The following is a 115,343-nucleotide window of genomic DNA, read 5'->3' as shown; positions in this document are numbered from 1 at the left end:
CAGGGTTGAGAATCCAGCCACTCTGGTAAACGTCGGCGAGTTTGCACGGACGCTTGGGCACTTGCGCCTTGGCGCAGACCACCACCAGTTCCATCTTGCCAATGGACTCACCGACGATGTTGTCCGGGAAAATCTTGCCCGCCGGGAACAGCGCCGCCGCGGCATCCAGTTCACCGCGTTCGATCTTGCCGACCAGTTGACTGCCCCACCCTGTCGCCACCTGTGCGCGCAATTCGGGGTATTCGACGCGCAGATACTTGAGGGCATCGAGCAGCACCACATCGCCGATGGTTTGCGGAACGCCCAGGCGCAGCAGCCCGGTGGGCGGCGCATCGGTGGCCACCAGTTCGCGCAACGCATCCATTTCCCGCAGGATCAAACGGCACTGTTCATACACCCGCGTGCCGATCAACGTGGGCTTGAGCGGCTTGGTGTTGCGGTCGAAAAGCTCCACGCCCAACGCCTGCTCGAAGTTCTGCACACGCCGGGTAATGGCCGGCTGGGTCAGCTGCAACGACTCGGCCGCATGGCTGATGGACTGGCAACGAATCACCTCGACGAAGGCATCGATATCATCAATTTTCATTTGGCCCGCACATAGAGAACAGTCAATAAGATGTCTGAAAAGCATAGTTCTATTGCTGGAATCTGGATAGCCCGGCGCGCTCCCCGGCCCCTATCGATAACGTCTAACGCTATTAAATCGAGCTCTTAATTCCTTCCAGCTATAACCTAATCATTAAAAAATAGCATATTAAGAACCATCATTATGCTTAGATAATCACAACAACCTTCGAAACGAACGATGGAATCGCCATGACCCAGGCCCGACACCCGGAGAGACTCAGAGCATTCATAGGCGCCCTGGCTGAACTGATCGACAGCCACCCGCGTGAGGGTGACCTGTTGCATCGCGGCGGCAAGCTGCTCGGCCAATTGGTCAGCCACGACGACTGGCTGCCGGAAGACTTTGCCCGCCCCGACCCGGAGCGTTATCAGCAATACCTGTTGCATGCCGATTCACGGCAGCGCTTCAGTGTCGTCAGTTTTGTCTGGGGGCCGGGGCAACGCACGCCGATCCACGATCATCGGGTCTGGGGCCTGATCGGCATGTTGCGCGGCGCGGAGTTCTCGCAGGGATTCGCCCGCAACCCTGACGGCGCCCTGGTGCCCGAGGGTCAGCGGATACAGCTGCAACCCGGCCAAGTCGAAGCGGTGTCGCCCAAGATTGGCGACATTCATCAAGTCAGCAATGCCTTTGATGATCAGGTGTCCATCAGCATCCATGTCTATGGTGCCAACATCGGCGCCGTGCGCCGCGCGGTGTATCAGCCCGATGGCAGCGAAAAACTGTTTATCTCCGGTTATTCCAACGCCTTTCTCCCCAACATCTGGGATCTGTCCAAAGAGAGCCAAGCCCTATGAGCACCCTACTGATCCGCTCCTTCGCCGAGATTCGAAAGGCACTGTTGAACAAAGAAGAACTGGCCCTCGTCGATGTGCGTGAAGAGGCGCCTTTTGCTGAGGCGCATCCGTTGTTCGCCGCCAACATTCCACTGTCCAGGCTTGAGCTGGAGGTGTATTCGCGGATTCCACGGCGGGATACTCCGGTGACCGTCTACGACAACGGCGAAGGCCTGGCGCAGATAGCCGTTCAACGCTTGCAAGCACTCGGCTACGTCAATGTCGGCCTGCTGGAGGGTGGCCTGGATGGTTGGCGCCGCGCCGGGGGCGAGCTGTTTATCGACGTCAACGTGCCGAGCAAAGCCTTCGGAGAACTGGTGGAAAGTCAGCGTCACACGCCGTCCCTGGCGGCGGAAGAAGTTCAAGCGCTGCTCGACAGCGAGGCCGACGTGGTGGTGCTCGACGCCCGGCGCTTCGATGAATACCAGACCATGAGCATTCCCACCGGCATCAGTGTTCCAGGGGCGGAGTTGGTATTGCGCGCTCGCGAACTGGCGCCTGACCCGGCGACGCGGATCATCGTCAACTGCGCCGGGCGTACCCGCAGCATCATCGGCACGCAATCGTTGATCAACTCAGGCATACCCAACCCGGTTTCCGCCTTGCGCAACGGCACCATCGGCTGGACCCTGGCCGGTCAAAAACTGCGACACGGCCAGTCGCGCCGGTTTGCGCCGACCAGCGAAGAACATCGACAAGTCGCCGCCCGGGATGCCCGCCGTGTCGCCGACAAAGCCCTGGTCGGTCGCGCCAGTCTGGCCGACCTGCAACGCTGGCAACAAGAGTCGACCCGCAGCACTTACCTGTTCGATGTCCGCACTCCAGAAGAATTTGAATCCGGCCACCTGCCCGCTTCCCGTTCGACCCCCGGCGGACAACTGGTGCAGGAAACCGATCACTTCGCCAGTGTCCGTGGTGCCCGTCTGGTGCTGGTGGACGACGACGGCGTGCGGGCCAACATGTCGGCGTCCTGGCTGTCGCAACAGGGCTGGGAGGTGCATGTGCTGGATGACCTGCAGCCTGCGCATTTCAGCGAAAAAGGTGCCTGGCAGGCGCCGGTCCCCGCGCCGCAGCAGGCGGAGGAAATCAGCCCCGAAACCCTGGCCGAATGGCTGACCCATGGCGACAGCGTGGTGCTGGATTTCACCAGCAGCGCCAACTACGTCAAACGCCATATCCCCGACGCATGGTGGGCACTGCGCGGGCAATTGCGCGAAGCCCTGGCCAACGTACCAGCCGCACAACGCTACGTGCTGACCTGCGGCAGCAGCCAGTTGGCGCGGCTGGCGGTCGCCGAGGTCGAGGCCCTGACCGGCAAGCCGGTGTTCCTGCTCAAGGGCGGCACGGCCAGCTGGATCGCTGCGCAACTGCCACTGGAAGACGGTGAAACTCATCTGGCTTCGCCGCGCATTGATCGCTATCGCCGCCCCTATGAGGGCATCGACAGTCCTCGCGAAGCAATGCAAGCCTATCTGGACTGGGAATATGGATTGGTGGCGCAACTGGCCCGCGACGCCACCCATGGCTTTTTTGTGATCTGAGCCCCTAAGGCTTCTGCGCCGTATACCGGGCAGCGCCGTTTGATACGTCCAACGTTGAATTCAGCCCGACCCCTTTCTCCAGGCGGAGGTGACACGAAGCATCAAGACCCGCCTGGAGCACGCTGTTATGAGTTTCACCCAGCCGTTCAAACATCTGCTGATCGCCGCCGCCCTTACCTTTGGCGCAGTCACTCACGCCGCCGACCTGCAACCGCTGTTGGTGGCCAATCAAAAGTCCACGATCAAGGTACTGTTGGAGGTCTCCGGTGAACTGAAAAATGTGCCTTACGAGATCCAGTTCTCCGAGTTCCCCGCCGCCGCACCATTAGGTGAAGCGTTGAACGCTGGAGCGGTGGACATTGGTGCTCTGGGCGATGCGCCCTATGTGTTCGCCCTCGGCGCCGGTGCGCAGCTCAAAGTGGTCAGCATCATTCATGTTGAGGGGCGCAATACCACTGCCATTCTTGTGCCCAAGGATTCACCGATCAAAGATGTCTCAGGCCTCAAGGGCAAGCGAATCGTCACCACACGCGGCTCGATCGGGCACTTCCTGGCCATCAAGGCCCTGCGCGGTGCCGGCCTGAGCACCCAGGATGTGCAGTTCGTTTTCCTGTTGCCCAGCGAGTCAAGGCTGGTGCTGGATAACGGCACCGCGGATGCCTGGTCCACGTGGGATCCCTACACCACCGTTGTCACCTCTCAGAATCAGGCCAAGATCCTGGTCAGCGGCAGCAACCTGCTGAGCAATCACCTTTATCTCGCAGCCACCGACCAGGCCATCGTCGACAAGCGCCAGCAACTGGACGACTTCGTCGCCCGGGTCGACCGGGCCTACCGCTGGAGCAACGAGCACCCCAATGAGTACGCCGCCGCCCAGGCCAAAATCACCGGCCTGCCCCTGGCGGTGCATGTGGCTGTGGCCAAGGCGACCCACATGCAGCCGGTGGTGATTGACGACGCGGTCGTCAGCGGCTTGCAGGCCACCGCCGACATCTATCAGGAAGAAGGCTTGCTGACCCGACACATCGACGTCTCCCAAGGCTTCGACAAGAGCTTCAACACCAAACGTACCCCACTTACCCAGGCTTCGCGCTAAAGGAGTAGAACCATGAGCAAACAACGCCAACTCAAACTCGGAGCGATGGTCCATGGTGTCGGCCATGGCTGGGGCGAATGGCGCCACCCGCAGGCCCTGCCCAATGCCAGCGTGAATTTCGGTTTCTATCAGCAGCAAACGCAACTGGCTGAAGCGGCGAAGTTCGACTTCGTGTTTATCGCCGATAGCCTGCACATCCATGAGAAGTCGAGCCCGCACTACCTCAATCGCTTCGAGCCGCTGACCATTCTCTCAGCGCTGGCCGCGACCACTCGCCATATCGGCCTGGTGGCAACCGTCACCGTCAGCTACACCGAACCGTTTCAAGTGGCGCGCCAGTTCGCCTCGCTGGACCACATCAGCGGCGGTCGTGCCGGCTGGAACGTGGTGACCTCCTGGCTCAGCGGCACCGCCGATAATTTCGGCAAGGCCGAGCACCCACCCCATGCCGTGCGCTACCGCATCGCCAAGGAACATGTGAATGTGGTCAAGGGTTTGTGGGACTCCTGGGAAGACGACGCCTTCGCCTACGACAAGCAAAGCGGCGAGTTTTTCACCCCCGGCAAATTGCATGCGCTGGAGCACAAAGGTGAATTTTTCTCGGTGAAAGGCCCGCTCAACATCGCGCGCTCCCGGCAAGGTCAGCCAGTGATTTTCCAGGCCGGCACTTCGGAGGACGGACGTAATTTCGCCGCCGAGAATTCCGATGCGATTTTCGTCAGCCCCGAGGGGTTCGACGAAGCACGCACTTACTATCAAGACCTGAAAAAACGCGCCCGCGGCTTCGGCCGGGATGCACAAAAGCTGTCGATCCTGCCGGGCATCCGTCCGATCGTTGGCCGCGATGAAACGGAAGTTGAAAGCCGCTACCAGCAAGCGGTAGAGCTGGTGAGTATTGAGGATGCGATTGTCGCCCTCGGCCGGCCATTCAATGACCATGACTTCAGCCAATACCCGTTGGATGCGCCATTCCCCGAGCTGGGCGATTTAGGCTCCAATAGCCAGAAAGGCGGCTCGGACCGGATCAAACAACTGGCCAAAGACGAAGGCCTGACCTTGCGCGAAGTGGCCCTGCGTTTCTCCCGGCCACGGCGCGACTTCGTCGGCACACCCGAGCAAGTCGCCGATGCCATTCAAAATTGGTTCGAAGAAGGCGCCGCTGACGGTTTCATCATCAATTCATTGCTGCCCGATGGCCTGCAGTATTTCACCACGCTCGTGGTGCCGGTGCTGCAACAGCGCGGGTTGTTCCGCGACGAGTACAGCGGCACGACCTTGCGCGACAACCTTGGGCTCGAGGCACCCGCCAACCGTTACACAACCGCCCAGGTTCACGAGAAGAGCGAGGCGCTGGCATGAGCGAGTCCTTTAATCGCCTGTCGGGGCAGTTCAATCGTCGCGGCTTCCTGACGGCCAGTTCACTCGCCATCGGGGCGCTGGGGCTGTCCTCGATGGGATTGGCTTCGCGTGCGTTCGCGCAAAACACCTCGCTTTCGGACCTGACCCTGGGCGTCGCCACTTATCGCGGCCAAGAATCGTATTTCACCCAAGACGCCGGCACCGCCAATCGCCCTTACAAAGTCGACTACGCGGAATTTGCCGGCGGCAACTTGATCGTTGAAGCGCTGGCCTCGGGCAGTCTGGACATCGGCTCCATGAGCGAGATTCCGCCGATCTTCTCGATTCAGAGCCATCGCCAACCGCGACTCATCGCAGTGATACAAGGCGACGTGAACAACCAGGTGTTCCTGATTCCCAAGGACTCGAAGATCGAATCGGTCGGGCAGTTGCGCGGCAAACGGGTCGGGTACGTGCGCTCGACCACCTCGCATTACTTTCTGATCAAGGCGCTGAAAGAACAGGGCCTGACCCTGAACGACATCACCGCGGTGGCGCTCACGCCGCAGGATGGTTTCAGTGCCTTCCAGAGCGGTCAGCTCGATGCCTGGGTGATTTATGGGGTGTTTATCCAGTTGGCGAAATTCCGCAGTGGCGCCCGGGTGTTGAAAACCGCTGAGGGTTATTTGTCCGGCAACTACTTGATGGCGGCGCGCCCCGCTGCCCTCGAAGACCCGCTGCGCAAACAAGCGATTCAGGACTACTTGCAGCGTACGGCGCGCACGTTGGAGTGGATCAATAACAACCCCGAACCCTGGGCCACCAAATCCGCGCAGCTACTGGGCGTCGACAAAGCGGTGTTTCTCGACATGTACAACAGCCGCAGCCAACCGTGGAAGGTCATCGAAGTGGACGACCAGGCGATAGCCTCGCAGCAGGAAGTCGCGGATTTGTTCTTCGATGCGGGTGTGCTTAGCGAACGGCTGGATGTCAGTCCGTTGTGGGACAAAAACTTCAAGTTGTTGCCGCTGTGAATTTCATGACCGATCACTTACACCTGTGGCGAGGGGGCTTGCCCCCGTTGGGTCGCGAAGCGCCCCCAGCATTCTTTCAGTCATACCGTGCCAGCAGGTTTGCGACTGCTTCGCAGCCGAACGGGGGCAAGCCCCCTCGCCACAACTGATTGCAGTGAATCAACTATCGGCTCTCACCTTTTGATTGAGTGAATTCCTATGAGTCTTTCTTCTCAACACGCTCCGCCACTGCGATCCATCGAGGCGGCGAATTTCGAAACCTTGCTGGAAACCATCGGCGCGCAACTCAGCGCCACGGCGCACCTTTATGACGAAAGCGGTGCCTTCCCCCAGGACAACTTCAATCTGCTGCATGAGCACGGCCTGGTCGCGCTGACCGTGCCCAAGGCCCTCGGCGGTGGCGGCGCGAATCTGGCTCAGGCGCGCAAGGCGATCAGCGCAATCGCCAAAGGTGAACCCTCGACGGCGTTGATCCTGGTGATGCAGTACCTCCAGCACGCGCGCCTGCAAGACAGTAAAAACTGGCCCGAAGCGCTGCGCCTGCAAGTGGCGCAAGACGCGGTCCAGCAAGGCGCATTGATCAACGCCCTGCGGGTCGAGCCTGACCTTGGCACCCCGGCTCGCGGTGGTTTGCCGGCGACCGTTGCCCGGCGCACCTCCGCCGGTTGGCGCATCAGCGGGCGGAAAATCTACTCCACCGGCAGTCATGGCCTGACCTGGTTCAGCGTCTGGGCGCGCAGCACCGATGAGGACCCGCTGGTCGGCGCCTGGCTAGTGCACAAGGACGCACCCGGCATCAGCATCATTGAAGACTGGGATCATCTGGGCATGCGCGCCACGTGCAGTCACGAAGTGGTGTTCGACAATGTGCTGGTGCCGCTGGATCACGCAGTCAGCGTCAGCCCCTGGAGCGCGCCGCAACCCGAACTCGATGGCGACGGCTTCCTGTGGATGTCGGTGTTGCTCTCGTCGGTTTACGACGGTGTTGCCCAAGCCGCCCGGGACTGGCTGGTGGGTTGGCTGGAACAACGCAAGCCTTCCAACCTCGGCGCGGCGCTCTCGACCCTGCCGCGCTTCCAGGAAACCGTCGGGCACATCGACACGCTGTTGTTCGCCAACCGCAGCCTGCTGGATGCCGCTGCCGAAGGACGCACGCCAGCCAGTAGCGCCGCGCAACTGAAATACCTGGTGACCGGCAACGCCATCCGCGCCGTCGAGTTGGCCATCGAAGCGTCCGGCAACCCCGGCCTGTCACGCCACAATCCGCTGCAACGGCATTACCGCGATGTGCTGTGCAGTCGCGTTCACACGCCGCAGAACGATGCCGTATTGCAAGGTGTCGGCAAAGCGGTTTTCGCCCAGCGCCTGCAAAAGGAACGCCCATGAACCCGCTCGTTATCGCCAGTCAACTGGATGCAGACTTCAACGAGGTGATCCGACAGCGCCTCGCATACACGCACCCTGATGCCCAGGTAATCGACGTGCCGAGCGGCGTACCTAGCGACCTGCCGACTGAAGTCAGTATTCTGCTGGCGCGGCCGATCAATGTGCGCGGCTACGTGGCGCCAGACACACCGCCGCCAGGTTGGCCCTACGGTTTGAAGTGGGTTCAGGTGGTGTCTTCCGGCATCGACTTCTACCCCAAATGGCTGTTCAACGGCCCGCCGGTGAGCACCTCCCGGGGCAGCGCCGCCGAGAACATCGCCGAGTTTGCCCTGGCCGCGATTTTCGCTGCCGCCAAGCGTCTGCCGCATATTTAGGTGCATGACTCGCAATGGAATTTCACCGCCCTGACGCCACTCAAGGGCACCACGTTGGGGATTCTCGGCTTCGGTGCGATTGGCAGCAGCTTGGCGAGCAAAGCTCACGCCTTGGGCATCAATGTGCTGTCGTTGCGTCAGAGTCAGACGCCGTTCGAGGTGGAAGGCGTCGAAGCCGCACGCGATATCCATGATTTGTTTGCCCGTTCCGACCATCTGGTGCTGGCCGCGCCGTTGACCGGCGCGACCCGGCATATCGTCAACAGTGTGGTACTCGCCAGCGCCAAACCTGGTCTGCACCTGATCAACATCGCCCGTGGCGGTCTGCTGGATCACGGGGCGTTGCTTGAAGCACTGGACAGCGGAGCGATCGGCCTGGCTTCGCTGGACGTCACCGAGCCCGAGCCACTGCCGGACGGGCATCCGCTCTACACCCATTCACGGGTGCGCTTGTCACCCCATACCTCGGCGATTTCCACCAACAGTCGCCATGAGATTGCTGACAGTTTCCTGGCCAATCTTGAGCGTTATCTCAACGGTTTGGCGTTGGAGAATCAGGCGAACGTACAACGCGGGTATTGAATCCAGCCGGTCTACCGTCTTCGCGGGCAAGCCTCGCTCCTGCAGTTGGAATGCATTCCTCTGTAGGAGCGAGGCTTGCCCGCGAATGCGTTTTAACTGCCCACATCAACATCAGATTTACGCATCTCTATACAATACTTAATGCCTGTTTTTTATAATTAACTTATAACTAAACGGACTTTTACAGCACCGTATTATACAAATATCGTTACAGCCATCACCGACCCCTGACCAGGTGGAGGCCCTCGGAACTGCACGTTTTTCCGGCCGACACCACTCCACGGTCAACTGCCACACCCAAAACCTGAAAACGGCTCAAGCCCCCGCTGCCATGGCTTTCGAATCATGGCCCCGGCAACGCTTTGCCCGAAAAAAACATAACAACACCAACGCTGCATCTACACACCTGGGGTTCACCATGCACAACACCTTCACTGCAAACCGTCTGACGCTGGCCGTGTCGCTGGCGATGTTCGGGTTGTCGGCCCACGCCGAAGAAAACACCATGGATGGTGCCCTCCCCGTTGTCACAGTCACCGCCGAACACCACAGCGAAGACCTGCAAAAAACCCCGCTGGCGATTTCCGCGTTCGACGAAAAAGCCCTGGAAGACAAGCAGATCAAAAGCATCCGCGACCTCTCCGGGCAAGTGCCGAACCTGACCCTCAGCCGCCAGTCGATCTCCTACAGCGCCCAGACCTACGGGATTCGTGGCATCGGCGAAACCGATCCGATCCAGGAATCCGCCGTCGCGGTCTACGCCGATGACCTGTACATCCCGCGAGCGATTTCCTCGATGCTCGACTTCAACGACGTCGAGCGCGTCGAAGTGTTGCGTGGCCCGCAAGGCACGCTGTATGGACGCAACAGCAGCGCCGGCGCGATCCGCGTGATCACCCGCGATCCGACCCAGGAAACCCGGGGTTTCTTCGAGTTAGGCGCCGGCAACTACAACGCGCAGAACGGCCGATTCCTGATCAGTGGCCCGCTGGTGGACAACGCACTGTTCGGCAGTTTTTCGGCGATTCGCCTGACCCGTGACGGCACCGTCTCCAACCCGACCCGCGGCGAGGATGTGAACAACGTCGACATCCAGTCGTACCGTGGCAAGCTGCGCTTCAACCCGATCGATTCGCCGTGGGATGTGCAGTTGACCCTGGCCGGCACCTTCGACCGTGGCGACACCACCAGCTACACGCCGTTTGATGCCAACGGCCACTTCGACAAATTCAAGAGCTACAGCAGCCTCGATCCGAAGAACCGTCTCGATCAGGGCAGTTCGGTGCTGCGTGCCATCTACACGATCAACGACAACCTGAACTTCAAATCGGTGACGGCTTACTCCGCGTTCAACCAACCGGTGAACTATGACAACTCGGGGCAAGCCGCGCTGATCCAACAGAACCTGATCACCTACAAACAGGACTACGCCACCCAGGAATTCCAGCTCAACGGCGACTACGACCGATTCAGTTTCAGCACCGGCCTGTACCTGTACCGCGAAAAATTCGAAGCCGACCGCGACAATCTCACCTATTCCGTGGCGCGCAACCGGGTGATCGGCCAGGGCCAGTACAGCACGACCAACACCGAAAGCTACGCGCTGTATGGCCAGGGCAGCTACAAGATCACGCCGCAACTGTCGCTGATCGCCGGGCTACGGTTTACCCGCGAACACAAGAACTTCGACTACACCAACTACGCGATCAATACCAATCGGCAGATCACCGGGACCAACTTCAGCGCCGAGTCGAGCAAGTCGTGGCAGTCCACCAGCCCGAAACTCGGCTTCGAATACGCCTGGACACCGCACCTGAACCAGTACGCCTACGTGGCCAAAGGGTTCAAGGCCGGTGGTTACGACAACCGCGCGCCAACCCGGGCCGCGGCTGAGCAAGCGTTCTCGCCGGAAGACGTGACGACCTGGGAAACCGGCTTCAAGGGTGACTTCTTCGACCAGCGCCTGCGGGCAAACGTCGCGCTGTTCTACAACGACTACAAAGACCTGCAAACCAATGCCTACGACCCGGCGCTGGGTGTCAGCTTGCGGACCAACGTCGGCCAGGCACACACCTATGGCGTAGAACTGGAAACCCTGACCGCGCTGACCCGCGACCTGCAACTGACCGCCAATATCGGTTATCTGGAAAGCCAGTACGACGACTTCGAAAATGCCAGCGGTGCCGGTGTCGATGCCAACGGCAAACAGTTGGTGTTCTCCCCGCGCTGGAACGCCAGCGTCGGTCTCAACTACACCATCCCCGCCGGACTGCCCGGCACCTGGCTGGCGGGCACCGATGCGCAGTTCCAGACCAAGTCCTACGCCAACGCGCTCAACGACGACGTCCAGGAAATTCCCCAGCAGACCTTCTGGAATGCCAACACCCGCTACATCTCCAGCGACGGTCACTGGACCACCACGCTGGCCGTGAAAAATCTGCTCGACCGCGCCTACCCGCAATCGGTCGGCTACGTGCCCTCCAGCGGCGCCCGCTTCTACTCCATCAACGATCCGCGAACCCTCTTGCTGTCTGTGCGCTACGACCTCTGACCCCTAACGACGAACACTCCTACACGGGATTCGACACACCTGGAACGCTAAGGAGCATCACGATGGCTTTCACCCGCAGAGAACTGATTTCCCGCATTGCCGCCGTCGGTGGCTATTCCGCCGCTGTCAGCGCCCTCGGTGCACTGGGGCTCACGCCTCAAGCCGTGGCTGCGAGCTTCAACCCGTTGCAACTGGGCAGCAGTGGCAAAGGCAAACACGTGGTGGTGGTCGGTGCCGGTATTTCCGGGCTGGTCAGTGCCTATGAACTGCGCAAGGCTGGTTTCACCGTGACCATTCTCGAAGCCCGCGAGCGGGTTGGCGGGCGTAATTGGACGCTGCGGCGCGGCAGCAAAGTCGATTTCGACGATGGCGTCAGCCAGACCGTCGACTTCGATGACGGGCACTTTTTCAACGCCGGTCCCGCGCGGATTCCCAGTCATCACCAGACGATCCTCGGCTACTGCCGCGAACTGGGCGTCGAACTACAAGTGCTGGTCAACAGCAGCCGCAATGCACTGGCCTTGCCCGATCCGACCAAACCGGCATTCCAGTTGCGCCAGGCGGTCAACGACACCCGTGGCCAACTATCGGAATTGCTGGCGCGTACCGTCAGCCGCAAGGCCCTGGACCAGGATCTGAGCGTCGACGATCGCAAGGCGCTGCTCAATTTCCTCAAGGTCTATGGCGACCTCAACGCCGATTTCCAATACAAGGGCTCGGTGCGCTCGGGGTACACCCGCGTCCCCGGTGCCGGCGATCAAACCGGCATCACCCGTGCGCCGCTGGAGCTACAGACCCTGCTCAATCCCAAGCTCTGGGGCGCGTTGGTGTTCGATGAAATCCCGGAGTTTTCCTCGACCATGTTCCAACCGGTTGGCGGCATGGACAGGATTCCCTACGCGTTCTACGACAAGCTCAAGGATGCGGTGCGTTTCAACGCCGAAGTCAGCGATATTCAAACCTCCGAAAACGGCAGCCGCATCACCTACCGGGACCGCAAGACCGGCACCACTCAGACGCTGAGCGCTGATTACGCCATCGTCACGGTACCCCTGCCGTTGCTGGCCAAGCTGCCGAGTAACTTCAGCAAGCCGTTCAAGCAAGCGATTCTCAGCGCGCAAAGCGATCAGGCAAACAAGGTCGCCTGGCAGTCACAGCGTTTCTGGGAAACCGACTTCAACATCTACGGCGGATTGTCGTACCTGGATCATGAAGTCAAAGGTTTGTGGTACCCCAGCGACCGGTTGAACAGCGCCCAGGGCATTCTAGTCGCGGCCTACAACACCAGCGAATCGGCCCAGGTCTTCAGCAAAAAATCCCTCGCAGAACAGTTCGCCTCCTCCCGGCAAGCCGTCGAACTGCTGCACCCCGGCCACAGCACCAAGCTGCAAAAACCAGTGGCCATCAACTGGGCCAAGGTGCCCTTCAGCAAAGGCCCGTGGATCGTCAACGACGAGGTCGGCGAGAGCGCTTACCAGCTTCTCAACGCGCCTCAGGGCCGCACGTACCTGGCCAGCGACGCCCTCGCCCATGGTGGCGTCGGCATCTGGCAGAACAGCGCCGCCGACTCGGCGCGGCGCATCGTTTCCCTGATCGGCCGCCATGCCGAACGCCATCAACCGAGCGTTGCCGCCTGACTTTTTTCAATAAAGGACTGACCGATGAAAACCATGACTTTGCTCACAGGACTCCTCATGACCGCCACCGCCCTCAGCAGCCACGCCGACGAGATCAAACGCATTGCCCTGCCCAACTCCAGTTTCCCGATTTCGCTGGCGGTGTCGGTGCCGGCGCAGACCGATTTGTTGTTCGTCAGCGGCCTACTCGCCGACCTGCACGACCCGCAAGCGCCGAAGGATTCCTTTGCCGCTTATGGCGACACCGCAACCCAGACCACCTCGATCCTCAACAAGCTCAAAGGCGTACTGCAAAGCCAAGGCCTGGACCTGGGTGATGTGGTGCAACTTCGGGTGTTTCTGGTGGGCGACTCGGCCAAGGGCGGCAAGCTCGATTTCGCCGGGTTGCAGGAAGGCTATACGCCGTTCTTCGGCAGCGCCGCGCAACCGAACAAACCGGCACGCACCGCCGTGCAGGTAGTAGCCCTGCCGCTACCGGGCGGGCTGGTCGAAATCGAAGCCGTCGCCGCTCGCAAGAAGTGACACGGACCTTAGCCGACATTCAGGAGCTTCACTCTCATGCTCAACTGCCAAACGCGCCTTGCCGCGCCTGCCTACCGCCCGTTATTGCTGCCCCTGTCGATTGCCTGTGGCCTGGCCTCGTTCAACATCGAGGCCGCAGAAAGCGGCTCACCAACCCTCGACACCGTAGTCGTCACGGGTAACCGTGGCACCGTCCAACGCACTGTCACCACCAGCCCGACACCGATCGATGTGGTGACCGGCGAACAATTGCGTTCGGTGGGCAAACCGAGCCTGTTGGAGGTGCTGAGCAAGTTCATCCCATCCTTCAACCTGCCCGACCGCGCCGGTTGGGATGCCAGCGGCGTGGTTCGCTCGGCCACCCTGCGGGGCCTGACCGCGTCCCATGTGTTGGTGCTGGTCAACGGCAAACGCCGGCATACCAGCGCCACGTTGAACATCAACGGCATCAACAGCGGCGCGGCACCCAGCGACCTCGACCTGATCCCGGTGGCGTCCATCGATCATATCGAGGTGCTGCGCGACGGCGCGGCGGCGCAGTACGGTTCGGATGCCATTTCCGGGGTGATCAACATCATCCTCAAGCAGACCACCGGAGGCAGTTCCGACACGACGGTTGGTCAGGGCTACGACGGTAAACGCGGAACCGCGCAGGAAGCGCTCAACTATGGTTTCCAAGTCGGCGAGGCCGGCGTGCTCAATGTCTCGCTCGACACCCGCTACCAGGAGCGCGACAACAAGGCCGGCAGCAACGGCTACAGTGCACATTACTATCCGCAGGCCGACGGCTCGCCCGACCCGCGCGAGGCCGATGCCAGCCACCACACCTACAAAGGCTACGGCTTGCCCCGCAGCCAACTGGCCGATGTCGCCTACAACCTCGACCTGCCGCTGAACGATGCCGTCACGCTCTACTCGTTCTCGACCCTGGCCACGCGGGAGAACAACGACGGCCAGAACTTCCGCCTGCCCAGCGGCCGCAATACCATCACCACCGGCCCCAACGGTTACCCCGACGGTTACAGCCCCTACTGGCTGATCAACGAAACCGACTTCCAGTCCGCGTTCGGCGCCAAGGGCGAGGATTTTGGCGGCTGGGCCTGGGACCTGAGCAGCACCTACGGGCGCAACTACGCCAAGCAACGCACCTACGACAACCAGAACCCGTCGCTGGGTGAAAACACGCCGAACAAATTCACTTCCGGCATCTACATCGCCGACCAGTTGACCAGCAACCTGGACCTGAAAAACAGCTATGAAATCGGCCTGGCCAAGCCGCTGGATGTGGCCTTCGGGTTCGAACATCGGAGGGAAAGCTACGAGACCCGCGCTGGCTCCGAAGCCTCGTACATCGATGGCGGCTACGTGTTCCCCGCCGGCCACCCACGTGCCGGGCAACGGCCCGATCCGGGGGCTCAGGTCACCAACGGCATCAGCCCTGAAGACGCGCAGAAAGTCAGCCGTAACAGCGTCGCCAGCTACGTCGACCTGGGTTTCTACCCCGTCGAACAGTGGTACCTCGGGGTCGCCGCACGCTACGAGCATTACAACGAAGGCGTCGGCGGTACCCGCAGCGGCAAACTCAGCACCCGCTACGAATTCAACCCGGTGTTCTCTGTACGCGGCACCATCAGCAACGGCTTTCGTGCGCCGTCGCTGGCCAATCAGATTTTCACCGCGCGCTCGACCGGGTTCGACACCATCAATGGTGTCTACCAGTCTTACAACTACGTGATTCTGCCGGTGGATTCGGCCGGCGCTCAAGCCCTCGGGGCCGAGTCGTTGAAACCCGAACGCTCGACCAACTTCAGTCTCGGTTTCGCCCTGACGCCCAGCGAAGACCTGAGCCTGACCGTGGACGGCTACGTCATCAACCTGCGCGACCGTCTGGTGCTCAGCGAACGTTTCCAGGGGCCGGGCGTCGCCGGCCTGCTCGACAGCATTGGCGTGCCAGCCACCGCCGGCGCGCAATACTTCACCAACGGCGCCAACACCCGGACCTCCGGGGTCGATGTGGTGGGTAATTATCGGCAGAACCTGGACCGCTACGGCTCGGTGAGATGGATTGCGGCGCTGAACTACAACCACACGAAAATCCTCAGCGTCAACGACACACCGTCACAACTGACCGCCTTGGGCGACTTCCAGTTGCTCGGCCGCCAATCGCGAGCACTGATTACCAAAACTTCACCCAGCAGCAAGATGATCTTCTCCGCCGACTGGGCGATCAGCGACTTCGACGTCAACCTGCGCCTGACCCGTTATGGCACCTACACCGAGGTCAACAGTTCAAGCGATCCAAGCCTTGATCGCGAGTATTCGGCCAAATGGATCACCGACCTCGACGTGGCCTATGCAATCAACAGACAACTGACCGTCGCCGTCGGCGCGCAGAACCTGTTCGACAAGTACCCCGACCATATCGGCGTAAGCAACTCTTCGTTCGGCGATAACTGGGGCAGTTATTCATCCTTCGGCTTCACCGGCGGTTACTACTACACCCGCCTGCAATACGCGTTTCTGATTCCTCGGGCGCGCAGAGCAAGAGCAAAAGATCGCAGGGTATTTCGAAGTGCAGCCATTCATTCTGAGCGATGCCGAACCGGTAAGGATGGCGCCTGAGGCTTAGGTTCCATATAGCCTGACAAAAGGCTCTTATTCTATTACAGAAGTACAAATTGATTTTATAGTGCGTTTCAATCTATGCGCTGGAGTTGATACAGATACGCCTCTTCAATTTGTTCAGGAGCCATGATGTCCGATCCAAAACCTCTGTTGTTTGCACTTTACGAACAAGCCAGTGTGGGCTGTGGAGGTGCGCCGAGCCTCTGGACGCATCCGGCTGACGAGCGTCTGGCAATCAACTCTTTGGGCTACTGGTCAAACCTGGCGCGCATTGCTGACCAGGCCAACCTCGACATGCTGTTTTTCGGCGACGTGCTGGGTTTCTACGACGTCTTTGGCGGCAATGCCGATGCCGCGATGAAGTGGGCCGTGGAAGCTCCGGCCAACGACCCGCTGATGATCATTCCCGCCCTGGCCGCGGTCACCAAAAACCTAGCGTTCGGCGTCACGGTCACCACCAGCTATGAACACCCCTTCTCCCACGCTCGGCGTTTCAGCACCCTGGATCACCTCACCAACGGCCGGGTGGGCTGGAACATCGTGACCTCTTACCTGTCCAGCGCCGCGCGTAACTTCGGCCTTGAACAGATGATCAAACACGACGACCGCTACGAACGCGCCGAAGAATTTCTCGATGTGGTGTACAAACTGTGGGAAGGCAGTTGGGCCGATAATGCGGTGATCGCGGACAAAGCTCGTCAGTTGTATGCTCGAGGTGATCGGGTACGGCCGATTAACCACGTCGGCGAGCACTATCGAGTCGCCGGGCCGCACCTGACCTCACCGTCGCCGCAGCGCACACCACTACTGATCCAGGCCGGCTGGTCGGGTCGCGGTCGCGAGTTCGCCGCCAAGCATGCCGAACTGATCTTCATTGCCAAGTCCAACCCTCAGGAAATCCGCCTGGGCCTGGAGGACATATGGGCCAAGGCCCAGGCTCTCGGTCGCCAGCGTGAGGATGTGAAGTCCCTGACTGTATTGCGCATCGTCACCGCCAAAACCGAAATTGAAGCGCAGCGCAAATATGACGCGTTGCAAAGCAACTACCATCTTCAAGCGCAACTGGTCAGTTATGCGGGCGACACGGGCATTGATATCAGTCGCTACGCCGACAGCGATGCGTTGTCGACTCACACCGAAGGGCTGACGTCCTATGTCATGCACCCCGATGGCAGTGGTAAGCCGTTGACCGCCGGGGATGTGAAGCAACGTTTTGCCAAAGTTACCCGCGGCAGCGACCTGATCCTGGTGGGCACCCCACAACAGGTAGCCGACCGGATCGAAGAACACGCACGCATTTCCGGCACCAGCGGCTACATGATCAATCCGTTGATCAGTCCTGGCACACTCGAAGATTTCGTGGAGTTGATCATTCCCGAATTACAGAAGCGCGGCCTCTACAGAACCCAGCCGCAAAGCGGTACCTTCAGGTCCAGGTTAAGGGAAGACGGCCGCAGCCATTTACCCGACTCGGCTTATGGTGCTTCATTCCGCTTCGGCAAGGCGCTATAGCCCGAAGGCGACTGCTCAAGCGTTATCAAGCAGTCGCCGAACGTTCAAGAAAAACGTTGCGAGACATCAGCGTTTACAGCGTAAGAAACAGCGCCGAGGTCCAGACTCGAGATTGATCGCGCTGCCGGGCGCAGATGAACAATGGATGCTCACGGCCTGGCTGCAGATTCAACCGGGAAAGCTCGATCTACCCTTGCAACTCACGGGGCAGCGGCGCAGCGGTGGCTCTTTCAAGGGACACTTTCAATTCCGCTCCCGGCAGCTCTTCGAAATACGGGCGAACCAGTGGGTATTTAGCGAGGACAACCGTCTGCATCTCCCATTGCGACCACGCCTAGGCGGCCGATGTGATTGGCGATGACGTCGCGCCATAGCCAAAGCTTCGGATTACACGTTAAAACCAAGGCTGGTTCCGAAAGGCCCAGGTAGCCACGAAGAATCCAGCGCTACATTAATTGGCGACGCTGTGTAGCCTGCGCGTAAATGCCCGGGCCACACTGCAACGCAATCCTAATTTGCGCGGGTGTCGAGTGGCCTTAACCTGTTCGGTCATTGAAACAGTCATGGCGCACTCAACAACAGATTACGATATCGACCTCACAACATCCGAGGCCAGACCTCTGACTCCTTCAGACTAAAACCTGTGTGGCATCACACTTTCACTCCGGTGTAAGGCTCAAACCAATTCGGCTAAAGATGCCGGATTGAAGCCCTTCAGATCCGCGTAATCGCCTTGTTCCACTTTGGCGACCCAATCCTTGTCACTCAGCAGAACACGCCCTACAGCGATCAGATCAAACTCTTCGCGCTCCATACGCTCGACGAGTCGATCCAGACTCGCAGGGGTTGATCCCTTGCCGGCGAATGCGTGAGTAACATCGTTATCCAGCCCGACCGAACCGACGCTAATGGTTGTGGCCCCAGTGACTTTCTTCGCCCAGCCCGCGCAGTTCAGCCCGTTCTCACCATCAATTTCGGGAAACTCAGGGTCCCAGAAGCGTCGCTGCGAGCAATGCAGAACATCAACACCCGCTTCGACCAACGGCAGCAGCCAGTCTTCCATTAATGCAGGGGTCTCTGCGAGGCGCACCCCAAAGTCCTGCGGCTTCCACTGGCTGACGCGCATGATGATAGGGAATTCGGGGCCGACCGCATGACGAACGGCAGACACGATCTCAGCGGCAAAGCGCGAGCGCTCTTTGATCGTCGGTCCGCCATAACGATCGGTGCGCTGATTGGTGCCGGCCCAGAAGAACTGATCGATCAAATAACCATGAGCCCCATGGATCTCAACGGTGTCGAAACCCAGGCGTTTGGCATCCGCTGCTGCCTTGGCAAAAGCAGCAACTGTATCTGCAATATCCTCTTCGCTCATCGCCACACCGCGCGGGTCGTTTGGCGAATCGAGGCCAGATGGGCTTTCAACTGGCGCATCAGGCTCCCAGCCGCTGACGTCACGCACTGCACCGGTGTGCCAGAGTTGCGGCCCCATACGGCCACCCGCATTGTGGACAGAATCGATCACGTTCTTCCATCCGGCCAGCGCTGCTTCACCGTGGAAAAAAGGAATGCCGGAACCGTTACGTGAAGCGGGACGATCGATGACGGTCCCTTCTGACAAAATTAATCCGGCCCGACCTTCAGCGCGCCGCCGGTAGTATGCAGCGCTCCCTTCGCCGGGGATGCCCTCTGGCGAAAATTGCCTGGTCATCGGCGCCATGACAATCCGGTTTTTCAGCTCAAGCGACCCGATGGAAAAAGGACGGAATAAAATGCTGGTATCAAGGTTTGACATTGGATGGACTCCATTTGCTTTCGGAAGCCATATAAGTATATTTTGTAAACCAAATGTCAATTAGGCACCTAGAGTCGCCTAGGTATACATGAGGAAACTTCGATGCTGGAATTAAAGCCGCAATGTTTTTCGTCGGAGTGCCCAAGCCGGGCGCTGTTCGACCAAATCGCAGATAAGTGGTCAATGATGGTTCTGGCGGTGCTTGATGACGGGCCGCATCGCTTTAATGCCATCAGGCGCCGCCTGGAGGGCGTAACTCAGAAGGCACTGACACAGTGCCTGCGACGGATGGAACGAAATGGTCTGGTCTCGCGCAAGGTCATTTCGTTCTCGCCTGTGGCAGTCCAGTATGAGATCACCCAACTGGGCCGAACATTGCAGCAGCCATTTCGCGAATTGCATAAATGGACGCTCGATAAATTGCCCGAGGTTGAGGCGGCACGGTTGAAGTTTGACGAGGCCACGGAGGTAAGCTGACGGGGTGGTTCTTTTTATTGACTCGCCGATGCTGTCATGCCCCGTCTGCGGGTTCAAGTGGTAGCCGTATCGGACTCAGAGCACGTGAAGGGGCGAGGCCATTGCGCAGTTGTCTCTTTCAAATCGAGCTGATGGCGCAGCGTAATTTTCCGGCGTCCATGTCGACATGAATATTGGGTTATCCAGTTATGCAATTTTTATGGATATAAATACCACTCATGCGCTCTCACGCTCGATCACACGACAAGCCAGCAGATTCAATCGCGATACGTCATCCTCCACCGGCAGGCGGCCCAGACTCTCCAGTACACGCGTGGCGGCCAGAACGCCAATTTCCAGCGCCGGGGGCTTGATGGTGCTCAGGCTCGGCAACAGCATTTCGGCAAATGGATAATCGCCAAAGCCAAACACCGCGCAATCTTCGGGGATGTTCAGCCCGGCCCTTTTTCCGGCCAACAAGCCACCAGCGGCAAGGTTATCGTTGGCGAAAATGATCGCGTCGGGACGCAAGGCCTCGCTCATCAACGCATCCATGGCTTGCTTGCCTGCTTCGAACGGCGCCCGGCCGGCGTCCGGCGTAAACACCCATGGCTCCAGCTCCAACGCCAGCAATGTCGCGGCGTAGCCGTCGCAACGCTCCTGCGCGCTGAGGTCTCCCACCATGCTGTTCTGCACAAAAGCGATGCGTCGATAACCTTTGCCGTGCAGATAACGAACGGCAGTTACACCGACTTCATAGTGGGAAAAACCGATCTGCACCGGTTCACGTTCAGGTTGGTAATCCCAGGTTTCAATCACCGGAATGTCCGCCTCCGCGATCATTTTTTCGGTGCCGGCGCTGTGGTAATGGCTGGTCAGCACCAGCGCCGCCGGTGACCAACCAAGGAACGCCCGGACCGCGTTTTCCTCTTGTTCCAGTGAGAAATAACTCGATGCCAGCAGCAGCTGGTAACCGTGCAGGCTGAGGGTGTCGCTGAAGCCTTGAAGGGTGTCGGCGAAGATCGGGCCGGAGATGTTCGGGATCACCATCGCCACGATCTTGCCCCGCGCCGACGCCAGCCCACCGGCCACCAGGTTCGGTACATAACCCAGCTCATTGACCGCCGCCGCGATCCGCTCGCGACGCTCGGGCGAGACCTGCTCCGGCTGGTTGAAATAACGCGAGACGGTGATAGCCGAGACGCCGGCGTGCTTGGCCACCGTATTCAACGTCACGCGTCCGGCGCCGCGGCGCTTGCGCCCAGGAGTCTTTTCAATACTCAAGGAGGGATCCTTGTTAATAAGTTAAAAGAATATAAAGATAATTTTTTAGTATTTGACGATCTATAACGGTTTTCCCAATACTGATAATGGTAGCGCTACCAAAGCGTTCTGTCTGCTACTCGCTCGAGCGAATGCCCAAGACAAATTCAAGGCGCCGTGGCTAAAGGTCAGCGGCGGTTCAGGGCAACTTCCAAGCAGGCACAACGATGCATTACATTCTTGGGGAACAACAAAAGCTGGCGCGTTCGATACGCGCCGCCACGCCACGCCAGCAGCGTTTCGGCCTGTTACTGGCGGGGCTCACAGCGTTGCCGCTGCCCTATGCCATTGCCGCGGACAGGACCGCAGCCGCCCAGCTTCAACCGCTGACCCTGGAGGCAGTCACCGTCACGGCCACCCGCCGCGAAGAATCCCTTCAAAAAGTCCCGGTGGCGGTTTCGGTGGTGGACGGCGAACAGTTGGAGGGTGACAACCGCAACGGCGTAGCCAGTATCGTCCAACAGGTGCCGTCGCTGAATTTCCGTACCGGCGCGTCGAACAAAGACACCTCGCTGTTCATCCGCGGGGTCGGAACCATTTCCACCTCCCCCGGCGTCGAACCAACGGTGGCAACCGTGATCGACGGCGTGGTTTACGGCCGCCCTGGCCAGGCCACCCTCGACCTTCTCGATCTGGAACGCATCGAAGTGCTGCGCGGCCCGCAGGGCACGCTGTTCGGCAAGAACGCCTCGGCCGGTGTGCTGAACATCGTGACCAAGGCGCCCACCGCCGAAACCCACGGTTACATCGACCAGTCCTACTACAGCGGCAATGAAAGCCGCACCCGTTTCGGCATTGGCGGCAGCCTGATTCCGGACACCCTGAAGGGTTCGATCACTACCCTGTTCGGCAGCTACGATGGGAATGTCGACAACGAGCACAACGGTCAGGAAGTCAACGGCTACAACCGTAAGGGCCTGCGCGGCAAGCTGGCGTTCACCCCCAACGACGACATCACCTTCACCCTCGCGGCCGACTACATGCAGTCCCATGACGACGCACCTAATGGCGTGGTCAGCAAAGCCCTGACCCCGGCGTTCGCCAATGCCTTGAACCCGGTAGGAGCCAGCAGTGACAACCGCGATATAAATACCGATACCCGCAGCCATGTGGACGACATCAATAAGGGGCTGTCCGGCCAGCTCGACTGGAACCTTGGCGATTACACCCTGACGTCCATCACGGCTTGGCGCGGTTGGGACAATACCCAGTACCAGGACGGCGACCGTCTCGGCACCATCACCACGGCCTTCCCCGGCACCGCCGACAAAGGCGAGCTGGACTACAACCAGTACTCACAGGAGCTGCGCCTGGCCTCGCCCAAAGGCCAGTTCCTGGAATACGTTGGCGGCCTGTTCTACATGCACGGCAAGGATGAGGAAACCTACCGGCGCACGTTGACCATCCCCACCACCGTCAATCGTGGCGTCGCCGACTACAGCACCACCAGCGACAGCTATGCGGTGTTCGGCGAAAGCACCCTCAATTTCACTTCGGACTTTCGCGGCATCGCCGGCCTGCGCTGGACTCACGACGATCTGGAATACGATCACCGCCGTGTCTCCACCTCGGCCACCGCTGTCAGCGGCATTCAGCCGGATACCAGCAGCGCAGGCTCAGTGGACGAAGACGGCTGGTCCGGTCGACTCGGCGTTCAGTACGACTTGAGCGACGCGGTCACTACCTACCTGACCTATTCGCGAGGTTATAAAGGCCCGGCCTACAACGTGTTCTTCAACATGCAACCACGCGATACCGAAGCGCTGAAACCGGAAACCTCCAACACTTGGGAAGTCGGCATCAAGGCGACCTCATGGAACAATCGCCTGACCACCAATCTAGCGGTGTTCCACAGCGACTACGACAACTACCAGGCAAACTTTTTCGACACCGTCGCAGGTCAAGTGGTGACTCGCCTGATCAATGCTGGCAGCGTCAGTACCGAAGGGGTCGAACTGGATTACACGTTACAGGCGACTCAACAACTCAAGTTCTCCGGCGCCCTGGCCTACACACGCGCCCGGATCGACGAGTTCGCCTGCCCAGCGGGCGCAGCGGCTTCGTGCAACGTCAACGGCAAACCGCTGCCGTACAGCCCGGACTGGAAGAGTTACGTGCGCGCCGACTACAGCATTCCGCTGGACAACGGCCTGGATATTGAAGTGGGGACCGACTACAGCTGGCAGAGCGAAGTGCAGTACGACATTAGCCAAAATCCGGATACCAAACAGGGCGCCTACGGCATCTGGAATGCCAGCATTGCCCTGGCCGATTACAACGAAGGCTGGCGCGTAGCGCTGCTGGGCAAAAACCTCGCCGACAAACCCTACTCACCGCTGTTGGCCAGTGGTGGCAACTACATCTACCGGGCTGTGCCTCGGGACGACGAGCGTTATTTCGGTGTGCAAGTGCGCAAGGATTTTTAAGCCGTTACGCGCGCTCAACGATTGATCAAGGAACTGGCTATGACCCGCACAACCCGCCAACTCAAACTGGGCGCTTTTCTGATGGCCACCGGGCACCATGTCGCGGCGTGGCGCCATCCACAGGTTCCAGCCGACGCAGGGCTGGATTTCAAACACTACAAACATCTGGCCCAGATCGCTGAAACGGCCAGATTCGATGCTTTGTTTGTCGCCGACAGCGTCGCCGCGGCGACGGGTGAAGTGGCCAGCCGCATGGCGCGCTCGGATCACTTCGAGCCACTGTCCCTGCTGTCGGCCCTGAGCGCAGTCACCGAGCACATCGGACTAATCGCTACCGCCACGACGAGCTACAACGAGCCCTACCCTGTGGCGCGTAATTTTGCCTCCCTGGATCACCTGTCCGGCGGCCGCGCGGGCTGGAATTTAGTGACTTCCGACGCTGCCGCGGAAGCGGCGAATTTCGGCCGCGAAGAACACATCGGTCACGCCGAGCGCTACCGTCGTGCCCGGGAATTTCACCAAGTCGTCACCGGCCTCTGGGATAGCTGGGAAGATGACGCTTTCATCCGAGATAAGGCTTCGGGTCAGTACTACGACCCAGGCAAGCGGCATGTCCTGGATCACAGCGGCGAATACTTCAAAGTCAAAGGCCCGCTGAACGTTGCCCGCTCCCCACAAGGCCAACCGGTAGTCGTCCAGGCCGGCGCTTCACAAACCGGCCGGGAGCTGGCGGCGCAAACCGCTGAAGTGGTGTTTACCGCGCAGACATCACTGGCCAATGCCCAGGCTTTCTATGCCGATTTGAAGGGCCGCCTGGAAGCGTTCGGACGCAGCCCTGACTCGCTGAAAATCATGCCGGGGGTGTTTGTCGTGGTCGGTGAGACGCAAGCGCAAGCCTGGGAGAAGTTCGAAGAGTTCCAGGCGCTGGTCGAGCCCGAAGTCGGCATCGCACTGCTTGGGCGAATGCTGGGCAACTTCGATTTATCCGGTTACCCGCCGGACGCCCCATTGCCTGAGCTCCCGCTGACCGAGAGCGGCCAGCAAAGCCGACAGAAACTGCTGATGGACCTGGCTGGCTCGGAAAACCTCAGCCTGGCGCAATTGGGCCGCAGAATCTCCGGTGGCCGTGGGCATTACAGCCTGATCGGCACACCGGGACAAATTGCTGATGAATTGCAGAACTGGTTCGAAAGCGACGCAGCGGACGGTTTCAATGTGTTGGTCCCACACCTGCCCGGTGGGCTGGAAGACTTCGCGCAGCAGGTGGTGCCCGAACTGCAAAGGCGCGGGCTGTTTCGCCGTGAGTACGAAGGCCGAACCCTACGGGAAAACCTTGGCCTGGCGCGCCCGGGCAACAGGTTCGTATCGGCCTGACAAGCAACCTTAACCCCTCCAATGCCGGGAGCGACCTCTAGAATTCCGGCACTGCAAAGAGAGACGACAATGAGATTTCTGAAAAAAATCTGTGCAGGTCTTGCCCTGCTCGGCCTGACCCACATCGCTGCGGCGGACCCCGCGACGCTGAGGATCGGTTACCAGAAGGGCTCGATCGCCTTGGTACTTGCCAAGGAACACGGCCTCCTGGAAAAACGCTTCGGGCAGACTGCCCTCAAGTGGATCGAATTCCCAGCCGGGCCGCAGATGCTCGAAGCACTGAACATCGGCGCGCTGGACGTCGGCTCCACGGGCGACATCCCACCGCTGTTCGCCCAGGCGGCCGGTGCCGACCTGGTGTACATCGGCGCCGAGCCGGCCAAACCCCAGGCCGAAACCATCCTGGTGCGCGGTGATAGCCCACTGCACGACGTTGCCCAGCTCAAAGGTAAAAAAGTCGCCTTCCAGAAAGGCTCCAGTTCACACAACCTGATCCTGCGCGCCTTGAACAAGGCTGGTCTGAGCTACAAAGACATCCAGCCGATCTACCTACCTCCCGCAGATGCACGCGCGGCATTCGAACAAGGTAGCGTCGATGCCTGGGCGATCTGGGACCCCTACGCTTCACTGGCCCTGAGCCAGAACGGCGGCCGCGTACTCGCCAACGGTGAAGGACTGGGCCTCTCCGGCCCGGTCTACACCGCCCGGCGCGACTTTGCCCAAAACCACGGTGCTTTCCTGCATGCACTGCTCGATGAGCTTACCGCAGCCGAAGCCCTGACTCGCAGCCAACGCGAAGCAAGCCTTCGGGTGCTGACTCAATCCATGGGGCTGCCCGAAGCCGTGATCGCTCGTTACGTGGATAATCGGCCGCCGTCACCGGTACTGCCTATTGATGAAAAAATCATCGAAGCGCAGCAGGCCACGGCAGATCTGTTTTATGCCAACAAGCTGTTGCCTAAACGACTGGACGTGAAGGATGCAGTCTGGACGTCAGCAAACTGATGCAGACCTGGCCTGGTCAACGCGTCAGGTACCGGATCATCGGGTGGGTTTGGCCTGGGAGTTTGCTGATCCCAGCAGGAATGCTCGAACGTCTAGCACAGCGCATCAAACGCTTAGGCATCTTACAGGCAAAAAAAAGCCACTCATCTAAGTGGCTTTTTTCTGAATCTTGGAGCGGGAAACGAGACTCGAACTCGCGACCCCGACCTTGGCAAGGTCGTGCTCTACCAACTGAGCTATTCCCGCGTCTTGGTGAGGCGCATTCTATAGAATCCTGATGCCCCGTCAACCCCTTGATTCAAAAAAGTTTTATTTCTTTTCCACGTCGGTCTTCAGATGCGGCCAGGCAGCCCGCAAGTATTGGACCATGGACCACAACGTCAGGCCAGCAGACACCAGCAGCAAGGCGTAACCCATCAGGACCCAGAAGGTGAAGTCCGAAGGATTGGCCAGCAGGATCACCAGCGCCAGCATTTGCGCGGCGGTTTTCCATTTGCCCAGGTTCGACACCGCTACATGGGCGCGGGCACCGAGCTCGGCCATCCACTCGCGCAGTGCCGAGACGACAATTTCGCGACCGATGATAACGGCGGCCGGCAGCGTGAGCCACAGATTGCCATGCTCTTGCACCAGCAGAACCAGGGCAACGGCGACCATCAGCTTGTCCGCAACAGGATCGAGGAAGGCCCCGAACGGCGTGCTTTGTTCCAGACGACGGGCCAGATACCCGTCGAGCCAGTCGGTCGCGGCGGCAAATGCGAAGACCGAGGCGGACGCCAAATAGCTCCAGTGGTAAGGCAAATAAAACAGCAAAATGAAGATCGGGATGAGCAGGACGCGTAGAACGGTAATCAGATTAGGGATATTCATCGGCACAACTGGCTACGAGGTGAGTTGGGCATTCTACTCGCTGTGCAGATTTGCATAAATCAACTCTGCGAGCTTTTTGCTGATTCCGGGTGCTTTGGCGATCTCTTCGATGCTGGCACGAGACAGCTCCTGCAATCCACCAAAATGTTTCAACAAATCGCGTCGACGTGTTGGTCCGACGCCGGCAACGCCCTCAAGTGTAGACGTGCGGCGAGTTTTTCCACGACGTGCGCGGTGCCCGGTAATCGCGAAACGGTGGGCTTCGTCGCGGATCTGCTGGATCAAATGCAGCGCGGGGGAATCGCCGCGCAAGGTGAATTCATGGGCCGCGTCGTTGAGGTACAGGGTTTCGAAACCGGCCTTGCGCGTCGCGCCCTTGGCCACACCCAAGAGAATCAGGTCTGGCACAGCCAGTTCGTTAAGCACGTCACGGGCCATGGACAGCTGACCTTTACCGCCGTCGACCAGCAGGATGTCCGGCAACTTGCCCTCGCCGTCCTTCAATTTGCTGAAGCGTCGGGTCAGGGCCTGGTGCATCGCAGCATAGTCATCGCCCGGGGTAACGCCTTCAATGTTGTAGCGGCGGTAGTCGGACTTGATCGGGCCTTCCGGGCCGAACACTACACAGGAGGCTACAGTGGCCTCACCGCTGGAATGGCTGATGTCGTAACACTCGAGACGTTGCGGCGGCTCGTCCAGTTTCAGCACTTCGGCCAAGGCATCGAAACGTGCTGCAACGTGTTGTCGGTTAGCCAGACGTGCGCCCAGCGCTTGCTCGGCATTGGTGACCGCCAATTGCTGCCAGCGTGCTCGGGTGCCGCGCACTCGATGGCTGATGGTCAGTTCGCGACCGCGCAGCTCTTCGATGGCTGCGATCAGGGTCGGAAAGTCTTCGTGAACCACGTTGACGATCAGCTCGCTCGGCAAGTCGCGCTCCGGACTGCTGATGAAATATTGGCCGAGGAACGCTGCCATGACTTCGGAAACGTCTTCCTCGATACCCACCTGCGGAAAGAAGTTCTTGCTCCCCAACACCCGGCCACCGCGCACACTGATCAAATGCACGCAGGCGCCACCTGGGTTGACGAACGCCGCAATCACATCAACATCGCCCGTCCCGCCTTCCATGCTCTGCTGGTCCTGGACCCGACGCAGCAATGAGATCTGGTCACGCAACTCGGCGGCGCGCTCGAACTCGAGGTTGACCGCCGCCTCCTCCATGGCCGCAGACAACTCGTCCGCCAGGGCGTTGCTGCGCCCTTCAAGGAACATCACCGAGTGGCGTACATCTTCGGCATACACCTCGGGCTCCACCAATCCCACACACGGCGCCTTGCAGCGCTTGATCTGGTATTGCAGACAAGGTCGAGCACGGTTCTTGTAAAAGCTGTCTTCGCACTGACGAACAAAAAAAGCCTTTTGCAGCAGACTGAGGCTTTCGCGAATCGCCCCTGCGCTGGGATAAGGGCCGAAATATTTGCCCTTGGCCTTTTTCGCGCCCCGATGAATGCTCAAGCGTGGGAACTGGCCATCCGAGAGAAAGACGTAAGGGTAGGATTTGTCGTCGCGCAGCAGGATGTTGTACGGCGGACGCCATTCCTTGATCAGCGTCTGCTCAAGCAGCAAGGCTTCGGTTTCGTTGGCCGTGATGGTGGTTTCGACCTGGGCGATACGGCCCACCAGCGCAGCGGTCTTGGGGGCAAGACCGGCTTTGCGGAAATAGCTCGCCAAACGTTTCTTGAGATTTTTGGCTTTGCCGACATAAAGCAGGCGCGCGTCGCTGTCGAACATGCGATAGACGCCCGGCCGCCCACTGACCGTCGACAGAAAAGCACTTGGATCGAATATTTCAGTCATTTTCAGAGGCTGGCATCAACCATGCCGTGACGAACCGCCAACAGCGTCAACTCGACATCGCTGCTGATCGAAAGCTTCTCGAAAATACGGTAACGGTAGGTATTCACTGTTTTTGGCGACAGGCACAGTTTGTCGGAAATGATCTGCACCTTCTGACAGCCGACAATCATCAACGCAATCTGGATTTCCCGCTCCGACAAGGCGTCGAAGGGCGAATCATTGGTTGGCTGGAACGACTTGATCGCCAGTTGCTGGGCAATTTGCGGGCTGATGTAGCGTTGCCCGGCAAACACCAGGCGAATGGCCTGGACCATTTCCGGCAATCCGGCGCCCTTGGTCAGGTAACCCGCGGCACCTGCCTGTAACAGCCGGGTAGGAAACGGATCTTCTTCGCACACGGTGACCGCGACGACTTTGATGTCCGGATGACTGCGCAATAATTTGCGCGTGGCTTCAAGACCGCCGATCCCGGGCATCTTGACGTCCATCAGCACCACATCGGGTTTCAACTCACGCGCTTTAAGCAGGGATTCCTCCCCTGACTCAGCCTGGCCGACTACTTGCAGGCCATCGATGTCAGCCAGCATTCGTGTAATGCCTGTACGAACGAGATCATGGTCATCGACTACTAGCACCCTAATCAAGCAGACACCTCGCGATTTGGTCTTATTGGGTTGTCGGACACCTTAGCAAAAAGCAACTGGCAGACCTAGCGGCAAGCCGCATATAAAAAGTGTCAATTCTTCTTGTGAGGCTTGCCGCCAGTGTGTTTCAGCGATGCAGTTCATTGATATCACGCTGCATTCTCAGGAAACACTGGTCTTGACCGACCACCTTGAGACCCTTTCTCTCGTAAAGCATTTTTGCCGGATTATTTTCAAAGACGGTCAGACGCAATGCCGGGCGTCGTTCCCTGCACGCCATGGCGAATACCTGATCGATCGTCCAGGAACCGGCGCCCTGCCCCTGGTACGCTGCTAATAAATGCAATTCACGGATATACAACGCTCTGGCGTCACGGCTCAGACTGACATACCCCATCAACGTGTCATCACGCACAATCAGCCAGTTTTCGCGTCCCTCCCAGGCGACATCGAAGGCCTCGTCCAGCCACAACAGCTCATGTTGAATGTAGTAGCGAAGCATATTTCGACAAGTCAGGTCACGAGCAAAGTCCAGGTCACGAGACGTTGCCGGACGCAATTCGAAACCCATTCAAGCCTCCGCCACAGCGACGATTTGCCCTTTCCAGCCATCAGCATTGCGACGAGCAACGACCATAAGGTTCCCCGTACCCGGCACCGCCACAATCAACGTCCCGTCAGCCGCCCAGATTGCACTGCGCCCTGCCGACTCCCAGCCACCCGTTGCGCCACCATGGTTGGCCATCAGTACCGCCATCGAGTGGGTACAAGCATAGCCCTGCAATAGTGCGGTATCTGGAGCGTAGCCGTTTTCTGTGATCAACACGCCCGCAGCGTAAAGATCAGCGCCCTGCCGTGCCGCGGCTGCCGCGTGACTGGCGTGAGAAAAATCGGCGCATACCGCTAGCGCGACGGTGTCGCTACCGATCTTCAATGTCGAACCGCCCGTTCCCGGGGCAAATGCCACTTCCTCGCCCGGGTGCAGATGCTGCTTGCTGTAAACACCAAGCGAACCATCGGCGCCCAATACCAGAGCACCGATCAATACCGGCGAATCGTCCGACAGACGAATCGGCATCCCAACGACGCTGGTCACACCGACTTCCCTCGCGAAGTCGCGCAGCGGTTGCAGCACCCCGGCGTCTGGCCTTATGGCCAGTTCCGCTGCCAGGCCGCGCTCGTACCCGGTCAGCGACAGTTCCGGAAACACCAGCAATTGCACGCCCTGTTCCGCAGCAACCTGCATGAAGCGCCGATGCCAGGCCATGTTGGCGGCAAGATCACCAGCGATGGAGATCGATTGAGCGGCGGCAATGGTCAGTGTCGTCATGGTTCATCCTTGTGACGTTGTGGTAGTTGGGCGCAGCGCAAAGTGTGTCACAACCCCCGACGTACTCAAGCGATAGAAAAGCCCATGATCATCGATAGCATTTTCTGATTGAATCTGCGTGCCGGCCTCTAGTAAGCTCGGCGCATTCATCGGAGACAAACCATGCTCAACGCCCTCTCACAGCTTCGTACCGCCAGCGCCCCGCGCCCGGTTGCGGCTGCCCGGGCGAATGACGTTTGTGCTTCGGTCAGCTTTTATTTTGGGTATTGGTTTAGCCACTGGCGCGCCTGATACCCACACGGCGCCCACTTTAAACGGGTCGCCACCAGAGAATTCTCAACCCCCGGTCGGCTCCCCGACCGGGGGTTTTGTTTTTTCAGCCCTGAACATTTTTAGCGTCAACCAGACAATTTGAGGATTCACGACATGAACTACGCCACTTACTACCGTTACGACAGTTTTACCGCCTGGCGATTTACCAGCCTCCGCTCGGGACAGCCTGCCGCCTCCGATCGGTCACCCACAGGTGGCAAGCACACACACGCAGCCAATCCGGCCAATTGTCGAACACCCCAGTAGGGCCGAGCGCGCGGGAACGAACCCGCCGCCAGCCCAGGAAGCCCGAATATGAACTCGTCCGTCTCTGCTCTGCCGCTGTCCACCCTGAGCCCTGCCAATGAAGCGCTGACCTTGCGTCTGCCCAGCTCATTGCAGCTCAAACAGCAATTACCCCTCAGCAATGCCCTGACCCGGCAAGTCGCCGACCACCGTCAGGCAGTTCGCGCGATCCTCAACGGTGAAGACTCCCGTCTGCTGGTCATCGTCGGCCCCTGCTCGATTCACGATCCCCGTTCAGCCCTCGAATACGCCGCCAACCTGGCCCGGCTGGCCGCCGAAGTCAGCGATGAAATGCTGCTAGTGATGCGCGCCTACGTCGAAAAACCCCGCACCACGATCGGCTGGAAAGGCCTGGCCTACGACCCGCATCTGGATGGCAGCGACGACATGGCGGGGGGTTTGACCCTGTCCCGCGAATTGATGCGCGAAATGCTCCAACTGGGCTTGCCCGTTGCCACCGAACTGCTGCAACCGATGGCCGCCGGTTACTTCGACGACCTGCTGAGCTGGGTCGCGATTGGCGCCCGTACCACCGAATCACAGATCCACAGGGAAATGGCCAGCGGCCTGAGCATGCCGGTAGGGTTCAAGAACGGTACCGATGGCGGTGTGACTGTCGCCAGCGACGCCATGCGCTCGGCCGCTCATCCGCATCGCCATTTCGGCGTCGATAGCCAAGGGCACCCTGCAATCATTCAGACGCCGGGCAACCCCGACACTCATCTGGTGCTGCGTGGTGGCCATCGCGGGCCGAATTACGACCGCGACAGCATCGCCCAAGTACACAGCGATTTGACCAGACTCAAGATCCCGGCGCGGATCATGGTTGACTGCAGTCACGCTAATAGCGGTAAAGATCCATTGCGTCAGCCAGCCGTGTTCAACGACGTGCTTGAACAGCGCCTGCAAGGTGATCGCTCGCTGGTCGGCATGATGATTGAGAGCCATCTGTTCGAAGGCTGCCAGCCATTGAGCCCGTCGCTACGTTACGGTATGTCGGTAACGGACGGCTGCCTTGGCTGGACCGGGACGGAACAATTGTTGCTGCAGGCAGCCGAGCGACTTCGTACGCAGCGTCATACTCAATAGTCAAAGTGACCCATGCCCGCCTTCCGGTTTTCAATCGAATACCGGAAGGCGGACTACGTTGAAACAGATTACGAGTGCACTTGCACCAACGTGGCTTCGGACTGCTGGCTCACCTCGTCAAGACGCTCGACCGAATAGGCTACTCGGACCGTCAAGTCCTGATGCTCGCGCCAAAACCTGTAGGGAACGATAAATACCAGCGGTTGACCGGCCATTTCCCTGGAAACTTCACGATCATCGCGATGACTGAAATGCTCCCCGTCACATTTCAGATAGACCAGTTCCCCCTCTTCGGCCTGAGCATTGTCGATCACGACGGTGACACCATCGATCGCATCTTGCAGATCCAGCCAACCCTCATCGGCTTCCAGCACGGCAGGTGGCAAAAGCGGTCCTCGTTCCAGCGGGCCGATCACCAGCTGTACAGGCTCCGAGAAGCGTGACGCCTGGCCCTTCTGCTCGACGCAATAGCTGATCGTGACGGCTGTCCCGAGATTGGGTGCGATACAGTCGGGACTTACCCAAAACGACAGTTCGCCGCCCATTGCAAAGGATTCGATTTTCAATGTGTCGTTGAAACTCGCTTGTGGCGTAACACCTGCCCAGGACAGCAAGACCCGATCTCCAGCTGCCATCCGGGCATACGGCCTGATCGTTACGCGCGCGCCCTGCGCGACTCTGTCCGGATCGAGCGTGCCGCCCACCGCATCGTTCATAATCACAGGCAGCAAATCTGGCCGGGCATCACCGACGCTCAGGTATAAACGCCCAGACTCCACAGGTTCACGAAGACGCGCAGTGTAGAGGGTGTAATAAACCTCGAGTGACCCGCCGTCCAGTGCGGCGATGTGCATAGCCGAGACGCTAAAGACAATCGCCCTGCCCACCTGAGCTTCGCTGACAAAACGCGATACCTCATACCGATACGCAATACCCTCTGCATCGATGCCTGACCAGAACATGACCAGTTTGTCTCCGCAAGCCATGTCCGGATAAGGCACGACGGTGATAATGGCCTTATTGTCGGACGGATCGAGCGTGGCGTTATCCGCCTGATCCAGCTGTGGTGCCACCAGGCATTGCTCTACAACATTCAAGTTACCTGCTTCATAAGTAGTCATTCAACGCTCCAGTCCTTGGAATAAATGCCGACTTGAGGTCGACATCGAACGAAGCCTATTGAAACCCACGGTACTGATTCGCGCTGCCGGACAATCGCGTCGGCTTGCACGATAAAAGGACGTTTCAGAGGTAGGTCATTGTGAAGAAACGTGCAGTCATCGTTAAAAAGATGTCCGGATATTTCGACCAAGACCTCATGCTCATCCGAATTTTCGTACCATTTCTATTCCGTTTTTCATCAGGTTACAGCGGCTTTTTCATACATCGCCGTGCGGGTGGCGTGCTTTAGAGTGCCCCCTTGAGCACACACCTGACTTACTGCGAAAAAGGAATGTATATGCTACGGAATGCAACCACTCAGTACCCGATCCTGCTGGTCCACGGGCTCTTCGGCTTCGACCGCATCGGCAACCTGGAACTGTTCCACGACGTCAAACTGGCCCTGAGAAACGCCGGCGCGAGAGTTTTCATCCCACACCTGTCAGCCACCCACAGTAATGAAACCCGCGGCGAACAACTGTTGGCGCAGATCGACCGGGTATTGCAAGGAACCGGTGCAAGCAAAGTCAACCTGATCGGTCACAGTCAGGGGGCACTGGCTACACGGTATGCGGGGGCGCTGGCGCCGGAGGCGGTCGCTTCGGTGACATCGGTCAGCGGACCGAACCATGGCTCGGAACTGGCCGACTTCCTGCGCAAGGCGCTGACGCCCGGGCGCCTGCCGGAACAGGTCGCCGGAGCGGTGGCTACCCTGTTCGCCGATTTCCTGTCGTTGCTCAGTGGCAACCGGCACCTGCCGCAGAACGCCATCGCCGCGCTCAATGCACTGACCACCGAAGGCGTCGGCGCATTCAACGACAAGTACCCTCAAGGGTTACCAAAAGCCTGGGGCGGCAAGGGCCGCGAATTGGTGAACGGCGTGCGCTACTATTCCTGGAGCGGCATCCTGCAGGGAAACATTCTCGATGAGGGGCTCCATGCACTCAATCCGCTGCACGGGTTCCTGCGGGCCTTCTCCCACTATTTCACCACCGAAGCCGAACAGAATGACGGCATGGTCGGCCGATTCAGCGCCCATTTGGGGAAAGTGATCGGTTCGGACTATCCGCTGGATCATCTGGACAGCCTCGGTCAGACAACCGGTCAGGTCCGCAAGGGCATCGACCCGATCGCCCTGTACGTACAGCATGCCGAACGCCTGAGAAATGCCGGCCTTTAAGCAATGCCTTGATGCCCCGCGATAGACGGAACTGATATCCACGGAATTGATATTCACGGAACTTTGAGAGAGAAATAGCCCACTGAATCCGGTAGGCTCCGCACTTTATTGAACATTGAATGGAGTATTTTCCCATGGCCAAAGCCACTGCCCGTCACATCCTGGTTTCCAGCGAAGAAAAGTGCAACGAACTCAAAGCCCAGATCGAGGCCGGTGCTGACTTCGCCGAAGTCGCTAAAGCCAACTCCAGCTGCCCGTCCAGCCGCCAGGGCGGTGACCTGGGTTCGTTCGGTCCAGGCCAGATGGTCAAGGAATTCGACACCGTGGTCTTCAGCGCGCCGATCAACGTGGTGCAAGGCCCGGTCAAGACCCAGTTCGGTTACCACCTGCTGGAAGTGACCAGCCGTCAGGACTGATCAACCCTTGAGTTTGTTACATAACGGCCCGCCTTTTGGTGGGCCGTTGTGTTTTCGTTACGTGATACGGCTGGCGAGGGACGCGCCGCTAGCGTACAAATTGTGGTTATCGACCACCCGGCTCTAAGGCTGACAATGCGACTGGTTTTCCCCACTTTGTTGTTCACTGCCGTGGCCCTGTTATTGGGCGCCACCGGTGTGAACGCCGCACCGCAACATGCGTTGACCGTGTACGGTGAACCGGCGAAGTATCCTGCTGGCTTCAGCCATTTCGCCTACACCAACCCGCAAGCGCCCAAGGGCGGCACGATGCGTCGCTCGGCGATGGAAATCGGCCATTTCGACCATATCCTGCCGTACATCGACAAGGGCACGGGTGTCACGCAGATCGACGGCTTGATCTACTCGCCCCTGGCCCAGCGCTCGCTGGACGAGCCCTATACCGTTTATGGCCTGGTGGCCCAACAGATGGAGCGTTCCGACGACGGACTGTCGCTGCGTTTCTACCTGAATCCGAAGGCCCGTTTCGCCGACGGCAAGCCGATCATCGCCGAAGACGTGCGCTATACCTTCGACCTGCTGATGACCCAAGGCAGCCTGCGCTATCGCACCCAATTCGCCGACGTCAAAGGCGTCGAAGTGGAGTCACCACTCACCGTTCGGTTCGACTTCAAGAGCAACGAAAACCGTACCCTGCCCCTGGACCTCGCGACCTTGCCGGTATTTCCCGAGCACTGGTGGAAAACCCGCGACTTTGCCAACGGCGGTGGTTACGAGCCGCCGCTGGGCAGCGGGCCGTATCGCGTGAGCAAGGTCGACTCCGGGCGCAGCATCACCTTCGAGCGTAACGCCGACTGGTGGGGCAAGGATTTACCGGTCAGCCGCGGCCTCTACAACTTCGATCATTTCAGCATCGAGTACTTCGGCGACACCGACGTCGCCCGTCAGGTCCTGCGCGGCGGTGCCTATGACTACAACCGCGAATTCTCCGCCACCGCCTACTCCATCCTCTACGAGAGTCCAGCCCTGAGCGACGGCCGCCTGCAAAAAGCCCACCTGGCAACACAGGCACCACAACCGTCCCAAGGCTTTGTGTTCAACCTGCAAAACCCGATGTTTCAGGACCGCCGCGTGCGCCAGGCCCTGGCCATGCTCTGGGATTTCGAGTGGAGCAACCGGCAAATGATGCGCGACCTCTACATCCGCCAGCAGAGCTACTTTTCCAATACCGACCTTGCAGCCCGGCAACTGCCCGACGCAGGTGAGCGGGCGATTCTCGAACCGCTGCGCGGGCAAATCCCCGACGAAGTCTTCACCCAGGTCTTCGAAGCACCGAAAACCGACGGCAGCGGCGTGATTCGCGACAAACAGTTGCAAGCCCTGGACTTGCTCGAACAGGCGGGCTGGAAACCCGATGGCGATCAACTGGTCAACGCTGAAGGTCAACCGCTGAGCTTCACTTTCCTGGTCAGCCAGAACGGCATGGACCGACTGCTGCTGCCTTATAAGCGCACCCTGAAACAAATCGGCATCGACCTGAATATTCGCCGCATCGACGCGTCCCAGTACATAAACCGTCTGATGTCCCGGGACTACGACATGATCGTCACCGGCTACCCGGTCACTACTTCGCCGGGCAACGAGTTGTACAACTATTTTGGCTCGGTAGCGGCCAACGATCCCGGTTCCAACAACTACATGGTGCTGAAGAACCCCGCGGTCGATGCGCTGGTCAACGGCCTGGTTCGCGCCACAACCCAGGCTGACATGCTGCGCTACGCCCATGCCCTGGACCGTGTCCTGCAATGGAACTTCTATTGGATTCCCAATTATTACCCGCCAGGCAGCTCGACCGTGTGGTGGAACCGTTTCGGCATTCCCTCTGTACAGGCGAGCAATGACGAAGCCATCGAGAGTTGGTGGGAAGTGAGCTCCACTCCCTTGACCAACCAACAGATGACTGCCGAGCTCATCAAACGCGGCAAACCCGGAGGGCCGCATTGATGTGGGCTTACGTACTGCGGCGCTTGCTGCTGATCATTCCGACACTGGTGATCATTCTTCTGGTCAATTTCGTTATCGTCCAGGCTGCACCGGGTGGCCCGGTGGAACAGGCCATCGCGCACCTGCAAGGCATCGGCGGCGCGAATGTCGGCGGCGGTTCCAGCGAAGCCCTGCAAGGGAGTTCGCGTGCAAGTCGCGGGCTCGACCCGCAGTTGATCAAGGAGATCGAAAAGCAATACGGCTTCGATAAGCCGGCACCCGAACGCCTGTGGCTGATGCTCAAGAGCTACGCCCGCCTCGACTTCGGCAAGAGCTTTTTCCGCGGCGCCACGGTCACCGATCTGATTCTGGAAAAGATGCCGGTGACCATTTCCCTCGGACTCTGGGCCACGTTGATCACCTACCTGGTGTCGATCCCTCTGGGCATCCGCAAGGCCGTGCACCATGGCAGCCATTTCGATATCTGGAGCAGCACGGCGATCATCATCGGTTACGCCATGCCGGCGTTCCTGTTCGCGATGTTCCTGATTGTGGTCTTCGCCGGCGGTACTTCGCTGAACTGGTTCCCGGTGCGCGGCCTGGTCTCGGACAACTTCGAATCGCTGTCGACCCTGGGCAAAATCGCTGACTACTTCTGGCACTTGGTGCTGCCGGTGACGGCGCTGGTAGTCGGCGGTTTCGCCACCCTGACCATTCTCACCAAGAACTCCTTCCTCAATGAAATCACGCGCCAATACGTGGTCACCGCCCGGGCCAAGGGCTTGAGCGAACGCCGGGTGCTTTACGGCCATGTGTTTCGCAACGCCATGCTGCTGGTGGTGTCGGGAATTCCACAGGCTTTCATCAGCGTCTTTTTCGCCGGTTCGCTGCTGATCGAAGTGATTTTCTCCCTCGATGGCCTGGGGCGCATGAGTTACGAAGCCGCGGTATCACGGGACTATCCGGTGGTATTCGGTTCGCTGTTCATCTTCACCTTGTTCGGCTTGCTGATAAAAATCATCGGTGACCTTTGCTACACCCTGGTCGACCCACGTATCGACTTCGCCGCGAGGAACGCCTGATGTTCAAGCTCTCGCCGCTGGGCCGTCGCCGTTTCGAACGTTTCAAGAAAAACCGCCGGGGCTGGTGGTCGCTGTGGTTGTTTGTCGGCCTGTTCCTGCTGACCCTGGGCGGCGAGCTGATCGCCAACGACAAACCGCTGATGGTCAGCTATCAGGGCTCGCTGTATTTCCCGGCGTTCAAACGCCACACCGAGCAGGAGTTTGGCGGGCAGCTACCGTTTCAGGCCGACTACCGCAGCGATTACGTACAGAAGCTGATCCACAAGGATGGCGGCTGGATACTGTTCCCACCGATCCCGTTCAGCGACGACACGCCCAATTACGACCTCAATCAACCAGCGCCGAGCCCGCCGTCGAAGGTCAACTGGCTGGGCACCGACGATCAGGCCCGCGACGTGCTGGCCCGGGTGATTTTCGGGGCGCGGGTGTCGATTCTGTTCGCACTGGCGCTGACCTTCATCAGCGCGCTGATCGGCATCGCCGCCGGTGCCCTGCAAGGCTATTACGGCGGTTGGGTCGACCTGATCGGTCAGCGCTTGCTGGAAGTCTGGTCGGGGCTGCCGGTGCTGTACCTGCTGATCATTCTGTCGGGCTTCGTCGAGCCGAATTTCTGGTGGCTGCTGGGGATCATGGCGCTGTTTTCCTGGCTGGCCCTGGTGGACGTGGTGCGCGCCGAGTTCCTGCGCGGGCGCAACCTCGAATACGTCAAAGCCGCCCGTGCGCTGGGCCTGACCGATCGCAAGGTGATCGTGCGGCACATTCTGCCCAACGCAATGAACGCCACCCTGAGTTATCTGCCGTTCATCCTGACTGGGGCGATTTCCACCCTCACAGCGCTGGACTTCCTCGGTTTCGGCATGCCGGCCGGCAGTGCGTCCCTGGGCGAATTGATCGGTCAAGGCAAGCAGAACCTGCAAGCACCGTGGCTAGGGCTGACGGCGTTTTTCACCCTGGCGCTGATTCTTTCTTTACTGGTGTTCATTGGCGAGGCGTTGCGTGATGCCTTTGATCCACGATCATGACGCGGACTGTTGATATGAGTGACAACCTGATCGAAATCCGTGACCTCAGCGTGGCCTTCAGCGGCCAGACCGTGGTGCGCAACCTGTGCCTGGACATCCGCCCCGGCGAATGCCTGGCGCTGGTCGGCGAGTCGGGTTCCGGCAAATCGGTGACCGCCCACTCGATCCTGCAACTGCTGCCCGAGACCGGCACTGAAACCACCGGCAGCATTCGCTATCGTGGCCAGGAGCTGATCGGCGCCGACGTCAAGATCCTGCGCGAGCTGCGCGGCAACCGGATTGCGATGATCTTCCAGGAGCCGATGACCTCCCTCAACCCGCTGCACAGCGTTGAAAAGCAGATCGGCGAAACCCTGCTGCTGCATAAGGGGCTGGGCGGTAAAGCGGCGCAAGCGCGGATTCTCGAGTTGCTGCAACTGGTGGGCATCCAGAAACCCGAAGAGCGGCTCAAGGCCTATCCCCATCAATTGTCCGGCGGCCAACGGCAACGGGTGATGATCGCCATGGCCCTGGCCTGCGAGCCGGAATTGCTGATCGCCGATGAGCCGACCACCGCGCTGGATGTGACGGTGCAGCGCAAGATCCTGCTGCTGCTCAAATCCCTGCAAAAGCGGCTCGGTATGTCGCTGCTGCTGATCAGCCACGACCTCAATCTGGTGCGCAGCATCGCCCAACGGGTGTGCGTGATGCGTGCCGGGGAAATCGTCGAGCAGGCGCCCTGCGAAACATTGTTCACCGAGCCGAAACATCCTTACAGCTGCGTACTATTGAACGCCGAACCGGAAGGCGAAGCCCTGCCCCGGGACGAGCGCGAAAAAGTGCTGGAAGTGGATAATCTGCAAGTGCAGTTCGCCATCGGTGGTGGCCTGTTTCAGCGTAAAACTTACCTGCGCGCAGTGGATGGCATCAGCCTGAATGTTCAGCGCGGCAAGACGCTGGGCATCGTCGGCGAGTCCGGATCGGGCAAGTCCACGCTCGGTCAGGCGATCCTGCGCTTGCTTGATTCCGAAGGCAGCATTCGCTTTCAGGGTGAGGCGCTGGATGGCCTGACGCAAAAGCAGCTGCGACCGTGGCGCAAGAAGATGCAGGTGGTGTTCCAGGACCCCTTCGGCAGTCTCAGCCCGCGCATGTCGGTGGCGCAGATCATCAGTGAAGGCCTTGAGGTGCATAGCCAATCCACCCCGGATGAATGCGAAGCCCAGGTGATCCGGGCACTGGAAGAAGTCGGCCTCGACCCGCAAAGCCGTCATCGCTACCCGCACGAATTCTCCGGCGGCCAACGCCAGCGCATCGCTATTGCCCGCGCGCTGGTGCTCAAACCGGCGCTGATCCTGCTCGACGAACCGACCTCGGCGCTGGATCGCACAGTGCAAAAACAAGTGGTCGCCCTGCTCCGCCAGCTGCAGGAGAAACATGGCCTGACCTACCTGTTCATCAGCCACGACCTGGCGGTGGTGCGCGCCCTGGCCCACGACATGATTGTGATCAAGGATGGCAAAGTGGTGGAAAGCGGCGCGAGCCACGATGTGTTCGGTTCGCCGCAGCATCCGTATACCAAAGAGCTGTTGGCGGCGGCGCATCCGGGGTAGGCATAATCGGCGTCATGTCGTCAGACCGCATCGCGGCCATCGCGAGCAGGCTCGCTCCCACATTTGAATTGAAGTGTTAATGCAATCCAGTGTGGGAGCGAGCCTGCTCGCGATGGGGTCCGAACAAACACCACACATTCTGGACAAGAAGCCCATGAACACCACCGAAAGCCTCAAGGACTACCAACGCGTTCGCACCCTGGCGATCCGCTCGCTGTTCGAAATCATCGAGCAATCGAGCGAAGGCACGGTGATTGTCGACCGCGATGCGAACATCGTCTGGATGAACGAGCGTTATGCCCGGCGCTTCGGTCTCGAGTCGGCCGAAGGTGCAATCGGCAGGGCCTGTGAAAGCGTGATCCCCGGCAGCCTGTTGCGTGAGGTGGTGCGCACTGGACGCCCCATCCTGCTGGACATGCAGGACACCCCCAAGGAACCGCTGGTGGTGATGCGCCTGCCGATTCACGACGATGCCGGCGCGGTTATCGGCGCCATCGGTTTTGCCCTGTTCGATGAATTGCGCAGCCTGTCGCCGATGCTCAAGCGCTACCTGAGCATGCAGGAAGAACTGGCATCGACTCGCTCGCTGCTGCGGGCGCGGCAGACCAAGTACAACTTCGCCCATTTCATCGGCACCAGCGCCGCCAGCCTCGAAGTCAAACGCCGCGCCCGGCGCAGCGCCAGTGCCGAGTCACCGGTGTTGTTGCTGGGCGAAACCGGTACCGGCAAAGAGCTGCTGGCCCAGGCGATCCACGGCGCCTCGCCTCGGGCGCACAAAGCCTTCGTCAGCATCAACAGCGCGGCAATTCCCGAGTCGCTGCTGGAAGCCGAGTTCTTTGGCACCGCCCCCGGCGCGTTCACCGGCGCCGATCGCAAGGGCCGCACCGGCAAGTTGCAGATCGCTCAGGGCGGCACGCTGTTTCTCGATGAGATCGGCGACATGCCGCTGCCACTGCAGAGCAAGTTGCTGCGGGTGTTGCAGGAAAAGGAGTTCGAGCCGGTGGGCTCCAACGAAGTGATTCAAAGCGATGTGCGAGTGATCGCTGCCACCTCCACCGATCTGGAGGCGGCGATCAAACGCGGCGAGTTTCGTGCCGACTTGTATTACCGTCTCAACGTGCTGCCGATTCAAGTCCCGCCCCTGCGTGATCGCCTCGACGACCTGCCGGCCCTCAGCGAAGCGATCCTCGAAGAGCTGCGCAGTCAGCACGAACTGAACCCCGAAGCTTTGGATTTATTGGGTCAACACGCTTGGCCAGGGAACATCCGCGAACTGCGCAACGTCCTGGAGCGCGCCGCCTTGCTCAGTGATGATTTGATGCTGAACGCGGCGGATATCCGCGCGGCGATTGGCAGTTTTACGCCAGTGCAGCGTGTGGCGCCCTTGGCCATCGAGCCGGTTGCCCATGAAACCTTCAGTGAGGCTCGCGAGCGGTTTGATCGGCAGTTGATTGAATCCGCCCTCGCGCACTGCGGCGGGAAGGTTATCGAAGCGGCGGCTCGGCTGGGGCTGGGGCGGTCGACGTTGTACAAGAAGATGGTGGCGTTGGGGATTGCGGAGTCTCCATAAAGAGACATTGATCTCCATTTGTAGATAGGTTTTTCAGGGTCAAAAGATCGCAGCCTTCGGCAGCTCCTACAGTGGATTTCCGCGTTCCCCTGTAGGAGCTGCCGAAGGCTGCGATCTTTTTGGGCGCCGAACGTCTCAAAATAGAGACCACAGCCTTCCAAGCGTTCAAAAAAAACAGAATAAAACCTTATATTTCAATAACTTAATCTTCTGGCACGAAACTCGCTACAGCCCTTCCACAAAGCTTCCCCTACAAAAATAACAATCCAGGAGACACACCATGAGTGTGATCATTGCCTTGGCAGCTCTCACGCTGCTGATGGTGGCTGCTTACCGTGGCTACAGCGTTATCCTCTTTGCCCCGATCGCCGCCCTCGGCGCCGTCCTGCTCACCGACCCTTCCGCCGTTGCCCCAGTCTTCACCGGGGTGTTCATGGAAAAAATGGTCGGCTTCGTCAAACTGTATTTCCCGGTGTTCCTGCTCGGTGCCGTGTTCGGCAAGCTGATCGAGTTGTCGGGCTTCTCCCGCTCCATCGTCGCAGCGGCAATTCGTTTGCTCGGCACTCGTCAGGCGATGCTGGTGATCGTGTTGGTCTGCGCCCTGCTCACTTACGGCGGCGTGTCGCTGTTTGTGGTGGTGTTTGCGGTCTACCCGTTTGCCGCCGAGATGTTCCGCCAGAGCAATATCCCCAAGCGCCTGATCCCGGCGACCATCGCCCTCGGCGCGTTCTCGTTCACCATGGATGCCCTGCCCGGCACGCCGCAGATCCAGAACATCATCCCCAGCACCTTCTTCAACACCACCGCCTGGGCGGCACCGTGGCTAGGATTGATCGGCACGATTTTCGTGTTCTGCGCCGGCATGCTGTTTCTCCAGCGCCAGCGCAACAAGGCCCAGCGCAGCGGTGAAGGTTATGGTTCAGAGCTGCGCAACGAGCCGGAAACAGCGCCGGACATCAAGCTGCCCAACCCGTGGATCGCACTCTCGCCGCTGTTGATGGTGGGCCTGATGAACCTGCTGTTCACCCGCTGGATTCCGCTGTGGTACGGCAAGACCCACAGCCTCGCACTACCGGGAATGGCAGCACCGGTGACCACCGACATCGCCAAACTGACGGCGATCTGGGCGGTCCAGGCAGCCTTGCTGGTGGGCATCGTCATGGTGCTGGTGTTCGCCTTTCAGACGATTCGCGGCAAGTTGGCTGAAGGCAGTAAAAGTGCGGTCAGCGGCGCGCTGCTGGCGGCGATGAACACCGCATCGGAATACGGTTTCGGTGCAGTAATCGCGTCGCTACCGGGTTTTCTGGTGCTGTCCGGCTGGCTCAAAAGCATTCCCAACCCGCTGGTCAACGAAGCGATTACCGTGACCCTGCTGGCCGGCATCACCGGTTCGGCGTCGGGCGGCATGAGCATTGCCCTGGCGGCGATGTCCGAGACGTTCATCAGCGCCGCCCACGCCGCCAATATTCCGCTGGAAGTGCTGCACCGGGTCGCCGCGATGGCCAGTGGCGGCATGGACACCCTGCCGCACAACGGCGCGGTGATTACTTTGCTGGCGGTCACCGGTTTGACCCACCGCGAGGCCTACAAAGACATTTTCTGTATTACGCTGATCAAGACACTCGCTGTTTTTGTGGTGATCGGTACTTTCTACGCCACTGGCATTGTGTGAGGTATTCATGACGACTCTTTCGGGCAAGACCGCACTGGTCACCGGTTCCACTAGCGGCATCGGCCTGGGAATCGCCCTGAGCCTGGCCAAGGCTGGCGCCAACCTGATCCTCAACGGTTTCGGCGATGCGTCCAGGGTGATTGCCGAAGTCGAACAATTCGGCGGCAAGGTCGGCCATCACCCGGCCGACGTCAGCGACCCGGCGCAGATCGCCGATATGATCGAGTACGCCGAGCGTGAGTTCGGCGGCGTGGATATCCTGGTCAACAACGCGGGCATCCAGCACGTGGCGTCGGTGGAAGATTTTCCGGTCGAGCGCTGGGATTCGATCATTGCGATCAACCTGTCGTCGGTGTTTCACAGCACCCGTTTAAGTTTGCCGGGGATGCGCACCAAGGGCTGGGGACGGATCATCAACATCGCCTCCGTGCATGGCCAGGTCGGTTCGGTGGGCAAGGCGGCTTATGTTGCGGCCAAGCATGGCGTGATCGGCCTGACCAAAGTGGTCGGCCTGGAAACGGCTACAACGAACGTCACCTGCAACGCCATCTGCCCGGGTTGGGTGCTGACGCCGCTGGTGCAGAAGCAGATCGATGATCGCGCCGCGACCGGGATCGACCCGCAGCAGGCGCAACATGATTTGCTGGCCGAGAAGCAACCGTCCCTGGAATTCGTGACCCCGCCGCAGCTGGGTGAGTTGGTGCTGTTTTTATGCAGCCAGGCCGGTAGCCAGGTGCGTGGCGCTGCGTGGAATATTGATGGTGGGTGGTTGGCGCAATGAACCACCGGTAACCCCTGTGGCGAGGGAGCTTGCTCCCGTTCGGCTGCGAAGCAGTCGTAAATCGGTTTTGGGACAGCTGTGCTGTCCAGCGGGAGCAAACTCCCTCGCCACAGTAGACTGTGTACACATAAGAAAAAGAGGCCAAGCCATGTCCGACATCCTCTGGCAACCCGGCACCGAGCGCATCAGCAAGACCCGCATGGAGGCCTTCCGGCGCTTCGTCAGTCAGCGACACTCCCTTGAAATCGCCGACTACCCTGCCCTGCACCAGTGGAGCATCGATCAGCGGGAAGCTTTCTGGCAGGCCATCGTCGATTTCTTCGACATCCGTTTTCACGATCAGCCAGACGCTGTGCTGATGGAGGGCACACAAATGCCCAGCGCCCAGTGGTTCCCCGGCGCCACCCTGAACTTCGCCGAACACCTGCTGCGCCGTCGCGACGATGCCGTGGCGGTGGTGGCCATCGGCGAAAACGGCCAACGGGAACAACTGACCTGGGCCGAATTGGCGAGCCATGTCGCCGGTTTTCAAAACGGCCTGATAGCCGCCGGTGTCGGCCTTGGCGACCGCGTGGCCGCGTGCATGCCGAACACCTGGCAAACCCTGGTGGCGATGCTCGCCACCACCAGTCTGGGCGCGATCTGGTCTTGTTCCTCGCCAGATTTCGGTACTCATGGGGTGATCGACCGTTTCGGCCAGATCGAGCCTAAAGTGCTGATCACCTGCGCCGGTTACCGCTACGCTGGCAAGGACATCGACCAGACGACCAAGGTCAACGAAATCCTCGGGCAACTGCCGTCCTTGCAGCAGCTGATCGTTGTGCCTTACGCACGCCCCCAGGCGCACATCGAAGACTTCCGCAGCCAGGCCAACGTGACGCTGTGGGACGATTTCTACGACCCGGACGGCGAGCCGCAATTCGTTCCCGTGCCCTTCGCTCATCCGCTGTACATCCTCTACTCCAGCGGCACCACCGGCGTGCCGAAGTGCATTGTTCACAGCACCGGCGGCGTGCTGCTGCAACACGTCAAGGAACATGGCCTGCACACCGATCTCGGTACCGGCGACCGTTTGTTCTACTACACCACTTGCGGCTGGATGATGTGGAACTGGCTGGTCTCGGCCCTGGCCGTCGACAGCGCCGTGGTGCTGTATGACGGCTCGCCATTTCATCCAGGCCCGGAGCGTTTGATCGATCTGATCGACGACGAACGCATCAACGTCTTCGGCACCAGCCCCAAGTTCCTCACCGCGCTGGAAAGCAACGGCGTGAAGCCGTGCGAAAGTCATGACCTGAGCAGCCTGAAAACCGTGCTGTCCACCGGTTCCGCGCTGTCGCCGCAAAGCTTCGATTACGTCTACCGCGCGTTCAAGTCCGACCTGTGCCTGTCCTCGATGTCTGGCGGCACCGACATCGTTTCGTGCTTTGTGATTGGCAATCCGGTGCTGCCGGTACGCCGTGGCGAAATGCAGTGCAAGAGCCTGGGCATGGCGGTCGAAGTCTGGAACGACGACGGGCAACCTGTGATCGGGGAAAAAGGTGAACTGGTATGCACCCGACATTTTCCGGCCATGCCCATCGGCCTGTGGCATGACCCTGACGGGGAGAAGCTGCGAAAGTCCTATTTCAGCCTGTTCCCCGGCGTCTGGGCCCAGGGCGATTACGCCGAGGAACTGCCTCACGGCGGCATGCTGATCCACGGCCGCTCCGACGCGGTGCTCAACCCCGGCGGTGTCCGCATCGGCACGGCAGAAATCTATCGTCAGGTGGAGAAAGTCCCGCAGGTGCTGGACAGCGTCGCCATTGGCCAGCAATGGCAGGATGACGTGCGAGTGGTGCTGTTCGTGAAGTTGCGTGACGGTGTCGAGCTGGACGAAGCGCTGCAACAACAGATTCGCCAGGTCATCCGCGCCAACACCACACCACGGCATGTACCGGCGAAGATTGTCGCGGTGACGGACATTCCGCGGACCATCAGCGGCAAGGTGGTCGAGCTGGCGGTGAGGAATGTGGTGCATGGCCAGAAGGTGAAGAACACCGACGCACTGGCCAATCCCGAGGCGCTGGAGCAGTTTCGTGACCGCCCTGAATTGGATGATTGAAGCGTAGATCCACTGTGGGAGCGAGCCTGCTCGCGATGGCGCCGGGTCAATCAATATTGATGTCGCCTGACACACCGCTATCGCGAGCAGGCTCGCTCCCACATTTTTGATCAGCGGCGGCCCCATCAGTCCACTAACCCCCATCCCCGGCGATGCATGGGGCCCAGGCACTGAACGATTGAAGCCATAGATCCACTGTGGGAGCGAGCCTGCTCGCGATGGCGCCGGGTCAATCAATATTGATGTCGCCTGACACACCGCTATCGCGAGCAGGCTCGCTCCCACATTTTTGATCAGCGGCGGCCCCGTCAGTCCACTAATCCCCATTCCCCCGGCGGCGTATGGGGCCCAGGCGTAGCCTCGGCGTGCATTTTCAGCCGCAGGCGCAAGTTGTTCACCGAATCTGCATGTTTCAGCGCCTCTGCCTCATCAATTGCGCCCTCGGCAAACAGCTCGAACAGCGCCCCATCAAACGTCTGCATCCCCGCCTCTGACGACTTCTCCATAATCCCCTTGAGCTCGGAAAGCTCATTGCGCCGGATCAGGTCGCCGATGGTCGGCGTTCCCAGCATGATCTCCACCGCCGCCCGGCGCTGCCCATCGCGGGTACGCACCAAACGCTGGGAAACAAAGGCCTTGAGGTTATTGCCCAGGTCATGGAGCAGTTGCGCCCGGCGCTCTTCGGGAAAGAAGTTGATCACGCGGTCCAGAGCCTGATTGGCGTTGTGCGCATGCAAAGTAGAAATTACCAGATGACCGGTATCGGCAAACGCCAGCGCGTGCTCCATAGTCTCGCGGTCACGGATTTCGCCGATCAGCACCACGTCCGGCGCCTGGCGCAGGGTGTTTTTCAACGCAGCATGAAAACTGCGGGTGTCTACGCCGACCTCACGCTGGTTGATGATCGACTTCTTGTGCCGATGGATGAACTCGACCGGGTCTTCGATGGTGATGATATGGCCGCTGCTGTGGCGATTGCGGTAATCAATCAGTGCCGCCAGCGAGGTCGACTTGCCCGAGCCAGTCGAACCGACGAACAATATCAGCCCTTGTTTGAGCATCACGGTTTCGAGCAGCATCGGTGGCAGTTTGAGGTCTTCGAAGCGTGGAATGTCGAGTTTGATGTTGCGCGCCACGATAGACACGTCGTTGCGTTGCTTGAAGATATTGAGCCGAAAGCGCCCGACGCCGACCAGGGAAAGCGCCAGGTTCATCTCCAGTTCGCGATCGAACTCCAGGCGCTGTTCAGCGTCCATGATGGACGCCGCGATGACCGCGATTTCTCCGGGCTTGAATGGTTGCTCGGCCAAGGGTTTGAGCACACCGTCGAATCGCGCACTGGGTGGCGCGCCCGTGGACAGGTAAAGATCGGAGCCATTGCGGCTGGCCAGAATTTGCAACAGTGCATCGATTTCCATGGCAAAAAGCACCCGCGAAGCATTCAATTGAAAAAATGACCCAAAACGGGTCATCCAGCGTCTACCGCCATGCAAGGATAGTAGACGCCGCCACACCGACTGACGCGCAGGACATTGTAATGAACGCACCACCGACCGCCAGCGACGCCCAGGCCTTGATTGCTCGACTGGACTGGACAAACAACCCGCTGGGCGCCGCCGATCACTGGCCGCAGAGCCTGCGCACCGCCGTGGACATTGTGATCCACTCGCCCATGCCGATGCTGTTGCTGTGGGGGCCGCAGCTCACGCAGATCTACAACGATGGCTTCGCCTTCCTCGCCGGCAGCAAGCACCCACACGCTTTCGGACAACCGACGCACCTGATCTGGCCAGAACTGAAAGACTTCACCGACCCGATTTACAGCGCCGTCCTACAAGGCCAGGTGCGAACCTACAGCGAACAGCGCTTTACCTTGCAGCGCGATGGGCGAGATTCCGACTTCTGGCTGGATTTGACCTACAGCCCCATTCGCAATGAAAGCGCCGAGGTCGCCGGGATTCTGGTCACAGCCATCGAAACCAACGAGCGCCGCCGCATCGCCCTGGAACTCGAGCAACGCTCCGCCGCGAGCCTCAAGGCTCAGCACGAAACCGAGCAGCGCCTGCAACTGGCGCTGGCCGCCACCGATGCGGTCGGCACCTGGGACTGGGACATCGGCGAAGACCGTTTCATCGCCGATGCCCATTTCGCCCAATTGCATGGCATCGACCCGACCATGGCCAGCCAGCTGCCCATCAGCGAATACCTCCACGGCGTTCACCCGGAAGACCGCGCCATGATTGCCCGCAGCATCAAACACTGCATCACCCATGGCAGCGAGTACGCCGAGGAATATCGCTTGCTGCAGCCCGACGGCCAATTGCGCTGGGTGTTTGCCCGAGGCCGCTGCTACAAGGACCATCATGGCCGGCCCATCCGTTTCCTTGGCGCCGCGCTGGACCTGACCGAACGCAAACACATCGAACAGGCTTTGCGCCAGAGCCAGACCGAGCTGCAACTGATCATCAACGCCATGCCGATCCTGATCAGTTACGTCGACAGCGAGGAGCGCTTTCGCCTCAACAATGCCGCCTATCTGGAATGGTACGGCCTGACGCCCCAGGAGCTTTATGGCCGCACCATCCGGGAAGTGCTGGGCGACGAAGCCTACGCCCTGCGCGCCGAATACATTGCCGAGGCGCTGAAAGGCAAGGCCTGCAGTTTCAGCATCAGCGCCGCGCACCGCGACGGCAGCACCCGTCAGGCCTTGATGAACTACCTGCCCCGTCATGGCTCGGACGGCGCGGTCAATGGTTTTTACATCTTCGTGATCGACGAAACCGAGCGCAAACAGACTGAAGAAGCCCTGCGCAACCTCAACGAAACCCTTGAAGAGCGCGTGAGCGCCCGCACTCAACAACTGGCCGAAGCCAACCAGCGGCTGCAAAACGAGATGTTCGAACGCGAGCGCGCCGAAGACGCCTTGCGGCATGCGCAGAAAATGGAAGCGGTGGGACAGCTCACCGGCGGCATCGCCCATGACTTCAACAACATGCTCACCGGAATCATCGGCAGCCTCGATTTGATGCAGCGCTACATCGCCGACGGGCGTGCCGCCGAGATCGGTCGTTTTACCGAAGCCGCGGTGTCTTCGGCCCACCGCGCCGCCGCCCTGACCCATCGCCTGCTGGCGTTCTCCCGGCGTCAGTCGCTGGATCGCAAGCCGCTGAATGCCAACCAGCTGGTGCATTCCCTGGAAGATTTGTTCCGCCGAACCAAGGGCGATCATATCGAGCTCAAAATGCAGCTGGCCGATGAAGTCTGGCCGGTGAGCACTGACGTCAGCCAACTGGAAAATGCTCTGCTCAACCTCGTCATCAATGCCCGGGATGCGATGCCCGAAGGTGGCGAGCTGCTGATCGAAACCGCCAACGTTCACCTCGACGGTAGCGACATCACTCCCCTGGAGCCGGTCAGGGCCGGGGATTACCTGATGATTGCCGTCAGCGACAACGGCGCCGGCATGACCCCCTCAGTGTTGGCCAAGGCCTTCGACCCGTTCTTCACCACCAAACCCATCGGCCAGGGCACCGGCCTTGGGCTGTCGATGATCTATGGCTTCGCCCAGCAGTCGGGCGGGCACGTCAGCCTTCACAGCCTGCCGGGCCAGGGCACCTGCGTTCGCCTGTATTTGCCACGGCTGCACGTTGCGGTGCCGGAGCACACTCTGGAACCGCTCACCGGCGAAACACCGGCAGCGGTTGCCGGTGAAACCGTGGTGTTGGTGGAAGACGATCCGGCGGTGCGCATGCTGGTGCTCGACCTGCTCAATGAGTTGGGTTATCACGCTCATGAAGCTGAAGACGCCAAGGCCGCCCTGCCCTTGCTGGAATCCGATCTGCGGGTCGATCTGCTGGTGACCGATGTCGGACTACCGGGCATGAACGGTCGGCAACTGGCGGAAATCGCGCGTCAGCATCGCCCGGATCTGAAGGTGCTGTTCATGACCGGTTATGCGGAGAAAGCCGCCGAACGCCAAGGTTTCCTGGAAGAAGGCATGGACATGGTGGCCAAACCCTTTTCCATTGACCTGTTGGCCAACAAGATTCGCACGATGATCGGCCAAGCGGACTGAGTTAAGGCATAATCGCGCGCCCCACGCTGGCACCAACATAGCCACCACCGTTGCAAGGTACTGCCAATGAAAGCCCAAGCCCGCCATATCCTGGTGAAAACCTCGGAAGAAGCCGAGCAGCTCAAACAACGCATCGCCAAGGGCGAAGCCTTCGATGTGCTGGCCAAGAAATACTCCACCTGCCCTTCCGGCAAACGCGGCGGCGACCTGGGCGAAGTGCGGCCCGGGCAGATGGTCGGCGTGATCGATGCGGTGATCTTCAAAAAACCACTGCGGGTGGTGCATGGGCCGATCAAGAGCAAGTTCGGGTATCACCTGGTGCAGGTGTTTTATCGGGATTGATGGGTTGACTTTAGGGCCTCATCGCGAGCAGGCTCGCTCCCACAAGGTTCGGTGGTGTAGTTGCGATCTTTGGCAACTCACAAATCCAATGTGGGAGCGAGCCTGCTCGCGATCCGATTGCGCAGCAAGCGGCCATCCACCGCTTATCTCGGGATCAGTGCTCCCGGCACTTGAATCACCCGACTCGCCAACCGATGCCCCGCCTCGGCAGCCTCGACCGGGCTTCCACCCTTAAGCCGACACGCCAAATACGCCGCACTGAACGAATCCCCCGCCGCCGTGGTGTCCACCACCCGCTCTACCACCTGCGCCGGCACTTCGAACGACTCACCGTCACAGCGAATCAGACACGCCTCGGCCCCGCGCTTGAGCACCACTTCGGGCGTGCCCATCTGTTTGTAAGCGGCAAACACCGCCGCGCAATCGGAAAAGTGGAACAGCGCCTGCTCGTCATCAACCGTCAGCAACGCCAGGTCGATATAAGGCAGAACGCTGCGATAAGCCGCCCGTGCCTCTTCAATCGACGCCCACAAGCGTGGCCGGTAGTTGTTGTCGAACACGATCCGCGCATCCCGCTGCCGGGCTTCGATCAGGGTTTCCAGAAGTTTTTCCCGCCCCTGCACACCAAGCACCGCCAAGGTGATGCCGCTGAAATACAATACGTCGTAATCCGGCAGCGCCGCCAGAATCGGCGCGGCGGCCGGAGTGGTGAAGCAATCGCGCACTGCCGCTTCGTTGCGCCAGTAGAGAAAACGCCGCTCGCCGGCCGCATCGGTCTGGATGCAATACAGGCCGGGCAAGCGACCGGGCAAACGCTGGACCATGTCCAGGCCAATGTTTTCGCTGGCCCAGCTCTGGCACATCGCGTCGCTGAAGCTGTCATCGCCCAGGGCGGTGACGTAATCCACCGTGCCGCCATCGCCCAGCTCACGGGCCAGGTAGACCGCGGTGTTCAAGGTATCGCCGCCGAAGCCTTGTTGCAGCGTGCCGTCGGCGCGCTGCTGCAATTCGATCATGCATTCGCCAATCAGGGCGATGCGCGGGGTGTTGGGGCCCAGGGGGCTGATGCTGCTCATCGTTATGGGGTCTCTGGTGTTTCGGTGGTGTCTGGGCGGACGTCTTCGCGAGCAAGCCCGCTCCCACAGGGGTCTTGTGAACACTGAAGATCCAATGTGGGAGCGGGCTTGCTCGCGAACGCCGCGCCTCGGTTCCGAACCTTAAAAACAGGTTTCCATGGTTTCGATGACATTCAGTTGCTCATCCACCAAACACCCAATGCGCCACTTGTCGAACGTCAGGCACGGGTGCGAAGTACCGAACGAAATGATGTCGCCCACCCGCAACTCAACCCCCGGCGCCACGGTCATGAACGCGTGCTGGTCCATCACCGCCGTCACCTTGCAGGCACTCACATCCTCGCCGATCGCCGGCACCACACCGGCCTTGTAACGCAACAACGGCACCGGCAAACCGGCGTCATAGGCAACGTCGCGTTTACCCAGGGCGATCACCGCAAAACCCGGTTCCGGCAACGACTGCACATGCGCCCAGACTTCCAGTGCCGGGCGCAAACCTTCGTGCAGGTCGCTGCGACGGTCGAGCACGCAGCATTGCGCTTCTTTGTAGATGCCATGGTCGTGGGCCACGTAACTGCCGGGGCGCAGTACGCTGAGGAAACGCCCGCCGGCATTCTGCGCTTCGAACGACTCGGCGATCAGGTCGTACCAGGCCGAACCCGACGCCGTGATGATCGGCTTGGCAATGGCGAACGCACCGCTGTCCTGCAACTGCACCGCCAGACGCACCAGGGAATCGGCGAACTCACGGATGCCGCTCACCGCGTGATCGCCGTGAATCACCCCTTCGTAACCCTCGATGCCGGTCAATGCCAGCGCTGGTTGAGCCGCGATCGCCTCGGCAAGCGCCAGCACTTCGGCTTCGGTGCGGCAACCGCAACGACCGCCGACCACGCCGTACTCAATCATCACGTTCAGGCGCACGCCGCGCGAAGCGAAATACGCGCCGAGGTCTGCGACGTTATCCGGGTGATCGACCATGCAATAGAAGTCGAAGGTCGGGTCTGCCAACAGGTCAGCGATCAGCGCCATGTTCGGCGTACCGACCAATTGGTTGGCCATCAGCACCCGATGCACGCCATGGGCGTAAGCCGCGCGGGTTTGCGTGGCGCTGGCCAGGGTGATGCCCCAGGCACCGGCGTCCAGTTGGCGACGAAACAGTGCCGGGGTCATGCTGGTTTTACCGTGCGGCGCCAGTTCCGCGCCGCTGTTGCTGACGAAGTCCTGCATCCAGCGAATGTTGTGTTCCAGCGCTTCGCGGTGCAGCACCAGCACCGGCAGACTGACGTCGCGCACAAGATTGGCGCCTGTGTGGGCAAAGCCTTTTTCCACGGCGGCAGTATTTTTGGCAGAAGACATGGTCGAACTCCTCACATTCGCGGCCGCAGGCAGCCGCTGTTATTCGTTGATACGCCGGGCGAGGCTGTTGGCGCTGTCGATCAGCACCCGGCGATAGTCGTTGTAGTTGTTCTTCGCATCGGCCCGTGGGGCGACGATGCACAGGGTCGCAATGGCCACGCCGTTCGGGTCTTTGACCGGGGCGGCGAAGCAATGGGTAAAGGTGTCGGCGACGCTATCGAAGGAAAAGAACCCATCGATACTGGCCTGGCGGATTTCCTCGAGAAATCGCTCCAGCGGCAGGTGTTCACCGCCGGGCAGGATGAAGTCGTCGGGGTCGATCAAATCGACGATCTGCTGATCGCTCAGGTGCGCCAGCAACAGGCGCCCGGAAGCGGTCCAGGGGATCGGCGCGTTCTCGCCGATGTCCGAGGAAATGCGGAAATGTCGCTCGCCCTCTTTCATCAACGCCACGGTGTATTTGCGCCCGTTGAGCAGGCACATCTGCGCGGTTTCGCGGGTCTGGCTGACGATCTCTTGCAAGGCAAGATCGGCCTCGCGGGTCAGGTCGAAATGGCGCAAATGTGCCTGCCCGAGGAAGTACAGCTGACGACCGAGGTAAACGTGACCGTCCTTGCCCACGGGCTCGAGAATTCGCCGTTCCAACAAGGAGGCGACCAGTTCGTAGACCGTGGATTTCGGGCTGCCGATGCCGCTGGCGATTTCGTTCGGGCGCAGGGGCTGGCCGATTTCCTTGAGGAAATCGAGAATGTCGAACGCCCGGTCCAGACCGCGAGCCCGGCGCTTGATGGTGTCTTCGGTCATGTTTCAGGTCCCCATTCAAATTCGCCCCCGTAGGAGCTGCCGCAGGCTGCGATCTTTTGATCTTGATCCTGCTCTTGCGGCTCATCCAAAAACGCCAAAAGATCGCAGCCTTCGGCAGCTCCTACAAGGGCCAATCAGCCGCGCTCTCGGTTCAGGCCTTTTTCTTGTACGCGACGCAATCAATCTCAACCTTGCAATCGACCATCATGCTCGCCTGTACGCAAGCCCTCGCCGGTGCGTGTTCGCTTTTGAAGTACTCGGAAAATACCTTATTGAAACTCCAGAAATCCCGTGGATCTTCCAGCCACACGCCGGTGCGGACCACGTCTTCCAGACCGTAACCGGCCTCTTCCAGAATCGCGATCAGGTTTTTCATGGTCTGGTGAGTCTGCTCGACAATGCCGCCCACGATAATTTCGCCATCCAGCGCCGGCACCTGGCCAGACACGTGCAGCCAGCCATCGGCTTCGACGGCGCGGGCGAAAGGACGGGGCTGGCCGCCACCGGCGGTGCTGCCGGTGCCGTAACGAGTAATGCTCATGGGTGTTTCTCCTGATTGAAAAAATTAAAAACGAGTGTTCTTGAGAAATTCCGCCAGACGCGGCGACTGCGGGCGTTCGAACAGTTCCTTGGGCGGCCCCTGCTCTTCGATCCGCCCCTGATTCATGAATACGATCTTGTCCGACACCTCGAAGGCAAAGCGCATTTCGTGGGTCACCAGCAGCATGGTCATGCCGTCTTCGGCCAGGCCCTTGATAACGTTCAGCACTTCGCCGACCAGTTCCGGATCGAGGGCCGAGGTGACCTCATCGAACAGCATCAGGCTCGGGTTCATCGCAATCGCCCGGGCAATCGCCACGCGCTGTTGCTGGCCGCCAGACAACTGACCGGGGTAATGATCGCGGCGTTCCAGCAGGCCAACCCGCTCCAGCCATTTTTCCGCCAGCGCCACGGCTTCATCCTTGTGCAGCTTTTTGACCTTGAGCAAGCCGAGGGTGACGTTCTGCAATGCGGTGAGGTGCGGGAACAGATTGAATTGCTGGAACGCCATGCCGGTCATCGCTCGATGGCGGGCGATGACTTTTTCCGCGTGACGCACGCGCTTGCCGTTGACCTCGTGATAGCCGATGGATTCGCCATCGAGCAGAATCTGCCCGCCCTGGAACTCTTCGAGCATGTTCACGCAGCGCAGCAGCGTGGTCTTGCCCGAGCCGCTGGAGCCGATCAGCGTGACCACGTTGCCGCGCTGCATGGTCAAGTCGACGCCCTTGAGCACTTCGAGCTGGCCGTATTGTTTGTGCAGGCCGCGGATGTCCAGCAGCGCTTGATTCTGTGTCGAAACTTGAGCTTGTGTCATGGCAAGGCCACCCGCTTTTCAATGTGCCGGCCGAGTAATTCGATGGCGTAATTGATGATGAAAAAGAGCAAACCGGCGAACAGGTAAAACTCCAGGGTCATGAACGTCCGGGCGATGATCTGCTGGGTGCTGAGCAGCAATTCGGCAACGCCGATCACCGACAATAGCGTCGAGGCCTTGACGATCTCGGTAGACGAATTGACCCAGGTCGGCAAGATCTGCCGCAACGCCTGGGGCAACAACACGTAGCCCAGTGCCTGGTAAAACGTCAGGCCGATGGCCTTGCTCGCTTCCATCTGGCCACTGGGCAGCGCCTGCAATGCACCGCGCACAATCTCGGCGACGTGGGAGCCGCAAAACAGCGTCAGCCCCAGGGTGCCGGCGCCGAATGCGCTGATTTGCCAGCCCAGTGCCGGCGCCATGTAGAAGCAGGCCAACACCAATACAAACACCGGCGTGCCGCGAATGATGTCAACATAAAACCGGAACGGCGCGCGCATCCAGAACGTGCCATAGGTGAGCACTAAACCTGCAACGATGCCGACCAGCGTGCCCAACAAAATCGCCAGCGCCGAGCACTGCACGCTGGTCAGAAAGCCCTGCCACAGGACGTCCCGCGCCACCCATAACTCATGCAACCAACCGGGGGATTCGTACATGGGGGCCTCCTATCGGCGAATCGCCAGACGCTGCTCGAGGTAACGCAGCATCATGGCAATGAGGTAACAGGCCGCAACATAGAGCGCTGTGGTCACCAGCCAGGTTTCGATCACCCGGTAGCTCTCGACATTGATCTTGCGCGCGTAATAGGTCAGCTCCGGCACAGCAATCGCCGCCGCCAGCGAGGTGTCCTTGAACAGCGAAATGAAGTTGTTCGACAGGGCCGGCAGCACATTGCGCAGCATCACCGGCACGGTGATATACGCCTTGACCTGCCACTCACCGAGCCCGATGGCCAGGCCGGCTTCACGTAGCCCCTTGGGAATGCTCAACAGACCACCGCGAAACACTTCGGTCAGGTACGCCCCGGCATACAGCGACAGGGTGATGATGAACGACGGGATCTTGTCCAGACGAATGCCCAGGCTCGGCAACGCGAAGTAGATCAACAGAATCAACACCAGAATCGGCGTATTACGGATCACCGTCACATACACCGACGCCAGCCCCCGCAATGCGCGGTGCTTTGACAGCAAAGCAAACGCCATCAGCAGGCCGATCACGCAGCCGATGGCAATCGACACCAGCGCCAGCTCAAGGCCCAGACCGAGCCCCGCCAGCAAGGTGTCGAAATCGCGCCACACGGCGGCAAAATTCAACTGATAGTTCATGGTCAGCAGTACCTTGAGCGGGGCGATTTAAAACCGCCCCGCTCTCACGGGATCATTTGTATTCGACGGGGAAACCGATGGTTGGGGTCGGCAGATCGACACCGAACCACTGCTTGAACGACGCCGCGTAAGTCGGGAACTCAACGCCTGTCATGCCTTCATGCAGCACGGTGTTGACGAAGTTCAACCAGTCCTGGTCGCCGCGTTTGACGGCGCACGAATAGGTTTGCGGGCTCCAGGCATAGGCCGGGCTGCGATAGCGACCAGGGTTCTGCACCATCAGGTATTTCACCGACGACTGATCGGTGGCCGCCGCATCGGCACGACCGGAGTTCACCGCCTGATACATCAAATCCACGCTGTCGTACTGATCGACCTTGGCCTTGGGCAGCGCCTGATGCACCAGTTCTTCGGCGTACACGTTCTGCAGCACTGCCACGATCACACCGTCACCGGCGGCCTTCAGGTCGTCGATTTCCTTGTACTTGCTGTTGGCCGGCAACAACAGGCCCACGCCTTCGCGGTAGTACGGCAGGGTGAACGCCACTTGCTGGGCGCGGCTGGCGGTCACGGTGATGAACTGGCAACTCATGTCGACCTTGTCGGTCAGCAGATTGGGAATCCGCGCATCGGACGACTGCACCACGAACTCGACCTTGCTCGGGTCGTTGAACAACCCTTTGGCCACCATCCGCGCGATATCAATATCAAAACCCTGCAACTTGCCATCCGCTCCCTGGAAGTGCCACGGCGCATTGGTACTGCCCGTGCCCACGATCAACTTCCCACGGGCCAGCACGCTGTCGAGCTTGCTGTCTGCCGCTTGGGCGACACCCATGACAGCGGCCGAAGCCGCGAGAACGAAAACACACGCTTTAAACAACGAAGGTCGGCGATGCATGGCAAGCACTCCAGGGTCATGTTTATTCCGCTATACCGGAAATAGGTATGTAACAACGGAATAGACAGCAGAAAGTGTGCCACAGGTTATGGGCGGAATCTCGGGGGAATTGAAAAGTGTTTTGAATCAGATGGATGCGCGTGAACGCAAGGAAGGCGTTACGAAACGCACAAATACGAGAACGCTACCGTGGGACACAACGCTCGAGTATTTGCACCACATTTGAAGCCGTAGCGATTCAAAATGAAGCAGATGCCCCCTGTAATTTCTGACAGTAGACCCATCTGCTCACCTCCTTCAACGTCGACAGGCCTTCGCTTATCTTTGAAAAGGAGATTCCAATGAGCTCGATGTCCACCCGCCCGACCATGGCTGCGGGCCGATTTTTCGTCAGATTGCCGAACCGTATCGGCACCACGCGCAAATCTACATGCTCAACACCGGCGAATCGCCCAAGCATCCGGAAGTCACCGGAACACCTACCGTGCTGTTTTACAAGGAAGGGAAGCTGCTGAAGAAGCTCAAGGGAATTGGCACCCGACAAACTCTGGAAGAAGACTTCAAAAAACACATCGGCAAGCTCAGGCCCATACAGATTGCCCGCAAACCCCGCCATGACTTACCGTGGTTGCAGAAAACCCTCAGCACTTTATGCACCGCACCACGGGCACGGGAGCTGCTGAATGTACGGTTGATGTTTGCGTCGTCTGAATGATCGCTATCGCGAGCAGGCTCGCTCCCACATTGGACCGTGCCTATCCGAACACCGCGGTCAACTGTGGGAGCGAGCCTGCTCGCGATGAGGGCCTCACATTCAACATCTCTGATGACTGATTAACTGCTATCGCGAGCAGGCTCGCTCCCACAGGGAATCACCAGGTTGTTTATCGTCCGGCAAAGCGCAACCGCGACAACATGCGCAAATCGCCCTGGAGGTAATAGTCATTGGTCCAGCTGTCATCGGCCGCCAATGGCCGGACCTGCTTGAGTTGCAGTTTCTTTGCAAAGTAGCGGAACCGGTAATGCTCGTAAAAGCGCAGCAGTTCGAGCCCGTAACGATCGGCCAGGTCGGTGTCGCCACGGATGATCAGGTAGTTCTCGTCATTGCCGTTGCTGGCCGCCTCGCTGAGGTTGTGGCTGCCGCTGATGATGGTCGGAGTGTCACTGGTGAAGTCGACGACGATGGCTTTGGTATGCACCAGCAGATTGCCCTTCTGGCCTTTCATGTTTTCCTTGAGCCAGCCTTCCAGACCGGTGTTGAGCAGCGCGGTGGCGGCGAACTGAGCAGTGCGGTCGGCGTGGAAACCGGTGATGCTGCTGACGGTGTTTTGCAAGCCGTAACGCAAGATGTCGTCGTGGGGCTGGCCGAGCAAGGCGTTGAGTATTTCGTCCGGCAAGGTGAATGCCGTGACAAACAGCAGGTCCTTTTTGGCGGCGTTGATGATGTCGACGAACTCACGCAAGTCGCCCTGGCCCGAGCGCGGTGAGAAGCCGGCGAACAGCGCCTGGTCCGGCTGCATCGGATTGTGTTCCGTGAGCCATTCCCGTGTGGCACCGACGTCCGCTGGTGCGGCCCAGACTTGCTCGAAAGTTTGCAGATAACTGGCGCCGATCCGAGCATCGTCCAGCACATGCACAACATTGGCCTGACGATAAACGCCGTTGGCGGTGAAATTGGTGCTGCCGCAGAGTACCGCTTCGGGCTGATGCTGCCCTGCCCCGTCGAGTCGGCTCAGGACGATGAATTTGTTGTGGAAAATGTTGTGGGTGACTCGCCCGCGTTTGTTCGCCGCCGGGATTTTTTCCAGGCTGGCTTCGTTCAGCGCCGTGGTGTCTTCGTCCGGTTGGGCGTGGTACAGAACCCGAACCTTTACGCCGCGCTCGAAGGCGGCGTTCACCGCATCAACGATCACTTTCAACTGGTATTCATAAATCGCGATGTCCAGCGCCCACTGGCCATCCTCGGCCCGTTCGATGAACCCCAGCAAGCGTGCGAGCAAACCATTTTCCAACCATTGCCGTGGAGCGTCGGGCCAGGCTTCGATGGGCAGTTTCTTGTTGGTGCTGAGCAGCGCATCGAGATCGGCGAATTTGCGCTGGAAGGCCTGACTCGCGGCCACCGCCCGGTTGAAGATGACGCTCTGGCCCGCTGGAAGGCCATTGTCGGTGGTGAGCGTCACTTCCAGAAACTCACCTAATTGTGGCGCGTCGGCGGTGCCGTAGGCCAGGTGAACCCGATAATGGATCGTCACACCTGGATTGACCGCGTAATCGGCCCAGCGAAATTTCTGTAGCGGCGCGGTATCGCTGGGGGTGGCGTGAAACTGGGGGAACGTATGAGTTTTGCCAGGGAAGGTCAGGCTGTTGAACAGAAACAACCAGGGTTTGCTGCCTTGTTGTTTTTCGATGGCGAAACCCAGCAGACCTTTGCGGCGGGGTTCGGCCACATCGATGGCCAGCAACACACCGTTGGTGCCAGCGTAGGCTTTGACGCGAAAATCGTCCTGGTCGTTGCGGGCTAGAACGCGCATGGGTCACTCCTGTGATTGGCTTGCTTACAGCAGCATAGGGCAGCGATGCAGATGAACTGCGATTATCCGATTCCGAGGTGATGCCATCGCGAGCAGGCTCGCTCCCACATGGGATTTTGAACGCCGCAGATCAAATGTGGGAGCGAGCCTGCTCGCGATGGGGTCAATACTGTCAGCACAAAACTCAACCTGAAATCAGCTCATCGATATGTCGATAATCAACCTGCAACTGCGCTGCCAACACCTTTGCCCGGCCAAGATGAATCGGCCCGCGCTCAATGTCGATCAGCAACCCCGGGCAATCCAGCGCCGGCAACGTTGACCATTCCTTCACCCGCCCATCCGTCACCAGCAGCAGCCGTTGCTGTTCAGCCGGAAAGCGCTTTTGCCGTGCCGCCAGCCAGTGCCCTGCCTCGCCCAGCGCCGCCAGCATCGGCGTTCCGCCACCTGCCCCGAGCCCTTCGAGCCAGTCGCGCAAGCCAGCGGAAGCTTTCAACCCTTGCACCTGCCACTTCGGCACATGACCGCTGGCGGTCAGCAAAGCCAAGCGCGCACGCTGTCGATAGGCATCGTCGAACAGTTGCGCCAACAGTCCCTTGGCATCGCTCAACGCTTGATGGCGTCGTGTCGAGGCCGAGGCGTCGACGATCACCAGCCATAATTCATGAGGACTGCGGGTGCGCAGGTGAAACAGCACATCGTCGCGTTGACGCGGTCGGCCATTGAGCAAAGTGCCGGGCCAATTGATCGATCCGCTACGGGCTGCGTGATGCTTGCCCTGTTTACCGTGATCCAGCCTTCCTGCGCGGGGTCTGGCATTCGCCCCCGCGTCCGATCGAGGGCGAATGCCTAGGGCTTTTTTGGCCAGCTCGGCACTTCACGTCGAGCGCCGACCGGCAGCGCCTGGGCGGGCATTTCGCCCCACTGGCCCTGACCTTCGCTCGGGTTCGAATGCCCGGTGGAGGGCGGCTGCGGTGCCTGGGATTGTTGCGGCGCCGGTGGCGAGTGTTCGCGACGACGATGGCGCAAGGCAAACTCGGCGACCGCGTCGATATCGTCCTCGCTGATCGCGTTTGCGCCCCGCCATGCCGCATGAGCCCGGGCCGCGCGTAACCACACCAGATCGGCTCGCAGGCCATCGACACCGGCAGCAAAGCAACGCTCGGTGATCTGCGCCAGCGCGGCATCGTCGAGGGGAATGTTCGCCAGTGCCGAGCGCGCCTTTTGGCAACGCTCGCGCAGTGCGTGTTGCTGGCTTTCCCACTCGGCGCAGAACCCTTGCGGGTCGCTGTCGAAATCCAGTCGGCGACGGATGATCTGGCCGCGTTCGGCGGGTGCGGTGTGGCCACTGAGGGCGACGTTCAGGCCAAAGCGGTCGAGCAATTGCGGACGCAGTTCGCCCTCTTCCGGGTTCATGGTGCCGATCAGCACAAACTTCGCCGAATGCCGATGGGAAATCCCGTCGCGCTCGATCAGGTTGGTGCCGCTGGCGGCCACGTCGAGCAGCAAATCCACGAGGTGATCGGGCAGTAGATTGACTTCATCGACATACAACACGCCGCCGTCGGCTTTTGCCAGTACGCCGGGAGAAAACTGTGCGCGCCCTTCGCTCAGGGCCGCGTCGAGGTCGAGGGTGCCCACCAATCGTTCTTCGGTGGCGCCCAGGGGCAAGGTGACGAACTGACCGCTGGCCAACAGGTCTGCCAGGCCTCGGGCCAGGGTCGACTTGGCCATGCCGCGCGGGCCTTCGATCAACACGCCACCGATTTTCGGGTCGATGGCGGTCAGGTATAGCGCGAGTTTCAAGTCATCGGCGCCGACCACGGCGGAGAGCGGGAAATGGGGGGTGTCGGTCATTTTCAAATCTCAGTCATGGTCGGTGATCCATCAGCAAATATCACAGGCACCTTCATCCCTGTGGGAGCGGGCTTGCTCGCGAAGGCGGCGTGTCAGCCAACATCAATATTGAATGACCCATCGCATTCGCGAAAAAGCCCGCTCCCACAGGTTTAAGCGCACTAGCCGTCTTCTTCTATGTCCAGCAACAAACTCTCCAGTGCCTCGCGATACTCGCCCGGCTCTTTCCACATTCCCCGCTGCTGTGCTTCGAGCATGCGCTCGGTCATGTCGCGCAGGGCATGGGGATTGTGTTCGCGGACAAACTCCCGGGTCGCTGGATCAAGCAAATAGGCGTCCGCCAGCAACGCATATTGGTGGTCGTCGATCAACTGCGTGGTGGCGTCGAACGCAAACAGGTTATCGACCGTCGCCGCCAGTTCGAACGCGCCTTTATAGCCATGGCGCTTGACCCCGTCGATCCATTTCGGATTGGCCGCACGGGAACGAATCACCCGGTTCAGCTCTTCCTTCAACGTGCGGATCTTCGGCAAGTCCGGCTGACTATGATCGCCGTGATAACTGGCCGCCGCTTCACCGCTGAGGCTTTCGACGGCCGCCAGCATGCCACCCTGGAACTGGTAATAATCGTTGGAATCGAGCAAGTCGTGCTCACGATTGTCCTGGTTTTGCAGCACTGCCTGTACCTGGCTCAGGCGCTGGGCGAACTGTTCGCGGGCGGCGGTGCCGTCATCGGAGCCGCCGTAAGCGTAGCCGCCCCAGTTCAGGTAAACCTCGGCCAGGTCTTCGCGGCTTTGCCACAAGCGACCGTCGATGGCGCCCTGCACGCCCGCGCCGTAAGCACCCGGTTTGGCCCCGAAGATGCGCCAGCCGGCCTGCCGCCGCGCCGCTTCTTCATCCAGACCGGATTCCAGCAGCGCTTCTCGCTCGGCACGGACCTTGGCCGCCAACGGGTTGAGATCGTCCGGTTCATCCAGCGCGGCGACCGCTTGCACAGCGGCGTCGAACAGCCGGATCAGGTTGGCAAAGGCATCGCGGAAAAATCCGGAGACGCGCAAGGTCACGTCCACGCGCGGCCGGTCCAGCAAACTCAACGGCAGAATTTCGAAGTCATCGACGCGCTGGCTGCCGGTAGCCCAGACCGGTCGCACGCCCATCAGCGCCATGGCCTGGGCGATGTCGTCGCCGCCGGTGCGCATGGTCGCAGTGCCCCAGACCGACAGGCCGAGCTGCCGCAGGTGATCGCCGTGGTCCTGCAAGTGCCGCTCAAGAATCAGGTTCGCGGATTGGAAGCCGATGCGCCATGCGGTGGTGGTCGGCAGGTTGCGCACGTCCACCGAATAGAAATTACGCCCGGTGGGCAGCACGTCCAGACGGCCGCGACTCGGTGCGCCGCTCGGGCCGGCGGGGACGAATCGACCGCTGAGGGCGTCGAGCAAGCCGCGCATTTCTGCCGGGCCGCAGGCGTCCAGACGTGGAGCGACAACGTTGCGCAGGCTGTCGATGATGGCGCTCACGTCGGACCAACCACTCTCCTGTGGGAGCGAGCCTGCTCGCGAAAGCGGTGGGTCAATCGACATCAATGTTGAATGATCAACCGATTCGCGAGCAGGCTCGCTCCCACAGGGACCGGGATCGGTTTGAGGCGTGCTCAGTGTCTGCGAGATCAATTGAGCGGCGAACAGTTCCAGACGTTCACGGGTATCACCTGCGGTGCGCCAGACTTCATCGTTGATCGACAACAAGGCATCCGGTCGAGGTCCGCTCCAGGGCTCAGCCAGTGCGCAATCCAGCGGATCGAAACCTAGCACGAACGCCTTGGCCAGCGCCCGCAGCAAGCTCGATTGCGCCCCGCGACCATCGCCGCGAGGAATACGCAGCAAGGCCAATAAGGTATCGATTCGCAACCGCCCTACCGGCGACTCGCCAAACACGTGCAGGCCATCGCGGATCTGCGACTCCTTCAAATCGCACAGGTACGTGTCCAGACGCGGCAACCAGATCGCCGCATCGGCATCGCTGTCGAGCTTCTCGTCCAGTTGCAGTTCACGGTCGATGTGCGTGTCGCGCACCAGTTGCAGGATGTCACGCTGCAACTCCCGGGCGCGGCGCGGATCGAGCAACTGCGCTTCGTAATATTCGTCGGCCAACCATTCGAGATTACGCAGCGGACCGTAGGTTTCGGCGCGGGTCAGTGGCGGCATCAAGTGATCGATGATCACGGCCTGCGTACGACGCTTGGCCTGGGCGCCCTCGCCCGGGTCGTTGACGATAAACGGATAGATGTTCGGCAGCGGCCCGAGCAATGCGTCCGGCCAGCAGTTTTCCGAGAGCCCGACGCCCTTGCCCGGCAGCCATTCGAGGTTGCCGTGCTTGCCCACGTGGATCACGCCGTGAGCGCCGTAGGTGTTGCGCAACCAGAAATAAAACGCCAGATAGCCGTGAGGCGGCACCAGGTCCGGGTCGTGATACACCGCACTCGGGTCAACCTGATAACCCCGGGCCGGCTGAATGCCGACGAAGGTCAGGCCGAAGCGCAGACCGGCAATCATCATTCGCCCGCCACGGAACATTGGATCGTTTTCGGGTGTGCCCCAGCGCTCCAGCACGGCTTGGCGATTAGCCTCGGGCAGCGCGTTGAACATCAGGTTGTAATCGTCCAGCGCGAGGCTTTGATGGCAGGGACGCTGGTCAAGGGTGTCGAGGTCATTGCTGACGCCGCCGAGCAATTGCTGGATCAATGCGGTGCCGCTGTCCGGCAACTCGGCCGGTAGCGGATAACCTTCGGCATGTAGGGCACGGAGGATATTCAGTGCGGCGGCCGGTGTATCGAGACCCACGCCGTTGCCGATACGCCCATCGCGAGTCGGGTAGTTGGCGAGGATCAGGGCGATGCGTTTTTCACTGTTGGGCACCCGCGCCAGATCGGTCCAGCGCCGCGCCAGTTCGGCGACAAAATCCATGCGTTCAGGTTGCGGCCGGTAGCAGACCACATCGGACTGACTGCGCTCGCTGCGCCACGCCAGATCCTTGAAGCTGATCGGCCGACTGATAATTCGCCCGTCCAGCTCCGGCAGCGCGATGTGCATCGCCAGGTCGCGGGGACCGAGCCCCTGTTCGCTGGCGCGCCAACCGGGTTCATTGTCCTGGGCGCAGATCGCCTGAATCACCGGGATATTGCGGCGAAACGGCCGCAGGTGCGGCGCTTCGGGGCTGGACTGGGCGAAACCGGTGGTGTTGAGAATCACCCCCGCCTCGACTTCATCCAGCAAATCCTCGACCACCGTCAGGCAGCCGGGCTCTTTCAAACTGGCCAGCGCAATCGGCAACGGATTCAACCCCGCCGCCTGCAAACGCTGGCAGAAAATATCGATGAAACCAGTGTTCGCCGCCTGCAAATGCGAGCGGTAAAACAGCACTGCCGCCACCGGCTGATCAGCTTGCCAGTCGGCTTGCCAATTCTTCAGTTCTGCGGGGCTTTTTTGCGGGTGGTAGATCGCGGTGCGTGGCAGGGTTTGCGGCTCGGACCATGGGTAGTCGCGGCCCAGCCAGCGATTGGCGAGGCAGCGAAACAGGTCGAGCGCGTTGGCCATGCCGCCCTGACGCAGGAAGTGCCAGAGCCGATCGCGGTCTTGCGCGGTTACGGTGCTCAGGTCACTGAGTTCCGGGTCCGGGCGATCGTCCCCCGGCACCAGAATCAGCTGCACGCCGCGCTCGGACAATTCCACCAGACGCTCGATGCCGTAACGCCAATAGGCGATGCCGCCGTGCAGCGAGATCAGAATCACCTTGGCGTGGCGCAGCACTTCGTCGACGTAGAGATCGACCGAGGCGTGATTCTGCACCTGCATCGGGTTGGCCAGGCGCACGCTCGGGTAATCGTCGGGCAACTGTTGCGCCGCTTCGGCGAGCAACGCCAGGCTGGAATCGCCGCTGCACAGGATCACCAGCTCGGCGGGGGTTTGTCCAAGGTCGGCGATGTTGTCGTCCGACACGAAACCGCCGGGCTGGGTCCTGAGCAGGTGCATGATTTAAACGCTGAGCGCAGCGCGCAATTGCGCTTCGAGCTGAACTGCGTCCAGATCCTGACCGATCAACACCAGACGCGTGGTGCGCGCTTCTTCAGCGCCCCACTGACGGTCGAAGTGCTTGTCGAAACGCGTGCCCACGCCCTGGATCAGCAGGCGCATCGGCTTGTTCGGCACCGCCGCAAAGCCCTTGACCCGCAGGATGCCGTGCTGGACCACCAATTGAGTCAGCGCATCCATCAGCAGGCTTTCGTCGGCTTGCGGCAGTTCGATAGAGATGGAGTCAAACGCGTCATGGTCATGGTCGTCTTCACCTTCATGGTGATGATCGTGATGGCTGTGGCGGCTGTCGATGTGTTCTTCCGAACCGGCGCCAAGGCCGATCAGCACGTCCAGTGGCAGACGACCGCTGCTGGCTTCGATGACTTTCACCGCTGGCGGCAGTTCTTCAGCGACTTCCAGGCGCACGCGGGCCAAGTCCTCAGCGCTGATCAGGTCGGCCTTGTTGAGGATCACCAGGTCAGCGCTGGCCAGTTGGTCGGCGAACAGCTCGTGCAGTGGCGATTCGTGGTCCAGGTTCGGATCGAGTTTGCGCATGGCATCGACCTGATCCGGGAACGCAGCGAAGGTGCCAGCAGCGACGGCCGGGCTGTCGACCACGGTGATCACCGCGTCAACGGTGCAGGCGCTGCGGATTTCTGGCCACTGGAAGGCTTGAACCAAAGGTTTTGGCAGGGCCAGGCCCGAAGTTTCGATGAGGATGTGGTCGAGGTCGCCGCGACGAGCGACCAGTTCGCGCATCACCGGGAAGAATTCTTCCTGAACCGTGCAGCACAGGCAGCCGTTGGCCAGTTCGTAGACGCGACCGTTGGCTTCTTCTTCAGTGCAACCGATCGAGCACTGCTTGAGGATTTCGCCGTCGATGCCCAGCTCGCCGAACTCGTTGACGATCACCGCGATGCGACGGCCCTGGGCGTTGTCGAGCATGTGGCGCAGCAAGGTGGTTTTGCCCGAGCCGAGGAAGCCGGTAACGATGGTGACGGGGAGTTTGGCCAGTGTTTTCATCGGATGCCCTTTGGCAAGGTGGCGGGCATACGGGACGACAATCGCAGCGGCAGGTGCGCGCGCAAGAGTTCCGCCACCGGATCACCCCGCCCGGTTGTAGTGAGAATCTGTGTCGAGGCAGGTCTCCTGGCTGACGGTGTGCCAATCGTTCGACTGGCGTTTGCTGCGCCTTCCCGCGAACCTGATGGATCAGGGCTTGCAGTGGCGTGGCAGCGAACATCACCGTTCACAGTTGCGGGGGCAGCCGCGGCATCGACCGCGTTCCCTTCTTAGCTTCGGCAGATGCCGAAGAACCTCGAAAGCGCAAGGCTACGCATCGTGTGGGGGCGGGTCAATGTCTTGTATCGCCGCCACCGGCCCCATCGCGAGCAGGCTCGCTCCCACATTGAAATGCGGTCACCTGTGGGAGCGAGCCTGCTCGCGATGGAATCGCCTCGGTATCGCGTTGAGAACCCTTGCCAATTGACGCCCAACCCCCGCCCATGCTCTCCTACACACCTTGTTACGGGTGCCCTTCACAGGGTGAAACGGGAAACCGGTGAATCATGTGCTTTACTCTAAAGCCATGTCAGTCCGGTGCTGCCCCCGCAACGGTAAGCGAGTGAAGCGTCAGATCCACTGTGCCCGTCATACGGCATGGGAAGGTGATGCTTGCAGGTTTCGGCGCAAGCCCTGCCCCTCGCGAGCCCGGAGACCGGCCCGCAACACAAAGTGACTTTTACGTTCACTGAATAACAAACCCGCGGTGGGCGGGCGCTGTTCGAAATCTCTGCGTGCCCCGGCGTGCGGAGGTTTTCATGCGCTCTATTCACCCGCTGACAGACCAGAGGGAAGCGCCATGTCGATCATCAGCAGCACCGGCAGCAACACCGATAAAAAAAGCACAATCAGCACCACCACAACCCTGAGCCAACGCCTGACCGCCGCTTTTTGTGCGTCGATCCTTGGCGCTAGCCTTGTGTACTTCGCCGGTTTCTCCCACATCGAAGCGGTACACAACGCCGCGCATGATACCCGTCACAGCTCCGCCTTTCCGTGCCATTGAGACCTGCTGACATGATCAAGCGTATTGCGCAAACCGCAGGTTTCACCGGGCTGCTGGCCGCCCTGCTATTGACCCTGCTGCAAAGCTTCTGGGTGGCGCCGCTGATCTTGCAGGCCGAGACCTACGAAAAGTCCGAGCCGGCCGCTGTTGAAATCCACGAGCACGCCGCTGGCGCTGTCACCGCTCATACCCATGATGCCGAAGCCTGGGAGCCGGAAGACGGCTGGCAGCGCGTGCTGTCGACCACCGGCGGCAATCTGGTGGTAGCGGTCGGTTTCGCTCTGATGCTGGCAGGTCTCTACACCTTGCGCGCTCCACGCCGTACTTCCCAAGGCCTGCTTTGGGGTCTGGCCGGTTATGCGACGTTCGTGCTGGCGCCAACCCTCGGCCTGCCACCTGAGCTGCCGGGCACTGCCGCAGCGGATCTGGCGCAACGGCAGATCTGGTGGATTGGCACTGCCGCGTCCACCGCTGTCGGCATCGCGCTGATTGTGTTCAGCCGCCACTGGCTGATGAAAATCCTCGGCGTGGCAATCCTGGCCGTGCCTCATGTGATCGGTGCACCGCAACCGGAAGTCCATTCGATGCTGGCGCCGCAAGCCCTGGAAGCGCAATTCAAAATCGCTTCGCAGCTGACCAACATGGCGTTCTGGCTGGCCCTGGGCCTGATCAGCGCCTGGTTGTTCCGCCGCAAAAGCGATGGCCAATACTCCGCATGACTGACCTCAGCGCAGCGCCGACCCTGGTGGTCGGTCTGGGCTGCCAGCGCGGCTGCCCCGTCAGCACGCTGCGGGCGCTGCTTGATCAGGCATTACAGGCTCATCAAATCGAGCTTCGTGAGATCAAGGCCCTGGCCAGTATCGACCTCAAGCGCGAAGAACCCGCCCTGATCGAACTGGCCGAACAGCTGGCATTGCCGTTGATGTACTTCAGCAGCGAACAATTGGCCGGTTATGAACCGCAACTCAGCCACCACTCGGACATCGCGTTCGAACGCACCGGCTGTTACGGCGTAGCGGAAAGTGCCGCGCTGGCACTGGCCGAACAATTGGCTCAGGCACCGGCAAAGTTGCTGATTCCACGACAAAAATACGCCCAGGCCACCCTGGCATTGGCCAGTGCCGCGTAAAATCCCCGATAATCCTCGCCTTCAATCATGAGCAATCTTCATCTGAAGCGTGCCCATGCCCTTTTTCTGACAGGAAACGACGATGACCGTCTACTTTATTGGCGCAGGCCCCGGCGACCCGGAACTGATCACCGTCAAAGGCCAGCGGCTGATTCGTAGCTGCCCGGTCATCATCTATGCAGGCTCCCTGGTCCCCGCCGCCGTGCTGGAGGGCCACCAGGCCGAACAGGTGGTCAACAGCGCCGAGTTGCACCTGGAACAGATCATCGAGCTGATCAAGACCGCCCATGCCAATGGCCAGAACGTGGCACGGGTGCATTCCGGCGATCCGAGCCTGTACGGCGCGATTGGCGAGCAGATCCGCTACCTGCGTGAACTCGACATCCCTTTCGAAATCATTCCCGGCGTCACCGCCACCGCCGCCTGCGCAGCGCTTTTGGGTGCGGAACTGACCTTGCCGGACGTGTCACAGAGCGTGATTCTGACCCGCTACGCCGACAAGACTGCGATGCCGGCCGGTGAAGAGCTCGGTAATCTGGCGCAGCATGGGGCGACCATGGCGATCCACTTGGGGGTCAATCATCTGGAGAAGATCCTCGTCCAATTGCTGCCGCACTACGGCGCCGACTGCCCGATCGCGGTGATTCACCGGGCGACCTGGCCGGATCAGGATTGGGTGGTGGGGACGTTTGAGGACATTGCACAGAAGGTTCAAGCCAAAGGGTTTCGCCGGACGGCGTTGATTCTGGTGGGTCGGGTGTTGGGCAGCGATCACTTCAGTGAGTCGTCGCTGTATCGCGCGGGGCATGCGCACCTCTACAGACCCTGAAGCACTTGTGGCGAGGGAGCTTGCTCCCGCTGGACCGCGCAGCGGTCCCAAAATCAGCCAACGCATTCATCACGGGAAATGCATCGGCTGGATTGCGACTGCTTCGCAGTCGAGCGGGAGCAAGCTCCCTCGCCACGGGTTATCGATCACCCATAAAAAAACGGTGCTCACGGGCACCGTTTTTTTATGTTTGCAGCGAACACCTTAGTAGTAGGCGTTTTCTTTCTGCGTGTGGTCGGTCACGTCACGAACACCCTTGAGTTCGGGAATACGCTCGAGCAAGGTGCGCTCGATGCCTTCCTTCAGGGTAACGTCTGCCTGGCCGCAGCCCTGGCAACCACCGCCGAACTTCAGCACGGCAATACCGTCTTCAACCACATCGATCAGGCTGACCTGACCGCCGTGGCTGGCCAGCCCCGGGTTGATCTCGGTTTGCAGGTAGTAGTTGATGCGCTCATTGACCGGGCTGTCGGCGTTGACCATCGGTACTTTGGCGTTTGGCGCCTTGATGGTCAGTTGGCCGCCCATGCGGTCGGTGGCGTAGTCGACTACCGCGTCGTCCAGAAATGCTTCGCTGAACGAGTCGATGTAAGCGGTGAAGCTTTTGAGCCCCAGCGCCGTGTCTTCAGGTTTTTCTTCGCCCGGCTTGCAGTAGGCAATGCAGGTTTCGGCGTACTGGGTGCCAGGCTGGGTGATAAAGACGCGGATGCCGATACCCGGGGTGTTCTGCTTGGAGAGCAGATCAGCCAGGTAATCGTGGGCGGCGTCGGTAATGGTAATAGCGGTCATGGAAACTCCTCGCAGGCTTGGACGCAGTTTACGCCAATCATCGCGCCGGACAAAGTCCTAGTATTTTTGTCGGGAAAGCGCAGCTGATCCAATGTGGGAGCGGGCTTGCTCGCGAAGGCGGCGACACAACCAACATTGATGTTGCCAGACACACCGCTTTCGCGAGCAAGCCCGCTCCCACACGGGATCGCAGGCACCTCTAAATTCCGTGCGTCAAAGATTCTCATAGCGGTTCATGTCCAGCACGCCCTCTTCCACAGGGTCGGTGTCGTGGATGTAGCGGCTCAGATCGTGGAAATACTGCCAGAACTGCGGATGGCTGCGGCGAATGCCCCAGCGTTCGACGACTTTCTCGAAACTGGCGGCGTCCCTGGCATTTTCCATCGCGTCGACGAACGCGGGCACTTGCCCGGCCGGGATGTTGAACATGAAGTTCGGATAACTGCTGAGAACACCCGGATAAATCGTCAACGTATCGAGCCCCGGCTGATAACGCAGCGACTCACCGAGCAGGAACGCCACGTTGCTGTGGGCGCGGTTGCGCAGCAGGCTGTAGACCTCGCGCTTGCCGCTTTGGGTCTCGATACGCAACATCGTGGCTTCCGGCAACTGATCGATAACCTTCAGCCCCGCAGCCGGACGTGAAGTCAGGCGGCTCAAGGCCTGCTCGGCGTTCTGCAACGCCAGGTCGATGTTCGGCCGCGAGCAATAAGCACCGTCGCAACGGTTGATCGGGTCGGGCCTGGCATTGAGGTCGCCGTACCGGGCCAGCAATTGCAGGGCGAAATCGCGTTTCGGGTCCTTTTCGTTCAGCGTCAGCGCCGTTGGTTTGTCGTTATCTATGTACTCATAATCCAGCCACATCTTGAACTTGCCGCCGTTCTGATACCAATCGTCGAGGTAACCGTCCCGTGAATCGGCCGGCATCAGACGCAAGAAGTTCTGCTCGGCACCGTTGCGAATCAGGTCGAAGTACAGCCGGGTCTGGGCTTGATGGGACACGTTGCCGAACACATCGAAGTTGACCGCCAATTGGTAATAGGTGCGTTCCAGCAACGGGTAATCGAACAGCCAAATGGTTTGCGGCACGTCACCGATCAGGCCTTTGTTCACTGAGGCGCTGTCGAAATGCCGGAAGATGCTCAGCAGCGCGTTGTCATTGCCGGCCCACAGGGTCGACCAGCTCGGTGCCGGCAGGTCGGCGTAGCTGTCGCGGCGCAAGGCTTCGTACTCGTTGCGTTTGTTGCGGTAGTCGCGCCACAGGCTCAGGACACTGCCGACGTCATCGTTCTGCCCCGGCATCGCCAGCAACGGCGTGGCCTGGCCACGATAGTTCGGGTCGGTGATGTAAAGGTCATGCTCCGGGGCCTGGAACAGCGCCCAGAAGTTGTCGCGAATCACGTCGGTGGCGATCTGGCCGCGGCAGACCGGACCACGAATAAAGGTGCGCACGAAGTACTCGGCGTTATCGAGCATGAACTGGTAACGCGCCTGAGCCGGGATGCCCTCAAAGGTCGTGAACGGATTGGCCCGTCGCTCCGGCCCGTAACCTGGCAGCGCGTTGACCTGCCAATTGCCGCTGTAAAACAGGCTTTTGATCCGCGCCATCTTCGCCGCGCTCAGCGGATAGGTGATGTGCGTCTTGTGTACGATCACGCCTTGCACCGACCATAGGCGGTAATAGACCTGAGTGCCCGGATCGTCATTCGGACGGCGAGTGTTGATCAGATCGATCGGCTGCCCCGTCGGCGTGCGCGAACGCACCCACTGAAAGAAATGCCCCGGCTCGCCGTCCTTGAAATAGATGTGCGCCAAAAACCAGTGCTCGAACAACCAGCGCCCGACCAGGCTCTCCCGGGCGCCCGGCGCGTTGAGCAGGTTTTCCCACTGCACCACCTGCAAGGCTTCCTTGGCGCTGGGCACCAGGCCCTGCTCATCGATTGGCGCACCGGAGGCCAGCCAGCGTTGCAACGTCTGGTATTGCTGATCGGTCAGGCCGGTGACCGCCAACGGCATGCCTTCTTTCGGGTGGGAGCCGGCATAGCCGTCGAACTCCGCCGGCATGGCGCACATGTTTTCCCGGTTCAGGCCCAGGACGATGTCTTCCGGCAATTTGGCATTGGGTTGCAACGGGGTTTTGTGGCCCAGTTCGAGCATCCGCGCCATCAGCGCCGCCTGACTGCCTTGGGCGTCGAGCACCGAATAAAAACCCTTTTGCTGCCAGGCACGCTTGCCAAAGGCGTCATAAAACAGCCGGGTCGGCGCTGCGGCCTGGCGGCGCTCGCCGTCATAGACAGGCATCTTCGTCGCACCTCGGGCCGCCCCTTCGCCACTGCCCAGATTGAGCTGACAGGCGGAGTCGTAGCAGGCATGGCAGGCCACGCACTTTTCGGTGAAGATCGGTTGAATGTCGCGGACGTAGGAAATATCCGGACCTTGTGCAGCGGCGCCCCCGCTTAAAAACAGCATCAATAGGCTGGTGACGACGCGATACGACATATCCCTGGTCCTGATCATGAGAAAACGCCGCGATTCTACCGGTCTGGACCGGGCACCAACATGAACGATATTCATGCAAAACCCGCACATGCTCCAAAAGCGCACAGGTTTGTTATCATCCCGGCCCTTCGTCATGGCCTTACCGAGTAGTCCAAATGTCCGATCGCAGCGTTCGCCTTCAAGCTCTCAAGCACGCCCTCAAAGAGCGCATCCTGATTCTCGATGGCGGCATGGGTACGATGATCCAGAGCTACAAGCTCGAGGAGCAGGATTACCGTGGCAAACGCTTCGCCGACTGGCCGAGCGATGTAAAAGGCAACAACGACCTGTTGGTGCTGACGCGCCCGGACGTGATTGGCGCTATTGAAAAAGCCTACCTGGATGCCGGCGCCGACATTCTGGAAACCAACACCTTCAATGCCACCCAGGTGTCCCAGGCCGACTACGGCATGCAGGGCCTGGCGTACGAACTCAACGTAGAAGGCGCACGCCTGGCGCGCAAGGTGGCGGACGCCAAGACCCTGGAAACCCCGGACAAGCCGCGTTTCGTCGCCGGCGTGCTCGGCCCTACCAGTCGCACCTGTTCGCTGTCGCCTGACGTGAACAACCCCGGCTACCGCAACGTGACTTTCGATGAACTGGTGGAGAACTACACCGAGGCCACCAAAGGCCTGATCGAAGGCGGTGCCGACCTGATCCTGATCGAAACCATCTTCGATACCCTCAACGCCAAAGCCGCGATCTTCGCTGTGCAGGGTGTTTATGAGGAGTTAGGCGTCGAGTTGCCGATCATGATCTCCGGCACCATCACCGACGCTTCTGGCCGCACCCTCTCCGGCCAGACCACCGAAGCGTTCTGGAACTCGGTGGCTCACGCCAAGCCGATCTCCGTCGGCCTGAACTGCGCCCTTGGCGCCAGTGAACTGCGCCCGTACCTGGAAGAACTGTCGAACAAGGCCAGCACCTACGTGTCGGCGCACCCGAACGCCGGCCTGCCGAACGAATTCGGCGAGTACGACGAACTGCCGGCCCAAACCGCCAAGGTCATCGAAGAATTCGCCCAAAGCGGCTTCCTGAACATCGTTGGCGGCTGCTGCGGCACCACGCCGGGGCACATCGAAGCCATCGCCAAAGCGGTGGCCGGTTATGCGCCGCGCGAGATTCCGGACATTCCCAAGGCTTGCCGCCTGTCGGGCCTGGAACCGTTCACCATTGATCGCAGCTCCTTGTTCGTCAACGTCGGCGAGCGGACCAACATCACCGGTTCCGCCAAATTCGCCCGTCTGATCCGTGAAGACAACTACACCGAAGCCCTGGAAGTCGCCCTGCAGCAGGTCGAAGCCGGCGCCCAGGTGATCGACATCAACATGGACGAAGGGATGCTCGATTCGAAGAAGGCCATGGTGACCTTCCTCAATCTGATTGCCGGTGAACCGGACATCTCCCGCGTCCCGATCATGATCGACTCCTCCAAATGGGAAGTGATCGAAGCCGGCCTCAAGTGCATCCAGGGCAAGGGCATCGTCAACTCGATCAGTATGAAAGAAGGCGTCGAGCAGTTCATTCATCACGCCAAACTGTGCAAGCGCTACGGCGCCGCGGTGGTGGTGATGGCTTTCGACGAAGCCGGCCAGGCCGACACCGAAGCGCGCAAGAAAGAGATCTGCAAACGCTCCTACGACATTCTGGTCAACGACGTCGGCTTCCCGCCGGAAGACATCATTTTCGACCCGAACATCTTCGCCGTGGCCACCGGTATCGAAGAACACAACAACTACGCAGTGGACTTCATCAACGCCTGTGCCTATATCCGCGACGAACTGCCGTACGCCCTGACCTCCGGCGGCGTGTCGAACGTGTCGTTTTCGTTCCGTGGCAACAACCCGGTGCGCGAGGCGATTCATTCGGTGTTCCTGCTGTATGCGATCCGCAACGGCCTGACCATGGGTATCGTCAACGCCGGTCAGCTGGAGATCTACGACCAGATCCCAACCGAACTGCGCGATGCCGTCGAAGACGTGATCCTCAACCGTACCCCGGAAGGCACCGACGCCCTCCTCGCCATCGCCGACAAGTACAAGGGCGACGGCAGCGTCAAGGAAGCCGAGACCGAAGAGTGGCGCAACTGGGACGTCAACAAGCGTCTGGAACATGCGCTGGTCAAGGGCATCACCACCCACATCGTCGAAGACACCGAAGAGTCGCGCCTGTCCTTTGCACGTCCGATCGAAGTGATCGAAGGCCCGCTGATGTCCGGCATGAACATCGTCGGCGACCTGTTCGGCGCCGGCAAAATGTTCCTGCCGCAGGTGGTGAAATCCGCCCGCGTGATGAAGCAGGCCGTGGCCCACTTGATCCCGTTCATCGAGCTGGAAAAAGGCGACAAGCCGGAGGCCAAGGGCAAGATCCTCATGGCGACGGTCAAGGGCGACGTGCATGACATCGGCAAGAACATCGTCGGCGTGGTGCTGGGCTGCAACGGCTATGACATCGTCGACCTCGGCGTGATGGTGCCGGCGGAGAAGATCCTGCAGGTCGCCAAGGAACAGAAGTGCGACATCATCGGCCTGTCCGGTTTGATCACGCCTTCGCTGGATGAAATGGTTCACGTGGCCCGCGAGATGCAGCGTCAGGATTTCCATTTGCCGCTGATGATCGGTGGCGCGACCACGTCCAAGGCGCACACGGCGGTGAAGATCGAGCCCAAGTACAGCAACGACGCAGTGATCTACGTGACCGACGCCTCCCGCGCTGTAGGCGTGGCGACGCAGTTGCTGTCCAAGGAACTGAAGGCCGGTTTCGTCGAGAAGACTCGCCTGGAATACATCGACGTTCGCGAGCGCACCGCCAACCGCAGCGCCCGCACCGAACGCCTGAGCTACCCGGTGGCCATCGCGAAGAAGCCGCAGTTCGACTGGGGCAGCTACGAACCGGTCAAGCCGACGTTCACCGGCGCCAAGGTGCTGGATAACATCGACCTGAAGGTTTTGGCCGAATACATCGACTGGACGCCGTTCTTCATCTCCTGGGACCTGGCCGGCAAGTTTCCGCGCATCCTCAAAGACGAAGTGGTCGGTGAAGCCGCCACCGCGCTGTACGCCGATGCCCAGGAAATGCTCGCCAAACTGATCGACGAAAAACTCATCAGCGCACGTGCGGTATTCGGTTTCTGGCCGGCCAATCAGGTGCGTGACGATGACATCGAAGTCTACGGCGATGACGGCAAGCCATTGGCCAAGCTGCACCACTTGCGTCAGCAGATCATCAAGACCGATGGCAAGCCGAACTTCTCCCTGGCCGACTTCGTTGCGCCCAAAGACAGCGGCGTGACCGACTATGTGGGGGGCTTTATCACCACCGCCGGGATCGGCGCCGAAGAAGTGGCCAAGGCCTATCAGGAAGCGGGCGACGACTACAACTCGATCATGGTCAAGGCCCTGGCCGACCGCTTGGCCGAGGCCTGTGCCGAATGGTTGCACCAACAGGTTCGTAAAGACTACTGGGGCTATGCCAAGGACGAGACGCTGGACAACGAGGCGTTGATCAAAGAGCAATACACCGGCATCCGCCCTGCTCCGGGCTATCCGGCGTGCCCGGATCACACCGAGAAAGCCACGCTGTTCAAACTGCTGGACCCGGAAGCGGAAGAACTAAAGGCCGGCCGCAGCGGCGTGTTCCTCACCGAGCACTACGCCATGTTCCCGGCGGCAGCGGTCAGCGGCTGGTACTTCGCTCACCCACAGGCGCAGTATTTTGCCGTGGGCAAGATCGACAAGGATCAGGTGCAGAGCTACACCTCGCGCAAAGGTCAGGAATTGAGCGTGACCGAGCGCTGGCTGGCGCCTAACCTGGGTTACGACAACTGAGACACCCTTGAAATCAGGATTCCGGCGCCGGTTAACCCGGCGCCGGAAGGCTGATTATCGGCTTGAGGTTCCCGGCAGCGGTGCTGCGCCAGAGGTGCGCTCAATTGCCTCGACCTCTTGTCGAGACAGCTCGATCATCTTTGCATTACGTGCGGCTGTCAGATCAAACAGCTGCTCCATGAGCCTCGCATCGTCGACAGCCATCCCGTCATCCTGCTCCTGCGACAGGTCTGCCTCGTCGAGTGCCCTGAATGCTTCTGGATATTTGTCCTTGAGATAATTCACCCAGTAGTCACGCTGGATAAGGTCCTCAAAAAAAACGTCGCCGTGCTCGGCATTCATCACTTCGCGGCGGGCTTCGGCCAATTGCCGGGTTGTTACACCTGAGGCAAACGTCATGTGCTTCGGCTGCCCCGGCAGCTCCAGGCCATCGTCCCACCCGCCGGTCAGGCCGATTCGATAACCCAGGCGTACCTCCGCCTGATCCTGACCGGTACGGGTAGCGGTTTTCGTCGCCAGTTCATCGACCTTGTCCAATCGGAAAAGCCGTCTGGACAACCTCAATAATGCTTCGCCTTTGGCACCGGGCCATCCGGCAGACACTTCGTGCAAAGCATTGTGTGTATACACCGTGCTTTCCAGCGCACTGAAGGTCAGGATTCGACCGTCGACGCAGGTGCCGTGGGTGTTTGAACTGGCAAACAGCGTTTCTCGAAGTTCGGTGTTGCCAGCGGCGGCCTCCATCACTGTCCAGACTCGCCGCGTCAGGTCGGCATTTGCCACCTGGAACTCACGCGTGTCCTGCAACCGTGAAAGCAAGTGGAAGAACGCGGCATTGTCCGGTTCCGCCGCCAGTTGATTCCAGAGCCGAGTCTTGCTGGCGACCTCCTCGGGAGGGGCATTGGCCAGCCAGGGTGTCTTCTGCTCGACCTCCAATTCCCTGCCGGAAAGATCTTCATCTGATTCGATGCTTTCACTGACCGCTTCACCTTCATTACGCGCTTGATCAATCCACTCGTCCAGAGCAGCGCGCGAGTATCCAAAGACGGTTGCGCGCGAACCCCTTTCGCGAAAGTCCTGCATCTGCTCAAGGGCCTCAAGCGACAGATTGAAGTTGTCGCTGAGGTCCGTGCCCGACATCAGCACGTCATGGCTGCCGTCCAGGGCCTGTGGAGGAATCGACGTGATGTCGTTACCACTCAGGTTCAGCGTCCTGAGATAACTGGTATCCAGCACGCCGACCGGCCAGTCGGTCAAATTGTTGTTGCGCAGATCCAGCGTCTCCAATCGCTCAAAAACGCCGAGATCGAATTCATCCAGCGCGTTGTAGCTCAGATCCAGCCATTGCAAACGCTGCAGGAGGTTCAACGAGGCATACAGATGATCGCTATCGCTCAATCGGTTCGAGGACAACTCTAGTCGTTCAAGGGCGTGCATTCGGCCAACCGGCTCGGGAACCGCTTGCAGGTCGTTGCCATTGAGTTCCAGGGTCCTGAGCTGCTTGAAAGCCTGTAGAAACCCATTGGAGCCCTGTTCACCCAGCCTTGTCCCCGTCAGGTTCAACGTGCCCACGTGGTCGAACACTGCGGGCAATTCGGGAAGATCGCCCAATTGCAAACCGTTGAGATTCAACACAGAGTCTGCAACACCTAGCGCGGCACTCAGGCTCTCACGCCAGCAATCAAGGATTCGCAATGCGGCCTGGTTGCGGCTTGCCGATGAGGCTACCCAACCAGCGCCACTTGACTCGCGCGCGAACAGCCAACCGTTCAATCGGCGCGTCAGTTCATCATGGGTCCGGTCCCATCCGGCAATCCGCTCGCTGATTTGCACCTCGGTGGCCCCGCTCTCGCGCAGCTGTTCAATCACTTGCAGGGCTTCATCTTCCGCGAGCATTGGCTTTAGCCGCTGCAGACGCTTGGCAAGATGCGCAGCCCCTTCCCCCACAGGAATCTCCGGCAGGGACAGCAAATGACGAGTGATGGAAAAACCGCTCTCGGCCGGAGGAAAAACTGACGGCACCTTCTCCCGGGCGAACCTTCCCAGGGTGCCCACAGGCAGACCACGGTCCAGCTCGATCTGCAGGCGGGCGATGTCCAGCAAAATCACCGCTTGCGGGGTCAATGGCGTGCCGGTCAGATCGGTCTTGAGCAGCATCTCGCTCTCAAGCACCGTCGCCGGGAGCGAGGAAATCCTGCTGTCACGCAAATCCAGCCAGCTCAGTTCTGGCAGGTCTTGCACCCCTGTCGGCCATTCATGCAGGTTGGTCGCCCGCAAGTCCAAGGCTTTAAGACGCGGCATATGACTGACATCCAGCGAATTCAGCGGATTGTTGTGCAGGTCCAGATATTCAAGTTTGCGCAATCCATCAAACCCCTGGCCCAGCGCAAGGTCGCCAACAATCGCGTTGCCAGAAAGATCCAGACGGGTCAACTTCACAAGATCACCCGCTGCGATTGGCACCGCGGTCAACCCGCTACCGCTTACATCGAGTTGCTGAAGTTCGGTAAACCCTCGAACAAAGCCACGGACTTTTTCAGCAGGCGCTTTCGCCCCCTTCAAATATAACCGTTGAACATGCGCGAAAGCAGCGTCAGGCAAGTCGGGGAATTCACTGAGTGCCAGGTTCGGCAAATCGAGCAACGTGGCGTCGGTCGTCGCCCCGTAGCGTTTGAATGCACCGTTGCGCCAGCAAGCCTTGATGGAAAGGGTGGCCCATGTCCGCCCCACAATCTCGTTGATCGACCCGGGCGTCTGCATCACGCGTTGGCTCCAGTCTTTCAGTTGACGGTCGAGCACGCCTGACGTCTCGCTCAAGGCATCGACCGCCTCGAATCGTGCATCTGCCCCCTGCCACTGCTCGACAAACCGGTTGAACAGGCCATCAATCGACTCGTTCATCCCTGCTGCAAGACGCGACAGCTCACCCTTGCAGTAGTCCCTGACCATTTCCTCCCGATCAACCAGGTGCTCGGGGTGATTGGTGACGTACTCAAACGCCGGTTTGAAGTGTTCACGGGAGAAGTTCGACCAGTCCAGAGACAAGCCGGACCACAGTTTTTCATGCCTCTGGAAAGCCCCGTCGGGCAAAGTTCCGATCCCGGTATCTTTGAGGTTCAGACGTTCCAGCGCTGGTAAATCAAGCACCCCGACCGGCCATTCACGCAGCGCACGCGAGGAAATTGCCAAACTGCGCAGATTGCGCAAACGACTGACATCCAGGGCCATCGGCGTGAGATCCGAAAAATAAACGTTGAGCTCCTGCAGCGTCGTCAATGCACCTAGCCTTGAGGGCATATCCACCGCGCGGGGAGAAGCTGAGTAAAGACTCAGCCCCGTAAGCTCCTGCATTGCGCCCAATGCCTCTGGCACATTGCTGAACTCACCTCCCGTTGCATTGATCCTGAGGTTTTTCAATCCCGGGAAATTTGCCAACAGTGCATCGGCATTGGCGTCAGTAATGCAGCGCCCCCGGATGCTCAGCTCACGCACATGCGAAAAATCCGCCGACAGGGGGGGAATCGGGTCGTCACAGATCAAATCCAGCGAACTGTAGAAAGGCAATTCCTCTGCCAACGGCGAATTACGCCAGCATTCCTTGAGGTTTCGCGCGACCGCGTTTTTGCCCCCCGACACGGACTGCAAATCAGGTTCCGATGTCCCGACCCATTGATCGAGCGTTGATTCAAGCGCCTCCCACTCACGCATACGCTCCTGCAATAAGCCATAAATCTGTGCGTCGCTTTTTCCGGCCCGCAACTGCTTCAGGATAAAACTGCTGGCGTTTTGATCGGAGAGTCCGGGATAGAGCGACTGAACCCGAGTGACCAATGAAGGATTCAAGCCTTGCCCACGCCCACTGGCGGGGTAGCCCACCTGTCGCTCATTCACTCGTACGGGGGGCTTGAACACAGCGCGCCCGCCGGCTCGGTTTTCCAGTCGTTGCATTAACTGCGCCCGGTGTTGCACCGCCGAGTCAAAAATCGCCTTTTGCAACCCACTGCTTTGACCGACGTGTGGAACACCCAATGCCTGGCGGGACTCATCGGGCAAGGCATGCATGATGGAATCGAAAAAGTTGCCGCCACTGCGGGGCACGCTATTGAGCGCCTCTCCTCGCTCATCGAACGCCTGGTAGGCCGGCCCCTGCTTGACGACATACTTGCGACTTGCGGCGGTCTCGCGGCCAATACCATCGATCAGCGGACCGTTGATGTGACCGTCACGGACCTCCAGACGCACCTCACCGGACCAACCCGGCAGTTTTTCCAGGGCGTGCAGGGCGAGCCATTGGCTGTCGGGGGAAGTCATGTTGTCTCTGTACAGACCGGCGAAAGCCCGAACCTGACGCCCCTGCTGCGCGTACCAGCGGGCTTCCTCGAGCATATTCAGCGGAATTCGGTGGGTGGTCCGCAGGCGTGTCAGTTCCTCGGCATTGGCGTCGAGCAGAACTCTTTGGGCTGCAGAATCGCTCAGTCCCGGGCAAGCCCGCCGCAGCTTGTCGATGAATGGCGCGCTGCTTTTCTGCTCGATGACGGGTGCCACTCCTGGATCTGCCGCGAACAGCCTCAGGGCCTCTGTCAGTTCAGGGGGCGCAGGTAAATTATCCACATGCATCTTGCGTAAGGCATTGTCGCTGACGCCGCTGATATCAGCAGCCTCAAGCAATTGTTTGTCCGTCAATGCCTCGGTGGTGTAGCCCATCCGCCGCAACAGGGTCAAGCGGTCCCACTCCAGGGGCCGTTCAAGGTTGTGGCGCCAGGCGCCGAAGTTGTTGTGCTGCAAGACTGGCTGGTAGACATCGGGGTCAGTGGGGTGTTTGATCCGCCACTGCTTGAGCGCCGGGTCGAAGGTTTTTTCGTAGGCATTGCCCTCCAGGCTGATGTAGGTCTTGCCTCCCATCTCGTATTGCCCAAGGGCGTTCGGGGTGAGACCCTCAAGCGCGACGCCACTCTTGTAGGAAGCAAGGTCCGGATGCCACAGACGCGTTTCACCGAACGGCGTGGTGACTGGTCTCATCCCGTCGACAAACCGGGATGCGGTGATCGGTGGTGCCTTGCTTGCCACCGCGCCCAAAGCGGCCATGAAAGCAACGTTCTCCATGACTGATTTGAGATGGCCCCAAGCCTCCTCGGCATCTCCCTCATTCCACGCTTCCACGCCCTCGTAAACCTCATAGGACAGTTGAACGGCGGTGACAGCCAGCATGAATTCGCCCAGTCCCGGCACTATAAAAGCAGCCACGTTCAGTACGTTCAGCCCCCATTCGACATAGTGTTCGAGGCGTTCGATCCAGGCCTTGTGGTCAACTTCGGCAGTCGGTATTGCCAACAATTTGGCGTTGGACTTGACCCTGACAAGGTGAGCGTCATAGCGTGCGCCGAACACTTCAGTGTCAATAAAGGTTTCGGCCAGAGCGAGATTGACGTTTTCGTTCCAGACCTCTTCATAAATGCCGTCGCGGTAGGCGGCGGGGTTGTACGGTGGGCCTGGATAGACCGGGTTCGGATTCCATCGCTGGACCTTGAGCTGGGATTTGAGCCGCCGAAAGATCGTCGAGGACTCGTCCTGTGGCAGCAGCCCGGCGACAAACCGCTGATAGGATCGCGAGCGCAGTCTGATCGCGAAATCTGTCGCAAACGAGCTGAGTGACGAGTACTCCTTGACCGGGTACAGCGGGTCACCCGGAATGTACACGATGATTCTCGTGCTCGATGGTACTGACAGGCTGAAGGTCGGTATCGGTAAAAACACCTCGGCGATATCTTCCAGAACCGAGGGGGGTTTACGTGTCGCCGACCCGATGATCAATACATCACTCAACATCGAGCCCAGCACCGTCAACTGACTGTAAGCCACTGGGCGCCCATCGATCCTGGGATCAGAGCGCCCGTCGAGGATCGCCAGCAACGCGGCGTAAGCCGTCTCACTGACGTTCGACTTCATCCGGGCGATATGTGCCTGCAGGCGCAGCCTGTCCTTGTTCGCCGTGATCGTCTGCTCGCGGACCTTCGCGGCTGTGCCGGGCGTATCGAAAACGGCGCTCAGATGGTCCTGATACTGCTTGCCAAGGTCCAGTTTCCGACACAGGCTGGCGAACGCATCGGGCTTGATCGACAATTTGTCACGAATTTTGTAACGCGTCTTCCCGAACGGATAACGGTCCGTTTTATCGTAAAGCTCGTTCTCCATTGCCCCGGCCGGAGCCAGCGCGCTGGTTTCCTGCAAGGCGATTTCATCAAACGGCTCGTCAGCCTCGAAGTTGCGCAGCGCTGCCTGCAGCAGAGTCTGCTCATCGGCTCGATTGGGTGCGCGCAAATGAAACAGCATGGTCCCCGTCACATCCGGTGACTGACCAAAGGTTTTACGCATTGCCTCTTCCAGCAATGGTTTGACGAATTCGGTGATGCCCTTGAAATCCTTCAGCGTTTTGGCCAGCGCCTGGCTGGAAGTGTTGCTCTGTACCTGACTATCGAGCAACGCCTGACGCAACGTGGCAGACGCCTGGGCATAAAGTGCCGGGTAGGAATGGGCGAACAGGCGGGCGGGATCACGGGCCCGGGTCAGACTCTCGAGATGAGGTCGGGTAAGGTGTTGAGTCCAGTCGGGCAGACGGCTCTTGATATAGGGAACATGAAGTCCCGGGGTCGCGGGTCTGGAAAGGTCCGGCATGATGCAAATCCTGATAGCTCATTGATAGAGCGTCAGAACATCACGGCCAACCGGCAGCATGGCGGTACATATTTATAGAGGAACCGGGCCAATGCACTGTCAACTGTTGCGCGATTTTACAGTCGTCAACTGTTTCACTCGCCCGCAAGCTGCGATCTTTTGCATTGACTATGCTTACTTTTCACCTATTGGTAACGGGGAATTTATGGACGATCCAGTCGACAACAACAAGCCACCGACCTTCTGGCAGATGCTGCACAGTGTGCTGGCGGCGGCGTTCGGGGTGCAGAGCGGGAAGAATCGGGCCCGGGACTTCACCCACGGCAAGCCGAGCCATTTCGTGATTCTGGGGATCCTGTTCACGGCAGTGTTCGCGTTGACGCTGTTTGGCATCGTCAAACTGGTGGTGTACCTGGCGGGTATCTGAACCGGCTCAGTGCATCAGGGCTTGCAAGCTGAACGGGTAACGATACGACGTCGGCCGCCCCTTGGCCGAGAGTTTCTGGAAATCCACGCCGTAATCCTGAGTGGCACTTAACGCCAGCAATTGCCTGGCTTGCGCGTGATCGATCAGCTGCAACAACGGAATCTGCCGGTCGCGCCCACCGTACTGGCTGACATCCACCCCCAAATCGTAGTCATGCAGTTGCACCAAAGCCCAACCACCCAGCGTGAAGTGCCCGCCCAACAGCACACTCAACCGCCCTTCCAACAGCGCCTGTAACGCAGTCGGCGAATTGTTGACGGCGCTGAACAGCGCGTCCTTGCCGGGTTGGCCGCCTGTTTCGGCGTAGGCCTGCATGGCGCCAAAGGCCATTTCATCGTTGGCCGACCAGACCAGCGACGTTTGCGGATAACGTTTGAACAATAACCTGGCCTGTTCATAGGCGCGCTCGCGGGTCCAGCCGCCGTAGACCAACTGGCGCAACCGCACTTCAGGGTGTTCGGCCAATGCCCGCATCATGCCCTTCTCACGCTGTTGCGCCGCTGGCGTGATCTTCAGGCCGGAAAAGGCCACCAGATCAATGACCTGACCGGGCGCGACCGGGCGATGCAGGCGAATCAGCTCCTTGAGCATCAAGTAGCCGCCCTCTTCATTGTTGGGCACCAGGCTGCCCAACCAGTCGGGATATTTGTCTGGCTGGGCGCCGAGCAGGCGCATCTGGTCTGCGGTGAGGCCGTTGTTGACCAAAAACAGTTTCACTCCGCTGCCTTGAGCCAGGCGCAGGATTTCGGGCGCGACGTACAGTTCGTTGACGAACACCAGATAGTCCGGTCGATTCGGCCCTTGCAGGGCTTCGCGGGCCTGCTTGAGTGTGGTTTCAGCGTTTCGCTCGGAATACTGGATGTGCAAATCCATGCCCAGGTCCTTGGCTGCGGTCTGCATGAACTGCGAGTAACTGACCCAGAACACCTCTTGGGTGGTTCCCGGATTGAGGAACAATACGGACGCCGCCTGGGCACACGGTCCCAAGACCGTACCAAGCGCCAGCACTACACCACAGAAGAACTTCAACATTAAACGTCCGAGCCCCCGAAAATCCGCTGCGCATTATAGCCAGCGAAGTCCCTGGAACGGCGCTTATTCCGGCTTCTGTCCGACAATCGTCGGCGCCGGGCCCGGACGGGGTCGTTTATTGATGGCTGACCCAGAACACCGCTGTGCCCACGACCAGGATGATCAGGAACAAAATCGCCCAGGCATCGACCGTGCTATCGCTTTTCCCTGCTTTGGTTGGGTTGCTCATTGCATCGCCTCTTGTCGGTTTTATCGGTGATTGCATAAAGACTCGAGCACAGTTAAGACGATGATTGCCCGCACCACAAATGGGGGTTTTATCTCCATAAGTTTCATTAGTCGTTTTGGTTCTTTACATATACTCAAACATCACTTTTGCGCATAACTGCAAACTGGTATCTTGCCTCCGCTCCGTTGGGAGTGCGCGGCCGTGCGCGCAGAATTGCCGAGGCAGTATCGGAGACTTCAGCAAGCGAAAAACGCAACTGGATCCGACCGGCCCAAGCCTGAGAACAGGACTTATATGTACGTATACGACGAGTACGATCAGCGGATCATCGAGGACCGCGTCAAGCAGTTCCGTGATCAGACCCGACGCTATCTGGCAGGCGAGCTGAGCGAAGAAGAGTTCCGCCCCCTGCGCCTGCAAAATGGCCTTTATATCCAGCGCTTCGCGCCGATGCTGCGGGTGGCGGTGCCTTATGGCCAACTGACTTCGCGCCAGACGCGAATGATGGCCAAGATTGCCCGCGACTATGACAAGGGCTACGCCCACATCAGTACCCGGCAGAACGTGCAGTTCAACTGGCCGGCCCTGGAAGACATCCCGGACATCCTGGCCGAACTGGCGACCGTGCAGATGCACGCGATCCAGACCAGCGGCAACTGCCTGCGCAACGTCACCACCGACCAGTTCGCCGGTGTCGCGGCCGATGAGTTGATCGACCCGCGTCCATGGTGCGAAATCGTTCGTCAGTGGACCACGTTCCACCCGGAATTCGCCTACCTGCCGCGTAAATTCAAAATCGCCATCAACGGTTCGACATCCGACCGTGCGGCCATCGAAGTCCATGACATCGGCCTTGAGCCGGTGCATAACGCCGCGGGCGAACTGGGTTTCCGTGTGCTGGTCGGTGGTGGCCTGGGCCGTACACCGGTGGTGGGCGCGTTCATCAACGAGTTCCTGCCATGGCAGGATCTGTTGAGCTACCTCGACGCCATCCTGCGGGTTTACAACCGCTACGGCCGTCGCGACAACAAGTACAAGGCACGGATCAAGATTCTGGTCAAAGCCCTGACGCCTGAAGTGTTCGCGCAGAAAGTCGATGCGGAAATGGAACACCTTCGCGGTGGCCAGACCACGTTGACCGAGGCCGAAGTGCATCGCGTGGCCAAACATTTTGTCGATCCGGACTACAAGGCTCTGGACAACCAGACGGCCGAACTGGTCGAGCTCGACAAACAGCACCCGGGCTTCGCCCGCTGGCGTACTCGCAACACCCTCGCGCACAAAAAGCCGGGTTATGTGGCCGTGACGCTGTCCCTGAAGCCGACTGGCGTTGCGCCGGGCGACATCACCGACAAGCAGCTCGATGCCGTGGCCGACCTCGCCGATCGTTACAGCTTCGGTCAGCTGCGCACCTCCCACGAGCAGAACATTATTCTGGCCGATGTCGAGCAGAGCCAATTGTTCGCCCTGTGGAACGAGTTGCGCGAACAAGGTTTCGCCACGCCGAACATCGGTTTGCTGACCGACATCATCTGCTGCCCGGGCGGTGACTTCTGCTCCCTGGCCAACGCCAAATCGATCCCGATCGCCGAATCGATCCAGCGCCGCTTCGACGACCTGGACTACCTGTTCGACATTGGCGAGCTGGATCTGAACATCTCCGGCTGCATGAACGCCTGTGGTCACCACCACGTCGGCCACATCGGCATCCTCGGGGTGGACAAGAAAGGCGAAGAGTTCTACCAGGTGTCCCTGGGTGGCAGCGCCAGTCGCGATGCGAGCCTGGGCAAGATCCTCGGCCCGTCTTTCGCACAGGAAGCCATGCCTGACGTGATCGAGAAGCTGATCGACGTGTACATCGAACAACGTACCGAAGACGAACGCTTCATCGACACCTATCAGCGTATCGGCATCGACCTCTTCAAGGAGCGCGTCTATGCAGCGAATAATTAAGAACAACGAAGTCGTCGACGAAACCTGGCACTTGCTGCCGAAGGACTTCAACATCGACGAGATCAGCAACTGCGACGACCTTATCGTCCCGCTGCAATTGTGGCGCGAGCACAGTCGTATGCTCAAGGCTCGCGATGGCGGCCTGGGTGTATGGCTGGACGCCGATGAAGAAGCCGAAGAAATCGGTGACGACGTGGATCAGTTCAAGGTGATTGCCTTGAACTTCCCGGCCTTCACCGATGGGCGTAACTACTCCAATGCTCGCTTGCTGCGAGACCGTTATGGTTTCAAAGGCGAACTGCGCGCGATTGGCGATGTGCTGCGCGATCAGCTGTTCTACTTGCGTCGCTGCGGTTTCGACGCCTTTGCATTGCGCGCCGATAAAGACCCGTACGAAGCCCTGGAAAGTCTCCAGGACTTCTCGGTGACCTATCAGGCCGCCACCGACGAACCGCTGCCGCTGTTCCGTCGCCGCTGATGCCCTGGCCTTGAACCCTTTGCGGGGTTCAAGGCCATCCTCTTCTAGGCCTGCTCGGTGATCACCGGAAAGGGCCGTCCCATCGCCACCCAATCGCGATAAAGCCTGGCCCGATTTTCCAGCGACATGAAAATCCCCAACGGATTTTCAGCATCGACTTCTGTGGCCTCGACCACCCGGTTCAGCCAGTTCCACAACTCGTCCGATGCCTGCGCCTCGCTCAACAGTCGCCAGACCCTCGCTTGCAACGCCAGATAGTCGACCTGAAAGTCTGCCGTCAGGCTGAGCCCATCGATAAGCCTCAGGAAACGACCGCCTGCCAGCTTGACCGACAACTGTTGCCAAATCGCTCGCCTGGCCTCTCGGAGTGCTTCGTCACCTTCCTGCAACCACACCACCGGTTTGCCATAGTCGGCTCCTGGCGTACTCAACCACAAGTTGATCCCAGTGTGCTGTCGATGACTGATCAGGCGCAGCAACGTATCTTCGTCCGTCAGCGGGTTGCCCCAAAGCTGCACTCGCCCCCGGGTGATGGCCTGGCTCAACACCGCTGGCGGAATCCGGGTGATCCGGTTGTCACGCAGGTCCAGTGACGTCAGGTAGGGCTCGTCCCGAATTCCGACCGGACACGTTCTGATCCCTGTGCTCCTCAGGTTCACTTGGCGCAGTTCATTCATCCCTAACAACACCGGCGGAACACCCAGGGGGTTTTCACTTAGATCCAGTGATTGCAAGTTGATCAAGTCACGCAGTTGCGACGCAGTGTTCTCCCTGAATTGCAGAAACGTGGCTTTGAGATTCAGCGTCGTGAGATGGCTCATTCCCGGGATTGCAGGCGGTAAAACACTTTCCAGCACTCCCATGGCGTTAGAAAGCCGCAGATCGACTTTTTCCAGATTCAAAACATGCAGATGGGGGAAGGACTCAAGGAAGCCGTTCAAGCTCTCACGTTCAATCAGATGCAATCCGCGCATCGACAGCTCGATCACCTCGTTGAACCTGACATTCATGACCGGCAAACGGTGGTAGTCCTCGAATTCCAGATCCAGTTTGTAACCCGTTAACGTCTCCCCGGAATAAAGACGATTGTCCTGTGGCGGGCACTTTTGCCAGATAGAGATCAACTCGTCAGCCAGGTCCATCCGGGTCTCGCGCTCATACTCCATAACTTGCTGAAGCAGCGCGACGTTATGCTCCGTGATTTGCGCATCATTCATGCCCGCGGCGTTCTCGTCGCCAGCGGCCAGAAAGTCGATATCCATGTCATCGAGATCCTGCAGGGTCTGGTCGATCCAACTGGTCAAATCCGTACTCAATTGCTCAAACTGTTGCTTCAGACCATCAAGGTGTGACTGAGCGTTTGCCCCGGCATGTTGCAGCCATTCATCAGTTTGCACATTGCTGAAATCGGGATAAAGCTCCCTGACTTGCAGCCTCAGCGTTTCGTGGGTCAACGCCGCAGCCTGCGGGGTCGTCGGAAAGCCGCCGCCCCTCAAGCCCTGCCTTTCAAAAGGCAACCCCCCGTCCATTCTGCCCAGGCCCAGGGCGAGCTCGGCGCGTGACAGCGCCCGATCGCGGAGGTTGAGCTTCAATTCGTTGGCCGGATTCAGCGACTGCAACTGCAGCGCCGCCCGCTCATCCGCGGACAACACACCGTTGACGGCCCCGTAAAAGTCCGTGCGTGCGATGGCTTGGGCGGGCACATCGACGTATTGATAGTGGTCGTCGATTTTGATCAAACGACGACAATCAGCCGCATCAAGCGAACCGCAACGATCCAGCACCCGACCTTGCAGCGAGCCGTCAAGCACCTCGATTCGCAGGCCTTTCGGCCAGCCGGGCAGATTTTTCAGCGAATGCAAGGCCAGCGTGTCCGAATCGGCATGGGCCACGGACCGCAGATAAAGGCCTTCATAAGCACGGGTCAGCCTCACATGCTGCTGGTACTGACGGGCCTTGCTGTCCAGTTGTCTGAACACCCCCTTGGCCTGGATCGCATCCGGCGTCGCCGTGAATTCTATGCCATAGCGATCAAGCATCTGCTCCACCGCACTTTTCGGCAGGCCGGGATATTGCTGTTGAAACAATCGGACCCATTCATGCTCCGAGTGCTGGAGTGCCTGATAGCGAGTGTTGAACAACTCCACTCGACGGGCCTGCAACGCCTCGTTTCCGTCAGCCTGCGTTTTGTCGAGGGCCTCCACGACGTCCTGATCGATTTTGAAGCGGCTGATAGTGTCGGCCAACACAGGAGTGGGTCGACGACCGGCCTGCATCATTCGCAGCAGATCGTCATCAATGGCGCTGACCTTGCCGATTTGCGCCAGCACTTCGTCGCTGAAGGCGTCCACCGGAGCGCCGATCCCTCGCAGCAGGCTCAGACGGGTTGGCATCTGCGCGACGGACTCCAGGGGGGCGACATGAACGGGCGGACCGTCCACCGGTGTACCACCGGGTCGCACCGCGGGCTCATCGGCCCCGTGCTCGGCCCTGACCAGTGCTGCGGCCTCGTCGCCTTCGCCTTTTAACGAAGCGACAGCCCCGGCGAGCGGCAGTGCATTGAGCAAGCCGAACACGGTTCGCGTCACGCCTTCAGAACGCTCGCTGGCTGTTTGCCCCTCAACGGCCTGATCCAGACCGTAACCGGCGTCAATAAGCCCGGCCAGCGCCAACAATCCTTCACCTCCGGGCACAAACAACGCCAGTGGCCCGAACCGGTTGATCCATTGCACGACCGGCTCGACGAAAGCGCTCAGATTGTCACGGTTGACCTGGGCATCGTCGCGGATGGTCTTGACGCTGCCCTGGGCGGCCTGCTTCATCGAACTCACCAACTGCGCAAAAGGGTCGGTTGCGCTGGGTGAGCGGTCAAACTCAATGTAGTCGTCCGGATCCCAGTGGCCATCATCGTTAAAGAACCCGGCATTCTTCGTCAGCCTGTGCATTTTGGGATACACCGCCATGCCCTCCAGCGCGGTCAGTACACCCGCATGAAAGGTGCCGTCCTCGCGATCCTCTTCAGAAAAGTGAGCCGCCAATGCCTGTTTCGTATCGACGACCCGGCCCTGAGCCACAATCCATTGACGCAGCTGCCGGCTATCGGTGAACTCGTGCAACGGTGAAGAATTGCCGGGGATATATAGCAGCACTCTGGAACCTGATCGCTCTTGAAAGCACCAGATATCCGTCGCGGTATAACGGTACAGTTTCAACCGACTCGCCTCGACGCCCTGGGGCATTCTTGTCGGCGCGTGCAGCTGCTCGATCGTCAGCGCTTCCCAGGTTTGAGCGGCGGGTAACCCGGCGGCTTGCATGGCGAGTTCCAGACCCTTTCGGGAGAGGCATCGCTCTTGATACTGCAGCCGGGCCGCCATGACGAAAGCGGCCTTGACCGACGTCCTCAGGGCATAAGGACCGGGAGCAGCAATGACCGCGTCCGACGGCCAGGCCTGATTGAGATAGGTCTGGTATCGATCGGAAAGAAACACCCCCCAGACCCACTGCTTGAAATCGGCAGGCCGCAGATTGATTTGCGTGTGCGGGCCATAGGATTGCGGAACCGTGGCGCGGTAAATACCTTCATAGGTGTCGTGGTTGCCACTGCCCACATAGGCAAACTCATCGACCTTCTCGACAATGCGCACCGACGGCCCGATGTCCGGCGGAGTGTACAGACCAAACACCGTTTCGCCGAAGCGCCCATCGCCTACGGTCTGATAATTGCCAAGCAACGCCTGGATCAGCGTGCGGGAACTCCCCACCTGGCCCTGATGGACACCGTTCTCCGGAGGATGCCCATGGTAGTTATAGTCGAGCGTTACCAGCAGGGCTGTCTGCGGATCAATGCCGGCTCCCCACTTCTCTTTGATCAAGCGTTCGCCAAACTGAGCGGGGGTTTGTGGGAGTGCGGTTTCCACCGCGGCCTTCAGTTCATTACGCAGCAGGACGGCGGGCGTCGGAGCTGCGCCGTGGGCGTGATCATTCATGTGCATTCCATTGCAAACAATTGGGAATCACCAGAATAATCAGCCGCGCCTCAAGCGTAAGTCGGAATGTTCGGCAGGCCAGCCAGGACGTTTCGCAGAGTCCGCAGGAAAGTGAACAGTCGGAAAGTCGAACAAAAAAAACCGCGGAAATCCGCGGTTTGATTTTTCCGGAGACACCCGCCAAAGGCTTACCAGAAGCGTTGCTGGGTCAACCGGCTCCACCAGTTCAGCAACACGCGATCAACCGAACCGCTGGCCGCGATACCAATGCGCTCCTGCAGGCTTTTGCGTTCGGCATAATGCAAGTGATAGAGCTCGGACTGTTTGGCTCGTTCGGCGAGGTATTCATCGCTGGTCTTGAGCTCATCCACCAGCTGCTTATCCAGCGCCGTAACACCCAACCAGATTTCACCGGTGGCCACTTCGTCGATGGCCAGTTGCGGGCGATAGCGGGAAACGAAGTTCTTGAATAGCTGATGGGTAATGTCCAGTTCTTCCTGGAATTTCTCCCGGCCCTTCTCGGTGTTTTCGCCAAACACCGTCAGGGTGCGCTTGTACTCGCCGGCCGTCAGGACTTCGAAATCGATGTCGTGTTTTTTCAGCAGGCGATTGACGTTGGGCAACTGCGCCACCACGCCGATCGAGCCGAGGATCGCAAACGGCGCGCTGATAATCTTCTCGCCGATGCACGCCATCATGTAGCCGCCGCTGGCCGCAACCTTGTCGATACACACGGTCAACGGCACGCCGGCTTCACGAATCCGCGCCAGTTGCGAAGACGCCAGGCCATAGCTGTGGACCATGCCGCCGCCGCTTTCCAGGCGTAGCACCACTTCATCCTTTGGCGTGGCGAGGGTGAGCAGCGCGGTGATTTCGTGGCGCAGGCTCTCTGTGGCCGACGCCTTGATGTCACCGTCGAAATCCAGCACGAACACCCGCGGTTTGGCCTCGGGTTTCTTCTTTTGCTTTTTCTCGGTTTTAGCCTGGGACTTGCGCAGGGCCTTGATCTGATCCTTGTCGAGCAAGGTTTGCTCCAGGCGTTCGCGCAGTCCTTTGTAGAAATCATTGAGTTTGTTGACTTGCAGCTGCCCGGCCGACTTGCGCCGACCTTTGCTGCGCAATGCCGCAAAGCTGGCCAGGACCACCAGAATGGCGATCACCAGAGTCACGGTCTTGGCCAGAAAAATGGCGTACTCGAACAAAAGCTCCACAGGGACTCCTTCAATCAATGCGCGGATTAAACACGCGCGGGATACCTCCAGCATACCCATCCGCCGGCCCGACGACCAGCCGTGAAACCTCCGGCAACAGGCCTGTAACGGGCATTTCAAACAAGCGTATGTTTTTTCATTGACAGCTCACCGCCATCCTCATAACCTCGCCAAACCTTCAACGTACCGGGATGACGCGGACGTGGGCAGCATCTACTTGATTCGACATGGCCAGGCCTCCTTTGGTGCAGACGACTATGACGTCCTGTCGCCGACCGGTATTCGCCAGGCAGAACTCCTCGGTCAGCATCTGGCTGAACTCGGTGTCAGCTTTGATCGCTGCCTGTCGGGCGACCTGCGCCGCCAGCAACACACCGCCAATAGCGCGCTGGAACAATTCGCCGCCGTCGGTGTGCCGGTGCCGGTGCTGGAAATCGATTGCGCCTTCAACGAATTCGATGCCGACGCAGTGATCCGTGCCTTGCTGCCGGCCATGTTGGAAGACGAGCCCCAAGCGCTGGATATCCTGCGCAACGCCGCACAAAACCGCGCTGAATTCCAACGCATCTTTGCCTTGATCATCGAGCGCTGGCTCGCCGGCACCTACGACACACCGGGCCTGGAGAGCTGGCTGGGTTTTGTCGAACGCGTGCAGGCCGGTCTGCACCGATTGCTCGAACAAGCCGACAATACCCAGAAAATCGCCGTGTTCACCTCCGGCGGCACCATCACTGCCCTGCTCCACCTCATTACGCAAATGCCCGCAAAGCAGGCCTTTGAACTGAACTGGCAAATCGTCAACACCTCGCTCAACCTGCTTAAGTTTCGTGGTCGCGAGGTGGCCCTGGCTTCCTTCAACAGTCATGCACACCTGCAACTGCTGAAGGCCCCGGAACTCATCACGTTTCGCTGAGTCCGGATTATTGTGACCCTGGCTGTAATCACCCAGCTCTTATTACCCAAGAAAGGATCGAACCATGACCTCCGTAGCTGATGCCGTACAAGCAATGAAAGCCAAGTTCAACCCAGCCGCTGCTGCCGGTCTGGACCTGGTATTCGGTTTCCGCATTGACGACACCAAGAACTTCTCGCTGATCGTCAAAGACGGCACCTGCGAGCTGCAAGAAGGCGAAAACCCGGACGCCCAGGTCACTCTGGTGATGGACGGCGAAACCCTGGAAGGCATCGTCGACGGTTCGACCGACGGCATGCAAGCGTTCATGGGCGGCAAACTGCGCGCTGAAGGCGACATGATGCTGGCCATGAAACTGTCCGAGTTGTTCCCGGCCTAAGCATGCCGCTCCCGACCTTCGGGAGCACATCTGGCTGTAAACGAATCCCGCCCCTCGTGGCGGGATTCGTCGTTTTCGCCCTCGGAAAACGGCTATCTGCGGATTTGCCGACTATATTCCTTCTGGCCGCATGCGTCAGACATCGGCTGTTTGCCCTCACTTCTTTGTGAAGAACTTAGTGGAGAGCAGTGCCATGAGTCCACCTGACGAACACAACGACTTCAGTCGTCGCCGTGTATTGCAAGGCCTTTCGGCAGGTGCCGTCGGTGCCTGGGTCAGCCCACTATTCGCAGGGAGTAAAACCATGCCCGATGCCCCGGCCGATCTTATTCTGTACAACGGACGCCTGCACACCGTCGACCGCAAGAAACCCCAGGCCAGTGCCGTCGCGATCAAGGACGGACGCTTCATGGTGGTCGGCAGCGATGCCCAGGCCATGGCCCTGCAAGGCCCTGGCACACAGATCATCGACTTGCATGGCCGCACGGTGATTCCCGGTCTCAACGACTCTCACCTGCACTTGATCCGTGGCGGCCTGAACTACAACCTCGAACTGCGCTGGGAAGGCGTGCCGTCCCTGGCCGATGCCTTGCGCATGCTCAAGGATCAGGCCGATCGCACGCCGACGCCGCAATGGGTGCGGGTGGTCGGTGGCTGGAACGAGTTCCAGTTTGCCGAGAAGCGCCTGCCGACGATTGAAGAACTGAACAAGGCCGCGCCGGACACCCCGGTGTTCGTCCTGCACCTCTACGACCGCGCCCTGCTCAACCGTGCCGCGCTGAAAGTCGTCGGCTATACCCGCGACACGCCGAACCCGCCCGGCGGCGAGATCCAGCGCGACGCCAATGGCGACCCCACCGGCATGCTGATTGCCCGCCCCAATGCGATGATCCTTTACTCGACCCTGGCCAAGGGGCCGAAGCTGCCGTTGGAATACCAAGTCAACTCGACCCGCCAGTTCATGCGCGAACTCAATCGGCTGGGTGTCACCAGCGCCATCGATGCGGGCGGCGGTTATCAGAATTATCCGGACGATTATCAAGTCATCCAGCAACTGGCCAAAGACCGGCAGCTCACGGTGCGCATTGCCTACAACCTGTTCACCCAAAAACCCAAGGAAGAGCTGACCGATTTCAAAAACTGGACCAGCACTTCCCATTACGGCCAAGGCGATGAGTTCCTGCGGCACAACGGTGCCGGGGAAATGCTGGTGTTTTCCGCAGCGGATTTTGAAGACTTCCTTGAGCCACGCCCCGACCTGCCGCAAACCATGGAGCAGGAACTGGAACCGGTGGTGCGGCATCTGGTGGAACAGCGCTGGCCCTTTCGCCTGCACGCCACCTACAACGAATCCATCAGCCGCATGCTCGACGTGTTCGAGAAGGTCAATCGGGATATTCCGTTCGACGGCTTGCCGTGGTTCTTCGATCATGCCGAAACCATCACCCCACGGAACATTGAGCGAGTTAAAGCCCTCGGTGGCGGCATCGCCATCCAGGACCGCATGGCATTCCAGGGCGAATACTTTGTCGACCGTTACGGCGCGAAGGCGGCCGAAGCGACACCACCGATCGCCCGCATGCTCGCCGAGGGTGTGCCGGTGGGCGCCGGCACCGATGCCACGCGCGTGTCCAGCTACAACCCCTGGACCTCGCTGTACTGGCTGGTCAGCGGCCGCACCGTTGGTGGGCTGGCACTGTATCCGCAAGGCTTGAGCCGTGATACGGCACTGGAACTCTTCACTCACGGCAGCGCCTGGTTTTCCTCCGAACAAGGCAAGAAAGGCCAGATCAAGGTCGGGCAACTGGCGGACCTGATCGCACTGTCGGCGGACTACTTCCACATCGAAGACGAAGCCATCAAATGGATTGAGTCGGTGCTGACCATAGTCGACGGCAAGATCGTCTACGGCAGCGTCGAGTTCGAAAAACTGGGGCCTCCGCCCATCCCGGTGGTACCTGAGTGGTCGCCCGTGGTGAATGTACCGGGGCACTGGAAACCACTGGCGCCGCTTGCGGCGCAAGTACACCAGTGCGTGGGCGCTTGCGCGGTGCATGCCCACAGCCATGAGCAGGCACGGTTGTCGTCAGCGCCAGTCAGTGACTTTCAAGGGTTCTGGGGAGCGTTTGGGTGTTCGTGTTTCGCGTTCTGAACGAAATATTTCAAAACACCATCCCTCCAATGTGGGAGCGGGCTTGCTCGCGAAGAACGATAACGCGGTATCGGAAGACAAATGCTGCTCTTACAATGCCCGCACTTCCCACATCGGCCTGCCCATGGACATCGACCTCGCCCGCACCTTTCTTGAAATCGTCCGCCACGGCAGCCTGGCCGCGGCGGCTGAGAAGCTGCACGTCACCCAGACTGCGATCACCGCCCGCGTGCAGAAGCTCGAAAGTCAGCTGGGCAGCACGCTGTTCGTGCGCAACCGCGCCGGGGCGCGCCTGACGCCGAACGGTGAGGCCTTCGTGGTGTACGCCAATCAACTGGTGCAGACCTGGGAAGCGGCGCGCCGGGACTTGCCGCTGCCCGAAGGCTACCGCGACGTGCTGCACATCGGTGGCGAGGTCAGTCTGTGCAACCCGTTGATGCTCAGCTGGGCCGGCGAACTGCGCGAGAAAATCCCCAGCCACGCCCTGCGCATGGAAATCCGCGACGGCGAAAACCTCCTGCGTCAACTGGAGCTGGGGGTGCTGGATGCGGCGCTGGTCTATCAGCCCGAGTACTGGCCACGCCTGCAAGTCGAGCAAGTGCTGGAAGAAAAACTCATCCTGGTACGCCTGGCCGGACGGCCCGATCCTTACGTGTACATCGACTGGGGCCCGGACTTCCGTCGTCAGCACGATGCCGCACTGCCAGAAAAAGCCAAGGCGGCCTTGAGCTTCAACCTCGGACCGCTGGCCTTGCAATACATCCTGGAAAACGGCGGCAGCGGCTATTTCCGCACCCGCGTGGTCCAGAGCTACCTGGAAAGCGGCGTGTTGGAGCCAGTGCCCAAAGCCCCGGAGTTCAGCTATCCGACCTACCTTGTTTACTCCCGGGACCGCGACTCGGCGACCTTGCAACGAGCCTTCGATTTGCTGCGCGAAGTGATCAAGACGGACGACGACTGGTCCCAGCGCTGGAACCCGTTGACCTGACGCCAGGCGTCTAGCACCGGAGCATGGCGCATGTGGCCTCAAGGTTGGGCCAGTCTCTACGGTGGGATCGACTAATCTGCTGGTTATAACAATAACCGCAGGTGAACGCAGTGAGGCAGACCACCGAAGCATTCCGCGCGCGCTACCGTGCCGACATTCATCCACTCTACAATCCTTGGTTGCACGGCGCCTTTGTGCTGCTGTTCGGGTTGCTGGCCATCGGCGTGTTCTGGAGCACCGTGCATCAGGTACACCCCCTGGAATGGCTGGCGGTGCCGCTGACCCTGTTGTTCTTCAACTTCGGCGTCTACGTTGTGCATCGGCATCTGGGGCACCACAAAAAGCGCCTGGCGCGAATGTTCTACGCCCGTCACGCCGGTGACCATCACAGCTTTTTTACCCCCGGCCACATGACCTACGACAGCGCCCGGGACTGGCGGGTGATTCTGTTTCCGGCCTGGCTGATCGTATTGCATACCCTCGTCATCACCGCGCCCGCCTGGTGGCTGCTGGCTCAGCTCAATGGCAACGTCGCAGGACTGTTCGGCGGCTGCATGGTCCTCGGTTACCTGACCTATGAAGTGTTCCACGCTTGCGAACATCTACCACCCGGCAACCCACTGACACGTCTGCCGTGGATTCGCCAGATGCGCCGTTTGCACGCACTGCACCATCGCCGCGAGCTGATGCAGGAGCGCAATTTCAACATCGTGTTTCCACTGATGGATTACCTGTTCGGAACCTTGTACTGGGAACCGGAGCAAGCATCCCCGCACCTGACGAGAACGCCCACCCGTCTGCAGCACGTGGTCGACATCGCTGGAAATCCGCTCGCCGTGCTCGCCTACGCCAGCACCGCGACACGTTGGCCGGAGTGGCATCCGTCCTCCCTCAAGGTCGATGGCCAGAGCGGCCCGCTGTATGCCGGTGCGCGGTTCGAGGAAGACATTCGGGCCGGCGGGCGTGAGGGGCATTTGCGCTGGGAGGTCGACGAGTACTTACCCGGGCGCCGCTGGAGCGCTCGGGCCGAGGGCGATCATGGACTATGGTTGGTGGTGACTTACGAGTGCGAGGCTGAGGGCGACGGCACGCGGTTTGTCCGCACTCTGGAATATTGCTTCAGCGGTGTGGTGATGCGCATCGCCAATCGACTGTTGCTCAAGCGGCGGATCGAGCGTGAATCGACGCAATCGATGCTGGCGTTACGCGAGATGGCGCAAAAACATCTGGCCTCGACAGGAGTCACCGCGTGACAGCCCTCAAGTTTCGGCATTTATTGTTGCTGTTGATCATTGTGATTGGCGGCTTCCTGTTTTTATTACCCACCAAAGTCCAGCCGATCGCCTGGACACCGTCACCGGCGCCCTCCCTCATCGATGGCATCTACACAGACAATCAGCGCCTCAAAGGCGTGGAACGTGTCGGCGCCGCTGACATCGACGGCCCGGAGGCGTTGCTGCTGGAGGAAGGCGTTCTCATTACCGGTCTGCATGACGGCCGGTTGATTAGCACCAGCCTCGACGGCAAGACCACCAAGTTGCTGGCCGATACCGGTGGCAGGCCATTGGGCCTGGCGCGCCATCCCAATGGTTTGCTGGTGATCGCCGACGGGGTCAAGGGTTTGCTGTCGCTCGATGCTCAAGGCCGTGTGATTGCATTGAGCACCACGGCCAATAACGTGCCCTTCGGTTTTACCGATGACGTGACCATCGACAAGCCCGGGCATTACGCCTATTTCAGCGATGCTTCCAGCCGTTGGGGCTACGGCAAGGATGGCGAGGCAATCATCGAGCACGGCGGCGACGGCCGACTGCTGCGTTATGACTTCCAGACCGGCACGACGACGGTCTTGCTGGACAAACTGGAGTTCGCCAACGGAGTGACCCTGGGGCCTGACGATGCGTTTGTGCTGGTCAACGAAACCGGTGCCTATCGCATCAGCCGCTATTGGCTGACCGGGCCGAAAGCCGGAACCCACGATCTGTTCATCGACAATTTGCCAGGGCTGCCGGACAACCTGGCATTCAATGGTCGCGACCGTTTCTGGGTGGCGCTGTATGCACCGCGCAATGCACTGCTCGACGCCACGGCGCCCTACCCTCTGGTACGCAAAATGATCGTGCGCGCGATGACGGTCCTGCCCAAACCGGTGGAGAGCCGCGCCTTTGCCCTCGGCCTGGACCTCGACGGTAAAGTGATTGCCAATCTGCAGGACGCCAGCAGCGGCAACTACTCGCCCATCACCACCGTGCGCGAGTATGGGGATTGGTTGTATCTGGGGTCGCTGAAAGCGCAGCACATGGCGCGGTTGCCGTTGAGTACGGCATTGAAATAGGCGTTGCCGCCAAAAAGATCGCAGCCTTCGGCAGCTCCTACGGGTTCGGGTGCATCCGCAAGATCACGGTGCGCACGGTCAATTGTAGGAGCTGCCGAAGGCTGCGATCTTTTGATCTTGAATCAACGCGGATCCATCTCACCATCACGAACCGAATTGTCTGTCTCTTTGCGCACTCGCTCCGGGTCGATGTCGGTCACGTCATCCTGATCCAGAGGCGTTATGTCCTCATTGTCCGGCAATTCATCGATGCCCGGTTCCTCCTCGGGGTTGACGGTGGTGCGTCCCGGGCTCAAGGGCTCGGGATGTGTCGGGATCGGGTCGTAGCCGCCCTGTTCTTCGCTGGGGTACTTTTCTTTATGGGGAAAGGCTGAATGGGGCATGGGGCACCTCGCATGGAGCCGTAACGTCGGCTCTGATCGTTCGAGGTGCCGGTATTTATCCCCGTTCCAATTTTTCAGTCACCGGTCGTCGGTCGCGCGACATGGCACATCAGGACGATGCCTGAAGTTGCTGGACGATCTTGTCCTTCACCTGCAAGCGCTTCTCTTTGAGTTTCTTCAGTGCCTCATCGCTGGGTGCATCTGATTGTGCGGACTCGGCCTTCAACACTTCTGCGTCCGCCTGCGAATACTTGTTGATCAGTGAATCCAGTAACGGATCCTTGGTGCGTTTTTGCTGGATCTCTTCCTTTGAAAGTTTCAGATCCTGATACAGATCATGAGTCACCGGCATGGAACACCTCCGTTTGTTAATCGGTAGCAAACGCGATCGATTGCGCTCACCAGCTATCAGAATGGCCTTGCTTACCGTGTTCTGTCGACCGTCTATCAGACCAGCGGTGTCCGTTCGTCGTCCTGTCGCAAACGCGATAAAACCTTTGGATTAGCGCCCGCCTCCATTGATTAACGATCACTTGGATCGCCCATAAAAACCTGAGTGGAGAATGACCGATGGACGGATTCAATCTGCGTCACCTCGCCCTGGCTGTAGCCTTGAGTAGCAGCCTGGGCACGGCTTTTGCCGCCACCTCCAACGACTTCGTCGATGACGCGGCCGAGGGTGGCATCGCGGAAGTCGAGACCAGCAAACTGGCCCTGGAAAAAAGCTCATCGGCCGACGTCAAGGCGTTCGCCAAGATGATGGTTACCGATCATTCCAAGGCCAATGAAGAGCTGGCGGCCCTGGCGAAAAAGCATGACATCGAGATGCCGGACACGACGACAGTGGTCAAACAGGCCAAGGAAAAAATTCTTGACCTGCGCGATGAATCCTTCGACACGGCCTATGCCAACAATCAGGTAAAGGCTCACGAAGAAACCATTGAACGGTTCAAAAAAGAAGCCAACACAGTGACCGACGACAGGACCAAAGGCGCCACCGAACTCAAGGCATTCGCGCAAAAAATGTTACCGGCGCTGGAAAAACACCTGGATATGGCGAAAAAACTCCAGGCAGCTCATCCCGACAAATAACCCCAAGCCTTGATGCCAGGTACGGAACCTGTGGGAGCGGGCTTGTGTGGCGAGGGGGCTTGCCCCCGTTCGAGTGCGCAGCGCTCGCAGGTCCTGGGTCCGCTGCGCGGCCCAACGGGGGCAAGCCCCCTCGCCACACAAACCCGCTCCTACATGGATTGCGCAGTCAATGAAAATCCGGAATCAACCACCCAGCACGCTGCGGATCATGCTCAACAGCGCTTCAGGGCCATAAGGTTTGCTCAGTAGATAAGTGTCGGGGCTGAGTTGGTGATTGCGCGAAATAATGTCCCGGGTGTGGCCGGAGGTAAACAGCACCGCCACCGGCGGATTCTGCACCTTGGCCCAGGCGGCCAGGTCGGAGCTTTTGATCAGGCCGGGCATGACCACATCGGTGAAGATCAAGTCCACCGCGGCGCCATCGAGCAACATCTGCATGGCCAGGTCACCGTTGGCTGCGGTCAGAACCTGATAGCCCTCTTCACGCAACAAGTCCACCGCCGAGCCACGCACCGCTTCATTGTCCTCGACCACCAGAATGGTTTCGTGCCCGCCACAGTGCTGCGGATCATGGCGCGTTGCTTCACCGGGCAACGGGCGCAAGCTGCGCGGGAAATACAGCTGCACACGAGTGCCCTGCCCGACGACGCTGGAAATCTCGATATGCCCGTCGCTCTGTTTGACGAAACCGAACACCATGCTCAAACCCAGGCCGGTGCCTTGGCCGTCGGCCTTGGTGGTGAAAAACGGTTCGAAGGCCTGTGCGAGCACTTGAGGCGGCATGCCGACACCCGTATCAGCCACCGCAACGCAAACATAGTCGCCGGCGACGATGCCCTTGCCTGCACAAAACTTGCGGTCCAGGGCAATGTTCTCGGCACTCAGGGCAATGGTCCCCTCGCCGTTCATGGCGTCTCGGGTGTTGATCGCGAGATTGAGAATGGCGTTTTCCAGTTGATTACGGTCCACGTAGAGATTCCATGGATCGTCAGGCGCCGTCACCTTGATCTGGATAGTCTCCCCCAGCGCCCGCTGCAACAATTCCCCCAGTCCTTCGAAGATCTGTCGTGGATCGCAAACCGCCGGCGACAAAGGCTGACGACGGGCGAACGCGAGCAATTGCGACGACAATTTGGCACCGCGCTCGACCGCGGCAATCGACGCACTGACCCGGCGTTGCACGTTGGCGTTGTCCGGCTCGTGACGCGCCAGCAAATGCAAGTTGCCGGCGATGACCTGCAACAGGTTGTTGAAGTCATGGGCCACGCCGCCGGTGAGACCGCCGATGGCTTCGAGTTTCTGTGACTGACGCAACTGCTCTTCCGCCGCCAGCCGCGCTTCGACTTCGCCGGCGACTCGCTGCTCCAGGTTGCGGGTGAATTTGAGCAACGACTCTTCGGCGCTCTTGCGTTCGTGAATGTCAATCAACACCCCGGGAAAGCGGAACGCCTCGCCTTGTTCATCGAACTCGCAACACCCGCTGGCCAGCACCCACAGGTAACTGCCATCGGGACGCAGAACCCGGTACTCAGCGTTATAGGGAATGCCGGTTTCCACCGACTGATTGAGCCGCTCCTGAACCCAGCTACGGTCGTCGGGATGAATCTGCATTTCGGCGATGAGCGGTGGCAGGTTGGCCAGGTCCTGGTCGGGCGGATAGGAAAACGTGCGGGCGAAGCGTTCGTCGGCAGACAGCACATTAGCCTTGATGTCCCAGACGAACGAGCCGAGCAAAGCCCCGGCATTAAGAGCCAGGCGAACTCTTTCGTTGTCGGCGCGATAGGCGCTTTCGGCTTCCTGGCGGCGGCGCTCGGAAATCACATGGTCAGTGGTGTCAACCACCATCGCCATGACTCCGGCGGGGTGCCCGTCATCATCGGCGACGGGACTGTAGTAAAGATCCATCCAGACGTCTTCGGGTACGCCATCACGCAACAGCACCAGGGCTTTGTTGTGGTAGGACAAGGTTCCGCCCGCAAGGCAGATATCCACTACGTGGCGATTGAAGTCGGCGACCTCTGGCCAGCCCAACTCCACCGGGGAACCCAGCAGGTAAGGATGGCGCCCGCCGGCAAATCTTGAGTAGGCATCGTTATAGATCATGTAACCGGGCCGGCCCCACAGCATCACCATCGGCAGGGGTGAGGCGAGTAATAATTGCACCGCGCTGCACAGGCTCCCGGGCCAGGTATCGATGCTCCCGAGCTCGGTCAGGCTCCAGTCGAACGCGCGAATGCGTCCGGCCATTTCGCCGCTCCAGCCGGTACATCCGTGGCTATTGTCTAGAAACTGCATCGACTGGCCTATGTCCTGTAAATGACATGTCTTCAGGCAGTGCAACGGCGTGAGGAGACGGTGCGTGCCCGTTTGTTTCGAGCACCGCCGACGCCAATGGTTTCATAGAGGTATAGCTGAATGTCGCCGGTTCAGCGGAAATCCCGGCTGCGCACATGGATACCGTCGAGCAATGAACTCAGGTCGCTCAAGCGTCCGGCAATCAGATGCCGCACCTCGCCTTCCTTTTCCCAGCGCCCATCGACCTTGAGCAATTGCGAGCCGACCAATACCTGTCGTTGCCGTTCGGCCAAGTCGCGCCAGACCACTACGTTGACGTTGCCGAACTCGTCTTCAAGGGTCACGAAGGTCACGCCGCTGGCGGTGCCCGGGCGTTGCCGGCCGGTCACCAACCCGGCGACGCTGACCGGTCGGCCGTGCTCGACAGCCATAAGTTCTTTCGAGCTGCGGCAACGCCGGGCTTTCAATTCACTCCGCAGCAATGCCAGCGGATGCGGTCCGAGGGTGGTGCCGACACTGTTGTAATCGGCTTGCAGGTCTTCGCCCACGGTGGGTTTGGGCAGAGACACCGCCGGCTCTTCCTGGCTCGGCAAACCGGCAAACAGGCCGAGCTGTTTCTGCACCCCCGCCACCTCCCAGCGCGCCCGATGCCGGTCACCGGCCAGCCCGCGCAACGCACCGGCATCGGCCAGTTGCTCCTGCGCGCGGGCATCGAGCCGCGCCCGTTCGCCAAGGTCGGCGATGTCGGCAAACGCCCCTTTCGACCGTGCAACTTCAATGCGCCGGGCATCGTCCTCGCGAAAGCCTTTGATCATCCGCAACCCCATGCGAATGGCCGGCTGCGCACCGGTGATCGGTTCCAGACTGCAATCCCAGTCACTGGTTCGCACGTCCACCGGGCGAATCTGCAAATGATGCCGGCGGGCGTCCTGGAGAATCTGGTCCGGGCTGTAGAAACCCATGGGCCAGCTGTTGATCAGCGCACAGGCGAAGGCCGCCGGCTCATGGCATTTCAACCAGCAACTGGCATAGGTCAGCAAGGCAAAACTGGCGGCGTGGGATTCGGGAAAACCGTAATTGCCGAAGCCTTTGATCTGCTCGAAGATCTGCGCGGCGAACTCCGCCGTGTAGCCGTTTTTCTTCATTCCGTCCGCCAGACGTTCCTTGTGTGGTTCCAGTCCGCCGTGGCGTTTCCAGGCAGCCATGGAACGGCGCAATTGATCGGCCTCGCCGGGGCTGTAGTCGGCGGCGACAATCGCGATCTGCATCACCTGTTCCTGGAACAGCGGCACGCCCAACGTACGCTCCAGCACCGCTTCAAGTTCTTTCGACGGGTAGATCACCTCTTCTTCGCCCTTACGCCGCCGCAGATAGGGATGCACCATCCCGCCCTGGATCGGCCCCGGCCGAACGATCGCCACCTCGATCACCAGGTCGTAGAAGTTCTTGGGCTTGAGCCTGGGCAACATCGACATCTGCGCCCGGGATTCGATCTGGAACACCCCGATGGTGTCCGCATGGCCAATCATCTCGTAGGTTTGCGGGTCTTCGGCCGGTACCGTCGCCAGACTCAGGTCGCGGCCACGGTGCCGACGCAGCAGATCGAAACAACGACGAATCGCACTGAGCATGCCCAGCGCGAGGATATCGACCTTGAGCAATCCGACCGCGTCCAGATCGTCCTTGTCCCACTGGATGATGGTGCGCTCGGCCATGGCGGCGTTTTCCACCGGCACCAGGCTGTCCAGGGGCTGTTCGGAAATCACGAAGCCGCCAGGGTGCTGGGACAGGTGCCGGGGGAAACCGATCAACTGCTCCGTCAGGCTCAGCACCCGGCGCAACACCGGGCTGTCGGGATCGAAACCTCCTTCACGCAGGCGCTCGACGGGCGGCGCCTGATCACTCCAGTGGCCACAACAGTCGGCCAGGGCGTTGACCTGATCCGGCGGCAAACCCAGTGCCTTGGCCACATCGCGTACCGCACCGGCACCATGGTAAGTGCTGACCACTGCCGTCAGCGCCGCGCGGGTCCGGCCATAACGCTGGAACACGTACTGCAGGACTTCTTCACGCCGCTCGTGTTCGAAATCCACGTCGATGTCCGGCGGTTCGTTGCGCTCTTTGGAGAGAAAACGCTCGAACAGCAACGTGCTCCGCTCCGGGTCAATCTCCGTGATGCCCAGCACGTAGCACACCGCCGAGTTGGCGGCAGAACCGCGCCCCTGACACAGAATGTGTTGCTTGCGGGCGAAATTCACAATGTCGTGAACCGTCAGGAAATAACTTTCGTACCCCAACTCGGCAATCAGCTGCAGTTCTTTGTCGATCTGCGCCAACACCTCGGCTTTAGGGCCTTTTTCCCAGCGCCACCGAACACCCTTTCCTGCCAACTCCCGCAGCCAGGACGTGGCCGTGTGACCTTCAGGCACCAGCTCCCGGGGATATTGATAACGCAACTGACCGAGGTCGAACGTGCAGCGCCGGGCGATGCTCAGCGTTTCGTCGAGCAGTGCCTGCGGATAGAGATCGCGCAAGGCGTCGAGGCTGCGCAAATGCCGTTCGCCGTTAGGGTGCAGACGCAACCCGGCCTCGGCCACCGGCAGGTGATGGCGGATCGCGGTCATGGTGTCCTGCAAGGCACGCCGGCCGCGGGCGTGCATGTGTACATCGCCGCTGGCCACCGCGGGGATCCGCAGTTCCCGGGCCAGGGTCAGCAGCGCCGCCAGTCGCCGGGTGTCATCCTGCCCACGATGTAACTGAACGCTCAGCCATAGGCGCTCGGCGAAGGCCTGCTTCAGCCAGTGGCCCTGCTCAAAGTCATCGACGGCGTCCGGCACCCACAACGCCAACAGCCCCGGCAACGGCTTGCTGAAATCCTCCCGCAGCACCTGATACTGGCCTTTCTGCGTGCGGCGTCTGGCGCGGGTAATCAGGCGACACAGGGTTTGATAACCCTCGAGGTTTTCCACCAGCAGCACCAGTTTCGGGCCGTCTTCGATGCGTATTTCACTGCCGATGATCAACGGCAATTCCACGGCCTTGGCCGCCTGCCAGGCGCGAACGATACCCGACAGGGTGCATTCGTCGGTGATCGCCAACGCTTGATAGCCCCGCTTTTTCGCCCGCTGAAAAAGCTCAAGCGCACTGGAAGCACCGCGCTGGAAACTGAAGTTCGACAGGCAGTGCAGTTCGGCATAGTCGACACTCATGCGAACCAGCCTTGCAGCCACAACGGACCGTCTTCGCCCACCGTCCGATAGGCCCAGCCCTGCTGACCGGAGCGGGTTTCGATCAGGTAGTAATCGCGGCGCACGTCGTCACCGTCCCACCAGCCCGACTCGATGCGTTCCGGCCCCATGAGAATGCGCGTCGAACCTTCGTGTACCGCCTGCGGTTCAGTCAGTAGCCAGCCCGGGCGTTGCACGGCAGGCAGCACCCCACAGATCTGGCTGTCGACACTGGCCTGCCACGCGCATTCCGGCCGATGATCGGCCTGGAACCGCAAGCCCTGCACCGCGTCATCCCCCAATCGCGCGCGCAAGCGTTCGCGCAGTTGCTCCCACGGCAAGGATTGCTGCGGACGATCATCGAACAGTTCCTGGTACTGGGGCACAAAGGCCGGTAGCTCTTCGGCGCGCAGACGAAAACCGCGCACCGGCGCCTCGACCTGAACCTGTTCCAGGCGCCCCCGGGCCAGTTCGAACAGCATCGCCGGATCACGCTCGGCACTGAGCAGGCCGACCTTGATCAGTGTGTCTGGCAACCCGGCGTGTTCCAGGTGCAGGTCAAAACGCTGCACACCGCTGTCCCGCCCGCAGAGAAACGCCGCCAGATCGCCGGTCAGCCTGCGCAACGGAAACAGCAATGCCTGATGGGATTGCACATCGAAATTAAGCTCGATGCGCACATCGAAACGGTCCGGCGGCAGGTAAAACGCCAGCGCCAGCCGTCGCTCGCCGAACAGGGTGTCCAGATGCTTGAGCACCTGAGCCTCGAAACGCCGGGCCAGGCTATGTCGTGGCAACGCCTGCACCTGACTCAAGGTGCGCAGCCCCATGCGCGACAATGCCGTGGCAACGCTTGGCTCCAGAGCGATCCGGTCGACGGGCAACTGCCCCAGGTGGTGGTGCAAGGCTTCATTGTCCGGCACCACCAGACCGTCATAAACATTGGCCAGCACCCGCGCCGCCACCGGATTGGGCGCGGCGACAATCCGGTGACGAAACCCCAGCTCGCCAAGTTCCGCCCGCAACCGCGCCTCGAACTGCGGCCAGGGCCCGAACAAGCCCAGGCTGGATTCGATTTCAAACACCACGGCTCGCGGGTAATGCACGCTGACCTGGGAACTGAACCGATAGGCCCAGGCAGCCAGAAACTGCTGCCAGTGTTCGATCTCGGTGGCGTCGTATTCGGCGGTGACAAAACCTTTGCTCAAGGCCTGAGCGGCGGTCATCGACTGGCCGGGCCGCAAGCCCAGCGCCCGCGCCGAACCGTTGACCGCTTGCAGCACCCGACGCTGGGCCGGACCGGTCAGCAGCGCCAGCGGTTCGTTGGGGTCGGGGCGCTGACGCAGTACCGCGTCCAGCGCCAATTGCGGGAAGAGAATGCAAACCCAGCGCATGGCAACCTCAATGCCCGACGGCAAAGGCAATCGGCGCCGAACGGGCCAGCCCGCCCCGGCACTTGAGCACCCGCAACTGCGCAGGTCTGGCGTCGATGGCGATGCGCAGGGCCGCTGGCGACGGGTTGATGGCTTCACTGATCGAGCGATAGGCGAACACCAGGGTCTGACCCGTTTCCGCTGCCACCTGCAAACGTCGCAACGCCCGATCGTCGGCCTTGTGCGGCCAGCACAACACCGCCCCGCAACTGCCCGAACGCAGGCATTGTTCCGCCGCCCACAGCGCGTCGCGCTCGCTGGCCTGGATGATCGACAGTTGCCGCAAATCGACCCCGGCGTTCTGCCAGGCCTGGGGATACGGCACGTAAGGCGGCGCCACCAGCACGATGCGCTCCCCCGCCGCCGACAGCCGCGCCAGCGCCGGCCACACCAGTTGCAACTCACCCACGCCCTGCCCGGCCAGCAGGATTTCAGTCAGCGCCGCTTCCGGCCAGCCGCCAGTGGGCAATGCCGCATCCAGCGCCGCATGCCCCGTGGGTTGCGGGCTGACGGCCGGTGGCGCAGGCCGGCCCTTCCAGACCTGGCCGCCATTGAACAGCGTATCCAACGCAACGACAGCGCCCATCACCCTTGCCTCACCAGACCGCAAAACACACCTTCGATGGCCAGATCCTGATCGGCTCGAACAATGATTGGCTTGTAAGCCGGATTGCGCGGTAACAGGCGAACAGAATCGCCGACCCGCTCGAAACGCTTGATGGTGACTTCACCGTCGAGCCGCGCCACCACAATCTGGCCGTTGACCGCTTCGGGATTGCGCCGCACGCCCACCAGATCGCCGTCGAGAATGCCGTCCTCGATCATCGAATCGCCCTGCACCCGCAGCATGTAATCCGGCACCCGCGAGAAGATCGACGGATCAAGCAGCAAACGGCTGTGGACCTCGGCATCGGCACCGATCGGCGCACCGGCCGCCACTCGACCGAGTACCGGAACATCCAGCAGCTCGGGCCGCGGCGGTTGATTCAGCAACCGGATACCTCGCGCCTGATGCGGATTGACCTCGATAAAACCGGCCTCGGTCAGCGCCAGCACGTGCTTGCGCGCCACGCTACGAGAGGCGAAACCAAAGGCCTCGCTGATTTCAGCGAGGCTCGGGGGCTGACCGTGTTCGGCGATTCGATCGCGGATGAAGGTCAGGATGGCGGTACGGCGGGGAGTTAAAGTCGTCATGGAGTACATTTGTACTCTTTTGGGTTTTTCCTGACAAGGACCGCCAGTCAGCTGATGCCCACGAACGGGTCACCGCTCCCACATTAGCCAGTGGTGGTTTCAAGTCCGAGTTGAGCCAGATAAGGCCACGGGTAGATGCCGCGCTCATGGCCATCACTGAAGATCAGTTGCAGGCCGTAGCCCTGGGCGTTGAGTTCAACCACACGGATGCGCTCATCCACTTTCACCGTAAGGCCTTGCAGTCGAAACGCCCGGCATTGCGAACACGGACATTGGCGGCGCAATTCGGTGTGATCGATTACCTGCTCACGCCCATCCGGCCAGTTCAGGCGCAGTTGCTGTTTGCCCTGGGAATTACCAATCGCCAGCGGGTTCATTGCAGCTGGCTCAAGGCGATGCGCACGGCTTTGCGCACTTCCGGATCACCGTCGTCTTGCGCCGCCTGCAATGCGGCGATGGCGCCTTGATCGTTCAATTCGCCGAGGGCCAGGGCGGCTTCCTTGCGCAAATTGCTGATGCGATGGCCGAGGGTTTCGATCAACGCCTCAAGGGCCGGAACATAACGCAAACGCCCAAGGCTGCGGGTGGCGCGCAGGCGGACTTGCCAGTAATCGTCGCTCAAGGCTTCAACCAAGGCAGAACCGGCGTCGGCGTGTCCGACCTTGCCCAATGTGGTGGCGGCTTCTTCGCGCACTTGCCAGGCCTGGTCCTGCAACGCCTGACGCAGCGCCGGCAGCACTTGCGCATCGGACGCCAAGCCGAGGGCGCCGGTGGCGGCGCGGCGGACTTCGGTGTCCGGGTCGTGGCTGGCGAGTCGGGCCAAAGCAGGCAACGCATCGAGCTGCTTGAGCCAGCCGAGTACGCCGACCGCTTCACGCCGGACATTGGCGTCCCTATCGTCCAACGCTGACAATGCCGCAGAGGCAGCCTCGGGAAAACGCAATTCGCGCAAGGCCCTGAAAGCCGCGACGCGCACACTGATATCGGCATGCCCGGTCCACGGCAGAATCACCCGCCCCGCTGCTTCGCTCTTGAGCAGGCTGAGGCTTTGCGCAGCGGCAGACTGCACCGCCAGCGATGGGTCGGTCAGCGCCTTGCACAGCGCTTCGACCACCGGTTCATCCTCCCAGGCTTCCAGCAATCGCGCGGCTTCGGCGCGCACTTCTTCGGTCGGGTCTTCAGCGAGTCGATTGACCAGCCACAGCAAGCCATCCGGCTCTTCGAGGTCGGCCAGCTCGATCAGGGCAATACGGCGCACGCCAGGGTCGTCATCGGTCAGGCGCGGTTGCAGGGCAAGGATGTCGTCGTTATCGGTTACATCGAATAGAGAGGTCATAGGGCAAATCGCGGCAGTGGGTTTTCAGGGGGAAGTCCGAGAGGGTTCAGGCGCGGTAACTGCCGACCGTCTTCGTGACGCAGCAACTCGAGGCAATGACGCTTCAAGCAGGAAAATTCAGGGCTCGTCACCAGTTCGGTGGTGCGTGGCCGGGGGAAGTCGAGGCGCAGGTCTTCGATGATCCGGCCCGGACGCGAACTCATGACCAGCAGGCGATCGGCGAGGAACAGCGCTTCGTCGATGTCATGGGTGACGAACACCACGGTGGTGCGAATTCGCGTCCAGATGTCCAGCAGCAGTTCCTGCATGTTCAACCGGGTCAGCGCATCGAGGGCGCCGAAGGGTTCGTCCATCAGCAACAGGCGCGGACGATTGATCAGCACCCGGGCGATTTCCACCCGTTGCTGCATGCCGCCGGAGAGCTGATTCGGCCAGCGCTCGGCAAAGCCTTCGAGGCCCACGAGGGCGAGCATTTCGTCAGCCGCTGTATGCCGTTCGGATTTTCCGATGCCGCGCATTTTCAGGCCGAAAGCCACGTTGTCGCGCACCGTACGCCATGGGAACAGCGTGTGTTGCTGGAAGACCATGCCACGCTGCGGCGATGGCCCCGAGACCTGCGCACCGTCGACGCTCAACGTACCGCTGCGCGGTTGCAGGTGACCGGCCAGCGCGCCGAGCAAGGTGGATTTACCGCAACCGGACGGCCCGAGAATGCACACCAATTGCCCCGGTTCAATCTGGCAGTCGAGGCCTTGCACGGCTTCGAACGCCTGCGGGCCTTCACCGAGGACGATGGACAGTTGGCGGATGTCGATCCGCCCTTCAGGACTTTGCATCACGCTCATCAGGCTTTTCCTCGTGGTCGATGCCAGGGCGTGAATAGCCCGCCCAAGCGTTTGATCAACAGACTGCTGCCCATCCCGAGCACGCCGATCAGCAACATGCCGACCACGATGTCGGCGTAGTTCTGAATGGTGTAGGACTCCCAGGTGTAATAGCCGATGCCGTACTGGCCGGAGATCATTTCTGCGGTCACCAGGCAGAACCACGAGGTGCCCATGCCGATGGCAAGGCCGGTGATGATGCTCGGCGCGGCGCCCGGCAGAATCACCTCCTGCAGAATCGCCCGGCGCCCTGCCCCGAGGCTTTTCGCCGAGGCGATCAATCGCGGGTCAACGCCTTCAACGCCGTGCACGGTGTTGAGCAGAATCGGGAACAACGCGCCGGTGAAGGTGATGAAGACCATGGACAATTCCGACGACGGAAACATCAGGATCGCCAGGGGAATCCAGGCCACGGCCGGGATCGGGCGCAGGACTTCCAGAGGCGGCAGCAATAAATCTTCGGCCCATTTCGAACGACCGATGGCCAGGCCCAAAGCGATGCCGATGATCAGCGCCGCGAGGTAACCGGCAAAGACCCGGCCGAGGCTGCTGCTCAGGTGCTGGGCGAGCTTGCCGGAGTCGCCGAGGCCGAGGGCGGCTTCGATGACCGCCACGGGTGTCGGGACGTTGGCGAAGGTCACCAGGCCGAGGTTCCAGTGGTGACTGGCGGCGAGTTGCCAGAACAGCAGGCAGAGCAGCAATGAAGCGGCTCGGGGGAGCCAGCGTGAAAATGACCGAAACATAATTCTTCCTTTCACCCGAGATCCTGTGGGAGCGAGCCTGCTCGCGAAGGCGGTTCAACATTCAACATCGATGTCGACTGACCCACCGCTTTCGCGAGCAAGCCCGCTTCCACAGTTGACCGAGTCATTCTTGCGGTTAGCGGACGGCGACGGCCTGGGTGGTGGCGTCGGTGAAGTCGAAGACTTTGCCGCCCTGGGCCGTGGCGAACTGTTGGGCCTGGCCTTTGAGCAGGAATGCGCTGAGGCGCCCTTTTGCATCGCTGGCAAACCACGCCTGATCCGCCAGCAATTTAATCCCGCTGTCACTGGCCTGGGCATACACCGCACGGATGTTTTTGCCTTCCGACTTCAGGCTGGCTAACGCGGTGAAAGCTGATTCCGCCGAGGCGTACTGACGGACTTTCGGCTCGCCACGCACCCAGATTTCCGCCACGTGGCTGAAATCGGTAATGGCTTTACCGTCCAGCGCATCCACCGCCTTCAGAGGTGTTTGTGCGTAGTTGGCCAGTTGCGCGGTGTAGTCCAGTTTCGAGGCCTTGAACGCGGCACGGATGTATTGGTCGTCGATGAAGGTATTCAGATCGAGACCACGATCAGCCTTCTTCAGCAATTTGAGGGTATCGATGGCCGTGCCCACCGCCTGACGGTATTCCGGCTTCCAGCTCAGGTCCCGGGTTTGTACGCCCAGCGGGCCGTGGAACAGGTAGTTGACCTCGGCATCGACGCCGGTGACTTTGGCGATCAGCTCGCTGTATTTCTCCGGTTCCGCCGCCAGCAACAGATTGGCCTCGATGCTCGCGCGCAGATAGGCGACGACGATTTCCGGGTACTTTTTCGCATAGCTCTGATCGACCAAGGCGCCGTGGAAGGTCGGCGTGCTGGCCTGTGAGCCGTCATAAATCTTGCGAGCGAAACCGCGGCTGGTGAACAATTCGGCGAATGGCACAAAGTCAGCGTGAGCTTCGATCTTGCCGGCCTGCAACGCGGAACCAGCGACTTCCGGCGCCTGGGCGATAATGTTCACATCCTTGAGCGGGTCCCAGCCTTGAGCCGCGACGGCGCGCAGCAACATGCCATGGGCAGTGGACGCGAACGGTACGGAAATAGTCTTGCCCTTGAGTTCGGCCAACGACTGCACGCCCGAAGCGCTCGGCACCACGATGCCGTTGCCGCTGCCCTTGATACTGCCCGACAGCACGCTGATGAACAGACTGTGCTTGCCCGCCGTTTCGAACGCCACACCGTTGAACGAACCGGGGAAATCAGCCATGGCGCCGAAGTCGAGTTTGCCGGCGACCATTTCGTTGGTGAGCGGCGCGCCGCTGGTGAAGTTTTTCCACTGCACGTCGTATTGAGCGTCCTTATAGGGGCCGTCGTGGGGCAGGTATTTGTCCAGCAGACCGAGCTCGCGGATCAGCAGACCGCCGGCGGCGCAGTTGATGGTGGTGTCCTGGGTGCCGATGGCAATGCGGATGGTTTCCGCTTGAGCAGACAAGGTGAATGAAGCCAGTACCAGACCGGCAAATGCTGCACGCAACATAGGTGTGTCCCCTCGAATCATTTATAGGATGTTCGTCTCCGCCACGATCAGGGCGCGGTGGGAAACGAGGGGTGTTTTGAAGCAAGCGTCCAGGGGTTACCGGATGGCTTTGTGGTTGTCTGGGCTGCCCTCTTCGCGAGCAAGTCCGCTCCCACAGGTTTATCGGTGTATTCAGAACTTTCGGCTGGCTTCGATCCACTGTGGGAGCGAGCCTGCTCGCGATGGCGTCCTGTCAATCAACGCAGCAGATAAGGGATTTCGACTTTCACTGCGCCCGTCGGACAGTCCTTCTCACACGGCATGCAGTACCAGCATTCGTCGAACGCCATGTAGGCCTTTTGCGTGGCCGGGTTGATCGCCAGCAGGTCCATCGGGCAGACGTCGACACACACGGTGCAGCCTTTGTGGGCGATGCATTTGTCCTCGTCGACCGTAACGGGGGCGTTGGAGCGGAAGAAGATTTCCTGGGGTTGGTAGGCCATTGGCGGTTTCTCTCTTGGGTGATGCTC

Annotated in this window: 86 protein-coding genes, 1 tRNA gene, 3 pseudogenes and 2 riboswitches (2 of these 92 only partly in view); of the genes and pseudogenes, 45 read left to right on the top strand and 45 right to left on the bottom strand. The window is 60.1% G+C overall.

Annotated features, from left to right (window positions below):
- Nucleotides 1–586 carry the 5' portion of a LysR family transcriptional regulator gene (locus tag BK662_RS03680; protein WP_123356794.1) on the bottom strand. 320 nt of this gene lie to the left of the window's left edge, so the window shows 586 of its 906 coding nt (coding positions 1–586); the start codon lies at nucleotides 584–586; its stop codon lies off the left edge, out of view.
- Between the two features lie 230 nt (nucleotides 587–816).
- Between BK662_RS03680 and BK662_RS03675 the strand changes: the two genes are divergently transcribed.
- The 12 genes and pseudogenes from BK662_RS03675 (at nucleotide 817) to BK662_RS03620 (ending at nucleotide 17,662) form a co-directional block, all read left to right on the top strand.
- Nucleotides 817–1,425 carry a cysteine dioxygenase family protein gene (locus BK662_RS03675; protein WP_123356792.1) on the top strand — a complete coding sequence of 203 codons (609 nt, stop codon included), beginning with the start codon at nucleotides 817–819 and terminating at the stop codon, nucleotides 1,423–1,425.
- Nucleotides 1,422–3,005, top strand: a complete 1,584-nt coding sequence (locus tag BK662_RS03670; protein ID WP_123356790.1) for a rhodanese-related sulfurtransferase — start codon at nucleotides 1,422–1,424, stop codon at nucleotides 3,003–3,005. The genes BK662_RS03675 and BK662_RS03670 overlap by 4 nt, the downstream gene beginning before the upstream one ends.
- Nucleotides 3,006–3,132: 127 nt before the next feature.
- Nucleotides 3,133–4,101: an ABC transporter substrate-binding protein gene (locus tag BK662_RS03665; protein ID WP_123356787.1), complete on the top strand. Its 969-nt coding sequence runs from the start codon at nucleotides 3,133–3,135 to the stop codon at nucleotides 4,099–4,101.
- A 12-nt stretch (nucleotides 4,102–4,113) separates the two neighbouring features.
- Nucleotides 4,114–5,460, top strand: coding sequence for an LLM class flavin-dependent oxidoreductase (locus BK662_RS03660; RefSeq protein WP_123356785.1), 1,347 nt, complete (start codon nucleotides 4,114–4,116; stop codon nucleotides 5,458–5,460).
- Complete coding sequence (locus BK662_RS03655) at nucleotides 5,457–6,473, top strand: ABC transporter substrate-binding protein (protein WP_123356783.1); 1,017 nt, start codon at nucleotides 5,457–5,459, stop codon at nucleotides 6,471–6,473. The genes BK662_RS03660 and BK662_RS03655 overlap by 4 nt, the downstream gene beginning before the upstream one ends.
- A 198-nt stretch (nucleotides 6,474–6,671) precedes the next feature.
- Entirely contained in the window at nucleotides 6,672–7,859 is a 1,188-nt protein-coding gene (locus BK662_RS03650) for an acyl-CoA dehydrogenase family protein (protein WP_123356781.1), read from the top strand.
- Nucleotides 7,856–8,815 (top strand): annotated as a pseudogene (locus tag BK662_RS03645) (D-isomer specific 2-hydroxyacid dehydrogenase family protein). Before BK662_RS03650 ends, BK662_RS03645 begins: the two are co-directional and overlap by 4 nt.
- Before the next feature lie 418 nt (nucleotides 8,816–9,233).
- Nucleotides 9,234–11,366: a TonB-dependent receptor gene (locus BK662_RS03640; RefSeq protein ID WP_123356778.1), complete on the top strand. Its 2,133-nt coding sequence runs from the start codon at nucleotides 9,234–9,236 to the stop codon at nucleotides 11,364–11,366.
- Nucleotides 11,367–11,428: 62 nt separating this feature from the next.
- Nucleotides 11,429–13,003: a flavin monoamine oxidase family protein gene (locus tag BK662_RS03635; RefSeq protein WP_123356776.1), complete on the top strand. Its 1,575-nt coding sequence runs from the start codon at nucleotides 11,429–11,431 to the stop codon at nucleotides 13,001–13,003.
- Nucleotides 13,004–13,027: 24 nt separating this feature from the next.
- Complete coding sequence (locus tag BK662_RS03630) at nucleotides 13,028–13,525, top strand: RidA family protein (RefSeq protein WP_123356774.1); 498 nt, start codon at nucleotides 13,028–13,030, stop codon at nucleotides 13,523–13,525.
- Between the two features lie 36 nt (nucleotides 13,526–13,561).
- Nucleotides 13,562–16,147: a TonB-dependent receptor plug domain-containing protein gene (locus BK662_RS03625; RefSeq protein WP_259695874.1), complete on the top strand. Its 2,586-nt coding sequence runs from the start codon at nucleotides 13,562–13,564 to the stop codon at nucleotides 16,145–16,147.
- 132 nt (nucleotides 16,148–16,279) lie between these two features.
- The gene (locus BK662_RS03620) at nucleotides 16,280–17,662 is read left to right on the top strand and encodes an LLM class flavin-dependent oxidoreductase (protein WP_123356772.1); all 1,383 of its coding nucleotides are present in this window, start codon (nucleotides 16,280–16,282) and stop codon (nucleotides 17,660–17,662) included.
- Between the two features lie 73 nt (nucleotides 17,663–17,735).
- On the opposite strand, the pseudogene BK662_RS35675 reads toward BK662_RS03620, so the two are convergent.
- Together BK662_RS35675 and BK662_RS03610 are read right to left on the bottom strand one after the other, a co-directional pair.
- A pseudogene (locus BK662_RS35675) lies at nucleotides 17,736–17,930 on the bottom strand (hypothetical protein); the annotation flags it as partial.
- Nucleotides 17,931–18,338: 408 nt separating this feature from the next.
- On the bottom strand, nucleotides 18,339–19,457 hold the full coding sequence (locus BK662_RS03610) for an NADH:flavin oxidoreductase (RefSeq protein ID WP_123356770.1): 1,119 nt from the start codon (nucleotides 19,455–19,457) through the stop codon (nucleotides 18,339–18,341).
- 102 nt (nucleotides 19,458–19,559) lie between these two features.
- Here BK662_RS03610 and BK662_RS03605 point away from each other — a divergent pair, with 102 nt between their 5' ends.
- A complete protein-coding gene (locus tag BK662_RS03605; protein WP_123356768.1) occupies nucleotides 19,560–19,934 on the top strand; it encodes a winged helix-turn-helix transcriptional regulator in 375 nt (124 codons plus the stop codon).
- A 216-nt stretch (nucleotides 19,935–20,150) separates the two neighbouring features.
- Here the strand turns inward: BK662_RS03605 and BK662_RS03600 are convergent, their stop codons facing one another.
- On the bottom strand, nucleotides 20,151–21,197 hold the full coding sequence (locus tag BK662_RS03600; RefSeq protein ID WP_123356766.1) for a LacI family DNA-binding transcriptional regulator: 1,047 nt from the start codon (nucleotides 21,195–21,197) through the stop codon (nucleotides 20,151–20,153).
- 206 nt (nucleotides 21,198–21,403) lie between these two features.
- Here BK662_RS03600 and BK662_RS03595 point away from each other — a divergent pair, with 206 nt between their 5' ends.
- The 3 genes from BK662_RS03595 to BK662_RS03585 all read left to right on the top strand — a co-directional run bounded on the left by BK662_RS03595 (nucleotide 21,404) and on the right by BK662_RS03585 (nucleotide 26,041).
- Nucleotides 21,404–23,662 carry a TonB-dependent receptor gene (locus tag BK662_RS03595; RefSeq protein WP_123356764.1) on the top strand — a complete coding sequence of 753 codons (2,259 nt, stop codon included), beginning with the start codon at nucleotides 21,404–21,406 and terminating at the stop codon, nucleotides 23,660–23,662.
- A 39-nt stretch (nucleotides 23,663–23,701) separates the two neighbouring features.
- Nucleotides 23,702–25,036, top strand: a complete 1,335-nt coding sequence (locus BK662_RS03590) for an LLM class flavin-dependent oxidoreductase (RefSeq protein ID WP_123356762.1) — start codon at nucleotides 23,702–23,704, stop codon at nucleotides 25,034–25,036.
- A 69-nt stretch (nucleotides 25,037–25,105) separates the two neighbouring features.
- Nucleotides 25,106–26,041, top strand: coding sequence for a sulfonate ABC transporter substrate-binding protein (locus BK662_RS03585; RefSeq protein WP_123356760.1), 936 nt, complete (start codon nucleotides 25,106–25,108; stop codon nucleotides 26,039–26,041).
- 170 nt (nucleotides 26,042–26,211) lie between these two features.
- On the opposite strand, the gene BK662_RS03580 is transcribed toward BK662_RS03585, so the two are convergent.
- The 6 genes from BK662_RS03580 to BK662_RS03555 form a co-directional block, all read right to left on the bottom strand.
- Nucleotides 26,212–26,287: transfer RNA gene (locus BK662_RS03580), tRNA-Gly, on the bottom strand.
- 63 nt (nucleotides 26,288–26,350) lie between these two features.
- On the bottom strand, nucleotides 26,351–26,911 hold the full coding sequence (pgsA, locus tag BK662_RS03575) for a CDP-diacylglycerol--glycerol-3-phosphate 3-phosphatidyltransferase (protein ID WP_052964322.1): 561 nt from the start codon (nucleotides 26,909–26,911) through the stop codon (nucleotides 26,351–26,353).
- Between the two features lie 33 nt (nucleotides 26,912–26,944).
- The gene (gene uvrC, locus BK662_RS03570) at nucleotides 26,945–28,768 is read right to left on the bottom strand and encodes an excinuclease ABC subunit UvrC (protein WP_008066868.1); all 1,824 of its coding nucleotides are present in this window, start codon (nucleotides 28,766–28,768) and stop codon (nucleotides 26,945–26,947) included.
- Between the two features lie 2 nt (nucleotides 28,769–28,770).
- Nucleotides 28,771–29,412, bottom strand: coding sequence for a response regulator transcription factor GacA (gene gacA, locus BK662_RS03565; RefSeq protein ID WP_008015884.1), 642 nt, complete (start codon nucleotides 29,410–29,412; stop codon nucleotides 28,771–28,773).
- Nucleotides 29,413–29,539: 127 nt separating this feature from the next.
- Nucleotides 29,540–29,983 (bottom strand): GNAT family N-acetyltransferase, encoded by a 444-nt coding sequence (locus BK662_RS03560; protein WP_123356758.1) that lies wholly within the window; start codon nucleotides 29,981–29,983, stop codon nucleotides 29,540–29,542.
- Nucleotides 29,984–30,742, bottom strand: coding sequence for a carbon-nitrogen hydrolase family protein (locus tag BK662_RS03555; RefSeq protein ID WP_123356756.1), 759 nt, complete (start codon nucleotides 30,740–30,742; stop codon nucleotides 29,984–29,986).
- A 627-nt stretch (nucleotides 30,743–31,369) separates the two neighbouring features.
- Between BK662_RS03555 and BK662_RS03550 the strand changes: the two genes are divergently transcribed.
- Nucleotides 31,370–32,449 carry a 3-deoxy-7-phosphoheptulonate synthase gene (locus BK662_RS03550; protein ID WP_123356754.1) on the top strand — a complete coding sequence of 360 codons (1,080 nt, stop codon included), beginning with the start codon at nucleotides 31,370–31,372 and terminating at the stop codon, nucleotides 32,447–32,449.
- Between the two features lie 68 nt (nucleotides 32,450–32,517).
- Here BK662_RS03550 and BK662_RS03545 read toward each other — a convergent pair whose 3' ends face one another.
- Nucleotides 32,518–33,570, bottom strand: a complete 1,053-nt coding sequence (locus BK662_RS03545) for a hypothetical protein (RefSeq protein ID WP_123356752.1) — start codon at nucleotides 33,568–33,570, stop codon at nucleotides 32,518–32,520.
- A 338-nt stretch (nucleotides 33,571–33,908) separates the two neighbouring features.
- On the opposite strand from BK662_RS03545, the gene BK662_RS03540 reads away from it, so the two are divergent.
- From BK662_RS03540 to BK662_RS03495, 10 genes are all read left to right on the top strand, one after another.
- Entirely contained in the window at nucleotides 33,909–34,790 is an 882-nt protein-coding gene (locus BK662_RS03540) for an esterase/lipase family protein (protein ID WP_123356750.1), read from the top strand.
- A gap of 134 nt (nucleotides 34,791–34,924) precedes the next feature.
- Complete coding sequence (locus BK662_RS03535; protein ID WP_007898306.1) at nucleotides 34,925–35,206, top strand: peptidylprolyl isomerase; 282 nt, start codon at nucleotides 34,925–34,927, stop codon at nucleotides 35,204–35,206.
- A 135-nt stretch (nucleotides 35,207–35,341) separates the two neighbouring features.
- Complete coding sequence (locus BK662_RS03530) at nucleotides 35,342–37,210, top strand: extracellular solute-binding protein (RefSeq protein WP_123356748.1); 1,869 nt, start codon at nucleotides 35,342–35,344, stop codon at nucleotides 37,208–37,210.
- Nucleotides 37,210–38,271, top strand: a complete 1,062-nt coding sequence (locus tag BK662_RS03525) for a microcin C ABC transporter permease YejB (RefSeq protein WP_123356746.1) — start codon at nucleotides 37,210–37,212, stop codon at nucleotides 38,269–38,271. The genes BK662_RS03530 and BK662_RS03525 overlap by 1 nt, the downstream gene beginning before the upstream one ends.
- Nucleotides 38,271–39,293, top strand: a complete 1,023-nt coding sequence (locus tag BK662_RS03520) for an ABC transporter permease (protein ID WP_123356744.1) — start codon at nucleotides 38,271–38,273, stop codon at nucleotides 39,291–39,293. Before BK662_RS03525 ends, BK662_RS03520 begins: the two co-directional genes overlap by 1 nt.
- 14 nt (nucleotides 39,294–39,307) lie before the next feature.
- On the top strand, nucleotides 39,308–40,882 hold the full coding sequence (locus tag BK662_RS03515; RefSeq protein ID WP_123356742.1) for an ABC transporter ATP-binding protein: 1,575 nt from the start codon (nucleotides 39,308–39,310) through the stop codon (nucleotides 40,880–40,882).
- 154 nt (nucleotides 40,883–41,036) lie between these two features.
- Nucleotides 41,037–42,452 (top strand): sigma-54 interaction domain-containing protein, encoded by a 1,416-nt coding sequence (locus BK662_RS03510; RefSeq protein WP_123356850.1) that lies wholly within the window; start codon nucleotides 41,037–41,039, stop codon nucleotides 42,450–42,452.
- 280 nt (nucleotides 42,453–42,732) lie between these two features.
- Nucleotides 42,733–44,124, top strand: a complete 1,392-nt coding sequence (locus BK662_RS03505) for a GntP family permease (RefSeq protein ID WP_123356740.1) — start codon at nucleotides 42,733–42,735, stop codon at nucleotides 44,122–44,124.
- Nucleotides 44,125–44,131: 7 nt separating this feature from the next.
- A complete protein-coding gene (gene hbdH, locus BK662_RS03500) occupies nucleotides 44,132–44,905 on the top strand; it encodes a 3-hydroxybutyrate dehydrogenase (RefSeq protein ID WP_123356738.1) in 774 nt (257 codons plus the stop codon).
- Nucleotides 44,906–45,053: 148 nt separating this feature from the next.
- Entirely contained in the window at nucleotides 45,054–47,009 is a 1,956-nt protein-coding gene (locus BK662_RS03495) for an acetoacetate--CoA ligase (RefSeq protein ID WP_123356736.1), read from the top strand.
- 308 nt (nucleotides 47,010–47,317) lie between these two features.
- Here BK662_RS03495 and BK662_RS03490 read toward each other — a convergent pair whose 3' ends face one another.
- Nucleotides 47,318–48,427 (bottom strand): PilT/PilU family type 4a pilus ATPase, encoded by a 1,110-nt coding sequence (locus BK662_RS03490; protein WP_123356848.1) that lies wholly within the window; start codon nucleotides 48,425–48,427, stop codon nucleotides 47,318–47,320.
- Between the two features lie 119 nt (nucleotides 48,428–48,546).
- Here BK662_RS03490 and BK662_RS03485 point away from each other — a divergent pair, with 119 nt between their 5' ends.
- A complete protein-coding gene (locus tag BK662_RS03485) occupies nucleotides 48,547–51,084 on the top strand; it encodes a PAS domain-containing hybrid sensor histidine kinase/response regulator (protein ID WP_123356734.1) in 2,538 nt (845 codons plus the stop codon).
- A 66-nt stretch (nucleotides 51,085–51,150) separates the two neighbouring features.
- Nucleotides 51,151–51,426, top strand: coding sequence for a peptidylprolyl isomerase (locus BK662_RS03480; RefSeq protein ID WP_007898282.1), 276 nt, complete (start codon nucleotides 51,151–51,153; stop codon nucleotides 51,424–51,426).
- 143 nt (nucleotides 51,427–51,569) lie between these two features.
- Here BK662_RS03480 and BK662_RS03475 read toward each other — a convergent pair whose 3' ends face one another.
- From BK662_RS03475 to BK662_RS03440, 8 genes are all read right to left on the bottom strand, one after another.
- Entirely contained in the window at nucleotides 51,570–52,502 is a 933-nt protein-coding gene (locus BK662_RS03475; protein WP_123356732.1) for a sugar kinase, read from the bottom strand.
- A gap of 141 nt (nucleotides 52,503–52,643) precedes the next feature.
- The gene (locus BK662_RS03470; protein ID WP_123356730.1) at nucleotides 52,644–53,861 is read right to left on the bottom strand and encodes an amino acid deaminase; all 1,218 of its coding nucleotides are present in this window, start codon (nucleotides 53,859–53,861) and stop codon (nucleotides 52,644–52,646) included.
- Between the two features lie 39 nt (nucleotides 53,862–53,900).
- On the bottom strand, nucleotides 53,901–54,665 hold the full coding sequence (locus BK662_RS03465) for an IclR family transcriptional regulator (RefSeq protein WP_123356727.1): 765 nt from the start codon (nucleotides 54,663–54,665) through the stop codon (nucleotides 53,901–53,903).
- A gap of 151 nt (nucleotides 54,666–54,816) precedes the next feature.
- Nucleotides 54,817–55,206 (bottom strand): RidA family protein, encoded by a 390-nt coding sequence (locus tag BK662_RS03460; RefSeq protein WP_123356725.1) that lies wholly within the window; start codon nucleotides 55,204–55,206, stop codon nucleotides 54,817–54,819.
- Between the two features lie 24 nt (nucleotides 55,207–55,230).
- The gene (locus tag BK662_RS03455) at nucleotides 55,231–56,022 is read right to left on the bottom strand and encodes an amino acid ABC transporter ATP-binding protein (protein WP_007898263.1); all 792 of its coding nucleotides are present in this window, start codon (nucleotides 56,020–56,022) and stop codon (nucleotides 55,231–55,233) included.
- A complete protein-coding gene (locus BK662_RS03450) occupies nucleotides 56,019–56,681 on the bottom strand; it encodes an amino acid ABC transporter permease (RefSeq protein ID WP_123356724.1) in 663 nt (220 codons plus the stop codon). Before BK662_RS03450 ends, BK662_RS03455 begins: the two co-directional genes overlap by 4 nt.
- Before the next feature lie 9 nt (nucleotides 56,682–56,690).
- Nucleotides 56,691–57,353: an amino acid ABC transporter permease gene (locus tag BK662_RS03445; RefSeq protein WP_018927655.1), complete on the bottom strand. Its 663-nt coding sequence runs from the start codon at nucleotides 57,351–57,353 to the stop codon at nucleotides 56,691–56,693.
- Nucleotides 57,354–57,405: 52 nt separating this feature from the next.
- Nucleotides 57,406–58,254: a transporter substrate-binding protein gene (locus BK662_RS03440; protein ID WP_123356722.1), complete on the bottom strand. Its 849-nt coding sequence runs from the start codon at nucleotides 58,252–58,254 to the stop codon at nucleotides 57,406–57,408.
- Nucleotides 58,255–58,633: 379 nt separating this feature from the next.
- Between BK662_RS03440 and BK662_RS03435 the strand changes: the two are divergent.
- Nucleotides 58,634–58,969, top strand: a pseudogene (locus BK662_RS03435) (thioredoxin family protein); the annotation flags it as partial.
- A gap of 169 nt (nucleotides 58,970–59,138) precedes the next feature.
- Here the strand turns inward: BK662_RS03435 and BK662_RS03430 are convergent.
- From BK662_RS03430 to cobW, 5 genes are all read right to left on the bottom strand, one after another.
- Nucleotides 59,139–60,785, bottom strand: coding sequence for a phospholipase D-like domain-containing protein (locus BK662_RS03430; RefSeq protein WP_123356720.1), 1,647 nt, complete (start codon nucleotides 60,783–60,785; stop codon nucleotides 59,139–59,141).
- 184 nt (nucleotides 60,786–60,969) lie between these two features.
- Nucleotides 60,970–61,515 carry a vWA domain-containing protein gene (locus BK662_RS03425; RefSeq protein WP_123356718.1) on the bottom strand — a complete coding sequence of 182 codons (546 nt, stop codon included), beginning with the start codon at nucleotides 61,513–61,515 and terminating at the stop codon, nucleotides 60,970–60,972.
- A 119-nt stretch (nucleotides 61,516–61,634) separates the two neighbouring features.
- Nucleotides 61,635–62,642: a magnesium chelatase ATPase subunit I gene (locus BK662_RS03420; protein WP_123356716.1), complete on the bottom strand. Its 1,008-nt coding sequence runs from the start codon at nucleotides 62,640–62,642 to the stop codon at nucleotides 61,635–61,637.
- Nucleotides 62,643–62,803: 161 nt separating this feature from the next.
- On the bottom strand, nucleotides 62,804–66,670 hold the full coding sequence (gene cobN, locus BK662_RS03415) for a cobaltochelatase subunit CobN (RefSeq protein ID WP_123356714.1): 3,867 nt from the start codon (nucleotides 66,668–66,670) through the stop codon (nucleotides 62,804–62,806).
- Between the two features lie 3 nt (nucleotides 66,671–66,673).
- Nucleotides 66,674–67,735: a cobalamin biosynthesis protein CobW gene (gene cobW, locus BK662_RS03410; RefSeq protein ID WP_123356712.1), complete on the bottom strand. Its 1,062-nt coding sequence runs from the start codon at nucleotides 67,733–67,735 to the stop codon at nucleotides 66,674–66,676.
- A 99-nt stretch (nucleotides 67,736–67,834) separates the two neighbouring features.
- A riboswitch (cobalamin riboswitch) is annotated at nucleotides 67,835–68,048 on the bottom strand.
- 176 nt (nucleotides 68,049–68,224) lie between these two features.
- Nucleotides 68,225–68,452: riboswitch (cobalamin riboswitch) on the top strand.
- Nucleotides 68,453–68,573: 121 nt separating this feature from the next.
- Here cobW and BK662_RS03405 point away from each other — a divergent pair.
- The 4 genes from BK662_RS03405 to cobM all read left to right on the top strand — a co-directional run bounded on the left by BK662_RS03405 (nucleotide 68,574) and on the right by cobM (nucleotide 70,738).
- Nucleotides 68,574–68,780 (top strand): CbtB domain-containing protein, encoded by a 207-nt coding sequence (locus BK662_RS03405; RefSeq protein WP_038982947.1) that lies wholly within the window; start codon nucleotides 68,574–68,576, stop codon nucleotides 68,778–68,780.
- A gap of 11 nt (nucleotides 68,781–68,791) precedes the next feature.
- A complete protein-coding gene (locus tag BK662_RS03400; protein WP_123356710.1) occupies nucleotides 68,792–69,499 on the top strand; it encodes a CbtA family protein in 708 nt (235 codons plus the stop codon).
- Nucleotides 69,496–69,909, top strand: a complete 414-nt coding sequence (locus BK662_RS03395) for a cobalamin biosynthesis protein (RefSeq protein WP_123356708.1) — start codon at nucleotides 69,496–69,498, stop codon at nucleotides 69,907–69,909. Before BK662_RS03400 ends, BK662_RS03395 begins: the two co-directional genes overlap by 4 nt.
- Before the next feature lie 82 nt (nucleotides 69,910–69,991).
- The gene (gene cobM, locus BK662_RS03390) at nucleotides 69,992–70,738 is read left to right on the top strand and encodes a precorrin-4 C(11)-methyltransferase (protein WP_123356706.1); all 747 of its coding nucleotides are present in this window, start codon (nucleotides 69,992–69,994) and stop codon (nucleotides 70,736–70,738) included.
- 204 nt (nucleotides 70,739–70,942) lie between these two features.
- Here cobM and nfuA read toward each other — a convergent pair whose 3' ends face one another.
- Together nfuA and BK662_RS03375 are read right to left on the bottom strand one after the other, a co-directional pair.
- Entirely contained in the window at nucleotides 70,943–71,527 is a 585-nt protein-coding gene (nfuA, locus tag BK662_RS03385) for a Fe-S biogenesis protein NfuA (protein WP_007946504.1), read from the bottom strand.
- Nucleotides 71,528–71,740: 213 nt separating this feature from the next.
- A complete protein-coding gene (locus BK662_RS03375) occupies nucleotides 71,741–74,026 on the bottom strand; it encodes a fatty acid cis/trans isomerase (protein WP_123356701.1) in 2,286 nt (761 codons plus the stop codon).
- A gap of 155 nt (nucleotides 74,027–74,181) precedes the next feature.
- Between BK662_RS03375 and metH the strand changes: the two genes are divergently transcribed.
- A complete protein-coding gene (gene metH, locus BK662_RS03370; protein ID WP_123356700.1) occupies nucleotides 74,182–77,892 on the top strand; it encodes a methionine synthase in 3,711 nt (1,236 codons plus the stop codon).
- 54 nt (nucleotides 77,893–77,946) lie between these two features.
- Here metH and BK662_RS03365 read toward each other — a convergent pair whose 3' ends face one another.
- Entirely contained in the window at nucleotides 77,947–84,564 is a 6,618-nt protein-coding gene (locus tag BK662_RS03365) for an NEL-type E3 ubiquitin ligase domain-containing protein (RefSeq protein ID WP_123356698.1), read from the bottom strand.
- Between the two features lie 205 nt (nucleotides 84,565–84,769).
- Between BK662_RS03365 and BK662_RS03360 the strand changes: the two genes are divergently transcribed.
- Nucleotides 84,770–84,991, top strand: a complete 222-nt coding sequence (locus BK662_RS03360) for a DUF2970 domain-containing protein (protein WP_123356846.1) — start codon at nucleotides 84,770–84,772, stop codon at nucleotides 84,989–84,991.
- 6 nt (nucleotides 84,992–84,997) lie between these two features.
- Here BK662_RS03360 and BK662_RS03355 read toward each other — a convergent pair whose 3' ends face one another.
- Entirely contained in the window at nucleotides 84,998–86,083 is a 1,086-nt protein-coding gene (locus BK662_RS03355; protein ID WP_123356696.1) for an ABC transporter substrate-binding protein, read from the bottom strand.
- 523 nt (nucleotides 86,084–86,606) lie between these two features.
- Between BK662_RS03355 and BK662_RS03350 the strand changes: the two genes are divergently transcribed.
- The gene (locus BK662_RS03350; protein WP_123356694.1) at nucleotides 86,607–88,265 is read left to right on the top strand and encodes a nitrite/sulfite reductase; all 1,659 of its coding nucleotides are present in this window, start codon (nucleotides 86,607–86,609) and stop codon (nucleotides 88,263–88,265) included.
- Nucleotides 88,249–88,743, top strand: a complete 495-nt coding sequence (locus BK662_RS03345; RefSeq protein WP_123356692.1) for a DUF934 domain-containing protein — start codon at nucleotides 88,249–88,251, stop codon at nucleotides 88,741–88,743. Before BK662_RS03350 ends, BK662_RS03345 begins: the two co-directional genes overlap by 17 nt.
- A 44-nt stretch (nucleotides 88,744–88,787) precedes the next feature.
- Here the strand turns inward: BK662_RS03345 and BK662_RS03340 are convergent, their stop codons facing one another.
- Nucleotides 88,788–92,729 carry a dermonecrotic toxin domain-containing protein gene (locus BK662_RS03340; protein ID WP_123356690.1) on the bottom strand — a complete coding sequence of 1,314 codons (3,942 nt, stop codon included), beginning with the start codon at nucleotides 92,727–92,729 and terminating at the stop codon, nucleotides 88,788–88,790.
- A gap of 188 nt (nucleotides 92,730–92,917) precedes the next feature.
- Nucleotides 92,918–93,940: a protease SohB gene (gene sohB, locus BK662_RS03335; RefSeq protein ID WP_123356688.1), complete on the bottom strand. Its 1,023-nt coding sequence runs from the start codon at nucleotides 93,938–93,940 to the stop codon at nucleotides 92,918–92,920.
- A 202-nt stretch (nucleotides 93,941–94,142) separates the two neighbouring features.
- Between sohB and BK662_RS03330 the strand changes: the two genes are divergently transcribed.
- The 6 genes from BK662_RS03330 (at nucleotide 94,143) to BK662_RS03305 (ending at nucleotide 100,707) form a co-directional block, all read left to right on the top strand.
- Nucleotides 94,143–94,853: a histidine phosphatase family protein gene (locus BK662_RS03330; protein ID WP_123356686.1), complete on the top strand. Its 711-nt coding sequence runs from the start codon at nucleotides 94,143–94,145 to the stop codon at nucleotides 94,851–94,853.
- A gap of 64 nt (nucleotides 94,854–94,917) precedes the next feature.
- Nucleotides 94,918–95,232 (top strand): SCP2 sterol-binding domain-containing protein, encoded by a 315-nt coding sequence (locus BK662_RS03325; protein WP_123356684.1) that lies wholly within the window; start codon nucleotides 94,918–94,920, stop codon nucleotides 95,230–95,232.
- A 304-nt stretch (nucleotides 95,233–95,536) separates the two neighbouring features.
- Nucleotides 95,537–97,384 carry an amidohydrolase gene (locus tag BK662_RS03320; protein WP_123356845.1) on the top strand — a complete coding sequence of 616 codons (1,848 nt, stop codon included), beginning with the start codon at nucleotides 95,537–95,539 and terminating at the stop codon, nucleotides 97,382–97,384.
- Nucleotides 97,385–97,508: 124 nt separating this feature from the next.
- Complete coding sequence (locus BK662_RS03315; RefSeq protein WP_123356843.1) at nucleotides 97,509–98,372, top strand: LysR family transcriptional regulator; 864 nt, start codon at nucleotides 97,509–97,511, stop codon at nucleotides 98,370–98,372.
- A 110-nt stretch (nucleotides 98,373–98,482) separates the two neighbouring features.
- On the top strand, nucleotides 98,483–99,625 hold the full coding sequence (locus BK662_RS03310) for a sterol desaturase/SRPBCC family protein (RefSeq protein WP_123356682.1): 1,143 nt from the start codon (nucleotides 98,483–98,485) through the stop codon (nucleotides 99,623–99,625).
- Nucleotides 99,622–100,707, top strand: coding sequence for an SMP-30/gluconolactonase/LRE family protein (locus tag BK662_RS03305; RefSeq protein WP_123356680.1), 1,086 nt, complete (start codon nucleotides 99,622–99,624; stop codon nucleotides 100,705–100,707). The genes BK662_RS03310 and BK662_RS03305 overlap by 4 nt, the downstream gene beginning before the upstream one ends.
- Before the next feature lie 122 nt (nucleotides 100,708–100,829).
- On the opposite strand, the gene BK662_RS03300 is transcribed toward BK662_RS03305, so the two are convergent.
- Both BK662_RS03300 and BK662_RS03295 read right to left on the bottom strand, forming a co-directional pair.
- Complete coding sequence (locus tag BK662_RS03300) at nucleotides 100,830–101,090, bottom strand: hypothetical protein (protein ID WP_123356678.1); 261 nt, start codon at nucleotides 101,088–101,090, stop codon at nucleotides 100,830–100,832.
- Nucleotides 101,091–101,199: 109 nt separating this feature from the next.
- Nucleotides 101,200–101,442, bottom strand: a complete 243-nt coding sequence (locus BK662_RS03295; protein ID WP_030132188.1) for a DUF465 domain-containing protein — start codon at nucleotides 101,440–101,442, stop codon at nucleotides 101,200–101,202.
- Nucleotides 101,443–101,660: 218 nt separating this feature from the next.
- On the opposite strand from BK662_RS03295, the gene BK662_RS03290 reads away from it, so the two are divergent.
- A complete protein-coding gene (locus BK662_RS03290) occupies nucleotides 101,661–102,182 on the top strand; it encodes a DUF4142 domain-containing protein (protein WP_123356676.1) in 522 nt (173 codons plus the stop codon).
- 183 nt (nucleotides 102,183–102,365) lie between these two features.
- Here BK662_RS03290 and BK662_RS03285 read toward each other — a convergent pair whose 3' ends face one another.
- From BK662_RS03285 to BK662_RS03230, 12 genes are all read right to left on the bottom strand, one after another.
- A complete protein-coding gene (locus BK662_RS03285) occupies nucleotides 102,366–104,477 on the bottom strand; it encodes a hybrid sensor histidine kinase/response regulator (RefSeq protein ID WP_123356674.1) in 2,112 nt (703 codons plus the stop codon).
- A 131-nt stretch (nucleotides 104,478–104,608) separates the two neighbouring features.
- Nucleotides 104,609–107,707: an error-prone DNA polymerase gene (locus BK662_RS03280; RefSeq protein WP_221179091.1), complete on the bottom strand. Its 3,099-nt coding sequence runs from the start codon at nucleotides 107,705–107,707 to the stop codon at nucleotides 104,609–104,611.
- Nucleotides 107,683–109,098, bottom strand: coding sequence for a Y-family DNA polymerase (locus BK662_RS03275; protein ID WP_123356670.1), 1,416 nt, complete (start codon nucleotides 109,096–109,098; stop codon nucleotides 107,683–107,685). The genes BK662_RS03280 and BK662_RS03275 overlap by 25 nt, the downstream gene beginning before the upstream one ends.
- A gap of 7 nt (nucleotides 109,099–109,105) precedes the next feature.
- A complete protein-coding gene (gene imuA, locus BK662_RS03270) occupies nucleotides 109,106–109,723 on the bottom strand; it encodes a translesion DNA synthesis-associated protein ImuA (RefSeq protein WP_123356668.1) in 618 nt (205 codons plus the stop codon).
- The gene (gene lexA, locus BK662_RS03265) at nucleotides 109,723–110,340 is read right to left on the bottom strand and encodes a transcriptional repressor LexA (protein ID WP_123356666.1); all 618 of its coding nucleotides are present in this window, start codon (nucleotides 110,338–110,340) and stop codon (nucleotides 109,723–109,725) included. Before lexA ends, imuA begins: the two co-directional genes overlap by 1 nt.
- A gap of 74 nt (nucleotides 110,341–110,414) precedes the next feature.
- Nucleotides 110,415–110,708, bottom strand: a complete 294-nt coding sequence (locus BK662_RS03260) for a DUF971 domain-containing protein (protein ID WP_123356664.1) — start codon at nucleotides 110,706–110,708, stop codon at nucleotides 110,415–110,417.
- Complete coding sequence (locus BK662_RS03255) at nucleotides 110,705–111,667, bottom strand: HEAT repeat domain-containing protein (protein ID WP_123356662.1); 963 nt, start codon at nucleotides 111,665–111,667, stop codon at nucleotides 110,705–110,707. The genes BK662_RS03260 and BK662_RS03255 overlap by 4 nt, the downstream gene beginning before the upstream one ends.
- Nucleotides 111,664–112,512: an ABC transporter ATP-binding protein gene (locus tag BK662_RS03250; protein ID WP_123356660.1), complete on the bottom strand. Its 849-nt coding sequence runs from the start codon at nucleotides 112,510–112,512 to the stop codon at nucleotides 111,664–111,666. Before BK662_RS03250 ends, BK662_RS03255 begins: the two co-directional genes overlap by 4 nt.
- Nucleotides 112,512–113,294, bottom strand: coding sequence for an ABC transporter permease (locus BK662_RS03245; RefSeq protein WP_123356658.1), 783 nt, complete (start codon nucleotides 113,292–113,294; stop codon nucleotides 112,512–112,514). The genes BK662_RS03250 and BK662_RS03245 overlap by 1 nt, the downstream gene beginning before the upstream one ends.
- Nucleotides 113,295–113,430: 136 nt before the next feature.
- Entirely contained in the window at nucleotides 113,431–114,834 is a 1,404-nt protein-coding gene (locus tag BK662_RS03240; protein WP_123356656.1) for an ABC transporter substrate-binding protein, read from the bottom strand.
- Between the two features lie 236 nt (nucleotides 114,835–115,070).
- Nucleotides 115,071–115,316: a 4Fe-4S dicluster domain-containing protein gene (locus tag BK662_RS03235; protein WP_003180418.1), complete on the bottom strand. Its 246-nt coding sequence runs from the start codon at nucleotides 115,314–115,316 to the stop codon at nucleotides 115,071–115,073.
- Nucleotides 115,317–115,341: 25 nt separating this feature from the next.
- On the bottom strand, nucleotides 115,342–115,343 hold a 2-nt sliver of the coding sequence (locus BK662_RS03230; protein ID WP_123356840.1) for a fumarate reductase/succinate dehydrogenase flavoprotein subunit. Its footprint extends 1,729 nt past the window's final position; only 2 of the gene's 1,731 nt are visible here; its start codon lies beyond the right edge, outside the window — the gene reads right to left on this strand; its stop codon straddles the right edge of the window (only 2 of its three bases are visible, at nucleotides 115,342–115,343).

This window comes from Pseudomonas frederiksbergensis (assembly GCF_003732275.1).
In the GTDB taxonomy this organism is placed as follows: domain Bacteria; phylum Pseudomonadota; class Gammaproteobacteria; order Pseudomonadales; family Pseudomonadaceae; genus Aquipseudomonas; species Aquipseudomonas frederiksbergensis_H.
Note: the sequence above shows the minus strand (reverse complement) of the source record. Positions and strands in the feature narration are given on the sequence as shown.

Excerpts from the sequence above, each read along its gene's own strand:
- BK662_RS03675 (WP_123356792.1), top strand. The coding sequence starts at position 817 with ATGACCCAGGCCCGACACCCGGAGAGACTCAGAGCATTCATAGGCGCC.
- BK662_RS03670 (WP_123356790.1), top strand. The coding sequence starts at position 1,422 with ATGAGCACCCTACTGATCCGCTCCTTCGCCGAGATTCGAAAGGCACTG.
- BK662_RS03665 (WP_123356787.1), top strand. The coding sequence starts at position 3,133 with ATGAGTTTCACCCAGCCGTTCAAACATCTGCTGATCGCCGCCGCCCTT.
- BK662_RS03660 (WP_123356785.1), top strand. The coding sequence starts at position 4,114 with ATGAGCAAACAACGCCAACTCAAACTCGGAGCGATGGTCCATGGTGTC.
- BK662_RS03655 (WP_123356783.1), top strand. The coding sequence starts at position 5,457 with ATGAGCGAGTCCTTTAATCGCCTGTCGGGGCAGTTCAATCGTCGCGGC.
- BK662_RS03650 (WP_123356781.1), top strand. The coding sequence starts at position 6,672 with ATGAGTCTTTCTTCTCAACACGCTCCGCCACTGCGATCCATCGAGGCG.
- BK662_RS03640 (WP_123356778.1), top strand. The coding sequence starts at position 9,234 with ATGCACAACACCTTCACTGCAAACCGTCTGACGCTGGCCGTGTCGCTG.
- BK662_RS03635 (WP_123356776.1), top strand. The coding sequence starts at position 11,429 with ATGGCTTTCACCCGCAGAGAACTGATTTCCCGCATTGCCGCCGTCGGT.
- BK662_RS03630 (WP_123356774.1), top strand. The coding sequence starts at position 13,028 with ATGAAAACCATGACTTTGCTCACAGGACTCCTCATGACCGCCACCGCC.
- BK662_RS03625 (WP_259695874.1), top strand. The coding sequence starts at position 13,562 with ATGCTCAACTGCCAAACGCGCCTTGCCGCGCCTGCCTACCGCCCGTTA.
- BK662_RS03620 (WP_123356772.1), top strand. The coding sequence starts at position 16,280 with ATGTCCGATCCAAAACCTCTGTTGTTTGCACTTTACGAACAAGCCAGT.
- BK662_RS03610 (WP_123356770.1), bottom strand. The coding sequence starts at position 19,457 with ATGTCAAACCTTGATACCAGCATTTTATTCCGTCCTTTTTCCATCGGG.
- BK662_RS03605 (WP_123356768.1), top strand. The coding sequence starts at position 19,560 with ATGCTGGAATTAAAGCCGCAATGTTTTTCGTCGGAGTGCCCAAGCCGG.
- BK662_RS03595 (WP_123356764.1), top strand. The coding sequence starts at position 21,404 with ATGCATTACATTCTTGGGGAACAACAAAAGCTGGCGCGTTCGATACGC.
- BK662_RS03590 (WP_123356762.1), top strand. The coding sequence starts at position 23,702 with ATGACCCGCACAACCCGCCAACTCAAACTGGGCGCTTTTCTGATGGCC.
- BK662_RS03585 (WP_123356760.1), top strand. The coding sequence starts at position 25,106 with ATGAGATTTCTGAAAAAAATCTGTGCAGGTCTTGCCCTGCTCGGCCTG.
- pgsA (WP_052964322.1), bottom strand. The coding sequence starts at position 26,911 with ATGAATATCCCTAATCTGATTACCGTTCTACGCGTCCTGCTCATCCCG.
- uvrC (WP_008066868.1), bottom strand. The coding sequence starts at position 28,768 with ATGACTGAAATATTCGATCCAAGTGCTTTTCTGTCGACGGTCAGTGGG.
- BK662_RS03560 (WP_123356758.1), bottom strand. The coding sequence starts at position 29,983 with ATGGGTTTCGAATTGCGTCCGGCAACGTCTCGTGACCTGGACTTTGCT.
- BK662_RS03555 (WP_123356756.1), bottom strand. The coding sequence starts at position 30,742 with ATGACGACACTGACCATTGCCGCCGCTCAATCGATCTCCATCGCTGGT.
- BK662_RS03550 (WP_123356754.1), top strand. The coding sequence starts at position 31,370 with ATGAACTCGTCCGTCTCTGCTCTGCCGCTGTCCACCCTGAGCCCTGCC.
- BK662_RS03545 (WP_123356752.1), bottom strand. The coding sequence starts at position 33,570 with ATGACTACTTATGAAGCAGGTAACTTGAATGTTGTAGAGCAATGCCTG.
- BK662_RS03540 (WP_123356750.1), top strand. The coding sequence starts at position 33,909 with ATGCTACGGAATGCAACCACTCAGTACCCGATCCTGCTGGTCCACGGG.
- BK662_RS03535 (WP_007898306.1), top strand. The coding sequence starts at position 34,925 with ATGGCCAAAGCCACTGCCCGTCACATCCTGGTTTCCAGCGAAGAAAAG.
- BK662_RS03530 (WP_123356748.1), top strand. The coding sequence starts at position 35,342 with ATGCGACTGGTTTTCCCCACTTTGTTGTTCACTGCCGTGGCCCTGTTA.
- BK662_RS03525 (WP_123356746.1), top strand. The coding sequence starts at position 37,210 with ATGTGGGCTTACGTACTGCGGCGCTTGCTGCTGATCATTCCGACACTG.
- BK662_RS03520 (WP_123356744.1), top strand. The coding sequence starts at position 38,271 with ATGTTCAAGCTCTCGCCGCTGGGCCGTCGCCGTTTCGAACGTTTCAAG.
- BK662_RS03515 (WP_123356742.1), top strand. The coding sequence starts at position 39,308 with ATGAGTGACAACCTGATCGAAATCCGTGACCTCAGCGTGGCCTTCAGC.
- BK662_RS03510 (WP_123356850.1), top strand. The coding sequence starts at position 41,037 with ATGAACACCACCGAAAGCCTCAAGGACTACCAACGCGTTCGCACCCTG.
- BK662_RS03505 (WP_123356740.1), top strand. The coding sequence starts at position 42,733 with ATGAGTGTGATCATTGCCTTGGCAGCTCTCACGCTGCTGATGGTGGCT.
- hbdH (WP_123356738.1), top strand. The coding sequence starts at position 44,132 with ATGACGACTCTTTCGGGCAAGACCGCACTGGTCACCGGTTCCACTAGC.
- BK662_RS03495 (WP_123356736.1), top strand. The coding sequence starts at position 45,054 with ATGTCCGACATCCTCTGGCAACCCGGCACCGAGCGCATCAGCAAGACC.
- BK662_RS03490 (WP_123356848.1), bottom strand. The coding sequence starts at position 48,427 with ATGGAAATCGATGCACTGTTGCAAATTCTGGCCAGCCGCAATGGCTCC.
- BK662_RS03485 (WP_123356734.1), top strand. The coding sequence starts at position 48,547 with ATGAACGCACCACCGACCGCCAGCGACGCCCAGGCCTTGATTGCTCGA.
- BK662_RS03480 (WP_007898282.1), top strand. The coding sequence starts at position 51,151 with ATGAAAGCCCAAGCCCGCCATATCCTGGTGAAAACCTCGGAAGAAGCC.
- BK662_RS03475 (WP_123356732.1), bottom strand. The coding sequence starts at position 52,502 with ATGAGCAGCATCAGCCCCCTGGGCCCCAACACCCCGCGCATCGCCCTG.
- BK662_RS03470 (WP_123356730.1), bottom strand. The coding sequence starts at position 53,861 with ATGTCTTCTGCCAAAAATACTGCCGCCGTGGAAAAAGGCTTTGCCCAC.
- BK662_RS03465 (WP_123356727.1), bottom strand. The coding sequence starts at position 54,665 with ATGACCGAAGACACCATCAAGCGCCGGGCTCGCGGTCTGGACCGGGCG.
- BK662_RS03460 (WP_123356725.1), bottom strand. The coding sequence starts at position 55,206 with ATGAGCATTACTCGTTACGGCACCGGCAGCACCGCCGGTGGCGGCCAG.
- BK662_RS03455 (WP_007898263.1), bottom strand. The coding sequence starts at position 56,022 with ATGACACAAGCTCAAGTTTCGACACAGAATCAAGCGCTGCTGGACATC.
- BK662_RS03450 (WP_123356724.1), bottom strand. The coding sequence starts at position 56,681 with ATGTACGAATCCCCCGGTTGGTTGCATGAGTTATGGGTGGCGCGGGAC.
- BK662_RS03445 (WP_018927655.1), bottom strand. The coding sequence starts at position 57,353 with ATGAACTATCAGTTGAATTTTGCCGCCGTGTGGCGCGATTTCGACACC.
- BK662_RS03440 (WP_123356722.1), bottom strand. The coding sequence starts at position 58,254 with ATGCATCGCCGACCTTCGTTGTTTAAAGCGTGTGTTTTCGTTCTCGCG.
- BK662_RS03430 (WP_123356720.1), bottom strand. The coding sequence starts at position 60,785 with ATGCGCGTTCTAGCCCGCAACGACCAGGACGATTTTCGCGTCAAAGCC.
- BK662_RS03420 (WP_123356716.1), bottom strand. The coding sequence starts at position 62,642 with ATGACCGACACCCCCCATTTCCCGCTCTCCGCCGTGGTCGGCGCCGAT.
- cobN (WP_123356714.1), bottom strand. The coding sequence starts at position 66,670 with ATGCACCTGCTCAGGACCCAGCCCGGCGGTTTCGTGTCGGACGACAAC.
- cobW (WP_123356712.1), bottom strand. The coding sequence starts at position 67,735 with ATGAAAACACTGGCCAAACTCCCCGTCACCATCGTTACCGGCTTCCTC.
- BK662_RS03405 (WP_038982947.1), top strand. The coding sequence starts at position 68,574 with ATGTCGATCATCAGCAGCACCGGCAGCAACACCGATAAAAAAAGCACA.
- BK662_RS03400 (WP_123356710.1), top strand. The coding sequence starts at position 68,792 with ATGATCAAGCGTATTGCGCAAACCGCAGGTTTCACCGGGCTGCTGGCC.
- BK662_RS03395 (WP_123356708.1), top strand. The coding sequence starts at position 69,496 with ATGACTGACCTCAGCGCAGCGCCGACCCTGGTGGTCGGTCTGGGCTGC.
- cobM (WP_123356706.1), top strand. The coding sequence starts at position 69,992 with ATGACCGTCTACTTTATTGGCGCAGGCCCCGGCGACCCGGAACTGATC.
- nfuA (WP_007946504.1), bottom strand. The coding sequence starts at position 71,527 with ATGACCGCTATTACCATTACCGACGCCGCCCACGATTACCTGGCTGAT.
- BK662_RS03375 (WP_123356701.1), bottom strand. The coding sequence starts at position 74,026 with ATGTCGTATCGCGTCGTCACCAGCCTATTGATGCTGTTTTTAAGCGGG.
- metH (WP_123356700.1), top strand. The coding sequence starts at position 74,182 with ATGTCCGATCGCAGCGTTCGCCTTCAAGCTCTCAAGCACGCCCTCAAA.
- BK662_RS03365 (WP_123356698.1), bottom strand. The coding sequence starts at position 84,564 with ATGCCGGACCTTTCCAGACCCGCGACCCCGGGACTTCATGTTCCCTAT.
- BK662_RS03360 (WP_123356846.1), top strand. The coding sequence starts at position 84,770 with ATGGACGATCCAGTCGACAACAACAAGCCACCGACCTTCTGGCAGATG.
- BK662_RS03355 (WP_123356696.1), bottom strand. The coding sequence starts at position 86,083 with ATGTTGAAGTTCTTCTGTGGTGTAGTGCTGGCGCTTGGTACGGTCTTG.
- BK662_RS03350 (WP_123356694.1), top strand. The coding sequence starts at position 86,607 with ATGTACGTATACGACGAGTACGATCAGCGGATCATCGAGGACCGCGTC.
- BK662_RS03345 (WP_123356692.1), top strand. The coding sequence starts at position 88,249 with ATGCAGCGAATAATTAAGAACAACGAAGTCGTCGACGAAACCTGGCAC.
- BK662_RS03340 (WP_123356690.1), bottom strand. The coding sequence starts at position 92,729 with ATGAATGATCACGCCCACGGCGCAGCTCCGACGCCCGCCGTCCTGCTG.
- BK662_RS03325 (WP_123356684.1), top strand. The coding sequence starts at position 94,918 with ATGACCTCCGTAGCTGATGCCGTACAAGCAATGAAAGCCAAGTTCAAC.
- BK662_RS03320 (WP_123356845.1), top strand. The coding sequence starts at position 95,537 with ATGCCCGATGCCCCGGCCGATCTTATTCTGTACAACGGACGCCTGCAC.
- BK662_RS03315 (WP_123356843.1), top strand. The coding sequence starts at position 97,509 with ATGGACATCGACCTCGCCCGCACCTTTCTTGAAATCGTCCGCCACGGC.
- BK662_RS03300 (WP_123356678.1), bottom strand. The coding sequence starts at position 101,090 with ATGCCCCATTCAGCCTTTCCCCATAAAGAAAAGTACCCCAGCGAAGAA.
- BK662_RS03295 (WP_030132188.1), bottom strand. The coding sequence starts at position 101,442 with ATGCCGGTGACTCATGATCTGTATCAGGATCTGAAACTTTCAAAGGAA.
- BK662_RS03290 (WP_123356676.1), top strand. The coding sequence starts at position 101,661 with ATGGACGGATTCAATCTGCGTCACCTCGCCCTGGCTGTAGCCTTGAGT.
- BK662_RS03285 (WP_123356674.1), bottom strand. The coding sequence starts at position 104,477 with ATGCAGTTTCTAGACAATAGCCACGGATGTACCGGCTGGAGCGGCGAA.
- BK662_RS03275 (WP_123356670.1), bottom strand. The coding sequence starts at position 109,098 with ATGCGCTGGGTTTGCATTCTCTTCCCGCAATTGGCGCTGGACGCGGTA.
- imuA (WP_123356668.1), bottom strand. The coding sequence starts at position 109,723 with ATGGGCGCTGTCGTTGCGTTGGATACGCTGTTCAATGGCGGCCAGGTC.
- lexA (WP_123356666.1), bottom strand. The coding sequence starts at position 110,340 with ATGTACTCCATGACGACTTTAACTCCCCGCCGTACCGCCATCCTGACC.
- BK662_RS03260 (WP_123356664.1), bottom strand. The coding sequence starts at position 110,708 with ATGAACCCGCTGGCGATTGGTAATTCCCAGGGCAAACAGCAACTGCGC.
- BK662_RS03255 (WP_123356662.1), bottom strand. The coding sequence starts at position 111,667 with ATGACCTCTCTATTCGATGTAACCGATAACGACGACATCCTTGCCCTG.
- BK662_RS03250 (WP_123356660.1), bottom strand. The coding sequence starts at position 112,512 with ATGAGCGTGATGCAAAGTCCTGAAGGGCGGATCGACATCCGCCAACTG.
- BK662_RS03245 (WP_123356658.1), bottom strand. The coding sequence starts at position 113,294 with ATGTTTCGGTCATTTTCACGCTGGCTCCCCCGAGCCGCTTCATTGCTG.
- BK662_RS03240 (WP_123356656.1), bottom strand. The coding sequence starts at position 114,834 with ATGTTGCGTGCAGCATTTGCCGGTCTGGTACTGGCTTCATTCACCTTG.
- BK662_RS03235 (WP_003180418.1), bottom strand. The coding sequence starts at position 115,316 with ATGGCCTACCAACCCCAGGAAATCTTCTTCCGCTCCAACGCCCCCGTT.